The sequence below is a fragment of the Pseudomonas sp. PSKL.D1 genome (assembly GCF_028898945.1).
GTDB lineage: Bacteria > Pseudomonadota > Gammaproteobacteria > Pseudomonadales > Pseudomonadaceae > Aquipseudomonas.
Genome location: NZ_CP118607.1, coordinates 1,464,337 through 1,579,679 on the forward strand (window position 1 = coordinate 1,464,337; position 115,343 = coordinate 1,579,679).

General features: G+C 61.9%; 95 protein-coding genes and 1 pseudogene (2 of these 96 only partly in view). 52 read left to right on the top strand and 44 right to left on the bottom strand.

The genetic code is table 11. The annotated features are described in order from the left end of the window. Nucleotides 1-1,742 carry the 3' portion of a nitrite reductase large subunit NirB gene (gene nirB / locus PVV54_RS06465; protein WP_274909138.1) on the top strand. The gene continues 811 nt to the left of window position 1, outside the view, so only the last 1,742 of its 2,553 coding nucleotides appear in the window; the start codon falls outside the window, past its left edge; it ends in the stop codon at nt 1,740-1,742. Further along, complete coding sequence (gene nirD / locus PVV54_RS06470) at nt 1,742-2,098, top strand: nitrite reductase small subunit NirD (protein WP_274909139.1); 357 nt, start codon at nt 1,742-1,744, stop codon at nt 2,096-2,098. Before nirB ends, nirD begins: the two co-directional genes overlap by 1 nt. A gap of 98 nt (nt 2,099-2,196) precedes the next feature. Here nirD and PVV54_RS06475 read toward each other — a convergent pair whose 3' ends face one another. The 4 genes from PVV54_RS06475 to PVV54_RS06490 form a co-directional block, all read right to left on the bottom strand. After that, entirely contained in the window at nt 2,197-3,147 is a 951-nt protein-coding gene (locus PVV54_RS06475) for a 2-hydroxyacid dehydrogenase (RefSeq protein ID WP_274909140.1), read from the bottom strand. A 24-nt stretch (nt 3,148-3,171) separates the two neighbouring features. Next, nucleotides 3,172-3,930, bottom strand: a complete 759-nt coding sequence (locus PVV54_RS06480; protein WP_274909141.1) for an SDR family oxidoreductase — start codon at nt 3,928-3,930, stop codon at nt 3,172-3,174. Nucleotides 3,931-3,947: 17 nt separating this feature from the next. Beyond that, on the bottom strand, nt 3,948-4,658 hold the full coding sequence (locus PVV54_RS06485; RefSeq protein ID WP_274909142.1) for a fumarylacetoacetate hydrolase family protein: 711 nt from the start codon (nt 4,656-4,658) through the stop codon (nt 3,948-3,950). A 218-nt stretch (nt 4,659-4,876) separates the two neighbouring features. Next, nucleotides 4,877-6,220 carry an MFS transporter gene (locus PVV54_RS06490; RefSeq protein ID WP_274909143.1) on the bottom strand — a complete coding sequence of 448 codons (1,344 nt, stop codon included), beginning with the start codon at nt 6,218-6,220 and terminating at the stop codon, nt 4,877-4,879. Nucleotides 6,221-6,566: 346 nt separating this feature from the next. Between PVV54_RS06490 and PVV54_RS06495 the strand changes: the two genes are divergently transcribed. The 6 genes from PVV54_RS06495 to PVV54_RS06520 all read left to right on the top strand — a co-directional run bounded on the left by PVV54_RS06495 (nt 6,567) and on the right by PVV54_RS06520 (nt 11,016). Next, the gene (locus PVV54_RS06495; RefSeq protein WP_274909144.1) at nt 6,567-7,496 is read left to right on the top strand and encodes a helix-turn-helix transcriptional regulator; all 930 of its coding nucleotides are present in this window, start codon (nt 6,567-6,569) and stop codon (nt 7,494-7,496) included. Between the two features lie 10 nt (nt 7,497-7,506). Further along, the gene (gene pcaQ / locus PVV54_RS06500) at nt 7,507-8,439 is read left to right on the top strand and encodes a pca operon transcription factor PcaQ (protein ID WP_274909145.1); all 933 of its coding nucleotides are present in this window, start codon (nt 7,507-7,509) and stop codon (nt 8,437-8,439) included. A 338-nt stretch (nt 8,440-8,777) separates the two neighbouring features. Next, nucleotides 8,778-9,530, top strand: coding sequence for an FKBP-type peptidyl-prolyl cis-trans isomerase (locus PVV54_RS06505; RefSeq protein WP_274909146.1), 753 nt, complete (start codon nt 8,778-8,780; stop codon nt 9,528-9,530). A 238-nt stretch (nt 9,531-9,768) separates the two neighbouring features. Beyond that, a complete protein-coding gene (locus tag PVV54_RS06510) occupies nt 9,769-10,209 on the top strand; it encodes a YkvA family protein (protein ID WP_274909147.1) in 441 nt (146 codons plus the stop codon). A 100-nt stretch (nt 10,210-10,309) separates the two neighbouring features. Then, the gene (locus PVV54_RS06515; RefSeq protein ID WP_274909148.1) at nt 10,310-10,645 is read left to right on the top strand and encodes a helix-turn-helix domain-containing protein; all 336 of its coding nucleotides are present in this window, start codon (nt 10,310-10,312) and stop codon (nt 10,643-10,645) included. Then, nucleotides 10,642-11,016, top strand: a complete 375-nt coding sequence (locus tag PVV54_RS06520; RefSeq protein WP_274909149.1) for a hypothetical protein — start codon at nt 10,642-10,644, stop codon at nt 11,014-11,016. The genes PVV54_RS06515 and PVV54_RS06520 overlap by 4 nt, the downstream gene beginning before the upstream one ends. Before the next feature lie 40 nt (nt 11,017-11,056). On the opposite strand, the gene PVV54_RS06525 is transcribed toward PVV54_RS06520, so the two are convergent. Together PVV54_RS06525 and PVV54_RS06530 are read right to left on the bottom strand one after the other, a co-directional pair. Continuing rightward, nucleotides 11,057-12,022, bottom strand: coding sequence for an EAL domain-containing protein (locus PVV54_RS06525; protein ID WP_274909150.1), 966 nt, complete (start codon nt 12,020-12,022; stop codon nt 11,057-11,059). Nucleotides 12,023-12,134: 112 nt separating this feature from the next. Next, complete coding sequence (locus PVV54_RS06530) at nt 12,135-14,216, bottom strand: carboxy terminal-processing peptidase (RefSeq protein WP_274909151.1); 2,082 nt, start codon at nt 14,214-14,216, stop codon at nt 12,135-12,137. 142 nt (nt 14,217-14,358) lie between these two features. On the opposite strand from PVV54_RS06530, the gene PVV54_RS06535 reads away from it, so the two are divergent. Beyond that, on the top strand, nt 14,359-15,321 hold the full coding sequence (locus tag PVV54_RS06535) for an NAD(P)H-quinone oxidoreductase (protein WP_274909152.1): 963 nt from the start codon (nt 14,359-14,361) through the stop codon (nt 15,319-15,321). 108 nt (nt 15,322-15,429) lie between these two features. Here PVV54_RS06535 and PVV54_RS06540 read toward each other — a convergent pair whose 3' ends face one another. The 6 genes from PVV54_RS06540 to PVV54_RS06565 all read right to left on the bottom strand — a co-directional run bounded on the left by PVV54_RS06540 (nt 15,430) and on the right by PVV54_RS06565 (nt 20,720). Further along, nucleotides 15,430-16,083, bottom strand: coding sequence for an HAD family hydrolase (locus PVV54_RS06540; protein ID WP_274909153.1), 654 nt, complete (start codon nt 16,081-16,083; stop codon nt 15,430-15,432). A gap of 13 nt (nt 16,084-16,096) precedes the next feature. Next, nucleotides 16,097-17,086 (bottom strand): ABC transporter ATP-binding protein, encoded by a 990-nt coding sequence (locus PVV54_RS06545; protein ID WP_274909154.1) that lies wholly within the window; start codon nt 17,084-17,086, stop codon nt 16,097-16,099. 1 nt (nt 17,087) lies between these two features. Then, the gene (locus PVV54_RS06550) at nt 17,088-17,873 is read right to left on the bottom strand and encodes an ABC transporter permease (protein ID WP_274909155.1); all 786 of its coding nucleotides are present in this window, start codon (nt 17,871-17,873) and stop codon (nt 17,088-17,090) included. Further along, nucleotides 17,863-18,702: an ABC transporter permease gene (locus PVV54_RS06555; protein ID WP_274909156.1), complete on the bottom strand. Its 840-nt coding sequence runs from the start codon at nt 18,700-18,702 to the stop codon at nt 17,863-17,865. The genes PVV54_RS06550 and PVV54_RS06555 overlap by 11 nt, the downstream gene beginning before the upstream one ends. Then, nucleotides 18,699-19,505 (bottom strand): alkaline phosphatase family protein, encoded by an 807-nt coding sequence (locus PVV54_RS06560; RefSeq protein WP_274909157.1) that lies wholly within the window; start codon nt 19,503-19,505, stop codon nt 18,699-18,701. The genes PVV54_RS06555 and PVV54_RS06560 overlap by 4 nt, the downstream gene beginning before the upstream one ends. 156 nt (nt 19,506-19,661) lie before the next feature. Beyond that, on the bottom strand, nt 19,662-20,720 hold the full coding sequence (locus tag PVV54_RS06565; protein WP_274909158.1) for an ABC transporter substrate-binding protein: 1,059 nt from the start codon (nt 20,718-20,720) through the stop codon (nt 19,662-19,664). A 315-nt stretch (nt 20,721-21,035) separates the two neighbouring features. Between PVV54_RS06565 and PVV54_RS06570 the strand changes: the two genes are divergently transcribed. Further along, nucleotides 21,036-21,749 (top strand): UTRA domain-containing protein, encoded by a 714-nt coding sequence (locus PVV54_RS06570; RefSeq protein WP_274909159.1) that lies wholly within the window; start codon nt 21,036-21,038, stop codon nt 21,747-21,749. A 3-nt stretch (nt 21,750-21,752) separates the two neighbouring features. Here PVV54_RS06570 and PVV54_RS06575 read toward each other — a convergent pair whose 3' ends face one another. The 3 genes from PVV54_RS06575 to PVV54_RS06585 form a co-directional block, all read right to left on the bottom strand. Next, a complete protein-coding gene (locus PVV54_RS06575) occupies nt 21,753-23,903 on the bottom strand; it encodes a mechanosensitive ion channel family protein (protein ID WP_274909160.1) in 2,151 nt (716 codons plus the stop codon). A gap of 44 nt (nt 23,904-23,947) precedes the next feature. After that, on the bottom strand, nt 23,948-24,115 hold the full coding sequence (locus tag PVV54_RS06580; protein WP_170929313.1) for a hypothetical protein: 168 nt from the start codon (nt 24,113-24,115) through the stop codon (nt 23,948-23,950). Nucleotides 24,116-24,261: 146 nt separating this feature from the next. Further along, complete coding sequence (locus PVV54_RS06585) at nt 24,262-25,551, bottom strand: M18 family aminopeptidase (protein WP_274909161.1); 1,290 nt, start codon at nt 25,549-25,551, stop codon at nt 24,262-24,264. Nucleotides 25,552-25,773: 222 nt separating this feature from the next. On the opposite strand from PVV54_RS06585, the gene PVV54_RS06590 reads away from it, so the two are divergent. Continuing rightward, the gene (locus tag PVV54_RS06590) at nt 25,774-26,832 is read left to right on the top strand and encodes an IS110 family transposase (RefSeq protein WP_274910394.1); all 1,059 of its coding nucleotides are present in this window, start codon (nt 25,774-25,776) and stop codon (nt 26,830-26,832) included. A 294-nt stretch (nt 26,833-27,126) separates the two neighbouring features. On the opposite strand, the gene PVV54_RS06595 is transcribed toward PVV54_RS06590, so the two are convergent. The 4 genes from PVV54_RS06595 to minC all read right to left on the bottom strand — a co-directional run bounded on the left by PVV54_RS06595 (nt 27,127) and on the right by minC (nt 29,843). Continuing rightward, on the bottom strand, nt 27,127-27,762 hold the full coding sequence (locus PVV54_RS06595) for an RluA family pseudouridine synthase (RefSeq protein WP_274909162.1): 636 nt from the start codon (nt 27,760-27,762) through the stop codon (nt 27,127-27,129). Between the two features lie 146 nt (nt 27,763-27,908). After that, entirely contained in the window at nt 27,909-28,163 is a 255-nt protein-coding gene (gene minE, locus PVV54_RS06600; protein ID WP_003252572.1) for a cell division topological specificity factor MinE, read from the bottom strand. A gap of 3 nt (nt 28,164-28,166) precedes the next feature. Next, the gene (gene minD, locus PVV54_RS06605) at nt 28,167-28,979 is read right to left on the bottom strand and encodes a septum site-determining protein MinD (protein ID WP_274909163.1); all 813 of its coding nucleotides are present in this window, start codon (nt 28,977-28,979) and stop codon (nt 28,167-28,169) included. A 99-nt stretch (nt 28,980-29,078) separates the two neighbouring features. Further along, on the bottom strand, nt 29,079-29,843 hold the full coding sequence (minC, locus tag PVV54_RS06610; RefSeq protein ID WP_274909164.1) for a septum site-determining protein MinC: 765 nt from the start codon (nt 29,841-29,843) through the stop codon (nt 29,079-29,081). Nucleotides 29,844-29,954: 111 nt separating this feature from the next. On the opposite strand from minC, the gene PVV54_RS06615 reads away from it, so the two are divergent. After that, nucleotides 29,955-30,890 (top strand): lipid A biosynthesis lauroyl acyltransferase, encoded by a 936-nt coding sequence (locus tag PVV54_RS06615; protein ID WP_274909165.1) that lies wholly within the window; start codon nt 29,955-29,957, stop codon nt 30,888-30,890. Between the two features lie 24 nt (nt 30,891-30,914). After that, nucleotides 30,915-32,057: a patatin-like phospholipase family protein gene (locus tag PVV54_RS06620; protein WP_274909166.1), complete on the top strand. Its 1,143-nt coding sequence runs from the start codon at nt 30,915-30,917 to the stop codon at nt 32,055-32,057. 114 nt (nt 32,058-32,171) lie between these two features. On the opposite strand, the gene PVV54_RS06625 is transcribed toward PVV54_RS06620, so the two are convergent. Both PVV54_RS06625 and PVV54_RS06630 read right to left on the bottom strand, forming a co-directional pair. Further along, the gene (locus PVV54_RS06625) at nt 32,172-32,996 is read right to left on the bottom strand and encodes an MlaA family lipoprotein (protein WP_274909167.1); all 825 of its coding nucleotides are present in this window, start codon (nt 32,994-32,996) and stop codon (nt 32,172-32,174) included. Further along, complete coding sequence (locus PVV54_RS06630) at nt 32,989-34,287, bottom strand: serine/threonine protein kinase (RefSeq protein ID WP_274909168.1); 1,299 nt, start codon at nt 34,285-34,287, stop codon at nt 32,989-32,991. Before PVV54_RS06630 ends, PVV54_RS06625 begins: the two co-directional genes overlap by 8 nt. 184 nt (nt 34,288-34,471) lie before the next feature. Here PVV54_RS06630 and PVV54_RS06635 point away from each other — a divergent pair, with 184 nt between their 5' ends. Then, complete coding sequence (locus tag PVV54_RS06635; RefSeq protein WP_274909169.1) at nt 34,472-34,813, top strand: hypothetical protein; 342 nt, start codon at nt 34,472-34,474, stop codon at nt 34,811-34,813. A gap of 5 nt (nt 34,814-34,818) precedes the next feature. Here the strand turns inward: PVV54_RS06635 and PVV54_RS06640 are convergent, their stop codons facing one another. Continuing rightward, nucleotides 34,819-36,375, bottom strand: a complete 1,557-nt coding sequence (locus PVV54_RS06640; protein ID WP_274909170.1) for a glycoside hydrolase family 17 protein — start codon at nt 36,373-36,375, stop codon at nt 34,819-34,821. 197 nt (nt 36,376-36,572) lie between these two features. Between PVV54_RS06640 and PVV54_RS06645 the strand changes: the two genes are divergently transcribed. The 3 genes from PVV54_RS06645 (at nt 36,573) to PVV54_RS06655 (ending at nt 39,614) form a co-directional block, all read left to right on the top strand. After that, nucleotides 36,573-37,421, top strand: coding sequence for a glycine betaine ABC transporter substrate-binding protein (locus PVV54_RS06645; RefSeq protein WP_274909171.1), 849 nt, complete (start codon nt 36,573-36,575; stop codon nt 37,419-37,421). A 220-nt stretch (nt 37,422-37,641) separates the two neighbouring features. After that, nucleotides 37,642-37,953: a DUF485 domain-containing protein gene (locus PVV54_RS06650; RefSeq protein WP_274909172.1), complete on the top strand. Its 312-nt coding sequence runs from the start codon at nt 37,642-37,644 to the stop codon at nt 37,951-37,953. Then, on the top strand, nt 37,950-39,614 hold the full coding sequence (locus PVV54_RS06655; RefSeq protein WP_274909173.1) for a cation acetate symporter: 1,665 nt from the start codon (nt 37,950-37,952) through the stop codon (nt 39,612-39,614). The genes PVV54_RS06650 and PVV54_RS06655 overlap by 4 nt, the downstream gene beginning before the upstream one ends. Before the next feature lie 55 nt (nt 39,615-39,669). On the opposite strand, the gene PVV54_RS06660 is transcribed toward PVV54_RS06655, so the two are convergent. Next, the gene (locus PVV54_RS06660) at nt 39,670-39,822 is read right to left on the bottom strand and encodes a DUF3309 family protein (protein ID WP_012271016.1); all 153 of its coding nucleotides are present in this window, start codon (nt 39,820-39,822) and stop codon (nt 39,670-39,672) included. A 286-nt stretch (nt 39,823-40,108) separates the two neighbouring features. Between PVV54_RS06660 and PVV54_RS06665 the strand changes: the two genes are divergently transcribed. Both PVV54_RS06665 and csrA read left to right on the top strand, forming a co-directional pair. After that, nucleotides 40,109-40,918: an SDR family oxidoreductase gene (locus PVV54_RS06665; RefSeq protein WP_274909174.1), complete on the top strand. Its 810-nt coding sequence runs from the start codon at nt 40,109-40,111 to the stop codon at nt 40,916-40,918. Nucleotides 40,919-41,046: 128 nt separating this feature from the next. Continuing rightward, nucleotides 41,047-41,235, top strand: a complete 189-nt coding sequence (gene csrA, locus PVV54_RS06670) for a carbon storage regulator CsrA (protein ID WP_274909175.1) — start codon at nt 41,047-41,049, stop codon at nt 41,233-41,235. Between the two features lie 53 nt (nt 41,236-41,288). On the opposite strand, the gene PVV54_RS06675 is transcribed toward csrA, so the two are convergent. From PVV54_RS06675 to mnmC, 5 genes are all read right to left on the bottom strand, one after another. Continuing rightward, entirely contained in the window at nt 41,289-41,516 is a 228-nt protein-coding gene (locus PVV54_RS06675; protein ID WP_274910396.1) for a YheU family protein, read from the bottom strand. Between the two features lie 55 nt (nt 41,517-41,571). Continuing rightward, the gene (locus tag PVV54_RS06680; protein ID WP_274909176.1) at nt 41,572-42,756 is read right to left on the bottom strand and encodes an osmoprotectant NAGGN system M42 family peptidase; all 1,185 of its coding nucleotides are present in this window, start codon (nt 42,754-42,756) and stop codon (nt 41,572-41,574) included. A 90-nt stretch (nt 42,757-42,846) separates the two neighbouring features. After that, on the bottom strand, nt 42,847-44,592 hold the full coding sequence (gene ngg, locus PVV54_RS06685; RefSeq protein ID WP_274909177.1) for an N-acetylglutaminylglutamine synthetase: 1,746 nt from the start codon (nt 44,590-44,592) through the stop codon (nt 42,847-42,849). 3 nt (nt 44,593-44,595) lie between these two features. Then, nucleotides 44,596-46,383: an N-acetylglutaminylglutamine amidotransferase gene (locus PVV54_RS06690; RefSeq protein ID WP_274909178.1), complete on the bottom strand. Its 1,788-nt coding sequence runs from the start codon at nt 46,381-46,383 to the stop codon at nt 44,596-44,598. A 200-nt stretch (nt 46,384-46,583) separates the two neighbouring features. Next, entirely contained in the window at nt 46,584-48,557 is a 1,974-nt protein-coding gene (gene mnmC / locus PVV54_RS06695; protein WP_274909179.1) for a bifunctional tRNA (5-methylaminomethyl-2-thiouridine)(34)-methyltransferase MnmD/FAD-dependent 5-carboxymethylaminomethyl-2-thiouridine(34) oxidoreductase MnmC, read from the bottom strand. An 85-nt stretch (nt 48,558-48,642) separates the two neighbouring features. Between mnmC and pap the strand changes: the two genes are divergently transcribed. Together pap and PVV54_RS06705 are read left to right on the top strand one after the other, a co-directional pair. Further along, complete coding sequence (gene pap, locus PVV54_RS06700; protein ID WP_274909180.1) at nt 48,643-50,136, top strand: polyphosphate:AMP phosphotransferase; 1,494 nt, start codon at nt 48,643-48,645, stop codon at nt 50,134-50,136. A gap of 133 nt (nt 50,137-50,269) precedes the next feature. Continuing rightward, nucleotides 50,270-51,232, top strand: a complete 963-nt coding sequence (locus PVV54_RS06705) for a DMT family transporter (protein WP_274909181.1) — start codon at nt 50,270-50,272, stop codon at nt 51,230-51,232. 133 nt (nt 51,233-51,365) lie between these two features. On the opposite strand, the gene PVV54_RS06710 is transcribed toward PVV54_RS06705, so the two are convergent. Continuing rightward, nucleotides 51,366-52,760 carry a class II fumarate hydratase gene (locus PVV54_RS06710; protein ID WP_274909182.1) on the bottom strand — a complete coding sequence of 465 codons (1,395 nt, stop codon included), beginning with the start codon at nt 52,758-52,760 and terminating at the stop codon, nt 51,366-51,368. 155 nt (nt 52,761-52,915) lie between these two features. On the opposite strand from PVV54_RS06710, the gene PVV54_RS06715 reads away from it, so the two are divergent. The 7 genes from PVV54_RS06715 (at nt 52,916) to PVV54_RS06745 (ending at nt 60,728) form a co-directional block, all read left to right on the top strand. Beyond that, nucleotides 52,916-53,440: a DUF2059 domain-containing protein gene (locus PVV54_RS06715; RefSeq protein ID WP_274909183.1), complete on the top strand. Its 525-nt coding sequence runs from the start codon at nt 52,916-52,918 to the stop codon at nt 53,438-53,440. Nucleotides 53,441-53,450: 10 nt separating this feature from the next. Then, nucleotides 53,451-53,747: a BolA family protein gene (locus PVV54_RS06720; protein WP_274909184.1), complete on the top strand. Its 297-nt coding sequence runs from the start codon at nt 53,451-53,453 to the stop codon at nt 53,745-53,747. Between the two features lie 207 nt (nt 53,748-53,954). After that, entirely contained in the window at nt 53,955-54,887 is a 933-nt protein-coding gene (gene trhO, locus PVV54_RS06725; protein ID WP_274909185.1) for an oxygen-dependent tRNA uridine(34) hydroxylase TrhO, read from the top strand. Between the two features lie 3 nt (nt 54,888-54,890). Then, nucleotides 54,891-55,523 (top strand): DsbA family protein, encoded by a 633-nt coding sequence (locus PVV54_RS06730; protein ID WP_274909186.1) that lies wholly within the window; start codon nt 54,891-54,893, stop codon nt 55,521-55,523. After that, complete coding sequence (locus PVV54_RS06735; protein WP_274909187.1) at nt 55,516-57,348, top strand: ABC transporter ATP-binding protein; 1,833 nt, start codon at nt 55,516-55,518, stop codon at nt 57,346-57,348. Before PVV54_RS06730 ends, PVV54_RS06735 begins: the two co-directional genes overlap by 8 nt. 98 nt (nt 57,349-57,446) lie before the next feature. Further along, a complete protein-coding gene (locus PVV54_RS06740) occupies nt 57,447-59,903 on the top strand; it encodes an EAL domain-containing protein (protein WP_274909188.1) in 2,457 nt (818 codons plus the stop codon). A gap of 39 nt (nt 59,904-59,942) precedes the next feature. After that, on the top strand, nt 59,943-60,728 hold the full coding sequence (locus PVV54_RS06745; RefSeq protein WP_274909189.1) for a TenA family transcriptional regulator: 786 nt from the start codon (nt 59,943-59,945) through the stop codon (nt 60,726-60,728). A gap of 122 nt (nt 60,729-60,850) precedes the next feature. Here PVV54_RS06745 and PVV54_RS06750 read toward each other — a convergent pair whose 3' ends face one another. From PVV54_RS06750 to ubiG, 3 genes are read right to left on the bottom strand one after another with little or no spacing between them, the layout of a single operon-like run. Next, nucleotides 60,851-61,591 (bottom strand): YciK family oxidoreductase, encoded by a 741-nt coding sequence (locus tag PVV54_RS06750; protein ID WP_274909190.1) that lies wholly within the window; start codon nt 61,589-61,591, stop codon nt 60,851-60,853. 28 nt (nt 61,592-61,619) lie between these two features. Then, complete coding sequence (mupP, locus tag PVV54_RS06755) at nt 61,620-62,291, bottom strand: N-acetylmuramic acid 6-phosphate phosphatase MupP (protein ID WP_274909191.1); 672 nt, start codon at nt 62,289-62,291, stop codon at nt 61,620-61,622. 2 nt (nt 62,292-62,293) lie between these two features. After that, entirely contained in the window at nt 62,294-62,992 is a 699-nt protein-coding gene (gene ubiG, locus PVV54_RS06760) for a bifunctional 2-polyprenyl-6-hydroxyphenol methylase/3-demethylubiquinol 3-O-methyltransferase UbiG (protein WP_274909192.1), read from the bottom strand. Nucleotides 62,993-63,103: 111 nt separating this feature from the next. On the opposite strand from ubiG, the gene mtnA reads away from it, so the two are divergent. The 19 genes and pseudogenes from mtnA to PVV54_RS06855 all read left to right on the top strand — a co-directional run bounded on the left by mtnA (nt 63,104) and on the right by PVV54_RS06855 (nt 84,355). Further along, entirely contained in the window at nt 63,104-64,180 is a 1,077-nt protein-coding gene (mtnA, locus tag PVV54_RS06765) for an S-methyl-5-thioribose-1-phosphate isomerase (protein WP_274909193.1), read from the top strand. Between the two features lie 352 nt (nt 64,181-64,532). Beyond that, the gene (gene gyrA / locus PVV54_RS06770) at nt 64,533-67,295 is read left to right on the top strand and encodes a DNA gyrase subunit A (RefSeq protein ID WP_274909194.1); all 2,763 of its coding nucleotides are present in this window, start codon (nt 64,533-64,535) and stop codon (nt 67,293-67,295) included. Nucleotides 67,296-67,564: 269 nt separating this feature from the next. Continuing rightward, the gene (gene serC, locus PVV54_RS06775) at nt 67,565-68,650 is read left to right on the top strand and encodes a 3-phosphoserine/phosphohydroxythreonine transaminase (protein WP_274909195.1); all 1,086 of its coding nucleotides are present in this window, start codon (nt 67,565-67,567) and stop codon (nt 68,648-68,650) included. 1 nt (nt 68,651) lies between these two features. Next, nucleotides 68,652-69,746, top strand: coding sequence for a prephenate dehydratase (gene pheA, locus PVV54_RS06780; RefSeq protein ID WP_274909196.1), 1,095 nt, complete (start codon nt 68,652-68,654; stop codon nt 69,744-69,746). Between the two features lie 170 nt (nt 69,747-69,916). Continuing rightward, on the top strand, nt 69,917-72,124 hold the full coding sequence (locus PVV54_RS06785) for a bifunctional prephenate dehydrogenase/3-phosphoshikimate 1-carboxyvinyltransferase (protein ID WP_274910397.1): 2,208 nt from the start codon (nt 69,917-69,919) through the stop codon (nt 72,122-72,124). Beyond that, complete coding sequence (gene cmk, locus PVV54_RS06790) at nt 72,124-72,807, top strand: (d)CMP kinase (protein ID WP_274909197.1); 684 nt, start codon at nt 72,124-72,126, stop codon at nt 72,805-72,807. Before PVV54_RS06785 ends, cmk begins: the two co-directional genes overlap by 1 nt. Before the next feature lie 228 nt (nt 72,808-73,035). Beyond that, nucleotides 73,036-73,242: a cold-shock protein gene (locus tag PVV54_RS06795; protein ID WP_274909198.1), complete on the top strand. Its 207-nt coding sequence runs from the start codon at nt 73,036-73,038 to the stop codon at nt 73,240-73,242. Next, a complete protein-coding gene (locus PVV54_RS06800; RefSeq protein WP_274909199.1) occupies nt 73,226-73,468 on the top strand; it encodes a cold-shock protein in 243 nt (80 codons plus the stop codon). Before PVV54_RS06795 ends, PVV54_RS06800 begins: the two co-directional genes overlap by 17 nt. Nucleotides 73,469-73,517: 49 nt before the next feature. Further along, a complete protein-coding gene (locus tag PVV54_RS06805; RefSeq protein WP_274909200.1) occupies nt 73,518-73,721 on the top strand; it encodes a cold-shock protein in 204 nt (67 codons plus the stop codon). Nucleotides 73,722-74,009: 288 nt separating this feature from the next. Beyond that, nucleotides 74,010-75,686: a 30S ribosomal protein S1 gene (rpsA, locus tag PVV54_RS06810; protein ID WP_274909201.1), complete on the top strand. Its 1,677-nt coding sequence runs from the start codon at nt 74,010-74,012 to the stop codon at nt 75,684-75,686. Between the two features lie 284 nt (nt 75,687-75,970). Next, nucleotides 75,971-76,267: an integration host factor subunit beta gene (gene ihfB / locus PVV54_RS06815; protein ID WP_054886605.1), complete on the top strand. Its 297-nt coding sequence runs from the start codon at nt 75,971-75,973 to the stop codon at nt 76,265-76,267. Between the two features lie 19 nt (nt 76,268-76,286). Continuing rightward, nucleotides 76,287-76,550 carry a LapA family protein gene (locus PVV54_RS06820; RefSeq protein WP_274909202.1) on the top strand — a complete coding sequence of 88 codons (264 nt, stop codon included), beginning with the start codon at nt 76,287-76,289 and terminating at the stop codon, nt 76,548-76,550. 102 nt (nt 76,551-76,652) lie between these two features. Then, nucleotides 76,653-78,116, top strand: a pseudogene (locus tag PVV54_RS06825) (MBL fold metallo-hydrolase RNA specificity domain-containing protein). A 42-nt stretch (nt 78,117-78,158) separates the two neighbouring features. Next, the gene (locus tag PVV54_RS06830) at nt 78,159-79,127 is read left to right on the top strand and encodes an NAD-dependent epimerase/dehydratase family protein (protein WP_274909203.1); all 969 of its coding nucleotides are present in this window, start codon (nt 78,159-78,161) and stop codon (nt 79,125-79,127) included. Nucleotides 79,128-79,151: 24 nt separating this feature from the next. Continuing rightward, entirely contained in the window at nt 79,152-80,165 is a 1,014-nt protein-coding gene (locus PVV54_RS06835; RefSeq protein ID WP_274909204.1) for an MraY family glycosyltransferase, read from the top strand. 367 nt (nt 80,166-80,532) lie between these two features. Then, complete coding sequence (gene rfbB / locus PVV54_RS06840; protein ID WP_274909205.1) at nt 80,533-81,609, top strand: dTDP-glucose 4,6-dehydratase; 1,077 nt, start codon at nt 80,533-80,535, stop codon at nt 81,607-81,609. After that, entirely contained in the window at nt 81,606-82,511 is a 906-nt protein-coding gene (gene rfbD, locus PVV54_RS06845) for a dTDP-4-dehydrorhamnose reductase (protein WP_274909206.1), read from the top strand. The genes rfbB and rfbD overlap by 4 nt, the downstream gene beginning before the upstream one ends. Then, the gene (gene rfbA / locus PVV54_RS06850; RefSeq protein ID WP_274909207.1) at nt 82,508-83,398 is read left to right on the top strand and encodes a glucose-1-phosphate thymidylyltransferase RfbA; all 891 of its coding nucleotides are present in this window, start codon (nt 82,508-82,510) and stop codon (nt 83,396-83,398) included. The genes rfbD and rfbA overlap by 4 nt, the downstream gene beginning before the upstream one ends. 36 nt (nt 83,399-83,434) lie before the next feature. Continuing rightward, nucleotides 83,435-84,355 (top strand): glycosyltransferase, encoded by a 921-nt coding sequence (locus PVV54_RS06855; protein WP_274909208.1) that lies wholly within the window; start codon nt 83,435-83,437, stop codon nt 84,353-84,355. A gap of 66 nt (nt 84,356-84,421) precedes the next feature. Here PVV54_RS06855 and rfbC read toward each other — a convergent pair whose 3' ends face one another. Further along, nucleotides 84,422-84,967 (bottom strand): dTDP-4-dehydrorhamnose 3,5-epimerase, encoded by a 546-nt coding sequence (gene rfbC / locus PVV54_RS06860; protein ID WP_274909209.1) that lies wholly within the window; start codon nt 84,965-84,967, stop codon nt 84,422-84,424. A 787-nt stretch (nt 84,968-85,754) separates the two neighbouring features. Here rfbC and PVV54_RS06865 point away from each other — a divergent pair. Continuing rightward, complete coding sequence (locus PVV54_RS06865; RefSeq protein WP_274909210.1) at nt 85,755-86,723, top strand: glycosyltransferase family 2 protein; 969 nt, start codon at nt 85,755-85,757, stop codon at nt 86,721-86,723. A gap of 8 nt (nt 86,724-86,731) precedes the next feature. Then, nucleotides 86,732-87,631, top strand: coding sequence for a glycosyltransferase family 2 protein (locus PVV54_RS06870; protein ID WP_274909211.1), 900 nt, complete (start codon nt 86,732-86,734; stop codon nt 87,629-87,631). Nucleotides 87,632-87,677: 46 nt separating this feature from the next. Here the strand turns inward: PVV54_RS06870 and PVV54_RS06875 are convergent, their stop codons facing one another. Genes PVV54_RS06875 through PVV54_RS06890 form a run of 4 tightly spaced genes read right to left on the bottom strand, consistent with a single transcriptional unit; the run spans nt 87,678 to nt 94,692 of the window. Next, nucleotides 87,678-88,631 carry an NAD-dependent epimerase/dehydratase family protein gene (locus PVV54_RS06875; RefSeq protein ID WP_274909212.1) on the bottom strand — a complete coding sequence of 318 codons (954 nt, stop codon included), beginning with the start codon at nt 88,629-88,631 and terminating at the stop codon, nt 87,678-87,680. 14 nt (nt 88,632-88,645) lie between these two features. Beyond that, on the bottom strand, nt 88,646-92,536 hold the full coding sequence (locus tag PVV54_RS06880) for a glycosyltransferase (protein ID WP_274909213.1): 3,891 nt from the start codon (nt 92,534-92,536) through the stop codon (nt 88,646-88,648). Between the two features lie 7 nt (nt 92,537-92,543). Then, nucleotides 92,544-93,947 carry an ABC transporter ATP-binding protein gene (locus PVV54_RS06885; RefSeq protein WP_274909214.1) on the bottom strand — a complete coding sequence of 468 codons (1,404 nt, stop codon included), beginning with the start codon at nt 93,945-93,947 and terminating at the stop codon, nt 92,544-92,546. Beyond that, nucleotides 93,937-94,692: an ABC transporter permease gene (locus tag PVV54_RS06890; protein ID WP_274909215.1), complete on the bottom strand. Its 756-nt coding sequence runs from the start codon at nt 94,690-94,692 to the stop codon at nt 93,937-93,939. Before PVV54_RS06890 ends, PVV54_RS06885 begins: the two co-directional genes overlap by 11 nt. A gap of 751 nt (nt 94,693-95,443) precedes the next feature. Here PVV54_RS06890 and PVV54_RS06895 point away from each other — a divergent pair. The 3 genes from PVV54_RS06895 (at nt 95,444) to PVV54_RS06905 (ending at nt 106,579) form a co-directional block, all read left to right on the top strand. Continuing rightward, nucleotides 95,444-97,453 carry a polysaccharide biosynthesis protein gene (locus PVV54_RS06895; protein ID WP_274909216.1) on the top strand — a complete coding sequence of 670 codons (2,010 nt, stop codon included), beginning with the start codon at nt 95,444-95,446 and terminating at the stop codon, nt 97,451-97,453. A gap of 261 nt (nt 97,454-97,714) precedes the next feature. Then, nucleotides 97,715-105,217, top strand: a complete 7,503-nt coding sequence (locus tag PVV54_RS06900) for a type I polyketide synthase (RefSeq protein WP_274909217.1) — start codon at nt 97,715-97,717, stop codon at nt 105,215-105,217. A gap of 9 nt (nt 105,218-105,226) precedes the next feature. Then, entirely contained in the window at nt 105,227-106,579 is a 1,353-nt protein-coding gene (locus tag PVV54_RS06905; protein WP_274909218.1) for an aminotransferase class I/II-fold pyridoxal phosphate-dependent enzyme, read from the top strand. A gap of 114 nt (nt 106,580-106,693) precedes the next feature. Here the strand turns inward: PVV54_RS06905 and PVV54_RS06910 are convergent, their stop codons facing one another. The 7 genes in view from PVV54_RS06910 to PVV54_RS06940 are tightly spaced (at most 4 nt apart) and all read right to left on the bottom strand, a layout consistent with a single transcriptional unit that may run on beyond the window. Beyond that, a complete protein-coding gene (locus PVV54_RS06910) occupies nt 106,694-107,737 on the bottom strand; it encodes a phytanoyl-CoA dioxygenase family protein (RefSeq protein ID WP_274909219.1) in 1,044 nt (347 codons plus the stop codon). 3 nt (nt 107,738-107,740) lie between these two features. Then, entirely contained in the window at nt 107,741-109,852 is a 2,112-nt protein-coding gene (locus PVV54_RS06915; RefSeq protein WP_274909220.1) for a capsular polysaccharide biosynthesis protein, read from the bottom strand. Continuing rightward, nucleotides 109,849-110,418 carry a GNAT family N-acetyltransferase gene (locus tag PVV54_RS06920; protein WP_342456606.1) on the bottom strand — a complete coding sequence of 190 codons (570 nt, stop codon included), beginning with the start codon at nt 110,416-110,418 and terminating at the stop codon, nt 109,849-109,851. Before PVV54_RS06920 ends, PVV54_RS06915 begins: the two co-directional genes overlap by 4 nt. A gap of 4 nt (nt 110,419-110,422) precedes the next feature. Then, nucleotides 110,423-111,979 (bottom strand): LTA synthase family protein, encoded by a 1,557-nt coding sequence (locus tag PVV54_RS06925; RefSeq protein WP_274909222.1) that lies wholly within the window; start codon nt 111,977-111,979, stop codon nt 110,423-110,425. Beyond that, nucleotides 111,972-112,748 carry an SDR family NAD(P)-dependent oxidoreductase gene (locus PVV54_RS06930; protein WP_274909223.1) on the bottom strand — a complete coding sequence of 259 codons (777 nt, stop codon included), beginning with the start codon at nt 112,746-112,748 and terminating at the stop codon, nt 111,972-111,974. The genes PVV54_RS06925 and PVV54_RS06930 overlap by 8 nt, the downstream gene beginning before the upstream one ends. After that, entirely contained in the window at nt 112,745-114,064 is a 1,320-nt protein-coding gene (locus tag PVV54_RS06935) for a capsule biosynthesis protein (RefSeq protein ID WP_274909224.1), read from the bottom strand. The genes PVV54_RS06930 and PVV54_RS06935 overlap by 4 nt, the downstream gene beginning before the upstream one ends. After that, on the bottom strand, nt 114,004-115,343 hold the 3' portion of the coding sequence (locus PVV54_RS06940; RefSeq protein ID WP_274909225.1) for a capsular polysaccharide biosynthesis protein. Its footprint extends 682 nt past the window's final position; 1,340 of the gene's 2,022 nt are visible here — the last part of the coding sequence; its start codon lies beyond the right edge, outside the window; the stop codon is at nt 114,004-114,006. Before PVV54_RS06940 ends, PVV54_RS06935 begins: the two co-directional genes overlap by 61 nt.

The following is a 115,343-nucleotide window of genomic DNA, read 5'->3' on the forward strand; positions in this document are numbered from 1 at the left end:
ACAACCACTGCCGCACCAGCGACCCGCGCATCTTCGCCATCGGCGAATGCGCCTCGTGGAACGGCAGTGTGTTCGGCCTGGTGGCCCCGGGCTACAGCATGGCCCGCAACCTCGCGGCACTGCTGCTGGGTGAAGCCGCTGGCGAGTTCACCGGGGCTGACATGTCGACCAAGCTCAAGCTGCTGGGCGTCGACGTCGGCTCCATTGGCGATGCCCACGGCGCCACCCCGGGCTCGCGCAGCTACCGTTTCATAGACGAGGCCAACGCGGCGTACCGCCGGCTGGTGGTGGACGCCAGCGGCAAGCACGTGCTCGGCGCGGTGCTGGTGGGTGACAACAGCTATTACGACACCCTGCTGCAATACGCCCAGAACGGCATCACCCTGCCGGCCGACCCGGCGGCGTTGATCCTGCCGCAAGGTGGCGGCGCCCCGGCCCTTGGCGCCGATGCCTTGCCCGACAGCGCCACCATCTGCTCCTGCCACAACGTCAGCAAGGGCGCGGTGTGCGCAGCCATCGACGGTGGTTGCGGTGACCTGAGCGCCGTCAAGGCCTGCACCAAGGCCGCCAGTGGTTGCGGCGGCTGCGCGGCGCTGCTCAAGCAAGTGTTCGAGCACGAGCTCACCGCCCGTGGCGTGGCCGTGGACAAAAGCCTGTGCGAGCACTTTGCCTACACCCGCCAGGAGCTTTACAGCCTGGTGCGGGTCGAGGGCATCCGCACCTTCAACGAATTGCTTGAGCGCCATGGCAAAGGTCACGTCGGCTGCGACATCTGCAAACCCACCGTGGGCTCCATCCTCGCCTCGTGCTGGAACCAGCCGATCATGGACCCGTCGCTGGTGCCCCTGCAGGACACCAACGACACCTTCATGGCCAATATGCAGAAAAACGGCACCTACTCGGTGGTGCCGCGCATCCCCGGTGGCGAAATCACGCCCGACAAGCTGATCGTGATCGGCCAGGTGGCGAAAAAGTACGACCTCTACACCAAGATCACCGGCGGCCAGCGCATCGACCTGTTCGGCGCGCAGTTGCACGAACTGCCGTTGATCTGGGGTGAGCTGATCGAGGCAGGCTTCGAAACCGGCCATGCCTACGGTAAATCCACCCGCACCGTGAAGTCGTGTGTCGGCAGCACCTGGTGCCGCTACGGCGTGCAGGACAGCGTGGCCATGGCCCTGCGCCTGGAGGACCGCTACAAAGGCCTGCGCAGCCCGCACAAGCTCAAGTTCGCGGTATCTGGCTGCACCCGCGAATGCGCTGAAGCGCAAAGCAAGGACATTGGCGTGATTGCCACCGACAAGGGCTGGAACCTGTACGTGTGCGGCAACGGCGGCATGCGCCCGCGCCACGCCGAGCTGTTTGCCACCGACCTGGACGACGAAACCCTGGTGCGGCTGATCGACCGGGTGCTGATGTTCTATATCCGCACTGCCGACAAGCTGCAGCGCACCTCGGTATGGCGCGAAAACCTGGAGGGCGGGCTGGATTACCTCAAGGCGGTGATCCTCGACGACAGCCTGGGCCTGGCCGCCGAACTGGAGGCGCAGATGCAGCATGTGGTCGACCGCTACGAATGCGAGTGGGCCAACGCCCTGAAAGACCCCGAAAAGCTCAAGCGCTTCCGCACCTTCGTCAACGACCGGCGTGCCGACCCGGACGTGCACTTTGTACGTGAGCGTGAGCAGCGCCGGCCGGCTGCGGGCCTGCACCTTATTCCTACCGTCGAGGAGGCTGTGTGATGAACCTGTCCAATGTGGCTGTGGCCGAGCAGGCCAACTGGCAAGCGGTGTGTATGACGGATGATTTGGTAGCCGATTCCGGTGTGGTGGTGTGGCTGGACGGTGCCCAGGTGGCGGTGTTCTACCTGCCGGGGCAGGGGCTTTATGCGGTGGACAACCGCGACCCACGCTCCGGGGCCAACATTATTGGCCGTGGGTTGGTGGGGAGCTTGCAGGGGGAACTGGTGGTGGCGGCGCCGTTGTACAAGCAGCATTTCAGCTTGCAGAGCGGGCGGTGCCTGGAAGATGACGGGCAGCGGTTGCGGGTGTGGCCGGTGCGGATGAATGGGGGGGCTGTGGAAGTCGCGGTTTCCTGAACAGGCCTCTCGCGGATGAATCCGCTCCTACAAGGATTCGCGTGTAGGAGCGGATTTACCGAGACGTCGGACCGCCGCGATTGGCCAGATCAGGTTACCTAGATCACCAACCCCTGCGGCTTGCGCCCGGCAAACACATCCACCAGGCTGGCCACCACCATTTCGCCCATGCGTGTGCGGGTCTGCACCGTGGCACTGGCCCGGTGCGGCTGCAGCACCACATCGTCGCGCTCGAACAGTGCTTCAGGTGCACGCGGCTCGTCGGCAAACACATCCAGTGCGGCCCCGGCAATTTCGCCGGCTTCAAGCGCTGCAATCAATGCCGGCTCATCCACCAGCTTGCCGCGGGCGATGTTGATCAGGTAACCATCAGCCCCCAGCGCCTGCAGCACCTCGCGGTTGATCAGCGCTTCACCCTTGTCGGCGGCAGCAGCCAGAATCAGCGCGTCGCTGTTTTTGGCCAGTTGCTTGAGGTCCGGCTCAAACCCGTAAGGCACATCCAGCGCCTGCAGGTCGGTGTAGCTGATCGGGCAGCCAAACGCCGCCGCCCGCTGCGCCACCGCGCGGCCCACCCGGCCCATGCCGACGATGCCCACGCGCATGCCCGACACCTGCCGCGCCAGCGGCAGCGGTGCCAGCGGCGTGGCGCTGGTGGCCCATTTGCCGGCGCGCACGAAGCGGTCGCCGGTGCACAGCCCACGGCACACGCCAATCAGCAGGCCGATGGCCAGGTCGGCCACGTCCTCGGTCAGTGCGCCGATGGTGGCGGTGACCTGGATGCCACGGTCACGGGCGTAGGCCAGGTCCACGGCATCGGTGCCCACACCATTGACGGCAATCACCTCAAGGTTGGGCAGGCGCGCCATCAACGCCTGGCTGATGCCGGTGTGGCCGCCGGTGATCACGCCACGAATGTGCTCGGCATGGGTGCTGACGTAAGCCTCTTTGTCGGTCTGCTCGTAATAACGGTGCACGGTGAACAGGGCTTCCAGGCGTTCGCGGATGGCCGGGATCAGGATCGGGCTCAGTTGCAGGACTTCAGGTTTCATCGCTCACTCCATTAATAGCGGGGGTCAGCCACGGCCGACAAAAGGCATGTTGCTGGCCATCACGGTCATGTTCAGCACGTTGGCGTCCAGCGGCAGGGCGGCGATGTAGCGCACCGCATCCGCCACATGACGCACGTCGAGCATCGGCTCGGCGGCGATCTCGCCATTGGCCTGGCGCACGCCACGGGTCATGCGCTCGGACAGCTCGGTCAGGGCGTTGCCGATGTCCACCTGGCTGCACACGATGTTGTAGGGGCGGCCATCCAGCGCCAGGGCCTTGGTGATGCCCAGCACGGCGTGCTTGCTGGCGGTGTAGGGCGCGGTGAACGGGCGTGGGGTGTGGGCCGAGATCGAGCCGTTGTTGATGATGCGCCCGCCTTGTGGCTGCTGGCGGCGCATCAGGCCGAACGCGGCGCGGGCGCACAGGAACACCCCATCAACGTTGGTGGCCATGAGGTTGCGCCAGTTCTCCAGCGGCAGTTCGTCCACCGGTACAGCAGGGGCGTTGATGCCTGCGTTGTTGAAGATCACGTCCAGGCGGCCGTGCACTTCTTCGATGGTGGCGAACAGCTGCGCGACGCTGTGTTCATCACGCACGTCGGTGGGTACGGGCAGGGCTTCGCCGCCGGCCGCGCGGATCTGCTCGGCTACTGCTTCCAGAGGTTCGGCGCGCCGGCCGGCCAGCACCAGGCTGAAGCCGTCCTGCAGCAGGGCGAGGGCGACGGCCCGGCCGATGCCGCTGCCGGCGCCGGTGACCAAAGCGATTTTCTTGTTCTGGGTCATGTGCGTGCTCCGTGAGTTCAGGCGGCGTTGGCGGCTTGGCCGGTGGGGCGTGGGCCGACGCGCAGTTGCAGTTCGCCGATGCCGTCGATGCCGGCATCAATGACGTCCCCGGGGTTCAGTGGCGCGACGCCGGGCGGGCTGCCGGTCATGATCAGGTCACCAGGGCGCAGCGGCAGTTGCCGGGAGAGGCGGCTGATCACTTCGGCCAGTGGCCAGGTCTGGCTGCCAAGGTGGGCGCGCTGGCGCTCCTGGCCGTTGACCTTTAGCCACAAGGCACCGTCCAGCGGCCAATGGCGTTGGCTGGCCGGGACCACGGCAGTCATGGGCGCGGAAGCGTCGAACACCTTGGCGCCTTCCCACGGCAGGCCTTCACTTTTGGCCTTGCGCTGGTGGTCGCGGCGGGTCAGGTCCAGGCCCACGGCAAAGCCGTAAATGTGGTCCAGTGCCTGTTCCGGGGGGATGTTGGCGCCGCCTTCGGCAATGGCCACTACCAGCTCGATTTCATGGCAAAACTCGTCGGTCAGCGGCGGGAAGGGCAGTTCGCCCTGGGCTTCGACCACGTTGCTGGCGGGCTTCATGAAGAACACCGGCTCGCTGGGGGCCGGGCCTGCGGATTCGGGCCAGGGGTAGTTGCGGCCCAGGCAGAACACCCGGCCGACCGGAAAGCGCGCAGTGCTGCCCTCGATGGGCAGGCTGACGGTGGCCGGCGGGTTGAACAGGTAGGTCATGGGTGAGTCCTCGGTAGGGGAGTGGCCAGCGTAGCCATGCGCTGGCCGGTAAAGTTGGACGAAAACGTGGGCTGCTTGGACTATCCAAGTAACCTTTCCCGGCCTGTTCGCGGCTAAAGCCGCTCCTACAGGTAAAGCGCTGCCCTCAGGGCCCGCGTGGCCTCTGTAGGAGCGGCTTTAGCCGCGAAAGGGCCGGTACAGCTGATGCATGCCTCTGATCAGGCAGCCGTCTTCAGCTCGATCCGGAACAGCTTCCCAAGTAACAGTGAGTACGAAAGCGTGCCCATCAGCGCCACACCGCCGATAAACCAGAACGCCATGGCGAACGAGCCACTGGCCTGCACGATGGCGCCGATCACGATTGGCGTGACGATGCCGCCGATGTTCGCGGCCAGGCTGGTAATCCCGCCGGTCAGGCCGATCAGCTGCTTGGGCGCCACTTCCGACACCGCCGCCCACGACGAAGAGGCAATGCCTTGGGCAAAGAACGCCAGGGTCAGAATGGCGATGCACAGCACGTTGGAGTCGGTGAAGTTCACCAGCACGATCGACATGCCCAGCATCGAACCCACCACCAGCGGCAGCTTGCGGGCGAACGACAGCGAATAACCTTTGCGGATGAGCAAGTCCGACACGATGCCCGCCAGCAGGATGCCCACCGTGGCGCCAATAAATGGCATCACCGCGAATATGCCGACCTTGATCAGGGTGAGCTGGCGCTCTTCGATCAGGTAGGTGGGGAACCAGGTGAGGAAAAAGTACAGGGCCGAGGTACTGGCGAACTTGCCCAGGCAAATCGCCCACACCTGGCGGTAGCGGAACAGTTCAGCCACCTGGCGCCAGTTGAACTTGGTGCGTTCCTGGCTGCTTTTCACCAGCCCGCCGCCGTTTTCGATGTAGGCCAGTTCTTCCTTGCTGACTTTCTTGCAGTTCAGCGGGTCGCGGTACAAAAACAGCCACACCACGCCAAACAAGATGCCCACCAGGCCAGTGCTGTAGAACACGTGGCGCCAGTCGTAGGTGGTGGCCAGCCACAGCAGTGCGCCGGTGAACAGCGCCGTGCCCAGATACTGGCCGCACACGTAGATGCTGCTGGCCATGCCGCGCTCGCGGGCGGGGAACCACACCGTGACCGCGCGGCTGTTGGCGGGGAAGGCCGGTGCCTCCATGGCGCCAACTGCCAGGCGCAGGCCGAACAGCGAGGCAAAGCCGCTGGCCAGGCCCTGGGCCACGGTGACGGCCGACCAGCTGATCAGCGATACGCCATAGGTCAGGCGCGAGCCGAAGCGATCGGCAATGAAGCCGGCAGGCACCAGAGCCAGGGCGTAGGTCCAGGCGAAGGCGGAGAAGATCAGGCCCATCTCGACTTTGTCCAGGCCCAGGTCCTTGGCCATGAACGGTGCCGCGATGGAAATGTTCACCCGGTCGACGTAGTTGATGATGGTTGCCACCAGTAGCAGCGCCAGCATGAACCAGCGGCGGCGGGTGGGCAGGCGTTGCGCGGGGGCCGCGTCCAGGGCGAACGCAGGCGCCGCTGTGCGGGAGGTAGGGGTGCTCGACATGAGTCGACCTCGTTTGTTGTTGTTGGTAGAGGTTGGGCTGCAGTCCCTTTTTTAAGGTGGTCGTACAACGTCGCAAATGCAACGGGCGGTTTAGACCGTTTTTTTCACAGGGGAGGGGGAAAGGTTGAGGTGTCCAAAAAATTCCTAAACGGGGGTTCTGGAAGTTTTTTTTGCTGGAGGCTCGGAATTTCGCGGGTTGCAGGGGTTTAGTGCACCGGGGGTTTTTGAAGTTGCGGATAAATTCGTGAGTGATGTCATCGTACGACTTGTTGCCAGCCGAGGGGTTGGCATTCAGAATTCCGGGTGGCACAGCCATCACCATAACAACAATGCGGAGACACCCCCGATGCCCCCCAAGCGCGAGGTCCCGACCTACGTCATGCAGCAGCGCAGCGAGCTGATGGATTTTCACATCCGCGACCAGCGTGGCCGCCCCGCCGAGACCGCGCCCCACCGCCACGAATATTTTCAGATCCAAGTCAACTTTGGCGGCGATACGGTGCAGCACATCGGCAGCGTGCAACGCCCGTTCAAGCGCAACACCCTGGCCTTCATCCTGCCGCACCGGGTGCATGTGATTCCGCATCCGGCCGACAGCGACTTCATGGTGATCAACTTCTCCCAGACCTTCTTGCTGCCGCACCTGGCCTGCGACCCGATGGACCTTGAAGAAGTGTCAATCCTGCAGGCACCGGAACTGTCCCCATTCCGCTTTCAGGAACACATGGATTTTTGCCTGGATGACAGCGACTTCGGCGAGATTCGCCGCATCCTGACGCAAATGCGTGAGCTGGATGCCAACCGCCGTTTCGGCACCCGCGAAGTGCTCAAAGGCCTGCTGCTGCAGCTGATAGGCCAGGTGTGCGGCCTGTACGCCGAACCGCTTCGCGAGCTGGCCGAAAGCAACGCCGCCCAGCTCAGCCGCCGCGCAGCGCTGGGCCGCATGAGCGAGTACCTGCGCCGCCACATCGACGACCCCGACCTGAACCTGCAAAAAGTGGCCGCGGCCACCTACCTGTCGCCCACCTACCTGACCCACTGGCTGCGCAAGGAAATCGGCAAAACCTTCAGCGAGCTGGTGCTGGAGCGGCGCATGCATGCCGCCCGCAATTACCTGCTCAACGGCAGCCGCCCGGTGGGTGAAGTGGCGCGGTTGTGCGGTTTTGCCGATGAGGCTTATTTCTCCCGGCGCTTTCGGCAGATTCATGGCCTGCCACCGGGCCAGTTCCGCCGCCAGCAACGCGACCCGGATACGCCGCAGGTGGCGATGCGTTAAGCTTGCGGGCATGAACCTCGACACCCGCATCAAGTACCGCCACCTGCTGTGCTTTCTGGAGATTGCCCGGCAGGGCAGCCTGGCCAGGGCTGCCGACATCCTGGCCATCAGCCAGCCGGCGATTTCCAAAACCCTCAAAGAGCTCGAAGACCTGCTTGAGGCGCGCCTGTTCGAGCGCAGCCGCCAGGGCGTGGAGCTGACCCCGGCAGGCACGCGCTTCATGCGTTACGCCGGCCCCAGCGTGCAGGCGCTGCGTGATGGTGTTAACAGCCTGCGGGGCGAGGCTCGGGCGCCGTCGCAAGTGCGCATTGGTGTGTTGTCCACCGTGGAAGGCTTGCTGATGCCCGAGGTACTGTGCCGGCTGCATCAACGCCACGAGGGGCTGGTGATCAGTGTGGTGACCGGGGTCAGTGCGCAGCTGCTGGGGCAGTTGCACCTGGGGGAGCTGGAACTGGTGGTCGGGCGCATGACCGACAGCCCGCAGATTCAGGGGTTGTCGTTCGAGCATCTGTACAGCGAATCGATGGCATTGGTGGTACGGCCGGGGCACCCGCTGTTGACCAATGCACCGGTGGACCGCCAACAGGTGGCGCGTTACCCACTGGTGCTGCCGCCACCGGGCACGACGATCCGCCAGCATGCCGACAGCCTGTTCGTGCAATGCGGCATCCAGATGCCGGCGCAGCGGCTGGAGACGTTGTCGCTGGCACTGAGCCGGCGCTATCTGCTGGGCAGCGATGGTGTGTGGGTGGCGCCGCGTGATGCGGTGGTGCTCGATTTGCGGCGCGGCGAGTTGGCCGAACTCGACCTTGGCGTGCGTGAGCCGGGCGGGTCGGTGGGGATTTGCCGCAATGCCGCATTGCCCCAGAGCCTGCCGGGGCAGTGGGTGTGCGAGGTGTTGCGCGAGGTTGCGGGCCAGTATCGGGAAGGGGCGTATCCCTAGAAATGTGGCGCCACGCAGTGGCGCATCGCGGATGAATCCGCTCCTACAGGAGTGGTGTAGGAGCGGATTCATCCGCGATGCGGCGCGCCAGCGCCGCTCGATCTCACACGGAGAATATCCTTCAGAACCCGCCGAAATAAATAGCCACAAAACCCTGCAAACCCGTCACAAAGGGTCAATACTGGCCAATGGCTGCAAGCCCAAGGATGAATAACGTTTTAAGCACTGAACTTCCCAGCCAGAACCCGCTCTTATGCCGGTAGCCATTGGTAACGGCCGCCTGATAAGCTCGCGGCTTTACCCTGATTGCCCTCATGGCGCATGAACAAGGAAATAGCATGAAACAGCATCGTCTGGCGGCTGCGGTTGCCCTGGTAGGCCTGGTACTGGCGGGTTGCGACCAGCAGGCCAGCACCCCCGAGCTGAAGACTCCGGCAGAAAAAGCCTCCTACGGCATCGGCCTGAACATGGGCAAGAGCCTGGCTCAGGAAGGCATGGAAGACCTTGATTCCAAAGCCGTCGCCCTCGGCATCGAAGACGCCGTTGGCAAAAAAGAGCAGCGCATCAAGGATGAAGAGCTGGTAGAAGCCTTCACCGCCCTGCAAAAGCGCGCGGAAGAGCGCCTGGCCAAGGCCAGCGAAGAAGCCGCTTCGGCCGGTAAGAAATTCCTCGAAGAGAACGGCAAGAAGCCAGGTGTTGTCACCACCGCTTCGGGCCTGCAGTACGAAGTGGTCAAGAAGGCCGACGGCCCACAGCCTAAAGCGTCCGACGTGGTTACCGTTCACTACGAAGGCAAGCTGATCGATGGCAAGGTGTTCGACAGCTCGGTCGAGCGCGGCAGCCCGATCGACCTGCCGGTCAGTGGCGTGATCCCGGGTTGGGTCGAAGGCCTGCAACTGATGCACGTGGGTGAGAAGTACAAGCTGTTCATCCCGGCTGAACTGGCCTACGGTGCCCAGAGCCCGAGCCCGCTGATCCCGGCCAACTCGGTGCTGGTGTTCGATCTGGAACTGATCGCCATCAAAGACCCGGCCAAGCTGCAAGGTGAAGTGCCTGAAGGCGAAGCCCCGGCTGAAGCTCCAGCCCAGTAACACGGCTTGCCACATCACAACGCCCCGCTCAGACGGGGCGTTGTCGTTTCAGAACCCTGCGTGCGGGGCAGTGTCCGATACCAGGTGCAAATCGTTTGCGCCAATTGAAACGACTGTGTAAAAAACGCCCGATCTGACCGTGGCCCTTGCCTCGTGGGCACCTGCGGGCGGAAACTCTGCCCTGTTCACAAGGTTATCCACAATAAATGTGGATAACCCTTTCGTTATTGGAGGCACCATGAGCGCACCCTGGAACTTCGCCCGCTTCCTGCCCCTTGCCGAGCGCCTGCTCAGCCGCGGCCGGCTGCCGGCGTTGCTGTTTGCCGTGGCGCGCAAAGGCCCGCGTATTGGCCAATTGCGTGAGGACATCAAGCTTTTGCAGTCGCTGTGCCTGGCATGGTGGCGCGGCGAGTACCGGGCAGTCAGCCCCAAGGCTTTGGTCACCGTGGTGGCAGGCTTGCTGTACTTCGTCAGCCCCATCGATGCCATTCCTGACTGGTTGCTGGGAGTTGGATTTCTCGATGACATCGCTGTGTTGGGTTGGGTGCTGAAGACCGTGGCCGATGAGTTGGCCCGTTTCAAGGCCTGGCGCGACAGCCAGGCGCCGGAGCGTTTGCGTGTGGTCGAGCGCTTGCCGGCTACGCCAGAGGCCTTGCACCTGGAGCGCGATACGCACTGAAAAAGAGCAAGTCCCCACAGACTCCCGGGCTTGGTAATATAATTGGCATAAGCATTATGCCTACGGATTACATGCCGTAATCCTACGTTAGGGGGTTGTTATGGGTATTCAGGTCATCAGCCGGGACGGTCAACCCGAGTACGCCGTGGTTCCCTGGGAGCAGTATCAGGCACTGCTCAAGGCCGCGGGCCAGGCACCTGCCGAGGTTGCCGTCGAAGAAACCGTGCAGGCTCCGAGTGCCAGCCTGCCAGCCTTTACTGAAGTGGCACAGCTGCGCCAGGCCAAGGGTATTGCCCCGGAGGCGCTGGCGCGTAACGTGGGCGTGAGCCCGGCCTACCTCAGCATGATCGAGTCGGGTGAGCGTGAGCCGAACGATGCGATTCGTCGAGCGTTGGCGTGGCACCTGGGCGTGGCAGGCTGGAGCGAGCCATCATGAGCCAGGTCCAGGTCAGGATCAGCCGACAGCATTGGCAAAACCTGCTGGACGAACTTGACCTGGCCCGACGACAACGCCACCTGCTTACCTACCGCGCGTTGATCGAGCGTTTGCAGCTGCCCAGCCCGGCCATGCAGACGCTGACGGCTGCACTGGAGTATCTCGCCGTGCTTGATGCCCGTGCCGAGCAGCCGTTGCGCAGTTCGCTGGTGATCAGCCAAGGGGCCAGCCGCTTGCCGCGCACCGGCTTTTTTGAATGCGTGGAGCGCCTGGGGCGTTTTGCCGGGCCGGTGGATGGGATGGAGGCGGCGTCGTGGCATGCTTCCGAGGTGGTGCGGGTGTTTGAGTATGCCTATCCCGAGACGGCTTGATGTATTGCCTGTGTTGGCCTCATCGCGGATGAATCTGCTCCTACACGGCTCCCTGTAGGAGCGGATTTATCCGCGATGAGGCCACTACAGGCAATGCATTCCTGTGAACCAGCCCACAAGGCTTGCCATCGCTGCCCAGTACCTCCAGCGACTCCAAATGCCCGTGCCGCCCAAACAACTCGATGATCTGCCCGATCGTTGCGTTCAACCCCACCGTGGGTTGCTCGGTCAATGTCACAGGCATCAGATGCGCCAACACCTGCTGCCCCTCCCGAACCCCCAGCTCCTGCGGCCGCCCCAGCAAATACCCCTGCACCAGGTCCACCCCCATCTCCCTCAACACCTCCAACTCCTCGGCCAGCTCGATCCCCTCGGCAATCACCTGCGCCCGTGACGCTCGGGCAATCTGCAGGATCGACCCCACGAACTCGCGCTTGAGTGGGTCCTGGTGGATGCCATCAATGAAATGCCGGTCGATCTTCACGTACTCCGGGCGCAGCTCCGACCACAAACGCAGGCTTGAATACCCCGCACCCAAGTCATCCAGGGCAATGGAAAACCCCATGTCGCGGTAATGGTGCAGCGCGTTGGAAAGCAGCTGAAAATCATCGGTGGGCGTCTGCTCGGTCAGCTCGATCACGACCTGGCTGGGTGCTAGGCCAACCTGCTCCAGCAGCTTCAACGTGCGCCCGGAGGGGTAGTGCGGCTCCAGCAGCGACTCCGGGGAGACGTTCAGGTACAACTTGCCGCCCAGCTGTTGCTCGCTGAAACGCCGGCAAGCGCTCTCCCGGCAAACGCTTTCCAGTTCGGTCAGGTGGCCCGCCTGACGTGCAATGGCAAACAGGTTCAGGGGCGAATGCAGCGGGCTGTTGGACGGCCCCCGGCTCAAGGCTTCGTGGCCGTGCACGCGCCCCTCGCTCAGGCACATGATCGGCTGAAACAGGCTATGAATGCTGCGCTGAGCCAAAATGGCACTCAATGCACTGAGCTGTTCGACAACGGTCATGACGGCATCCTGAAAATGAAAGGGCCGGGCATTTGCATACCCGGCCCCGCTATTTCACGACAGCGCGATGACTGTTTGATGACAGGTCACATTAATCTGCCATCACTCGTCGTTACTGCTTGGCCACCTTGGTGCTGGCGCTCAGGTAGTCGATCAGGATGCGACCGGTTTCCGAGAGGTAGGCGTCGTCTTCCGGCTTGGTGTTTTCGTCCTCGGCCGGCAGCGCGTCTTCGTCTTCCTTCTTCAGCTCCTTGAGCGGCTCTTCACCTTTGGCCTTGCGGCGGATGTTCTCCAGCGCCAGTTGCTTGGCCTCGATGTCATCGTGGCGGGCGCGGCGGTCCTGTTCGTTGAGGCTGACGGTTTTCTCGTTCATCAGCTTCTGGGTCAGGGCCAGGCGGTCACGGATGTAGGTGAACTCTGCATCCTTGTCGCTGCGCGCCTCATGCTGTGCCTTGAGCTGGGCCAGGTACGGCTTGAACGGGTCGGCCGCCGGCTTGACCACCGGGCGGATGGTGTCCCATGGCATGGCTTCGGGCAGGGCACTTTCGCCGATTTCCTTGGTGTCGATGATCGACGGGTAATCGATGTCCGGCAGCACGCCCTGATGCTGGGTACTCTGCCCGGAAACCCGGTAGAACTTGGCCAGGGTCAGTTTCAGCTCGCCGTGGTTGAGCGGCTGAATGGTCTGCACGGTGCCTTTGCCGAAGGTCTGGCCGCCGATGATCAACGCACGGTGGTAGTCCTGCATGGCGCCGGCGAAAATCTCCGAGGCCGAGGCCGAAAGGCGGTTTACCAGCAGCGCCAGCGGGCCTTTGTAGAAGGCGCCGGGGTTTTCGTCTTCCAGCACGTCCACACGGCCGTCGCTGTTGCGTACCAGCACGGTCGGGCCTTTTTCGATGAACAGGCTGGTCAGCTCGGTGGCTTCCTGCAGCGAGCCACCGCCGTTGTTGCGCAGGTCGATGACCACGCCGTCGACCTTTTCCTTCTGCAGCTCGGTGAGCAGTTTTTTCACGTCGCGCGTGGTGCTCTTGTACTCGGGGTCACCGGCACGGTAAGCCTTGAAGTCCAGGTAGAAGGCCGGGATTTCGATGATGCCCAGTTTGTAGTCACGCCCGTCCTGCTTGAGCTTGAGCACCGACTTCTTGGCTGCCTGCTCTTCAAGCTTCACCGCTTCGCGGGTGATCGAAACGATCTTGCTGGTCTGGTCGCTTGGCGCATTGCTGGCCGGGATGATCTCCAGGCGCACCACGGAGCCTTTCGGGCCGCGGATCAGCTTGACCACTTCGTCCAGGCGCCAGCCGACCACGTCGACCATTTCCTTGTTGCCCTGGGCCACGCCGATGATCTTGTCGGCCGGGGCCACCTGCTTGGTTTTGGCTGCAGGGCCTGCCGGCACCAGGCGCACGATCTTGACCTGGTCGTTGTCGCTTTGCAGCACCGCGCCGATGCCTTCGAGCGACAGGCTCATGTTGATGTCGAAGTTTTCGGCGTTGTCTGGCGACAGGTAGTTGGTGTGCGGGTCGTAGGACTGGGCAAAGGTGTTGATGTAGGCCTGGAAGATGTCTTCGGCACGGGTCTGGTCCAGGCGCGAAAGCTGGTTCTTGTAGCGCTTGGTCAGGGTTTCCTGAATCTGCTTGGGCTCTTTGCCGGCAATCTTCTGGCGCAACACTTCGTCTTTGACGCGCTTGCGCCACAGGTCGTCCAGTTCGGCCTGGTTCTTCATCCACGGGGCGTCCTTGCGGTCGATCAGCAAGGTTTCCTTGGTGGTGAAGTCCATCTTGTCGACGCCCTTGTTCAGCTCGGCCAGGGCAAAGTCCAGGCGCTGCTTCACGCGGTCCAGGTAGCGTTTGTAGATGGTGAAGCCAGGGTCGAGGTTGCCGCTTTTGAGGAAGTCGTCGAATTGCGTCTTCCACTTGTCGAACTCGGCAATGTCAGCCGCGGTGAAGTAGCTGCGGGCTGGGTCGAGCAGCTTGATGTAGCTGTCGTAGATGATCACCGAACGGGCGTCATCGAGCGGCGGTTTGCTGTAATGGTGGCGCTTGAGCAGCTCCACCACATTAAGGCTGGCGACGATTTCGTCGCGGTCCGGCTGCAGGCTGTCCCATTTGTTGGCGGCCGCCGCATTGCCGCCGAGCGCAAGGCTACCCAGGCCGATCATCAGGGCCAGGGCGGTGCTAGGTAGGTAATGCTTCATGCTGATTCGACGTGGAGGCAATTGATCACGCATAGTAGGCCGTCTTTTCCGTTGCCGGTTCCATGGAGCCGGACAAATACTGCAAAAAGCCTGGGGTAGGCATACCCCAGGCCCAGTCATGTGATTCAACTATGGAGGCACTGTGAAGGCATTGCAAGGCGTTGACGGACATGTGGCCTGGATCGAGGCCGAACGCCCGGCCTGTGACGCGGGGCAGGTACGCATTCGGGTGGCTGCCGCGGGGCTGAACCGCGCCGACCTGCTGCAAATGAAGGGGTTGTACCCGCCGCCGCCGGGGGCCAGCCCTTACATGGGCCTGGAGTGCGCCGGGGTGATCGAAGAAGTGGGTGCAGGGGCCGACTGGCGGGTGGGCGACCGTGTGTGCGCGCTGCTGGCCAGCGGTGCCATTGCGGAAGAAGTGGTGGTTGATGCCCGCCATGTCCTGCCCGTGCCCGAAGGCCTGAGCCTGCATGAAGCGGCGGCGCTTCCAGAGGTGTATGCCACCGCTTGGCTGAACATCTTCCAGCTCGGTGCAGTAAAGGCCGGGGAGAAGGTCTTGGTGCACGCGGGTGCCAGTGGCGTGGGCTCGGCGGCGATTCAGCTGTGCAAGGCGTTTGGCAACCCGGTGTATGTGAGCGTGGGGTCGCAGGAGCGCCTGAGCTATTGCGAAGCTTTGGGGGCTGCTGGGGGGGTGGTGCGCAACGAGAACCTCGATGCGCTGGAGGGCTTCGGGCCTTTCGATGTGATTCTCGACCCGGTCGGGGCCGGTTACGGGGAACTCAACCTCAAGCTGCTGGCGCGTGATGGGCGCTGGGTGATCATCGGCTTGATGGGTGGGCGCAAGTTCGAAGTGGACCTGGCACAGGTGCTGGGCAAGCGTCTGGAAATTACCGGCTCAACCCTGCGCAACCGTGACGACGGCTTTAAGGCCGAATTGCTGCGTGAACTGCAACAGCAGGTATGGCCGCTGTTTGCCGAGGGGCGGTTGTCGCCGCAGTTGGTCGATACCTACCCGGTTGAGTTTGCCCAGGCGGCGTATGCCGAGCTTGAGAGCAATCAGGTGTCGGGGAAGTTGGTGATGGTGATTGATCCGAGTTTGACTTAAGAAGATCAGGCCATATCGCGGCGGTCCGACGTCTCGGTGAATCCGCTCCTACAAGACGGATGCCGATCCTGTAGGAGCGGATTTATCCGCGATGAGGCCGGCACTGTTTCAGCTCCAGCTCAAGACCGGCCAGCCATGCTTCTCGGCATGTTCACGCAACACCGGGTCCGGGTTCACCGCCTTCGGATAATCCACCTTCTGCAACAACGGCAGATCATTGCGCGAGTCCGAATAGAAACTCGCCCCCTCCAGGTTCTCCTGCTCCTGGTCCAGCCACTCCAGCAACCGGGTGATCTTGCCTTCACGGTAAGTCAGCACCCCATGGGTCTTGCCGGTAAATACCCCGTGTTCCGCTTCCAGGTCGATGGCCAGATACTCGTCCACCCCCAGCCGCGCCGCAATCGGCCCTACCAGGTGCGAGCCCGAGGCCGAAATGATCAGGATGCGGTCCCCGTCATGGCGGTGCTGGGCAATGCAGCGGCAGGCATCGCCGTAAATGATCGGCTCGATCACATCCTCCACCCATGGCTCGATCAGGTGCTCGACTTCTTCCAGCGTACGCCCGGCAATCGGCTCCAGGCTGAAGGCCATGTAGTCCTCCATCCGCAGGTGGCCCCTGCCATAGGCGTCCATCAGCTCGCGGTCGCGGCGCAAGAAGCTTTCGCCGTCAACCCAGCCCAGCTTCACCATCTGCTCGCTCCACAGCGACGCGCAATCGCCGTGGATCAGGGTTTCGTCGAGGTCGAAAATTGCCAGTGCCATGCGTTGAATCTCCTTAAGCCACTTCCCGTAGCGCCGTGGGGTCGATCGACAAGGATACACGCTTGCCGTCGGCGTGAAGGTCGGCCGGCGAACGGTTGAGCACATCCACCACCAGCTCCACCTCGCGCACCTGCACCCGGTAGCGGATGACGTTGCCGAGCAGGCTGTGGCTGCGCACTTCGGCGTCCAGCTCGCCATTCAGGCCCAGGGTGATCGACTCGGGGCGGATCGCCAGGCGGCTGGCCACCGGGCGCTGCAACAGGCGGCTGGCGCTGTCGGCGTCGAGCAGGTTGTAGTTGCCGATAAAGCCTGCGGCAAACAGGTCGACGGGCGCGGTGTAGAGGGTTTCGGCGTCGCCGCTCTGGACGATGCGGCCCTGGTTCATCAGGAAGATGCGGTCAGACATGGTCAGCGCCTCTTCCTGATCGTGGGTAACGAAGATGGTGGTCAGCCCCAGCTCACGCTGGATCGCGCGGATTTGTTCGCGCAGGTGCTTGCGAATGCGCGCATCCAGCGCCGACAGCGGCTCGTCGAGCAGCAACAGGCGAGGGCGGGTGACCAGCGAGCGGGCCAGCGCCACGCGCTGGCATTGGCCACCGGACAGCTGGTGCGGGTAGCGCCCGGCAAAACTGCCCAGTTCCACCAGCTCCAGCGCTTCGCGCACTCGCGCCTGGCTTTCGTCGGCTTTGACCTTCTGCATGCGCAAGCCGAACGCCACGTTCTGCTCCACGGTCATGTTGGGGAACAGCGCGTAACTCTGAAACACCATGCCGATGCCGCGCTTTTGCGGGCTCAGCGGCACGATGTCCTGGCCATCGAGCATAATCTGCCCGCCGTCCACCGGGGTCAGCCCGGCGATGCAGCGTAGCAGGGTGGACTTGCCGCAACCGGAAGGGCCCAGCAGGGTGACGAATTCGCCGCGTTGGATCTGGCAGTCGATGTTTTCGAACACCGTGGTGCCGGCGTAGCGTTTGTGCAGTTTCTGTACGCTGACGAAGCTCATGTCAGGTTTTGTCCTTGTTCAAACGGTTGGCGACCCAGGTCAGCACCAGCACGAAGGCGAAGTACGAAATCACCAGCGCGCTGTTGAAGTGGCCACTGCTGTTGCGCATGTTGTTCAGGTACACCTGCAGGGTTTCGTAACGGGTGCCCACCAGCAGGTTGGCGAACACGAACTCGCCGAACAGGAACGAAAACGACAACAGCAACGCCACCATCAGGCCTTTGCGCAGGTTGGGCAGCACCACCAGCAAGGCGGCCTGCCAGGTACTGGCGCCCAGCAACTGGGCGGCGTCCATCAGGTCGCGCAGGTTGATGGCTTGCAGGTTGTTGGTGATGGCCCGGTACATGAACGGCAGGGCGACGGTGAAGTAGCAGCCGATGAGGATCCACGGCGTGCCGACCATGGCCATCGGCCCGCTGCCGTACAGCTGCAGCAAGCCCACCGACGACACCACTGGCGGCACCGCAAAAGGCAGCAGGATGAGGATGTTCATCAGCGCGTCGAGCTTGGGGAAGTGGTAGTGCACCACGAACAGCAACGGCAGGATGAGCACCACCGACAGCACCAGCGCACCCACGCACACCAGCAGCGATTGGCCGAAGGCGGCCAGAAAACGCGGCTCGCTCCACAGTGCCACGTACCATTTCAGGGTCAGGCCGCTGGGCAGCAGGCTGGCCGACCAGCTGGTGGCCAGCGAGTAGAGCAGGGTGCCGGCCAGTGGCAGCAGCAGGATCAGGAACAGCAGGTACACCACCACGCGGTGGTACAGGCTGGATTCAGCTCGCATGGTAGCTCCTTTTCAGCAGCCATTGATGCACCACGGTCACCAGCGTCATCAGGCCCACCAGCACCATGGCCAGGGCGCTGGCCAGGTTCGGGTCGAGGGTGATGTCACCGGCCACCAGCGCGGCAATGCGGATGGGCAGCACGTTGAAGTTGCCGGTGGTTAGGGCATACACCGTGGCATAGGCGCCCAGTGCGTTGGCCAGCAGAATGACGAAGGTGCCGAGCAGGGCAGGGGTCAGCACCGGCAGGCCGATGTGCCGCCAGAACTGCCAGTGGCTGGCGCCCAGCAACGCGGCGGATTCGCGCCAGTCTTCACGCAGGGCGTCGAAGGCCGGGTACAGCAACAGCACGCCCAGGGGGATCTGGAAGTAGGTGTACACCAGAATCAGCCCGCTCTTGGAGTAGATGCTGAAGTCTTCCAGCAGGCCTATTTGCTTCAGCAGCAAGGTCAGCGCGCCGTTGAAGCCGAGCAGGATGATGAAGGCAAATGCCAGCGGCACCCCGGAAAAGTTACTGGTCATATTGGCGAAGGCGCTGACGAAGTCGCGCAGGCGCGAGTCCACCTGGCGCAGCGAATAGGCACCCACGGTGGCAATCACGATGCCGAACAGGCTCGACCAGAAGCTGATCTCCAGGCTGCGTTGAAGTGCCTGCAGGTAGAACTTCGAGGCAAATACCTTGCTGAAGTTGTCCAGCCCCCAGCCCGCCTCCGATTGCAGGCTGTGGATCGCCACCCAGGCCAGCGGGGCGACCTGGAAGATGACGAAGAACACCACGAACGGCAGCAGGCACAGCAGGGCGAGGTAACGGCCACGGCTGCCGGCATTCACGCGAGCAACTCCCGGCACACGGTTTTGTCATGGGGCGCGCCCAGCAACTCGCAGATGGTGCCGCACAGTTCGGTTTGCAGGGGCTTGGCGGCCGGGTCCAGGCTGAAGGCATCGCCGAATACGAACAGCGGCACTTCGCGCTCTTCGGCCAGCAGCCCGTTGTGCGAGCGGTCGTTGTTCATGCCGTGGTCGGCGGTGACCAGCACCTGATAACCCTCTTCGAGCCAGCGTGGCAGGTAATCGGCCAGCAGGATGTCGGCGGTACGCGCGGCGTTGCGGTACTGGCTGCTGTCCAGGCCATGGCGGTGGCCGGTGTCGTCGATGCTCATCGGGTGCACCAGCAAGAAGTTGGGCGCGTGGCGGCGGCGCAGGTATTCGGCGTCGGCCAGCAGGTGCGAGTCGGGGTAGCGGTCGTCCCAGTAGAACAGCCCGTGCTGGATCGGCAGCTTTGGCGCGTGGGTATGGCGGTCGCGCTGTGGGTCGAAGGGCGAGCGGTTGTAAAGCTCGCTCATCCAGTGGTACGCCGCCGCCGCGGTGCCCAGGTTGGCCTCGCGGGCATAGTGGAACACGCTGCGCTGGTTGGACAGGCGGTTGACGTTGTTGTGCACGATGCCGCTTTCGATGGGCGGCACGCCGGTCAGGATGCACTCGTACAGCGGGCGCGACAGCGACGGCAGCTCGCATTCCACGCGGTACAGCGCGGCGCGGTCGGCTTCGACGTAGGCGTGCAGGTGGCCCATGGCGTGGTGGGCCACTTGGTGGTTGAGGCCGTCTAGCAAGACCAGGATGACGTTGTGGCTCATTCAATACTCCGTAGGGCAGCGGGGAGGGCTTCGCCCTCCTTTCGCGACACAAGGCCGCTCCCACAGGGACAGTGAAAACCTCTGGGGCGACGCTGGCCCTGTGGGAGCGGCCTTGTGTCGCGATGGGCTGCGCAGCAGCCCCGAATCAATCCTGCTTTACTCCATCTCGATAATCACCTGCTCCTGCCACATCTGCGGCAGTTTCTTCGATGTGGCTTCCCACGCCTCGGCATTCTTGATCGGCTGCGCCACCTTGTACTGCTCGTTCGGCAGCAACTTGGCTTGCACATCCGCCGGCAGGGTCAGGTGCTCGGCACGGATCGGCCGCGCATGCCCTTTGGCCAGGTTGATCTGCCCGGCATCGCTGAAGATGTACTCACGCGCAAGCTTGGCCGCATTCGGGTTTTTCGCGTACTTGTTGATGATGGTGGTGTAGCCGGAAATCACCGAACCATCAGCCGGGATCAGCACTTCGAAGCGCTTGGGGTCGATCTGCTCGCGGTAGCTCAGGCCGTTGAAGTCCCATACCACGCCCACTTCCACTTCGCCTTTTTCAAGGGTCTGGATGGTCGGGTTGGCCAGCGACAGGCGCTTTTGCTGGGCCAGCTTGGTAAACAGTTGCAAGCCCGGGGCGACGTTGGTTTCGTCACCTTTGTAGGCGATGGCGGCAGCCAGCACGCCATTGGCGGCCTGGGCGGCAGTGCCAACGTCACCGATAGCCACCTTGTACTTGCCTTTTTCCAGGTCGTGCCAGGTTTTCGGGCGTTCTTCTTCCTTCACCAGGTCTTTGTTGATGATGAAGGCGATGGTGCCGGTATAGGCCAAGGCCCAGTGGCCGTCCTTGTCCTTGGCCCAGGCGGGCACTTGGTCCCAGGTGCTGGGTTTGTAGGGCTGGGTTACGCCCTTGGCGGCGGCAATCGGGCCAAAGGCGGCGCCCACGTCGCCGATGTCGGCGCTGGCGTTGTCCTTCTCGGCTTCGAACTTGGCCACTTCCTGGGCCGAACTCATGTCGGTGTCGCTGTGCTTGAGGCCATACTTGCTGGCCAGGTCTTCCCAAGTGCCTTTCCAGTTGGCCCAGGCATCGGGCATGCCCACGCTGTTGACGGTGCCTTCCTTGCGGGCGGCGTCTTCCAGTGCCTTGAGGTCCGCGGCCATGGCCGAGGTGCAGAACGCGATAGCCGAACCGAGCAGTGACGCCATGAAGAACTTTTTCATCCGTAGCTCCTGGTGGTGGGTGCCTGTAGCGGTTGTTGTTATGCAGGGGACCTTTGGTCTAGGTCAGCAAACCTTGAGCCAAGGTAGGCCGGTTGCGTGACAATTTGATGTAGGGAAGGCCTGAGCCCGGCGCCCGGGCTTCCTGAACGTACAGCGTAGACCACAACCAAAGCCGCGATTTTGCTGCGCTGGCCCGCTTCTGGCATCGGCTTGTACAAGCCTCTGTCACAGGATGTTCATCAGCCCTGCCTAGGCTTGCACTATCCTCCACTTGCCCCTTTATGGGGCTGGACTAGTCCAGATAGGTAACCTTTGATGCAATCCACGCCACCGCGAGCGGTAACAGCCATCTGCCATGCCTTGCAGGAGCAGATCGAGCACGGCCTGCTGGCGCCGGGCGGCAAGCTGCCAGCCGAACGCAAGCTCAGCGAGGTGTTTGATACCACCCGCATCACCCTGCGCGAGGCGCTGGTGCAGTTGGAGGCCCAGGGGCTGATCTACCGCGAAGAGCGGCGCGGCTGGTTCGTGGCACCCCAACGGCTGACCTACGACCTGATCGAGCGCAGCCACTTCCATGCGATGGTGCGCAACCAGGGGCGGGTGGCCAGTACCGAGTTGCTGTCGGCGCGGTTGCAGCCAGCCTCGGCGGCCATTTGTGCGCGCCTGCAGTTGCCGGCGTTATCGAGCGTGGTGCGCATCTGTCGGTTGCGGCGCATTGACGGGCGGGCAGTGCTGTATGCCGAGCATTACCTCAACCCGAAGTACTTCCCCGGCATCCTTGAACAGGACCTGGCGCAATCACTGACCGAAATTTATGGCCGGGCGTACGGCATTCAGTACGGGCAAGTGTGTTTCGAGATCCTGCCCACGGCGTTGCCCGTGGAGGCAGCCGCAGCATTGAAGGTGTCAACCGGCAGCCCTGGGTTGCATATCACCCGGGTCAACAGTGATCAGCACGGGCACCTGATCGACTGTGACCTGGAGTACTGGCGCCATGATGCGATCCGCATTAGAGCACAGGCGGGGTGAGCCCTAACTGGACGTATTGCCCTCAGCCATGGCGCCCCCACCAGCCGTCACCACCTGCACCGACAAGCGCGGCGTCGCCAGGTCCACCCCGGCCTCATCCATCTGCCGCTTCAACGCCAGGTTGAACGCCCGCGAAACCTCCCACTGCTTGATTGGCGCGGTCTTGAACCGTGCCCGCAAGATCGCCGACCCCGACTCGAAACTCTCCACCCCCTGCAACTCCAGCGGCGACCAGATGTTGCGGCGCATCAGCGGGTCATTGCGCAGCTTCTGCCCCACCTCGCGGATCAGCTTGATGGCCTGGTCGATGTTCATGCTGTGCGGGATCGCCACGCGGAAAATCGCGTAGCCGAACTCCCGCGAGTAGTTCTTGATGCTCTTGATCTCACTGAACGGGATGGTGTGCACGATGCCGTCGATGTCACGCAGGCGCACGGTGCGGATGGTCAGGCCCTCGACCGTGCCCAGGTGCCCGCCCACGTCCACGTAGTCATCGATGGCCAGCGAGTCTTCGATGATGATGAACAGCCCGGTGATCAGGTCGGCCACCAGCGATTGCGCGCCAAAACCGATGGCCAGGCCGATCACACCGGCACCGGCCAGCAGTGGTGTGACGTTCATGCCCATGTTGGCCAGTGCAACGATGACCGCAATGATGAAAATGGCCACGAACATCACGTTGCGGATCAGCGGCATCATGGTTTGCGCGCGGGCGTTGGCCAGGCCCCGGCGTGAACGCACCAGCGCGTGGTGCACGGCGGTGTCGGCAAGGATCCACACCAGCCAGGCGGCAATCAGCGTGCCGGCCAGGCCCAGCAGGCGCACGCTCACTTCATGGCCTTCGCCCTCGGCGAAGCTGATCATCGACAAACCCCATACCCGCAGGCCCAGTTCGATGAACAGCAGCCAGATGCCCAGGTGCACCAGCGCATAGGCGAAATTGCTCAGGCGCTCGGCGTACACTGCCTGGCGCTTGTTGCTTTTGGGCTTGGCGGCATGGCGCCGCACCAGGCCGTTGAGCACCATGCACACCACCACCAGCACCGTGCACATCAGCGACTGGCGCAGGGCAGTGCTGGTGTCGCCGGCCGAAACGAACGTGGCGAACAGCGAAATGGCCACCAGGATCATGGCCGGTACGAACCAGAAGCTGCCGAGGATTTCGATGGTGTCGCTCAGGGTGCGGCGGGTCAGGCGGCGGTCCAGCGGCTGGTTGCGGATCAGGTGAGCGATCGGGCGGCGGAAGCGCAAAATGAACAGGCCCGTGCACAAGGCAGCAATCACGTTGGCCAGGGTGGCCAGGCCATGGGCCAGGTGGGTGCCCAGCGCGCTGGTCATGCGTGGGTCGCTCATGGCTTCACCGAACGCGGCGAAGCTGCCGATCAGCCACAGCGGGCGGAACGCCTGGTGGCGCAGGATGTACAGCGCCCGGTGGCGGTGCGGGCCGTCGAGCAGCGAAAAGGCGATGACGCAGATGGCCGAGAAGCAGGTGCCCACCACCAGCGCGTAGGCCAGCACCATGGCCAGCGACTTGCCCAGTGATGGCGGCAGGGCGAAGCTCAGGTACACGGTGAACACCAGCGCCACCAGCCACGGCCCCAGCTTGCGCAGGGCAAAGCGCACCAGGTCCCAGGTGCGCGGGTGTTGGGGCAACTCTTCACTCAGGCCAAAGCGCACTCGTACCCGGTGGCCGATCCAGTTGAAGGCGTAGGCCAGCAGGCTCCACACCGCGATGACCGCCGCGAAGCCGAACAGAATCGCCGGCCACTGGTGCACCGGCACCACCAGCGCGGCGAGTTCCTCCTGGGCCTGGCTGATTTCCTCGGACCAGCGGTAGAACGGGCTGGCATCGCCGCTGAACTGTTTTTCAAGATCATGCAGGGCGCCGCCAATCAGCCCCAGCACGCCTTGTTCGACGGTGGGTTGCGATTGCTTGGTGGCGTCGCGCAGTTTTTTCAGGTCGGCCAGCAGCTTGGCGCGTTGCTGGTCGTTTTCCAGGTTCTTGATCACCTCGTCCAGCGATTTGCCCAGCGGCTCGGTGGCCTCGGGCTGGGCAGGTGTGCTGGAGCCGAGCAGGCCAGGCAGGCCCGCGGCGTGTGCCGGGGTGATGAACAGAAACAGCAGCAGGGCAAGGCAACGCAGGAGGGCAGGCACCGGGAAATCTACCTCAGGTCAAACGATTGACCGAGTGTAGAGGTTTATGACGGCAGTTTCTCCAGGATCTTCCAGCAGGTGAGGCCGAAGATGCCCAGGGTGCCGATCCACATCATCAGTACGCCGATGTTGCGCTCGCGCAGGCTGAAGCCGATGGTCAGCAGCATCAGGAACAGAAACACCGGCACGAACAGTGACAGGAACGGGGACATGGGCAGCAATCCTTTTGCTTTGGGGCATGTCATAAGCATAGCGGTGGGTGTAGGCCTGTGCCGGCCTCTCGCGGATAAATCCGCTCCTACACGGGCTCTGTAGGAGCGGATTTATCCGCGAGAGGCCGGCCCCGCCTACATCAAACTCACGGCAATTCGCGGCTGCGGTAAAACGCTGTCAACACCTTCACCAGGTGCGCCAGGTCATGGCTGCCACACAGCTCGCGAATCGAATGCATGGCGAACGTCGGCAACCCGATGTCCACCGTGCGCACCCCCAGGTGGCTGGCCGTGATCGGCCCGATGGTCGAGCCACAGCCCATGTCGCTGCGCACCACAAAGCTCTGCACCGGCACTTCTTCGGCCATGCATAGGTGGCGGAAGAAGCCCGCCGTTTCGCTGTTGGTGGCGTAGCGCTGGTTGTTGTTGACCTTGATCACCGGCCCGGCATTAAGCTTGGGCCCGTGGTTGCCGTCGTGCTTGTCGGCATAGTTGGGGTGCACGCCATGGGCGTTGTCGGCCGAGACCATCAGCGAGCGCTGGATGGTGCGCACGTAGGCGTCGCCGTCCGGCAGCAGGCGCTGCAGGGTCTGCTCCAGCATCGGGCCATCGGCGCCGCAGGCCGAGCAGCTGCCGACTTCTTCGTGGTCGTTACACACCAGCACGCAGGTTTCGTCACTGTCGGCCGCCAGCAGCGCTCGCAGGCCGGCAAAGCACGACAGCAGGTTGTCCAGGCGGGCGCCGGCGATGAAGTCACCGTTCAGGCCAATCTGCGCAGCGTCCTGGGTGTCGTAGAAGCTCAGCTCGTAATCCAGTACCACGTCGGCGTTCAGGTCATGCTCGCGGGCCAGTTGCTCGGTGAGCACGGCGCGGAAGTCGATGCGCTCGTCGCCGGCCACCTGGGCCAGAATCGGCGGCAGCTCGTTCTGCGGGTTGATCTGCCAGCCTTCGTTGGCGGTGCGGTTGAGGTGGATCGCCAGGTTGGGGATGATCGCGATCGGCAGCTTGAAGTCGATCAGCTGGCTCTCGACTTTGCCATCACGGCGGAAGGTAACCCGCCCCGCCAGCGACAGGTCGCGGTCGAACCACGGCGCCAGCAGCGCGCCGCCATACACTTCAACACCCAGTTGCAGGAAGCCCTGGCGCTGCAGCTCGGGCTGCGGTTTCACCCGCAGGCACGGGCTGTCGGTGTGTGCGCCGACCATGCGGATGCCGTTCAGCAGCGGGGCTTGCAAGCCCCGCTTGATGGCGATGATCGAGGAATCGTTGCGGGTGACGTAGTAGCGCCCGCCGGGCACCGTGGCCCAGCTGTCACGCTCGTCCAGGCGCTGGTAGCCGGCAGCTTCCAGGCGCTGGGCCAGGCTGGCGGTGGCGTGGAAGGGCGTCGGGGAGGCCTTGAGGAATTCGATCAGGCCGGTATTCAGTGCTTCGCGCATAGCTCACTCCAGACAGCAGTGGCGCGAGTTTAGCGCAGATGGTTACAAATTTGTGTGGGCTTGATCGCGGCTGAAGCCGCTCCTACAACCAACGTGTAATCGATGGACTCGCCCCCGCCGAGGCATCACAGTGCCACGGTGGCGTTCGAAGAAGCCAACGGCAGCGAGGGCGAGACCATGAAAAAGCATAGTTCGAAGCACGATTCCCTGTCTTCCACTGATGTGGAGCTTTGCACAACCATCTGCGTAGACTTGGCCAAACAGGTCTTCCAGTTAGCAGGCGAGGATGCTACCGGTCGGGTGATCTACGAAGATCGCATCAAATCCCGACAGGCTTTCCATGATTTCCTACTCAAGGTGCCAGTGACGGTAACTGTCTTGATGGAGTGTGGTCCGGGTGCGCAAGCCTGGGCCAGGTTGCTGCAGGCCAAGGGTAATCCGGTTCGCATTCTGCCTGCGCAACGCGTGGCCGAGCACCGCAGTGGCGCCAAGAACGACCGTAACGACGCTCATGCCATTTTGCGCGCTGGTCGCGACAGCAGCATCGCCTCGATACCGGTCAAGAGCACCACAGCACTGACTATTCAGGCGCTGCACCGTATCCGGCGCGGCAACATCAAGCGACATACAGCGCTGGGTAATCAGATGCGTGGCTTGCTGCTTGAGCATGGTGTATCCATGCCCCAAGGTGATACCGCGATCAGTACACATGTACCGCGAGCTCTTGAGGATGCCTCCTTGCCCCTGCCTGATTTGTTGCGCGAGTTGCTCGATGAACTGCTAGCTGACTGGCTCTTTCTGAGTGAGCGCATTGCGACGCTAAGTGCGCGGCTCGAAGCGACAGCCCAAGAGGATAAGGTCGCACAACGGTTGATCACCATTCGTGGTGTCGGCCCCATCATCGCCACGGCGATCGTGGCGAAAGAGACAGAACCTGCACGCTTCGCCAGTGGCCGGATGTTTTCTGCTTTCTTCGGTGTCGTGCCCGACCAGCACAGCAGCGGAAACAAAATCAGGCTGGGCAGAATGAGCAAGCGAGGTGACGGCTACATACGCAGCTTGATGATTCAAGGCGCGCATGCTGTCTTGAGTCAGCTAAAGCCTGATTCCGATCAGCCAGATGATCGCCGCCTCTTGCGCTGGCTATCCCGCCTTGGGCGCAAGGAGGCGGCGATCAGACTGGCTAATCGAAATCTGCGCATTATTTGGTCACTGCTGCAAAGTGATCAGGTTTATCAACGCAAACCGAAAGGTCATGAGGAGGCTGCCATGAGCAGCTGATCAACCGAGCAATGCCACCGGGGCGCTGCGCGCCCCAACCCCTGCTAGTGAACATTGCCCCTTGGTAAGACCGTCGCAGAGAAATGCCTCCGCTCCTACAGGCCCGGCAACATTATGGCCTCAATGTAAACGGCAAACTGCGAGCTCACCACGATGTTGGCCAGAAGCGAAAAGCTTCCTCGAATAGGCCTGATACATAGATGCAACCGGGTTCCTATGTTCAAAAAGCAGCTAGACAGTGTGGGCGAGTCCATACATAGGAGCGGCTTCAGCCGCGATGCAGGCAACACCGATTCAGAACGGCGCAGGGCACTCGAACTTCAACCGCTCCCCGGAAACCGGGTGGGTAAAGCTCAGCATCGACGCATGCAGGCACAAGCGCTCATGGGCCGCCAGCGCTTGCGGGTTGGCATACAAACGGTCACCCAGCAGCGGGTGGCCGATCGACAGCATGTGCACGCGCAACTGGTGCGAACGGCCGGTGATCGGCGTCAGCTCAACCCGGCAGTAATCGCCACAACGCTCGACGATGCGCCAGAAGGTCAGCGCGTGCTTGCCCTGTTCGTGGTCCACCACATGCCGAGGCTTGGTGGGCGGGTCGTAGCGCAGGGGCAGGTCGATGCTGCCGCTGTCCAGCGCGGGTTGGCCCCAGCACAGCGCGGTGTAGGCTTTTTCGGTTTCGCGGTCGTGGAACTGGCGCGACAGCTCGCGGTGGCTGTCGGCATCGCGGGCCAGCAGGATGATGCCGGAGGTTTCCCAGTCCAGGCGGTGCACGATCAGTGCATCCGGGTAGCCGTTTTCCTGCAGGCGGGTGATCAGACAGTCCTTGTTGTCCTCGGCGCGGCCGGGGACCGACAGCAGCAGGGTCGGCTTGTTGATCACCAGGATGGCGGCGTCTTCGTGGAGGATCTGGATGTTTGACAGCGGCATTGCGGGGTCTCTATTGAGAAAGTTGGGGCCGCTTTGCGGCCCAATCGCGACACAAGGCCGCTCCCACATGGAGTATGCATTCCCCCTGTGGGAGCGGCCTTGTGTCGCGATTGGGCTGCAACGCAGCCCCAACGATCAAAACCGAATCAACGATCCGGCAAAGTAATGTTCAGCTCCAGAATCGAGCAGCTGCCCTGGTTTTCCAGCTCGATGTGCACATCATCGTTGCCGATGTTCACATACTTGCGGATCACTTCGAGCAGTTCTTTCTGCAGCGCCGGGAGGTAGTCCGGCTCGCTGCGCTGGCCGCGCTCATGCGCCACGATGATCTGTAGACGCTCTTTCGCTACCGACGCGCTGGTCTGTTTCTGTCTGCCACGAAAGAAGTCAAAAAGGTTCATGGTTTATTTACTCCCGAAAATGCGCTCGAAGAATCCCTTCTTCTGTACGTCGATGAAGCGCATCGGCTTCTCTTTGCCCAACAGGCGATCGACGGTGTCGCTGTACGCCTGGCCGGCATCGCTCTGGTCGTCGAGGATGACCGGGATACCCTGGTTGGAGGCCTTGAGCACGGCCTGGGACTCAGGGATCACACCACGCAGTTTGATCGCCAGGATCTCTTCGACGTCGGCAATGCTGAGCATTTCGCCGCGCTCGACGCGCTCCGGGTTGTAGCGGGTGATCAGCAGGTGTTCCTTGATCGGCTCTTCGCCGGCTTCCGAGCGGCGCGACTTGCTCGACAGGATGCCCAGCATGCGGTCGGAGTCACGTACCGAGGACACTTCCGGGTTGGTCACGACGATGGCTTCGTCGGCGAAGTACATCGCCAGGTGCGCGCCCTTCTCGATACCGGCCGGGGAGTCGCAGATGACGAATTCGAACTCGTTTTTGAGCTCCATCAGCACCTTTTCGACGCCTTCCTGGGTCAGCGCGTCCTTGTCACGCGTCTGGCTGGCGGCCAGCACGTACAGGTTTTCGAGGCGCTTGTCCTTGATCAGGGCCTGCTGCAGGTTGGCTTCGCCGTTTACCACGTTGACGAAGTCGTACACCACGCGGCGTTCGCAGCCCATGATCAGGTCGAGGTTACGCAGGCCCACGTCGAAGTCGACGATGACAGTCTTGTGGCCACGCAGTGCGAGGCCGGTACCGATGGCGGCGCTGGTGGTGGTCTTGCCCACACCCCCCTTGCCGGAAGTAACCACGAGAATCTTGGCCAAGGTGTTTCACCCCTAAATAAGTCGGGACAGGCGTCCCAGCAAAATGCAAAAAATGGCAACAGATGAAAAAGTTGCTCTAAAAATGACGGCAAGTATCCGTTAAAGGCGGGTGATGTTCAACACATCACCGGACAGGCTGACTTGCACGCCGGCGCCCCACAGCGGGTCGCGGCGCAGGTCTTCGCACACCCGGTACTGGCCGGCGATCGAGACCATTTCGGCGGTCATCTGCTGGCAGAAGATACGGGCCCGGGTGTTGCCTTTGATGCCGGCCAGCGCCCGGCCGCGCATGGCGCCGTACACATGGATGTTGCCATCGGCCAGAAGTTCCGCGCCCGGGCTGACCGAAGCGGTGACGATCAGGTCGCCGCCCTGGGCGTAAATCTGCTGCCCACCGCGTACCGGTGAGGTGATGATGCGGGTCGGGCGCACTTCCGGCTCGGGCGCGGGCGCGGGCGCAGGCGCAGGGGCTGGCTCGGGCTTTTTCACCTCGGGCTCGGGCTCCAGCGGCCTTTCGCGGGCACCGGATGGCGGCAGCACCGGCAGATCGATGGCGATGGCGGCGGCAATGTCCTCGATGCGGTTGGCGCGGATGGCCAGCGTGCGCAGGCCGTGGTGGCGGCAGATGCGCATCAGCCCCGGCAAGTCGATGGCCCCTTCGCCGGCCGGCAGCTTGTCCAGGGCCAGCACCAGCGGCGTGTTGCTGAAGAAATTGGGGGCCTGAGCCACTTTCGCCGCCAATTGGCGGTCGAGGGCTTCCAGGTCGTTGCGGCCCAGTTCCAGCACGGTGATGGCGAGCATGCTGCCCTTGAGCTGGAACACGGAGGCGGAGTCGGGTGTTGGGTTTGTGCTCATGGTCTGCATAGACGGCTTGTTGCGAAAAAAGTGCCCTGACTTATAACGATAAGACCGGTTGGCCGCAACCGGCACCGAACCGATGTAGAATGCACGGCCTTTGTCTTACCGGAAGCTTCAATGGAACGCCCGCGTTTTCGACCCTACTTTTTCCACCCCAGGTTTTGGGGCCTGTGGCTGGGCCTGGGCCTGCTGTGGCTGGTGGTGCAGTTGCCCTACCGCGCCCTGCTGTGGCTCGGCGCTGCCCTGGGCGCGTTGATGTACCGCGTGGCCGGCGAGCGCAGGCGTATTGCCGCGCGCAACCTGGAGCTGTGCTTCCCGGAGCTGTCGGCTGACGAACGGCGCCGTTTGCTCAAGGCCAACTTCGCCTCCACCGGCATTGCGTTCTTCGAAATGGCCATGAGCTGGTGGTGGCCCAAGGCCAGGCTGGCGCGCCTGGCGCACATCGAAGGCATCGAGCACCTGCAGGCTGCGCAGCAGGCCGGGCAGGGGGCCATCCTCATGGCCGTGCACTTCACCACCCTGGAAATCGGCGCCGCCTTGCTGGGCCAGGCCCACACCATCGACGGCATGTACCGCGAGCACGGCAACCCGCTGTTCGACTTCATCCAGCGCAGTGGCCGCGAGCGGCACAACCTCGATTCGCTGGCGGTGGAGCGTGAGGACGTACGCGGCATGCTCAAGCTGCTGCGTTCGGGCCGGGCAATCTGGTATGCGCCGGATCAGGACTATGGCGCCAAGCAAAGCCTGTTTGTGCCGCTGTTCGGCATCCCGGCGGCCACTGTCACTGCCACCACCAAGTTTGCCCGGCTGGGCAAGGCACAGGTGATTCCGTTCACCCAGAAGCGCCTTGAAGACGGCAGCGGCTATCGTTTGGTGATTCATCCGCCGCTGGAAGATTTCCCGGGGGAAAGCGAAGAGGCGGATTGCCTGCGCATCAACCGGTGGATCGAAGGGGTGTTGCGCGAGTGCCCGGAGCAGTATCTGTGGGCGCACCGGCGGTTCAAGTCGCGCCCTGATGGGGCGCCGCGGCTGTATGAGAAAAAGAAGCGGTAATAACAGCTAACCAGGGAAGACCCGATGACCCCAACCACCGGCCTGATCCTTTCCGGTGGCGGCGCCCGCGCCGCCTATCAGGTCGGTGTGCTGGCTGGCGTCGCCGAACTGTTGCCACCCGGTGCCCACAACCCGTTCCCGGTCATCGTCGGCACTTCGGCCGGGGCCATCAATGCTGTGACCCTGGCCAGCGGTGCCACCCGCTTTGGGGAAGCCGTAAAGAGCCTGACTGCCTTTTGGCAAAACCTGAGCAGCCACCTGGTGCTGCGCAGCGACTGGCCCGGGGTTATCCGCCAAGCCAGCCGCTTCGTCGGCCACAGCCTGCTGGGCCTTGGCGGGCAAGCCCCGGTGGCCCTGCTCGACAGCAGCCCGCTGCGCACATTGCTGGCATCGCACCTGCACCTGGACGGCATCGGCCATGCCCTTGCAGCCGAGCAATTGCGCGCTGTTGCAGTCACCGCGTTCGGCTACGAGTCCGGCCAGGCAGTGACCTTTTATCAGGGCCGCGGCACCATCGATGCCTGGCTGCGTCACCGACGCATCGGCGTGCCGACGCCGCTGACCATCGACCACTTGCTGGCCAGCGCGGCCATCCCGCTGTTGTTCGCCCCGGTACGGCTGGGTGACGAGTACTACGGCGATGGTGCCGTGCGCCAGTCGGCACCGATCAGCCCAGCGTTACACCTGGGGGCCAGCCGGGTGCTGGTGGTTGGGGTGAGTGGCAACCCGCAGCGGCCGGCGGCGCCGGTGGCGGCCCCACGGGTGTTCAGCGGCCAGCAGCCAAGCCTGGCGCAGATTGGTGGGCATATGCTCAACAGCACGTTCATTGACAGCCTTGAAGATGACATCGAGCTGTTGCAGCGGCTCAACCACCTCAGCCACCTGCTGCCCGCGCACCTGGATGCCCGGCGCTTGGGCCTGGCACCAATCGATGTGCTGGTGGTGGCGCCCAGCCAGCCGCTGGACGAGATCGCCGCGCGGCACCGGCGCGAGTTGCCGGCGGCGCTGCGCCTGTTTTTGCGCGGGCCAGGGGCGACGCGAACCAGCGGGGCGGGGGTGTTGAGTTATTTGCTGTTCGAGGCGAGCTATTGCAGTGAACTGATCGAGTTGGGGCGGCGGGATGCGCTGGCCAAAAAACGCGAGCTCAGCCAGTTTCTGGGGATTTGATGTTGCCTGCGCGGGCCTCTTCGCGGGTAAACCCGCTCCCACAGAGACCGAACCGGTCTCGAGGCTGTCTAGTCCCTGTGGGAGCGGGTTTACCCGCGAAGAGGCCGGCCCTGCTTACTCGGCTATCTGCAATTTGCGCGCCTGTGTATACACATACCGCACCTTCTCGTACTCGAACGGCGAGTTCATCTGCCCATACCGGAATTTGGTGGTATAGCGCTTGTCCACCACCTGCAATGCCAGGATTTCCGGGTGGTCGGTGGTGGTTTCAGGCATGTTGAGGAAGTTCACCGCCTGCTCGCCGGCATAGTCCACCACCAGCCCGGTGGTATCACGCAGGTTCGACGGCCCGAACAACGGCAGCATCAGGTATGGCCCTTCCGGCACACCATAAAAGCCCAAAGTCTGGCCAAAATCTTCACTCTGGCGCGGCAGGCCCATCTTGGTGGCCGGGTCCCATAACCCGCCCACCCCAATGATGGTGTTGAACAGCAGGCGCGCGGTGATTTGCCCCGAGCGTTTGGCTTTCAACTGCAGCACGCTGTTGAGCAGGTTGGGCACGTCACCCAGGTTGTTGAAGAAGTTGCTCACACCGGTACGCACGAAGCTCGGCGTGACGTATTGGTAGCCATCGACCAGCGGCAGCAGCACCCATTGGTCCAACCGGTAGTTGAAGTGGTAGATGCGTCGGTTCATCGACTCCAGCGGGTCGTAGATGTTCAGCGCGGTCAGGGTGGAACGCTCAAACTCGCGCTGGTCCAGCCCGGGGTTGAATTTCAGTTCGCGCAGCGGGTCGATGAAGCCGTCGGCCTCTGGTTGCAGGGGCGCCGCGGTAACCTGCGGGTCGGCCTCGACCACGCTGGCCCGGGGAGCGGTCTCTTCGGCCAGGGCATTGCCAGCGGCGAGCAGGGCGGTGACGAGCAGCAATTTGTTAACCACGGAAGAACTCCAGCATGGCGTCGCTGTTGACGCGGTAATTGAGGTTGCCGCAATGGCCGCCATGGGGGTAAAGGGTCAGGCGATCGCCGAACACCCGGCGCAGGAACCCGATGTCGCCAGGGCCCAGAATCACATCATCAGCGTTGTGCATTACCGCCACTTTCGGGCTGTTGTGCAGGTAGTCTTCCAGGGCATACAGGCTGGTCTGGTTGATCAGTTGCAGGATGCTGCCACCGTCGGTGCGGGCGCGCCACATGGGGATCACCTGCTCGGTCAGGTAACAGTCGAAGTCACACTGCAGCGCCCGCTTGAAGAACGGCGTGAGGCTGCTGCCCTCGGTAATCGGGAACTTCGGCGGGATGATCAGGCCGCGGCGGTTGATCAGGTCGGAGGTGAAGGCGATATCGGCCGCCGAGAAGCGGAACGAGGTGCCGATCAGCATGGCCATCTGCTCGTTGGACAAGTGCTGGCGCGATTGCTGGAAGTCGTACAGCAGGGCGTCATTCAGGTCGATGTAGCCTTTGTCCTGGAAGTAACGGGTGAGCTTTTCCAGCATCAGTTCGTAAAAGGTGGTGCTGCGGTCGATGCCCTTGACCTGGGTTTGCACCAGTTTGTCGAGGTTGGTGATCGAGGTGTACAGGTTGACCGGCGGGTTCAGCAGCAGCACGCGCTTGAAGTTGAAGCTGCGGCGGGTTTCATCCAGGTGGCTGACGAATGCCGCATCCAGCGCACCCAGGCTGTAGCCGGTGAGGTAGAAGTCGCTGACCGGCAGGCGCGGGTGCTGGGCACGCACGGCCTGCATCACGCGGTACATGTCTTCGGCGTCTTCCTTGCTCACCCCGGGGGTGGCGAAGCGCGAGGCGGCGCTCATGAAGTCCCAGCTGGTGGGCGACGACAGTTGCACCACGTGGTAGCCGCCCTTGTAGAAGAGCTTTTTGAGGTATTCGTTGATGCTGCTCGAATACGGCGCCCCGGTGCCGGCGATGATGAAGATCAGTGGCGCCTCGTGGTCCTGACGGGCCAGGCGGTATTTGAGCTTTTTGACTGACCAGAAGTTGTCGGGCAGCGTGAACTCGCGCTCCGGGCGCAGGCTGAGGCTGTAATCGGCCTGGTCGATCTCGTCGTCGCTGGGCAACGCCGGGCGCTGTTCGGGCGGCGTGGTGGCGATGGTCGCCTCGAACGGGTTGGTCAAGGGGAAGCCGTAGCTGGCGGCGTCGATGTCCCGCGCCGAAGCGGTTGCAGCCATCAGCAGGCCGCCAAGAAGGGCGACAAGGCGCCAGGATCGAAGCATGTATTCCCCCGGAAAAGTACTCGAGCAAAGTCAGGCTATGACCACGGTGGTATCGGCAAAGTTGCCAAGTGCCGTGGTCTTTGGTGTGCTTGTTATCAGCAAGGTAGCTGTCTGGCAGTGATTTTGCCTTACATCGGGCCTGGGCAATCATGCACTGTTTCGATTACCGGTATTGGAGATTGGGATGTCTCGTTGGCTGTTGCTGTTTCTGGCGCTGTGGCTCGCGGCCAGCTATGGCGTGCGCTATGGGTTGATGGAGGATGGCCGCTGGGTCGGGCTTTGCGCCGTGCCCGGGGAATATTGGCAGTGCCAGGTGCGGGCGTGGCTGGGGTTGGGTATTCACTACCAAGTGCTGGCCTGGGCCGGGTTGGGGGCAGCCTTGCTGGCCCAAGTGGTCAAAGGGCCTGCCGGGTGGTGGCTGGCGCTGGTGGCCTTGGCGTTCGGGGTGCCGGCGTTGGTGCTGTACACCGCCAGCATCGCGGTGTTCGCGGTGGTGTTGGCCGGGTTGCGGCTGGTACGCGCTTGAGGCCCTCAGGCCTTGCGCCGACTTCGCCATAACGCAACCGTCATCATCATGCTTACCACCGCCCAGCCCCAGGCCTGCTGGCTTTGCAGCCCTTCGCGATACAACTGCGGCAGCACGCCGGCCCCGATGATACAGGCCAGCAGCGTTACCTCCGCCCGGCTGGCCACCACCGGCCGCAACAGGTAAACCAGCGCTGGCAAGGCCAACGCCGGGGTAGGGAAGCTGCGATAACGCGGGTCGAACACCATCGCCAGCATGCTCACCGCAGCGGCAAACCCCGTCGCCAGCAGCATCCAACCCGCTTGGGCCTCGAACCAGGCAAACAGGCGCTGGCGCCAGCCGTCACGCTTGGCCAGCCCCAGCACGCCGTGCAGCAGTACCAGCAGGTTCAGCATGGCCAGCGCCACTGCCCACACCCATTCCCCGGCAAACCGCGCGTGGGTGCGCATCAATTCCCCCCACAACCCGAGGCAACCTGCGCCAAACGCGGCGAGCAACGGCAGCAGCAGAGCGGCCAACGGGGTGGCGGGGCGCCCGGCCAGCATCAGCATCATGCCCATCAGTGCAAGGGTGGCCAGCAACCACTGGGGCCAGTAGGCCAAATTGCTTACCGGCCCTTCGAGCACGCCCTTGTCTTGCCGGTCGGCATCGTAAAGCCCCCAATAACCGCCTACGGCCCCTTCGCTGGCGCGCTTCCAGGGTTGGTCGAACGCCTCGATCAGGTTGTACTGCCAGCCGTTGGCCTCGGCCATGGCAACAAACCCACGGATAAAGCGCGCTTCGTTGGCGCGGCTGGGGACGGCGGTTTCTCGCTGTCGGCCTTCACTGGGCCAGCCGGTTTCGCCAATCACGATACCCTTGGGTGCAAAGCGTTCGCCGAACTCCCGGCGCACGTCGGCAACATGGGCCAGCGCGTCGTCAATGCCGCGTGGGTCGTCCTCCCAATAAGGCAGCAGGTGGATGGTGAGAAAGTCCACCGCCGGGGCAATTTGCGGGTGCTGTAGCCAGAACTCCCAGACGTCGGCATAGGTCACCGGTACCTTTACCTGGCTTTTGACTTTGCTGATCAACCCGGCCAGTCGCTCGCCGGTGACCTCTTTGCGCAGCAGGGTTTCGTTGCCGACGATGACCGCACTGACGACGTCCGGGTTGGCGTTGGCAGAGTCAATCAGCAGCCCCACTTCTTGTTCGGTAATCACCGGGTCGGCACTGACCCAAGCCCCGAGCATCACCTTCAGCCCATGCTTGCGCGCCAACGCCGGTATCGCTTCAAGGCCGGTCATCGAATACGTGCGGATGCACTGAAATCGCTCGGCCAGCAGTGCCAGGTCGGCATCCATGCGCGCCGGGCGCAGGCGAAACGGCTGGTCGAAGGGCGACTGGTCCTTGTCGAACGGGGTGTAGGAAGCGCACTGCAACTTGTGCGTGGGGCTGGCCGCATCGGGCAGGTGCACCGGCTTGCCAAGCCCGTACCAGAGCGCCCCGAGGCCGGCAGCGGCCAGCAGGCAGGCGAGCAGGTACAGCGGCAGCAGGCGGGCGGCGTGGGGCATCGGGCGGTCCATCGTCAGGTGCAAAGCGATAGATAGTAGCCCGGCGCCAATCCTTTGGCATGCAAGGATCGCGCAGAGCTGCCCGCCACAGTGCCGCTAATGGCACAGTGCTGTCGCATATGGTTGGGTTGCAGGTCGCAGCTGGAGCAGGTCGCGGTGTGTGGCAGGACGATGATGCAATCTCCAAGACCTGACGTGGGGATGCTTTGATGAGTATGCGACGTTTCCTGGGGGTGGGTACTGCCCTGGTATTGGCCATGAGCGCTGCGCAGGCAATGGCCAAAGAGGTAAGCATCGGTTACGTGGACGGGTGGGCCGACAGTGTGGCCACCACCAACGTGGCCGCCGAAGTGATCAAGCAGAAACTTGGCTATGACGTGAAGCTGCAGGCGGTTGCCACCGGCATCATGTGGCAGGGCGTGGCCACCGGCAAACTTGACGCCATGCTCTCGGCCTGGCTGCCGGTCACCCATGGTGAATACTGGACCAAGAACAAGGACAACGTGGTCGATTACGGCCCTAACTTCAAGGACGCCAAGATCGGCCTGATCGTGCCGGAGTACGTCAAGGCCAGCAGCATTGCCGACCTGAAGACCGACACCACCTTCAAGCAGAAGATCGTCGGTATCGACGCAGGCTCGGGCGTGATGCTCAAGACCGACCAGGCCATCAAGGACTACGACCTTACCGGCTACAAGCTGCAGGCCAGCTCGGGCGCTGCGATGACCGCCGAACTGGGCCGGGCATACGCCAAGCAGCAGTCCATTGCAGTGACCGGTTGGGTGCCACACTGGATGTTCGCCAAGTGGAAGCTGAAGTTCCTCGAAGACCCGAAAGGCGTGTATGGCGCGGCCGAGACCGTGAACAGCATTGGCAGCAAAGAGCTGGCGAGCAAGGCGCCGGAAGTGGCGGAGTTCCTGAAGAAATTCAGCTGGCAGTCCAAGGACGAGATCGGCGAGGTGATGCTGGCGATCCAGGAAGGTGCCAAGCCTGAAGCGGCGGCCAAGGATTGGGTGGCCAAGCATCCGGACCGCGTGAAGGAGTGGACCGGTAAGTAGGTCCAAGGGCCAGTTCGGGGCCATCGCGGATAAATCCGCTCCTACAGGGATAGCTGGAACCCTGTAGGAGCGGATTTATCCGCGAAAGGGCCGTCGCTTTGTTACGCAATCTGTAAAACACCGTTGCATCTAAGACTAAGGTCGTCTGGTTGGCGTCGTACGGCAGCATAAAGTGAAGGTGTGGGTTCCATCCCCTATCTGTGCTGCTAGGACAAAAACAATGAACGACAGCATTTACCTCTCGATACAAAACAGCCCCCGCTTCAAGGAGCTGGTCAGCAAACGCGAGCGCTTCGCCTGGATCCTCTCGGCGATCATGCTCGGCCTCTACTGCGCTTTCATCCTCCTCATCGCCTACGGCCCGCAAGTGCTTGGCGCCAAGCTCAGCCCGGACTCGTCGATCACCTGGGGCATCCCCCTGGGCGTTGGCCTGATCCTCTCGGCGTTCGTGCTGACCGGCATCTACGTGCGCCGCGCCAATGGCGAATTCGATGAGCTGAACAAGGCCATCCTGAAGGAGGCGCAACAATGATCCGCCACGCCAAAGCTTTGGCCGTACTGGCCTGCGGCGTTTTCGCACCCGCCGTGTGGGCCGCCGATGCCCTGACCGGCGAGGTGCAGAAACAGCCGCTGAACGTTTCGGCGATCGCCATGTTCGTGGCGTTCGTTGCCTTTACTCTGGGGATCACCTACTGGGCCTCCAAACGCAACAAATCGGCGGCCGACTACTACGCCGCCGGTGGCAAGATCACCGGGTTTCAAAACGGCCTGGCGATTGCCGGTGACTACATGTCGGCGGCCTCGTTCCTGGGAATTTCCGCGCTGGTGTTCACGTCGGGCTACGACGGCCTGATCTACTCCATCGGCTTTTTGGTCGGCTGGCCGATCATCCTGTTCCTGATCGCCGAACGCCTGCGCAACCTGGGCAAATACACCTTTGCCGACGTGGCGTCGTACCGCCTCGGGCAAAAAGAAATCCGCACCCTGTCGGCCTCCGGCTCGCTGGTGGTAGTGGCCTTCTACCTGATTGCCCAGATGGTCGGTGCCGGCAAGCTCATCGAGTTGCTGTTTGGCCTGGACTACCACGTTGCGGTCATCCTGGTGGGTATCCTGATGTGCCTGTACGTGCTGTTCGGCGGCATGCTGGCCACCACCTGGGTGCAGATCATCAAGGCGGTGTTGCTGCTGTCCGGTGCCAGCTTCATGGCGCTGATGGTGATGAAGCACGTGGGCTTCGACTTCAACACCCTGTTCTCCGAGGCGATCAAGGTGCACGCCAAGGGTGAAGCGATCATGAGCCCGGGCGGCCTGGTCAAAGACCCGATCTCGGCATTCTCGCTGGGCCTGGCACTGATGTTCGGTACCGCCGGCCTGCCGCATATCCTGATGCGCTTCTTCACCGTCAGCGACGCCAAGGAAGCCCGCAAGAGCGTGCTGTATGCCACCGGCTTCATCGGTTACTTCTACATCCTGACCTTCATCATCGGCTTTGGCGCGATCCTGCTGGTCAGCACCAACCCCGACTTCAAGGACGCCGCCGGCGCCCTGATCGGCGGCAACAACATGGCGGCGGTGCACCTGGCAGATGCCGTGGGTGGCAGCGTGTTCCTGGGCTTCATTTCGGCAGTAGCCTTCGCCACCATCCTGGCGGTGGTTGCCGGCCTGACCCTGGCCGGTGCCTCGGCGGTGTCCCATGACCTGTACGCCAGCGTTTGGCGCAAGGGCAAGGCCAATGACAAGGACGAGATCCGCGTGTCGAAGATCACCACCATTGCCTTGGGCGTGCTGGCGATCGGCCTGGGCATCCTGTTCGAGAAGCAGAACATCGCCTTCATGGTGGGCCTGGCGTTCTCCATTGCTGCCAGCTGCAACTTCCCGGTGCTGCTGCTCTCGATGTACTGGAAGAAGCTGACTACCCGCGGCGCCATGATTGGCGGCTGGCTGGGCCTGATCAGCGCGGTGACGCTGATGGTGCTCGGCCCGACCATCTGGGTACAGATTCTCGGCCACGAGAAAGCCATCTACCCGTACGAGTACCCTGCGCTGTTCTCGATGATCATTGCCTTTGCCGGTATCTGGTTCTTCTCGGTTACCGACAAGTCCAAGGCTGCTGATGACGAGCGTGCGCTGTTCTACCCGCAGTTTGTGCGTTCGCAAACAGGCCTGGGGGCCTCGGGCGCTGTGTCGCACTGAGCCATTGCCCCATAAAAAAACCGCGCTTCGGCGCGGTTTTTTTTATTTGTTGCGGCTAGATCATGCCCAGTAACAACAGCACCAGCAGAATCACAAGCACCACGCCGACGATGCCGGACGGGCCATAGCCCCAGCTGCGCGAGTGCGGGAAGACCGGTAAGCCACCAATCAGTAGAAGGATCAGGATGATGATGAGGATCGTGGTCATGAAGGAGTCCTTGCGTGGTTGAGGGTCAAGGGCCTCGGACTGCTGGCCTCTTGCTAATTCGGACTGCTGCCGCTTTGGAAAGATTCCATTTGTGTGTTGCCTGTGCTGACGTCATCGCGGATAAATCCGCTCCTACACATAACCCCTGTAGGAGCGGATTCATCCGCGATGAGGCCCTCATTGACCACCCAGTCATGCCTGCCCATTCACTACCCTGATGAACCCTGCTTTGCGCAATTGCCTTGATTAGACTCGATTCACAATCAGTCAACACAAGGCCAGCCCCATGCAAAACCGCATCATGATCACCGGCGCCGGTTCAGGCCTCGGCCGCGAAATCGCCCTGCGTTGGGCGCGCGAGGGCTGGCGCCTGGCGCTGGCCGATGTCAACGAAGCCGGCCTGCGCGACACCCTGGAGCAGGTGCGTGCGGCGGGTGGTGAGGGCTTCACCCAGCGCTGCGATGTGCGCGACTACAGCCAGCTCACCGCCCTGGCCCAGGCCTGCGAAGAGAAGTTCGGCGGCATCGATGCCATCGTCAACAATGCCGGTGTCGCCTCGGGCGGGTTCTTTGCCGAACTGTCGCTGGAGGACTGGGACTGGCAGATCGCCGTCAACCTGATGGGCGTGGTCAAGGGCTGCAAGGCGTTCCTGCCGCTGCTGGAGCGCAGCAAGGGGCGCATCATCAACGTGGCCTCCATGGCCGCCTTGATGCAGGGGCCGGGCATGAGCAACTACAACGTTGCCAAGGCCGGGGTGCTGGCCCTGTCGGAAAGCCTGCTGGTGGAGCTGCGCCAGCTGGAAGTGGCGGTGCACGTAGTGTGCCCGTCCTTCTTCCAGACCAACCTGCTGGACTCGTTCCGCGGGCCGAACCCGGCCATGAAAGCCCAGGTGGGCAAGTTGCTGGAAGGCTCGCCCATCAGCGCGGCGGACATCGCCGACTACATTCATGAGCAGGTAGCAGCCGGGGAGTTCCTGATTTTGCCGCACGAAGCCGGGCGTCAGGCATGGCAGCTCAAGCAGCAAGCGCCGCAGCGGCTGTATGACGAGATGGCGGAGATGGCGGTGAAGATGCGAGCCAAGGCGCAAACGCGCTGATTGTAGGATGTGTCTGTAGGATGTTTTACCTGTAGCTGTAGGAGCATTCTGAATTAGTGGTGAAGTATTGAGTAGCCGAATATCCCCATGCAGGCTGGGGTTTTCCCAGTTTGCAGGAGGATTGGACGATGTTGGTGATTGGCCGTGAAGTGGGCGAGGTCATCGTCATTGGCGATGACATTCACATCAAGGTGGTAGAGACCCGGGATGGCATGGTGCGTTTCGGTGTGTGTGCGCCGCGTGAGGTGCCAGTACACCGGGCCGAGGTGTACAAACGGATCAAGGCAGGGGAGGCGCGCAAGGTGAAGATGGCCTGAGTTGGCCTGTACCGGCCCTTTCGCGGGTGAACCCGCGAAAGGGCCGGTACAGGTTAATCCAGCAACTCCCGAGGCACATCATGCCTGGCCAGCAACTGGCACTGCTGGCTCTCGGGGTCGAAGAGGATGAACGCCTGCCCTTTGGCCAATGCCTGACGCACCCGCAGCACACGGGTTTCCAGCGGTGTGTCGTCGCCATTGTCGGTGCCGTCGCGGGTTACGAAGTCCTCGATCAGGCGCGTCAGGGTGTCAGCTTCTAGTTGGTCGTAAGGGATCAGCATGGGCAACATTCTGTTTCATTGAACGATGCCGCCATCCTACGCCAAACCGGGCGCGTCAGTCTTTGTTTCCCAACAGGCTGTCCACCACCGGTACCCGCGTGTCGCTGCCCATCTGGGTTTCATGTTCCAGCTGATGGCTGAAGCGCTCGAGCGAGCCGTTGGCCGGTTGCGAGTCGCTGGCGAACACCGGCGGGCTCAGCAAGTAGGCGGCCAGCAGGCGGCTGAGGGTGGCAAGGCTGTCGATGTGCGTGCGTTCGTAGCCGTGGGTGGCGTCGCAGCCGAATGCCACCAGCGCGGTGCGGATGTCGTGCCCGGCCGTCACGGCGGAATGGGCATCGCTGAAGTAATAGCGGAACAGGTCACGTTTCACCGGCAAGTCCTGGTCACCGGCCAGTTTCAGCAGGTGACGTGAAAGGTGGTAGTCATAAGGCCCCGAGGAGTCCTGCATGGCCACGCTCACCGCATGTTCGCTGGACGCCTGGCCAGGCGCGACGGGGGCGATATCGATGCCAACGAATTCGCTCACGTCCCAAGGCAGGGCCGCGGCGGCACCTGAGCCGGTTTCTTCGGTGATGGTGAACAGCGGGTGGCAGTCGATCAGTGGCTGTTGCCCACTTTCCACCACGGTTTTCAACGCCGTGAGCAATGCAGCCACACCCGCTTTGTCGTCCAGATGACGGGCGCTGATGTGGCCGCTTTCGGTGAACTCCGGCAGCGGGTCGAAGGCCACGAAATCACCGATGGCGATGCCTAAGGCCTCGCAGTCGGCGCGGGTGGCGCAGTAGGCATCCAGGCGCACTTCCACGTGCTCCCAGCTGACTGGCATCTGGTCGATGGCGGTGTTGAAGGCATGCCCGCTGGCCATCAGCGGCAGCACGCTGCCGCGAAACACGCCGGTGTCGGTAAAAATGCTGACCCGGCTGCCTTCGGCGAAGCGGCTGGACCAGCAGCCCACCGGGGCCAGGGCCAGGCGGCCGTTGTCCTGCAACTGGCGCACGCTGGCGCCGATGGTGTCGAGGTGGGCCGAAACGGCACGGTCGGGGGAGTTCTGCCGGCCCTTGAGGGTGGCGCGGATGGTGCCGCGGCGGGTCAGCTCGTAGGGGATGCCCAGCTCGTCCAGGCGTTCGGCCACGTAGCGCACGATGGTGTCGGTGAAACCGGTGGGGCTGGGGATGGACAGCATTTCCAGCAGCACGCGCTTGAGGTAGTCGAGGTCGGGTTCGGGGTGTTGTTGAGGCATGTGTTCTCCTTTGAGGCTTGTGCCAGCTTTGCCGGCCCTTCGCGGCTGAAGCCGCTCCTACAGGGAGCGCGCTTTCAGCCGCGATGGCCGTTACGCCAACGCCCGGCTATGCGGAAACAGCAAATCGACAAACCGCTCCGCCGTGGGCTGCGGTTCATGGTTGGCCAACCCAACCCGCTCGTTGGCCTCGATGATGACGTACTCGGGCTGCGTGGCATCGCGCACCATCAGGTCCAGCCCCACCACCGGAATGTCCAGTGCCCGCGCCGCGCGTATGGCGGCATCGGCCAGTACCGGGTGCAGGCGTTCGGTCACGTCTTCCAGGGTGCCGCCGGTGTGCAGGTTGGCAGTACGGCGCACGGCCAGGCGCTGGCCGGCGGGCAGTACCGTGGCGTAATCGAGCCCGGCATCACGCAGGGTGCGTTCGGTCTCGTCATCCAGCGGAATGCGGCTTTCGCCGCCGGTGGCAGCCTGGCGGCGGCGGCTTTGGGCTTCGATCAGCGCCTTGATGCTGTGCTTGCCGTCACCCAGCACTTGGGCGGGGTGGCGGATGGCGGCGGCCACCACTTCATGGCCAATCACCACGATGCGCAGGTCATGGCCCGGGTGGAAGCTTTCCAGCAGCACGCGGCTGTCAAAACGCTTGGCCTGTTCGATGGCCTGGGCCACTTGCTCGAACGTGGTCAGGTTCACCGCCACGCCCTGGCCTTGCTCGCCGTCCACCGGCTTCACCACCACGGCGCCGTGGTCTTCCACGAAGGCGAGGTTGTCATCGGCACTGGCTGCCAATTGCTGCACCGGCACGTGCAGGCCGGCGTTGTGCAGGGCCTGACGGGTCAGGCGTTTGTCCTGGCACAGGGTCATGCTGACGGCGCTGGTCAGGTCGCTGAGCGATTCGCGGCAGCGTACCCGCCGCCCGCCCAGGCTGAGGGTGAACAGCCCGCCGGCCGCATCGTCCACCTGCACCTCGATGCCGCGGCGGTGGGCCTCGTCGACGATGATCCGTGCGTAGGGGTTGAGCTCCGCTGCCGGGCCAGGGCCCAGGAACAGTTGCTGGTTGATGCCGTTCTTGCGCTTGACCGCAAAGGTGGGCAGGTTACGAAACCCCAGCTTGCCGTACAGGCGCTTGGCCTGGCGATTGTCGTGCAGCACCGACAGGTCGAGGTAGGCCAGGCCACGGCTCATGAAATGCTCCACCAGGTGGCGCACCAGTACTTCACCCACGCCGGGGCGGCTGCACTGCGGGTCAACGGCCAGGCACCACAGGCTGCTGCCGCGTTCAGGGTCGTCGAACGCCTTGCTGTGGTTCAGGCCCATCACACTGCCGATCACCGCGCCGCTGTCTTCATCTTCGGCCAGCCAGTACACCGGGCCGCCCAGGTGGCGCGGGGTGAGCAATTCGGGTTGTACCGGCAGCATGCCGCGGGCCTGGTACAGGCTGTTGATCGCCTGCCAGTCGGTGTCGCTTTGCGCCCGACGGATGCGGAAGCCGCGGAACACGCGCTGCGCCGGGCGGTAGTCGGTAAACCACAGGCGCAGGGTGTCGGACGGGTCGAGAAACAGCTGATGCGGCGCTTGGGCCAGCAATTGCTGTGGCGCGGCCACGTACAGGGCGATGTCGCGCTCGCCGGGGCGTTCGTGCTGCAGCGCCTCGGCCAGGCTGGCGGCATCCGGGTAGGTGTGGCCGATCAGCAGGCGGCCCCAGCCGCAGTGCAGGGCACGTGGCTGGTCGTGTGGCTCGCTGCCGTCACCGGCCAGGCGCGCCTGCAGCCGCTCGTAGGACGGTGACTGGCCCCGCAGCAGGCGCTGACCGTAAGCGATTTCGTGGGCTTTCATCGGTCAGATTCCTTGTTCGCTCAGCCACAGGTTGAGGGCCGCGAGCTGCCACAGCTTGGAGCCGCGCAGCGGGGTGAGCTGGCCGTGCGGGTTGCTCAGCAGGCGGTCGAGCATGGCCGGGTTGAATAGGCCACGGTCCTGGCTCGGGTCGGTCAGCAGCTCGCGCACCCAATCCAGGGTGGCACCTTGCAGGTGCTTGAGGCCGGGCACCGGGAAGTAGCCCTTCTTGCGGTCGATCACCTCGTGGGGGATGACCCGCCGCGCGGCCTGCTTGAGCACTTGCTTGCCGCCGTCAGGCAGCTTGAAGCGTGCCGGGATGCGTGCCGACAGCTCCACCAGGCGGTAGTCGAGGAACGGCGTGCGCGCTTCCAGGCCCCAGGCCATGGTCATGTTGTCGACGCGCTTGACCGGGTCGTCCACCAGCATCACGGTGCTGTCCAGGCGCAGTGCCTTGTCTACCGCGTCGGCGGCGCCGGGGCGGGCAAAGTGCTCGCGCACAAAATCGCCAGCCGCGTCGGTTTCCAGCAGCCACGGGGCTTGCACGGTGTCGCGGTACTCGGCGTGGCTGCGGTCGAAAAAGGCCTCACGGTAAGCGCTGTAGGGGTCAGCCGCGCCGTCCACCTGCGGGTACCAGTGGTAACCGGCAAACAGCTCGTCGGCGCCCTGGCCGCTTTGCACACCTTTGCAATGCTTGGCCACCTCGCGAGACAGCAAATAGAAGGCAATGCAGTCGTGGCTGACCATTGGCTCGCTCATGGCGCGGAAGGCCGCAGGCAGTTGCTCGATGATTTCGCTTTCGGCAATGCGCAACTGGTGGTGGTGGGTGCCGTAGTGTTTGGCGATCAGGTCGGAATACTGGAATTCGTCGCCACGTTCGCCGCCGGCGTCTTCAAAGCCGATGGAGAAGGTGGAGAGGTCGTCCACGCCAGCTTCGCGCAGCAGGCCGACCAACAGGCTGGAATCAACACCGCCCGACAACAGCACGCCGACGTCCACTGCTGCACGCTGGCGGATGGCCACGGCATCGCGGGTGGCGTCGAGCACGCGGGTGGTCCAGCCTTCCAGGTCGAGATCACGCTCGTCCGGGTTTGGGCCGTAATGCAGTTGCCACCAGGTGTGGCGCTCCACTTCGCCATGGCGGTCGATGCGCATCCAGGTGCCGGGCTCGAGCTTCTGCACGTTGGCCAGCAAGGTGCGTGGCGCTGGCACCACGGCGTGGAAGTTGAGGTAGTGGTTGAGCGCCACCGGGTCGATCATCGGGTCGATGTCACCGCCCTTGAGCAGCGCCGGCAGGGTGGAAGCAAAGCGCAGGCGCTCGCCATTGCGCGACAGGTACAGCGGCTTCACGCCCAGGCGGTCGCGGGCCAGGAACAGGCGCTGGTTGTCGCGCTCCCAGATGGCCAGGGCGAACATACCGTTGAGCTTGGGCAGCAAGGCCGCGCCCCAGGCGTGGTAGCCCTTGAGCAGCACTTCGGTATCGCCGTCGGACCAGAAGGTGTAGCCCAGGTCCTGCAGCTCCTGGCGCAGCTCGGGGAAGTTGTAGATGGCGCCGTTGAACGCCAGCGACAGGCCCAGGGTGTTGTCGACCATGGGCTGCGCCGAGCCGTCGGACAAGTCCATGATCTTCAGGCGCCGGTGGCCCAGGGCAATCGGGCCCTGGCTATGGAAGCCCCAGGCATCGGGGCCACGGGGCGCCAGGTGGTGGGTGATGCGCTCCACCGCGGCCAGGTCGGCCGGGCGTGGGGCTTGGTCGATGGGGGTGAAACGTAACTCTCCTGCTAATCCGCACATAGGTCCTTACCGGTTTTTCCGTTGGGGAATCGGTGCCCTGGGATGGGCACGTGTAAGGAACTGACCGGGGGGGATTGTGAGAGTTTTAGATCGATATGTTATAAGCGGGGAGAACGTGCAATGCCCTTCGCGGATAAATCCGCTCCTACAGGGACAGCGTTTCCCTGTAGGAGCGGATTTATCCGCGAAGCCGTGACGCGCTACTTCCCGCGTATCAATTTGCGCAATGCAAACCGGTTCGGATGGCAGGCTTCTGCAACTGCACGAGGCACTGGCAAAGGCTCACCACACACCCATGCCGCAATCAGCTCGCCACTCAACGGCGCCGTGATCAGCCCCCGCGACCCATGCCCGCTGTTCACGTACAACCCATCCAGCCAAGGGCAAACGATGTCCGGTATCTGGCGGGCATCCTTTGCCAGCACCGCATAAGCCTCGGCAAATGCGCCAGGGTCGGCCAGCGGCCCGACAATCGGCAAGTAATCCGGGCTGGTGCAACGAAACGCCGCGCGCCCTTGCAAGAGCTCCGGGTTCAGCGCCGCGGTATCAAGGCGCTGCGCGAGGTCTGCGGAAATGTCGTCCAGTAGCCTCAGATTGCCCTGATGTTCGGCCACCGTCGGCGTGAGGTCGTCCGTGTGGAAATCAAAGCTTGCCCCAAGCGTGTGCTCATCCCCGCGAGGCGGCGCCACGTAACCATCGGCGCACACCACCGTGCGTAGCGCACGGCTGGCCGGGGTGACGGGCAGCCGGGTGATCTGCCCGCGAATGCGCTTGAGGGGCAGGCCTGCGCAAGGCTCGAATCGGCGCACGTCGGCCGCGCCCGCCAGCACCACCACCGGCGCGTTGGCCAGTAGGTGCTCGCCGGCCCAGGCCTGCCATTGGCCGTCGACCTTGCGCAGTTCGGCCACATCCTTGTGTGTGCGCAGCTGAATGTTGGGATGTTGCAGTTGCGCCTGGCACAGCGCTGGCGGATGTACCCAGCCGCCTTCGGGGTAGAACAGGCCGCCCGCCGGCAGCGCCACGCCGGCAACCGCTTCAGCTTCATTGCGCTCCAGTGCCTGCAGTAAGCCGCTGTCGAATGCCTCGGCAAGCTTGGCCTGGCGTTCGGCTTCCTTGCTGTCGAACGCCAGTTGCAATACGCCACACGCGTCCCAGTCCTGGCCTTTTTGCAGCCGCTCAAGCTGGCGGCGGGTGTAGCCGAAACCGGACAGAATCATCTGCGACAGTGCCGTGCCATGTGCCGACAACTTCAGGTACAGCACACCTTGCGGGTTGCCGGACGCTTCACGCGCAGGTGCTTCGTGGCGCTCCAGCATGGTGACTTGCCAGCCACGCGCCGCCAGGCTGGCGGCGCTGGCGCTGCCGGCGAGGCCCGCACCGATCACCAGCGCATGACGCGGGCCGGCCGGAAGCTGCGGGCGCGCATACCAAGGTGGTGACAGCGGCGCGGCCGGCGTGCCGATGTACTCGCCACTCATCACTTCCCACTTCTTGCCCAGGCCCGGCACCTTTTTCATGGCGAAACCCGCTTCGACCAGGCTACGACGCACCCAGCCGGTGGTGGTGAAGGTGGCCAGCGCCGTGCCGGGGCGCGATAGCCGCGCCAGCTGCGCGAACAGTTCGGGCGTCCACATGTCGGGGTTTTTGGCCGGTGCAAAGCCATCGAGAAACCACACGTCGATAGGCGCATCAAGTTGCGGCAACTGCTCCAGCACATCGCCAATCAGCAAGGTCAGGGTGACCCGGCCGTGGTCGAATGTGAACTGCTGGAAGCCCGGATGCACCGCCACGTACTGCTGCAAAAAAGGCTCGGTGAACGCTGCAAGCTCCGGCCACAGGCGCACGGCGCGGGCCATGTCGTCATGGCTAAGCGGGTACTTCTCGACACTGACGAAATGCAGGCGAGCTTGCGCGGGGGCTGCCTCGGCAAACAGCTGCCAGGCGCAGAAAAAGTTCATGCCGGTGCCAAAGCCTGTTTCGCCGATCACCAGGCAGCCATGGGCAGGCAGCGCGGCAAAGCGCTCGCGCAGCCGGGGTTGTTCGAGGAACACATGGCGGGTTTCGTCGGTGCCTTCGTTCTTGGAAAAGTACACATCGTCGTACTGCCGGGAAAGGGGGCGGCCTTGGTCGTCCCAGTCGATCTGGGCATGCTGGAGAAGGGTGGGTGCAGGCATGGTTGGCTCGGTTTGCAGCGGAAAGGCGATTTTAAGGGGATTGTGGATGCTAGTCTTGTTTATCCATTGAAGGAGCCAGTCCAGCATGTTCGAATCCGCGGAAATCGGTCACAGCATCGACAAGGAAACCTACGAGGCAGAGGTGCCCGCCCTGCGCGAGGCCCTGCTTGAAGCCCAGTACGAACTCAAGCAGCAGGCACGTTTCCCGGTGATCGTGCTGATCAACGGCGTGGAAGGCGCCGGCAAGGGCGAGACGGTGAAACTGCTCAACGAGTGGATGGACCCGCGCATGATCGACGTGCTCACCTTCGACCAGCAAACCGACGAAGAACTGGCCCGGCCACCGGCATGGCGCTACTGGCGGGCACTGCCGCCAAAGGGGCGCATGGGGGTGTTTTTCGGCAACTGGTACAGCCAGATGATTCAAGGCCGCGTGCATGGCGTGTTCAAGGACGCCGTGCTCGACCAGGCCATCACCGGGGCCGAGCGCCTGGAACAGATGCTGTGCGATGAAGGCGCGCTGATCATCAAGTTCTGGTTCCACTTGTCCAAAAAACAGATGAAGGCCCGCCTCAAGGCGCTCAAGGACGACCCGCTGCACAGCTGGCGCATCAGCCCTTTGGACTGGCAGCAATCGGAAACCTACGACCGCTTCGTGCGTTTTGGCGAACGCGTGCTGCGCCGCACCAGCCGCGACTACGCACCTTGGCACGTGGTGGAGGGCGCAGACCCGCATTACCGCAGCCTGGCCGTTGGGCGCATCTTGCTCGAGAGCCTGCAGGCGGCGCTGGAGCACAACCCCAAAGGCAAGCACCAGGGCAACATCGCCCCGCTGGGGCGCAGCATCGACCAACGCAGCTTGCTGGGTGCGCTGGACCTGAGCGTGCGCCTGGACAAGCACGATTACCAGGAACAACTGGTCACCGAACAGGCCCGCCTGGCCGGCCTGCTGCGCCACAAGCACATGCGCCGGCACGCGCTGGTGGCGGTGTTTGAAGGCAATGACGCGGCTGGCAAGGGTGGGGCCATCCGCCGGGTGGCCGCGGCGCTCGACCCGCGCCAGTACCGCATCGTGCCGATTGCCGCGCCCACTGAAGAGGAACGTGCCCAGCCCTACCTGTGGCGGTTCTGGCGGCACATTCCGGCGCGGGGCAAGTTCACCATCTTCGACCGCTCCTGGTATGGCCGGGTGCTGGTGGAGCGGGTGGAGGGCTTTTGCACGCCGGTTGACTGGATGCGCGCCTACGGCGAGATAAACGATTTTGAAGAACAGTTGGTCAATGCCGGCGTGGTGGTGGTGAAGTTCTGGCTGGCGATCGACCAGCAGACGCAGCTTGAGCGTTTCGAGGAGCGTGAACAGATCCCGTTCAAGCGTTACAAGATCACCGAGGATGACTGGCGCAACCGCGATAAGTGGGGTGTGTATGTGGATGCCGTGGGTGACATGGTCGACCGCACCAGCACCGAGATCGCGCCGTGGACGCTGGTGGAGGCCAACGACAAGCGGTGGGCGCGGGTGAAGGTGTTGCGTACCATCAATGAGGCGCTGGAAGCGGCGTTTGCCAGGCATAAGAAGTAAGCTGTGACGGCCCCTCGCGGCTAAAGCCGCTCCTACAGGATTTCGCTGAACCTGTAGGAGCGGCTTTAGCCGCGATGAGGCCTTGAACCCCTTGGAATCAAGTACCCCCACCACGGGCCTGACTGAGAACCCCATGCACACAACATCCGGCCGCTGGCTTTACGGCCTGTCCCTTGCTCTGCTGACCGCGCTCCTCTGGGGCATCCTTCCGATAAAACTCAAACAAGTGCTGCAGGTGATGGACCCGGTAACCGTCACCTGGTACCGCCTGCTCGTTTCCGGCGGTTTGCTGTTCGCCTGGCTGGCCACCAAACGTCGCTTACCTTCCTTGAACAAGCTGCCGCCCAAGGGTAAAGGCCTGGTGGTGGTGGCCGTGTGCGGCTTGCTGGGTAACTACGTGCTGTACCTGATCGGCCTCAAGCTACTCAGCCCCGGCACCACGCAACTGGTGGTGCAAATTGGCCCGGTGTTGCTGCTGGTGGCCAGCGTATTCGTGTTCAAGGAGCGCTTCAGCCTGGGGCAGGGCATTGGTTTGTTGATACTGCTGGCCGGTTTCGGGCTGTTCTTCAATCAGCGGCTTGAAGAATTGCTGACCTCACTGGGCACCTACACCACGGGTGTGCTGACCATTCTGCTGGCCACCAGCATCTGGGTGTTCTATGCCCTGAGCCAGAAGCAGTTGCTCTCGGTGTGGCATTCGCAGCAGGTGATGATGGTGATCTACCTGGGGTGTGCGGCATTGCTCACGCCCTGGGTGCACCCGCTGGAGGCGTTGCAGTTGACGCCGTTGCAGGGTTGGCTGTTGCTGGCCTGCTGCCTTAACACGCTGGTGGCCTATGGTGCGTTCGCCGAGGCATTGGCGCACTGGGAGGCTTCGCGGGTAAGTGCCACGCTGGCGCTGACGCCGCTGGTGACCTTTGTGGCGGTGGCGCTGGCAGCCTGGATGTGGCCTGGGTTTGTGCAGGCGGAGGACATCAATGCCCTGGGGTATGTGGGGGCGGTGACGGTAGTGATCGGGTCGACGTTGGTGGCGGTGGGGCCTTCGTTGGTGGCGGGGTGGCGGGCGAGGAGGGGTTCAGGTATTCAGCGCCTGTAATACCGGGCGCCGCCTGCGCGGCGCATCGCGGATGAATCCGCTCCTACAGGTTGCGTGTTGCTTGTAGGAGCGGATTTATCCGCGATGCGCCGCGCAGGCGGCGCTCGATCTCCCAGGCGCAGACAATCTCAATTCAACCCTTACCACCCGGCGCCAGCATGTTCGCGGGCCGCACCCACTCGTCAAACTGCTCATTGGTCAGGTACTTCAACTCCAGCGCCGCCTCCCGCAGGGTCTTGCCCTCGCTGTAGGCCTTCTTGGCAATCTCCGCCGCCTTGTCATACCCAATGTGCGGGTTCAGCGCCGTCACCAGCATCAACCCCCGCTCCAGATGCGCCGCCATTTGTTCGGCGTCCGGCTCGATCCCGGCCACGCAATGCTGCTGGAAGTTACGGCAGCCGTCGGCCAGCAGTTCAATCGACTGCAGCAGGTTGTGGATGATCACCGGTTTGAACACGTTCAACTGCAAATGCCCCTGGCTGGCGGCAAAGCCGATGGCGGCGTCGTTGCCCAATACCTGGCAGGCCAGCATCGACAGCGCCTCGCACTGGGTCGGGTTGACCTTGCCGGGCATGATCGAACTGCCCGGCTCGTTGGCCGGCAAGCGCACTTCGGCAAGCCCTGCGCGGGGGCCAGAGCCGAGCAGGCGCAGGTCGTTGGCGATTTTCATCAGGGCCACTGCCAGCGTCTTCAGCGCACCGGCCAGGCTGGTGAGCGGTTCATGGCCGGCGAGGGCGGCGAACTTGTTTGGCGCCGTGACAAACGGCATGCCGGAGAGCGCCCCCAGTTCGCCCGCCACCGCTTCGGCAAAGCCATGTGGCGCGTTCAGGCCGGTGCCCACTGCCGTGCCGCCCTGGGCCAGTTCGCACACTGCCGGCAGGGTGGCGCGGATGGCACGCTGGGCATAGTCGAGCTGGGCGACGAAGGCGGACACCTCCTGGCCGAAGGTGATGGGCGTGGCGTCCATCATGTGCGTGCGCCCGGTCTTGACCAGCTTGTGGTGGCGCGCCGACAGTTCAGCCAGCCCCGACGACAGCTCGGCAATGGCAGGCAGCAGTTTTTCGTTCACCGCCTGGGCTGCCGCGATGTGCATGGCGGTGGGGAAGCAGTCGTTGGAGCTCTGCGAGCGGTTGACGTGGTCGTTGGGGTGTACTGGCGCCTTGCCGCCACGGCCTTTGCCGGCCAGTTCGTTGGCGCGCCCGGCAATCACCTCGTTGACGTTCATGTTGCTTTGGGTGCCGCTGCCGGTCTGCCAGACGACGAGCGGGAACTGGTCGTCGTGCTCGCCTTTGAGCACCTCGTCGGCCGCTTGTTCGATCAACCGGGCGATGTCGGCCGGTAGGTCGCCATTGCGGTTGTTGACGCGTGCGGCGGCTTTCTTGATCAAAGCCAGGGCGTGCAGCACCGCGAGCGGCATGCGTTCCTTGCCGATGGCAAAGTTGATCAGCGAGCGTTGGGTTTGCGCGCCCCAGTAGGCGTCCTCCGGAACTTCGACCGGGCCCAGGCTGTCTGTCTCGATACGGCTCATGCTGCGTTCACTCCTTTGTCAGTCAGAATCAGCAGTTTAGGCCCTCATGCGGCGACGCGGTTCATTCGCTCGTCGTGCCACTTGAGCAGCACGCCCTGCGGGGCGCAGAATGCTCTACTCTTGAGGTTTCGCCTCCCCTCCCTGAAGGAAATGCAATGACCCGTCTCCGTGTCCTCTGTGCCGCCGTTGCCCTGGCTTGCGCCAGCGGCCAGGTGCTCGCTGCCACCGCCAGCCACAACGCTGCCGCCGAGAAATTCCTGACCCTGGCCAATGCCGACAAGCTGGGCACCCCGGTGTACATGCAGGTCCAGCAGATGTTCGCCCAACGCTTCGCCCAGACCAAGGCCCCGGCTTCCAAGCAGTCGGTGCTGGAAAGCTACCAGGCCAAGGCCAATGCTGCGCTCGACAGCGCCATCGGCTGGAACAAGCTGAAGCCGAAGATGGTCGACCTGTACACCCAGACCTTCACCGAGCAGGAGCTCAAAGACCTGGTCAAGTTCTACGAGTCGCCGCTGGGCAAGAAAGTGCTCACCCAGATGCCTAAGGTTACCCAGCAGTCGGCCCAGCTGACCCAGCAGAGCCTGGAGCCTGCGGTACCGGTGGTCAACAAACTGCTCGACGACATGACCAAAGAGCTGGACCCCAATGCTGGCAAGGCCGCCGCACCGGCCAAGAAGTGAGTAACACCCGATGACCATGCAGCAACGCATCGAGCAGCAACTGGGCGCACTGGCGCCCCAGCACCTTGAAGTGTTCAACGAAAGCCACATGCACAGCCGTGGCCAGGAGACGCACTACAAGGCGGTGATCGTCAGTGAGCAGTTTGCCGGGCTCAACAGCGTCAAGCGTCACCAGAAGGTGTATGCCACCATGGGTGAGCTGATGGGCGAAATCCATGCGCTGGCCATTCATACCTATACCGCAGAAGAGTGGGCCAAGGTTGGCGTTGCGCCGGCGTCGCCGGTGTGTGCTGGCGGCGGGCACTGAATCCTTTTTTCTGATCTGGTACAATCTGCGACATCCGGGGGGCCGCTGCGCGGCCCTTTCGCGACACAAGGCCGCTCCCACAGGAGGAATGTGTATTCCTGTGGGAGCGGCCTTGTGTCGCGAAAGGGGCGCAAAGCGCCCCCTTGCTATTTCATGTCAAACCCAGGTCCGCCCCTTACGAGGGCACCTACCCGGAGATTCAACGCAATGACCCAACCGATCGTCGTGGCGGCGCTGTACAAGTTCGTCACCCTGCAAGACTACGTTGAGCTACGCGACCCGCTGCTCAAGGCCATGACCGACAACGGCGTCAAAGGCACCCTGCTGCTGGCCCATGAAGGCATCAACGGCACCGTCTCGGCCACCCGCGAAGGCATCGACGGCCTGCTGGCCTGGCTGCGCAACGACCCGCGCCTGGTGGATGTCGACCACAAAGAGTCCTACTGCGACGAGCAGCCGTTCTACCGCACCAAGGTCAAGCTGAAAAAAGAGATCGTCACCCTCGGCGTGCCGGGCGTGGACCCGAACCAGGCCGTTGGCACCTATGTCGACCCCAAAGACTGGAACGCCCTGATCAGCGACCCTGAAGTGCTGCTGATCGACACCCGCAACGACTACGAAGTGGCCATCGGCACCTTCAAGGGTGCCATCGACCCCAAGACCGAAACCTTCCGCGAGTTCCCCGACTACATCAAGGCCAACTTCGACCCGAGCAAGCACAAGAAGGTCGCCATGTTCTGCACCGGCGGCATCCGTTGCGAAAAAGCCTCCAGCTACATGCTCGGTGAAGGCTTCGAGGCGGTCTATCATCTTAAGGGCGGCATCCTGAAATACTTCGAGGAAGTGCCTCAGGAAGAAAGCCTCTGGGATGGCGACTGCTTCGTCTTCGACAACCGGGTCACGGTGCGCCATGACCTGACCGAGGGTGAATACGACCAGTGCCATGCCTGCCGCCACCCGATTGATGTGCAGGACCGTGCGTCCGAGCATTATTCGCCAGGCGTGAGCTGCCCGCACTGCTGGGACTCGCTGAGCGAAAAGACCCGGCGCAGCGCCATCGACCGCCAGAAGCAGATCGAGCTGGCCAAGGCGCGCAACCTGCCGCACCCGATCGGCTACAACTACAAAGCCGAGGCTTGATGCATGACTGCACGCCTGCTCTATGTGATGGACCCGATGTGCTCCTGGTGCTGGGGTTTCGCGCCAGTGGCCGAGGCCCTGATCGCCCAGGCGCGTGAGGCGGGCGTGGCCACCCGATTGATTCCGGGTGGTTTGCGTACCGGTGGCAGCGCCCTGGACGGCTCCACCCGCAAGTACATCCTTGAGCATTGGCAGGCGGTGGCAGAGGCAACCGGGCAACCGTTCCGGTTCGACGGTGCCATGCCCGATGGCTTCGTCTACGATACCGAGCCGGCCTGCCGGGCGCTGGTCACTGCCCGCGAACTGGATGCCGAACGGGTCTGGCCGCTGTTGGCATCGATCCAGCGGTCGTTCTACGAGCAGGGCGTGGACGTCACCACGGCGCCGCAACTGGTCGAGCTTGCCGCTCGGGCCGGTTTCGACCGAGCCGTGTTTGCCGAGGCCTTCGCCCGTGCCGACACCCGCACGGCCACCCAGGCCGACTTCAGCTGGGCGCAGGATTTGGGCATCGCCGGCTTCCCGACCCTGCTGGCCGAGCGCAATGGCCAACTGGCCTTGCTGACCAACGGCTACCAGCCGCTGGGCCGCCTGCAACCCTTGCTTGGCCGCTGGCTGCAGCAGGCCGCCTGTGCTTGACCTGCCAGGGTCGCCCGACCCTGTGCCGGGGAAGCCTGCTGCTGCGGCCGATCGACTGAGCTGGGCAGAAATCCGCCGCCTGGCGTTGCACCACAAGAAAAATCTCTGGACCGCCAACTTCGTTGCCGTGCTGGCTGCCTGCTGCAGCGTGCCGATTCCGCTGCTGCTGCCGCTGCTGGTGGACGAAGTGCTGCTGGGCCACGGCGATGCCGCGCTCAAATGGATGAACCACCTGCTGCCGAGCAATTGGCAAGTCGCGGCGGGCTACATCGGCCTGATGCTGGGCGTCACGCTGTGCCTGCGCCTGGCGGCGCTGGCCTTCAACGTGGTGCAGGCCAAGCTGTTCGCGGGCCTGGCCAAGGACATCGTCTACCGTCTGCGCATTCGCCTGATCGAGCGGCTCAAGCGTATTTCACTCAAGGAATACGAAAGCCTGGGCAGCGGCACGGTAACCACCCACCTGGTCACCGACCTGGATACCCTCGACAAGTTTGTTGGCGAAACCCTGAGCCGCTTCCTGGTGGCCATGCTTACCCTGGCCGGTACTTCAGCCATCCTGATCTGGATGCACTGGAAGCTGGCCTTGCTGATCCTGCTGTTCAACCCGCTGGTGATTTACTTCACCGTGCAGTTGGGCAAGCGGGTCAAGCACCTGAAGAAGCTTGAAAACGACAGCACCTCGCGGTTTACCCAGGCGCTGTCGGAAACCCTGGATGCCATACAGGAAGTGCGTGCCGGTAATCGGCAGGGCTACTTCCTGGGGCGGCTCGGCCTGCGTGCGCGTGAAGTGCGCGACTACGCCGTCGAGTCCCAGTGGAAGAGTGATGCCAGCGGGCGGGCCAGTGGCTTGCTGTTCCAGTTCGGCATCGACATTTTCCGTGCAGCAGCCATGCTCACGGTGCTGTTCTCCGACTTGTCGATCGGGCAGATGCTGGCGGTGTTCAGCTACCTGTGGTTCATGATCGGGCCGGTGGAGCAACTGCTTAACCTGCAGTACGCCTACTACGCTGCCGGGGGTGCCCTGAGCCGACTCAACGAATTGCTGGCGCGCGAAGACGAGCCTCAGTACCCCGCCGCCTGCGACCCGTTCGCCGGGCGCGAAACCGTGGGTATCGAAGTGCGCGACCTGCGCTTCGCCTACGCCGACGAGCCGGTGCTGGAGCACCTCGACCTGGCCATTGCACCGGGCGAAAAAGTCGCCATCGTCGGGGCAAGTGGTGGCGGCAAGAGCACGCTGGTACAGCTGCTGCTAGGCCTTTATACGGCGCAGGCCGGGACCATCCGCTTTGGCGGAGCCAGCCTGCAGGAAATCGGCCTGGAAACCCTGCGCGAAAACGTGGCGGTGGTGCTGCAGCACCCGTCGCTGTTCAACGACACGGTACGCGCCAACCTGAGCATGGGCCGCGATTGCACCGACGAGGCCTGCTGGCAGGCCCTGCGGATCGCCCAGTTGGAGGCCACCATCGCAGCCTTGCCGCAAGGGCTGGACAGCGTGGTCGGCCGGTCCGGCGTGCGTTTGTCCGGTGGGCAGCGTCAGCGCCTGGCCATTGCCCGCATGGTGCTGGCCGAGCCCAAGGTAGTCATTCTCGACGAAGCCACTTCGGCGCTGGACGCTGCTACCGAGTACAACCTGCATCAGGCCTTGGCGCGGTTCCTGAGCGGCCGTACCACCTTGATCATTGCCCACCGGCTGTCGGCCGTGAAGCAGGCTGACCGGGTACTGGTGTTCGATGGCGGGCACGTTGCCGAGGACGGTGGGCATCAGCAACTGATTGCTGAAGGTGGCTTGTACGCCAAGTTGTATGGGCATTTGCAGCAGTCCTGATACCCCTTCTTAAAATTCCCCCCAGACAGATGGCAAATGGCCTACGCTGTGCTTGTCTGGGTTGATTTGTGCCTTATCCGCTCTGTGACAGGGACTACATGAAGGGAAATCGCACTCTAGAAGCGCCAAGGTTGCTGGGTATCATCTGGCCCTTCATCGCTGTCGTAGTCTTCCAGGTACTGCTGGGCAGCCTGAGCCTTTATGCGCTCTCGGCAGTGCGTGCCTATGTGGCAGGCGAAAGCCTGTGGTCCAAGGCGCAGAAAGACGCCATTTATTACCTGAGCCTGTACGCCGACAGTGGCGACGATCACACCTACCAGCGTTATCGCCAGGTCATCACCGTGCCCCAGGGTGACCATCAGTTGCGTGAGGTGCTCGACCAGCCCGACCCGGACCTGGACGAAGCGCGCCGCGCAGTGCTGCAGGGCGGCAACCACCCGGATGATGTTGACCGCATCATCTGGTTCTATCGCAACTTCCACCAGATCAGCTACATGCAAACCGCCATTGCCTACTGGAACGTGGGCGATGACTACCTGGCCAAGCTGGATGTGCTGGCCGCCGAAATGCGCGCGGGGTTCGCCAACGGGCAGGTGACGGCTGAACAGGCGGCCGGCTGGCGCGGGCGCATCGTGGCGATCAACGAAGGTGTCACCCCGGCCGCCAAAGCCTTCAGCGACGCGCTGGGCGAAGGTTCGCGGATGCTGTTGCGCGTGCTGCTGGTCACCAACCTGCTGACGGCCCTGTTCCTCATCAGCATTGCCTGGCGCCGCTCAAGCAAGCTGCTAGCCCAGCGCCAAGCGTTTGCCAGCGCCCTGCAGGAAGAAAAAGAACGGGCACAGATTACCTTGCAAGCCATTGGCGATGCGGTGATCACAGCCGATGTCGAAGGCAACATTGGCTACATGAACCCGGCCGCCGAGCAGCTCACCCATTGGCAGGCCGGGCAGGCGCTGGGGCTGCCGCTGACGGCGCTGTTCAGCCTGGTGGACGAGCAAGCCGAGGACGACACCAGTACGTTGATCGAACAGGTACTCAACGGCAGCCTCAAGGGTGGCGCCGAGCATGCCCGGCTGATCCAGCGGCTTGATGGCAGTACGGTGTCGATCAACCTGGTGGGTTCGCCCATCATCAGCGACGGGCAACTGGCCGGGATCGTGCTGGTGCTGCACGACATGACCCAGGAGCGCCAGTACATCGCCAACCTGTCGTGGCAGGCAACCCACGATGCGTTGACCGGCCTGGCCAACCGTCGCGAGTTCGAGTACCGCCTGGAGCAGGTGCTCAATGGCTTGATGCGCATGGCCGGGCGCCATTCGCTGATGTTCCTTGACCTTGACCAGTTCAAGCTGGTGAACGACACCTGCGGCCATGCAGCGGGTGACGAGCTGCTCCGGCACATCTGTGCCGTGCTGCAGTCGGTGCTGCGCGAAGGCGATACGTTGGCGCGGCTGGGGGGCGACGAGTTTGGCGTACTGCTTGAAAACTGCCCGCCCGACCAGGCCGAACGCATTGCCGAAAACCTGCGTCAGGCCGTGCAGAGCCTGCAATTCGTATGGAAGGGCAGGCCGTTCGTCAGCACCGTAAGTATTGGCCTGGTGCACATGGCGCAGGTGCCAGGCACGCTGGAAGCTTCGCTGCGCGCGGCGGACATGGCGTGCTACATGGCCAAGGAGAAGGGCCGCAACCGGGTGCAGGTGTACCACGTGGACGACAGCGAGCTGTCGATGCGCTTTGGCGAAATGGCCTGGATCCAGCGCCTGCACGTGGCGCTGGAAGAGAACCGCTTCTGCCTCTATGCCCAGGAAATCGCGCCGCTGACCACCCTTGAAGGGCCTGGCCATATTGAAATTCTGCTGCGCCTGCACGACGAAAGCGGCCGTACGATCCTGCCTGACAGTTTTATCCCTGCCGCTGAACGCTATGGCCTGATGACGGCACTGGACCGGTGGGTTGTGCGCAATGTGTTCCAGGTGATCCGCCAGTGCCTGGACGAGGGGCGGGAAGGGCCTTTGTCGATGTGTGCCATCAACTTGTCGGGTTCCAGTATCGGTGACGACAAGTTTCTTGAGTACCTGCAGCGACTGTTCGTCGAATTTTCCATTCCGCCACGGCTGATCTGCTTCGAGATCACCGAAACCAGCGCCATTGCCAACCTTGGGAGTGCCATCCGCTTCATCAACGAATTGAAAGGGCTGGGCTGCAAGTTTTCGCTGGATGACTTTTGTGCCGGAATGTCGTCATTCGCTTATTTGAAACATTTACCTGTCGACTTCTTGAAGATCGACGGAAGTTTTGTCAAAGATATGCTGGACGATCCGGTTAATCGGGCTATGGTCGAAGTAATTAACCACATCGGCCACGTCATGGGTAAACGGACCATTGCCGAGTTTGTTGAAACACCGCTGATCGAACAGGCCTTGCAGGAAATCGGCGTGGATTACGCCCAGGGCTACCTGATCGAACGGCCGCAGGTGTTCACCTGCGACAGTCTGCAGCGCCAACGAATCGCTGCACGGCCCCTGTTGCACCGGGCGCCTGGTACCTTTCGCTGAAGAAACGTTCGCAAGATCACAAGGATCAAGGAGCTGAAAGTGATTGATGCATTCGTCCGCATCGGGCCATTGATGGACCCGGCCAGTTACCCTCAATGGGCTCAGCAACTGATCGAAGATTGCCGCGAAAGCAAGCGCAGGGTGGTGGAGCATGAGTTCTACCAGCGGCTGCGTGACGGCCAGTTGCGAGCCTCGACCATACGCCATTACCTGATCGGCGGCTGGCCGGTGGTGGAGCAGTTTTCCCTTTATATGGCCCACAACCTGACCAAGACCCGCTACGCCCGCCACCCCGGCGAAGACATGGCGCGGCGCTGGTTGATGCGCAACATACGGGTGGAGCTACACCATGCCGACTATTGGGTGCACTGGTGCCATGCCCATGGCATTCACCTGCACGAACTGCAGGCCCAGGAGGTACCCGCCGAGCTCAACGGGCTCAACGACTGGTGCTGGCGCGTGTGCACCACCGAATCGCTGGCCATTGCCATGGCCGCGACCAATTACGCGATAGAAGGGGCGACCGGGGAGTGGTCGGCGGTGGTGTGCGCCGAGGACACCTACGCCATGGGCTTCCCGGAGGATCAGCGCAAGCGGGCCATGAAGTGGCTGAAGATGCACGCCCAGTATGACGACGCGCACCCCTGGGAGGCGTTGGAGATCATCTGCACCCTGGCGGGGGAGAACCCGACCTTGGGGTTGCGCACCGAATTGCGCAGGGCGATTTGCAAGAGTTATGACTGCATGTACCTGTTTTTGGAGCGGTGCATGCAGATGGAAGGGCGCCAGCAAGGGCGGCTGCGCCCGGCGTTGGCGGCGGGTTGAGGCATTGGGGCCGCTTTGCGGCCCATCGCGGCTGAAGGCCGCTCCTACAAGGACGCGCGTACCCCTGTAGGAACGGCCTTCAGCCGCGATGGGCTGCAAAGCAGCCCCAACAATCTCAAACCTTACTGCGCGTTAAACGCCTGCCCATTCACCCCGGCACTGTCCGGCCCCATCAAATACAGGTAAACCGGCATGATGTCCTCGGGCAGCGGGTTGTTTTGCGGGTTCTCACTCGGGTAAGCCTGCGCCCGCATCGCCGTGCGTGTGCCCCCCGGGTTGATGCTGTTCGAACGCACAGGCGCCACGCCATCCAGCTCGTCGGCCAGCGTCTGCATCAGCCCTTCGGTGGCAAACTTCGACACCCCGTAAGCTCCCCAGTAGGCCCGGCCCTTGCGCCCGACGCTGCTGGAGGTGAACACCACCGACGCATCCTCCGACAGCTTCAGCAGCGGCAGCAGCGTGCTGGTCAGCATGAAGGTGGCGTTGACGTTGATGTGCATCACCCGCATGAAGTTGTCGCCCGACAGCTGCTCCAGCGGCGTACGCGGGCCGATGATCGAGGCATTGTTCAGCAGGCCGTCGAGGCGGCCGAACTCCCTCTCGACCATGGCCGCCAGTTCGTCGTACTGGTGGGGCAGGGCGGTTTCCAGGTTGAACGGGATCACCACCGGTTGCGGGTGGCCGGCGGCCTCGATCTGGTCATAGACCTCGTTGAGGTTGGCCTCGGTCTTGCCCAGCAGCAGCACTGTGGCGCCCAGGGCCGCGTAGGCCTTTGCGGCAGCGGCGCCGATGCCACGGCCAGCACCGGTGACCAGAATGACGCGGCCCTTGAGCAGGTCGGGGCGGGCGGTGTAGTCGAACATTGATTAGTCCCTGTCTTCTTGGGCTGGCTCAGCAGCCGCACAGCGCGCTGTCGATGACCTTGCGCAGCTCCAGCGGGTGGTCCACGACCACATCCGCACCCCAGTTGTTGGGGTTGTCCTCTGGGTGAATATAGCCGTAGCGCACCGCCGCGGTGCGGGTGCCGGCGTCGCGGCCAGACTCGATGTCACGCAGGTCGTCGCCCACGAACAGTACGCTGGCCGGGTCCAGGTTCAAGGTTTTGCAGGCCAGGATCATCGGCTCGGGGTCGGGCTTGCTGTTCTTGACGTGGTCCGGGCAGATCAGCAGGGCTGAACGCTCGGCCAAGCCCAGGCGTTGCATGATAGGTTCGGCAAAGCGCACGGGCTTGTTGGTGACCACGCCCCACAGCAGGTTGCCTTTCTCGATGTCGGCCAGTAATTCGCCCATGCCGTCGAACAGTTTGCTGTGTACCGCGCAGTCGCGCTGGTAACGCTCCAGAAACTCCAGGCGCAGGGCCTCGAAGCCCTCGGCCTCCGGGTCCATGTCAAAGCTGGCCGCTACCATTGCGCGCGCGCCACCGGAAATCACGTCGCGGATACGCTTGTCGTCGACGGCCGGTAGGCCGCGCTCGGCCAGCATGGCCTGGCAGATGGCGATGAAGTCCGGCGCCGTGTCGAGCAGGGTACCGTCCATGTCGAATAGAACTGCTCGCAAACGCATGCTCATTCCTCGCGCAGGGTCTGGATCATGTAGTTGACGTCCACGTCGCTGCTCAGCTTGTAGTGCTTGGTCAGCGGGTTGTAGGTCAGGCCGATGATGTCCTTCACTTCAAGGCCGGTGGCACGGCTCCAGGCACCCAGTTCGGATGGGCGGATGAATTTCTTGAAGTCGTGGGTGCCGCGCGGCAGCATCTTGAGGATGTATTCGGCGCCGACGATGGCGAGCAGGTAGGCCTTGGGGTTGCGGTTGATGGTGGAGAAGAACACCTGGCCGCCCGGCTTGACCATACGATAGCAGGCGCGGATGACCGACGACGGGTCTGGCACGTGCTCGAGCATTTCCAGGCAGGTGACCACGTCGAACTGCTCGGGCATTTCTTCGGCCAGGGCTTCGGCGGTGGTCTGGCGGTACTCCACCTGCACGCCGGACTCCAGTTGGTGCAGCTGGGCCACGGCCAGAGGCGCCTCGCCCATGTCGATGCCGGTGACCGTGGCGCCACGCAGGGCCATCGCCTCGCTGAGGATGCCGCCGCCGCAACCCACGTCCAGCACCTTCTTGCCGGCCAGGCCGACGCGCTCGTCAATCCAGTTGACGCGCAGCGGGTTGATGTCGTGCAGCGGCTTGAACTCGCTTTCGCGGTCCCACCAGCGGTGCGCCAAGGCTTCAAACTTGGCGATTTCGGCGTGGTCGACGTTGCTCATTTGAACAGTCCTCTGAAACTTCGCTAAATTGGGCCGGAGTATACCCGAGCGCCCAGGGCTGAGGGTCGCTATAATCGCCCGCTTTTGATATCCGAACGACGGGGAGAGGCGATGCGCGAGCGACTTTTGGCGGCGGAGAAGGTGACCGGGATCCGGTGGCACGACGGGGTCCTGCACCTTCTGGACCAGCGCCAGCTGCCGTCGCAAGAGCGCTGGCTGGCCTGCGACAATGTCGCACAGGTAGCGGATGCCATCCGTGACATGGCCGTGCGCGGCGCGTCGGCCATCGGCATTGCCGCTGCCTATGGCATGGTGCTGGCCGTGGAAGAGCGCTTGGCCCAGGGCGGCGATTGGGAAATGGACCTGGAAGAAGACTTTCTTAGCCTGGCCGAAGCCCGGCCGACCGCCGCCAACCTGTTCTGGGCCCTGAACCGTATGCGAGAGCGCCTGCAGCGCGTGCGCCCTGAGGAGGATGTGCTCGCGGCGCTGGAGGCCGAGGCGGTGGCCATTCACGAGAGCGATCGCGAGGCCAACCTGACCATGGCCCAGTATGGCATCGAGCTGATCCGGCGCCATCAGGGCAACGAGCAAACCCTGCTGACCTACGGTAACGCCGGCGCCTTGGCCAGCGGCGGCTTTGGCACTGCGCTGGGGGTGATCCGCGCCGGTTACCTGGAGGGCATGGTCGAGCGTGTGTATGCCGGTGAGACCCGCCCATGGCTGCAGGGCTCGCGCCTGACCGCCTGGGAGTTGGCCAACGAAGGCATCCCGGTGACCCTGTGCGCCGATTCGGCGCTGGCCCACCTGATGAAAAGCAAGGGCATCACCTGGGTGGTGGTGGGCGCGGACTGCATCGCCGCCAATGGCGACATGGCCAGCAAGATCGGCACCTACCAGCTGGCCGTCAGTGCCATGCACCATGGTGTGCGCTTCATGGTGGTGGCGCCGAGCACCAGCATCGATCTGAACCTGGCCACCGGCGATGACATTCCGCTGGAAGAGCGTGATGCCGACGAACTGCTGGATTACGCCGGTACCCGAGTGGCGCCGCAGGTCGAGGTGTTCAACCCGGTGTTTGACGTGACGCCGGCCGACCTGATCGACGTGATCGTGACCGAGCGGGGCATCGTCGAGCGGCCGGATGCGGCCAAGCTGGCGCAGTTGATGTGCCGCAAGCGGTTGCATTGAGTGGGTGGTGTAGGGCTCGGAGTTTGTGGTGTTGGTGTGATCGCGCGCCGCCCACGCGGCGCATCGCGGATAAATCCGCTCCTACAAGGTTCCAGCTATCCCTGTAGGAGCGGATTTATCCGCGATTTGCGCCCAACCACCAAAACCAAGCCGTACACTTCCACCCCCCCTTTGTGATAACATCCGGCAGTTTCCAAGGCCGCCCACAACAACGGCCTTCATTGCGCAAGTCCATGGCACAACTCATTGATTTGTCGTATGTCGTCGCACCCTTACGCGCTGCGGCGGCGAGCTTCGTTCGGCCCTTGATGGAGGCTGCGAAGTTTCACCAGAAAAAGGAATCAGGCTTCTCATGGGCGAACTGGCCAAAGAAATCCTCCCGGTCAATATCGAAGACGAACTGAGACAGTCTTACCTCGACTACGCGATGAGCGTGATTGTCGGGCGAGCGCTGCCCGATGCGCGTGATGGCTTGAAGCCCGTGCATCGTCGCGTTCTCTATGCGATGAGCGAACTGGGCAACGACTGGAACAAGCCGTACAAGAAATCCGCCCGTGTGGTCGGTGACGTGATCGGTAAGTACCACCCGCACGGCGACACTGCGGTCTACGACACCATCGTGCGTATGGCCCAGCCGTTCTCGCTGCGCTACCTGTTGGTCGACGGCCAGGGCAACTTCGGCTCGGTGGACGGCGACAACGCCGCGGCCATGCGATACACCGAAGTGCGCATGACCAAGCTGGCTCACGAGCTGCTGGCCGACCTGCATAAAGAAACCGTCGACTGGGTGCCCAACTATGACGGCACCGAGCAGATCCCGGCGGTCATGCCAACCCGCATCCCCAACCTGCTGGTCAACGGTTCCAGCGGTATCGCCGTGGGCATGGCAACCAACATCCCGCCGCACAACCTGGGTGAGGTGATCGATGGCTGCCTGGCGCTGATCGACAACCCCGAGGTCACTGTCGACGAGCTGATGCAGTTCATCCCCGGCCCGGACTTCCCGACTGCGGGCATGATCAACGGTCGCCAGGGCATCATCGAGGCCTATCGCACCGGCCGTGGCCGCATTTACATGCGCGCCCGCTCCGAGATCGAAGACATCGACAAGGTTGGCGGTCGCCAGCAGATCGTCGTCACCGAGCTGCCGTACCAGCTGAACAAGGCTCGCCTGATCGAGAAGATTGCCGAGCTGGTCAAAGAGAAGAAGATCGAAGGCATCACCGAGCTGCGCGACGAGTCCGACAAGGACGGTATGCGCATCGTCATCGAGCTGCGCCGCGGCGAGGTGCCGGAGGTGGTGCTCAACAACCTCTATCAGCAAACCCAGCTGCAGAGTGTGTTCGGTATCAACGTGGTCGCACTGATCGACGGTCGCCCGCGCCTGCTCAATCTCAAGGACCTGCTTGAAGCGTTCGTCCGTCACCGCCGTGAAGTGGTGACCCGCCGTACCGTGTTCGAGCTGCGCAAGGCCCGCGAGCGTGGCCACATCCTTGAGGGCCAGGCGGTCGCGCTGTCCAACATCGACCCGGTCATCGCGCTGATCAAGGCATCGCCGACCCCGTCGGAAGCCAAGGAAGCGCTGGTATCCATGGCGTGGGAATCCAGTGCCGTGCAGGTCATGGTCGAGCGCGCCGGCGCCGACTCCTGCCGCCCTGAAGACCTGCCTGAGCAATATGGCCTGCGCGATGGCAAGTATTACCTGTCGCCGGAACAGGCCCAGGCCATTCTCGACCTGCGCCTGCACCGTCTGACTGGCCTTGAGCACGAAAAGCTGCTGGCCGAGTACCAGGAAATCCTGGAGCAGATCGGTGAGCTGATTCGCATCCTGAACAGCGCCCAGCGCCTGATGGAAGTGATCCGCGAAGAGCTCGAAGCCATTCGTGCCGAGTACGGTGATGCCCGTCGCACCGAAATCCTCGATGCCCGCCACGACCTCAACTACGGCGACATGATCCCGGAAGAAGAGCGCGTGGTAACCATTTCCCATGGTGGCTATGCCAAGACCCAGCCGTTGTCCGCCTACCAGGCCCAGCGCCGTGGCGGCAAAGGCAAGTCGGCAACCGGCGTGAAGGACGAGGACTACATCGAGCACCTGCTCGTTGCCAACAGCCATGCCACGCTGCTGCTGTTCTCCAGCAAAGGCAAGGTGTACTGGCTCAAGACCTACGACATCCCTGAAGCTTCGCGCGCCGCCCGTGGTCGCCCGTTGGTCAACCTGCTGCCGCTGGAAGAAGGTGAGCGCATCACCGCCATGCTGCAGATCGACCTTGAGGCCCTGCAGCAGAGCGCAGGCGCCGAAGAGGAGCTGGACGAGGCGGAGGACGCGGTACTCGAAGGCGAAGTGCTCGAGGCCGAGGAAATCGACGAGGAAGACGGTGATACCCCTGAGTGGGCCGCCGAGCCGACCGGTGCCTACATCTTCATGGCCACCGCTTCCGGTACCGTCAAGAAAACCCCGCTGGTGCAGTTCGCCCGTCCGCGCTCCAACGGCCTGATCGCCCTGAAGCTCAAGGAAGGTGACACCCTGATCGCCGCCGCCATTACTGACGGTGCGAAGGAAGTCATGATGTTCTCCGACGCCGGCAAGGTCATTCGCTTTGCCGAGAGCGTGGTGCGTGAAATGGGCCGTAACGCCCGTGGCGTGCGCGGCATGAAGCTGGGCAAGGGCCAGCGCATCATCTCGATGCTGATCCCGGAGTCCGGCGCGCAGATCCTTACCGCTTCCGAACGTGGTTACGGCAAGCGCACGCCACTGTCCAAGTTCCCGCGTCGCGGGCGTGGTGGTCAAGGCGTGATTGCCATGGGTACCAAAGGGCGCAACGGCTTGCTGATTGGTGCTATCCAGGTGCAGGAAGGCGAAGAGATCATGCTGATCTCCGACCAGGGCACCCTGGTGCGTACTCGGGTCGGCGAAGTTTCCAGCCTGGGCCGTAACACCCAGGGCGTGACGCTGATCAAGCTGGTGACCGACGAAACGCTGGTAGGCCTGGAGCGTATCCAGGAGCCGTCCGAGGAAGAGCTCGATGATGTCATCGAGGCGGACGAGGACGGCGTCGAGGGCGATGCGCCTGATGACGAAGCTGCTGGTGCCGAAGACGCCCAGCAGGAGTAAGCAAGCGTAAAACCCGAACGGGGCGACCAAGGTCGCCCCGTTTGACTGATTACGGTAGGCAACGCTGTTGTGGGATCTGCCTTTGTGGGAGCGGCCTTGCCGGAGCGCCGGGCCGGTCGGAAAGGGCTGCAAAGCAGCCCCCGGATTCCAGTGTTGACGCATATATGTCTGGGGCTGCTTCGCAGCCCTTTCGCGACACAAGGCCGCTCCCACAAAGGGCGCGTGCCTTCAGGTTACGATTTGTACTATTTGGCAGAGCGAGAGTGGATGTGAGCAAACGAGCCTTTAACTTCTGCGCAGGCCCTGCCGCGCTTCCTGATGCTGTGTTGCAGCGTGCCCAGGCCGAAATGCTGGACTGGAACGGCAAGGGCTTGTCGGTGATGGAAATGAGCCACCGCAGCGATGACTATGTGGCCATCGCCGAAAAGGCCGAGCAGGACCTGCGTGACCTGCTGTCCGTCCCCTCCAACTACAAAGTGCTGTTCCTGCAGGGCGGCGCCAGCCAGCAGTTCGCTGAAATCCCGCTGAACCTGCTGCCGGAAAGCGGCACCGCCGACTATGTCGAAACCGGCATCTGGTCGAAAAAGGCCATTGAAGAAGCGCGCCGCTTCGGCAACATCAATGTTGCCGCCAGCGCCAAGCCCTACGATTACCTGGCCATCCCGGGCCAGAACGAGTGGAAGCTGACCAAGAACGCTGCTTACGTTCACTACGCCTCCAACGAAACCATCGGTGGCCTGCAGTTTGACTGGGTGCCAGAAACCGGTGATGTTCCGCTGGTGGTCGACATGTCTTCCGACATCCTCTCGCGACCGATCGATGTATCGCAGTACGGCTTGATCTATGCCGGTGCGCAAAAGAACATCGGCCCGAGCGGCCTGGTGGTGGTGATCGTTCGCGAAGACCTGCTGGGCCATGCCCGCAGCAGCTGCCCGACCATGCTCGACTACAAGGTGTCGGCCGACAACGGCTCGATGTACAACACCCCGGCCACGTATTCGTGGTACCTCTCGGGCCTGGTGTTCGAGTGGCTCAAGGAGCAGGGCGGCGTCGAAGCCATGGAGCAGCGCAACCGGGCCAAGAAGGACCGCCTGTACGGCTTCATCGATGCCGGCGAGTTCTACACCAACCCGATCAGCCACAACGCCCGTTCGTGGATGAACGTGCCGTTCCGCCTGGCTGACGAGCGCCTGGACAAGGCCTTCCTGGCAGGCGCAGACGCCCGTGGCCTGCTCAACCTCAAAGGGCACCGTTCGGTGGGTGGCATGCGCGCCTCCATCTACAATGCCCTGGGCCTGGACGCCGTGGAAGCCCTGGTGGGCTACATGGCCGAATTCGAGAAGGAGCACGGCTGACATGTCCGATCAGGAACTCAAAGCCCTGCGCGTACGCATCGACAGCCTCGACGAGAAAATCCTCGAGCTGATCAGCGAGCGCGCCCGCTGCGCCGAAGAAGTGGCGCGGGTCAAGACGGCCTCGCTGGCCGAAGGCGAAAAGCCGGTGTTCTACCGCCCCGAGCGTGAAGCCGCCGTGCTCAAGCGCGTGATGGAGCGCAACAAGGGCCCGTTGGGCAACGAAGAGATGGCGCGGCTCTTCCGCGAAATCATGTCGTCCTGCCTGGCCCTCGAAGACCCGCTCAAAGTCGCGTACCTCGGCCCGGAAGGCACCTTCACCCAGGCTGCCGCCATGAAACACTTCGGCCATGCCGTGGTGAGCCGCCCGATGGCGGCCATCGACGAAGTGTTCCGCGAAGTGGCGGCCGGTGCCGTCAACTTTGGCGTGGTGCCGGTGGAAAACTCCACCGAAGGCGCCGTGAGCCACACCCTGGACAGCTTCCTCGAGCATGACATGGTGATTTGTGGTGAGGTCGAGCTGCGCATTCACCATCACCTGCTGGTGGGCGAGAGCACCAAAACCAACAGCATCACCCGCATCTACTCCCACGCCCAGTCGCTGGCCCAGTGCCGCAAGTGGCTGGACGCGCACTACCCGAACGTGGAGCGTGTGGCCGTGTCGAGCAATGCCGAAGCGGCCAAACGCGTGAAGGGCGAGTGGAACTCGGCGGCCATCGCCGGTGACATGGCGGCCAACCTGTACGGCCTGACCCGCCTGGCCGAAAAAATCGAAGACCGCCCGGACAACTCCACGCGCTTCCTCATGATCGGTAACCAGGAAGTGCCGCCGACCGGTGACGACAAAACGTCCATCATCGTGTCGATGAGCAACAAGCCAGGTGCCCTGCACGAGCTGCTGGTGCCGTTCCATGAAAACGGCATCGACCTGACCCGTATCGAGACTCGCCCGTCGCGCAGCGGCAAGTGGACCTACGTGTTCTTCATCGACTTCGTGGGCCACCACCGTGACCCGCTGATCAAGGCGGTGCTGGAGAAGATCAGCCAGGAGGCTGTGGCGCTGAAGGTGCTGGGGTCTTATCCGAAGGCGGTGCTTTGATTTGAGGTTGCCGGGGCGCCTTGCGCCCCATCGCGGCTGAAGCCGCTCCTGTAGGAGCGGATTTATCCGCGATGGGCGGCAACGCCGCCCCAATGGTCTCGCAGAACTGCCTAGATTTCTGAACAGGGTTCGCACTCGTGGTAAATGCAGCAAAAACCAAACCCGCGCCAATCATCAACCGCCTGGTCGTCGTCGGCCTCGGTCTGATCGGCGGTTCGTTCGCCAAAGGCCTGCGTGAAAGCGGCCTGTGCCGCGAAGTGGTCGGCGTCGATCTGGACGCTCCTTCGCGCAAGCAGGCTGTCGCCCTGGGCGTGGTCGACCGCTGTGAAGAAGACCTCGCTGCCGCCTGTGTCGGCGCCGATGTCATCCAGCTTGCCGTACCGATCCTGGCCATGGAAAAAGTGCTGGCACGATTGGCGCAGCTTGATCTTGGCAACGCCGTGATCACCGATGTTGGCAGTGCCAAAGGCAACGTTGTGCGTGAAGCGCGCGCTGTTTTTGGCGAGCGCCTGCCGCGCTTCGTGCCAGGCCACCCGATCGCTGGCTCCGAGCAGAGCGGGGTAGAGGCATCCAATGCCACCCTGTTCCGCCGCCACAAGGTCATCCTTACGCCGCTGGCGGAAACCGACCCCGGGGCTCTGGCCCTGGTCGACCGCCTGTGGCGTGCGCTGGACGCCGATGTAGAGCACATGTCGGTGGAGCGCCACGACGAAGTGCTGGCCGCCACCAGCCACTTGCCGCACCTGCTGGCGTTCGGCTTGGTCGACTCGCTGGCCAAACGCAATGAAAACCTGGAAATCTTCCGGTACGCTGCGGGTGGCTTCCGCGATTTCACACGTATCGCCGGCAGTGATCCGACCATGTGGCACGACATCTTCCTCGCCAACCGCGAGGCAGTACTGCGTACCCTGGACACATTTCGCAGCGACCTCGACGCCTTGCGCGACGCGGTCGATGCAGGGGACGGGCACCAGTTGCTGGGTGTATTCACCCGCGCTCGGGTAGCCCGCGAGCATTTCAGTAAAATCCTGGCCCGCCGGGCCTATGTGGACGCTATGAACGCCAACGATCTGATTTTCCTGGCCCAACCGGGTGGCCGCCTGAGCGGGCGAATCCGCGTACCGGGCGACAAGTCGATTTCCCACCGTTCGATCATGCTCGGCTCGCTGGCCGAGGGCACGACCGAAGTCGAAGGTTTCCTCGAGGGTGAAGATGCCCTGGCGACACTGCAGGCGTTTCGTGACATGGGTGTGGTCATCGAAGGCCCCAATCACGGTCGCGTGACCATCCATGGCGTTGGCCTGCATGGCCTGAAGCCACCGCCAGGGCCGCTGTATGTCGGCAACTCCGGCACCTCGATGCGCCTGCTGTCCGGCCTGCTCGCCGCGCAGCCATTCGACACCACCATGACCGGTGATGCCTCGTTGTCCAAGCGGCCGATGAACCGTGTCGCCAACCCGCTGCGCGAAATGGGTGCCGTGGTCGAGACCGGCCCTGAGGGCCGCCCGCCACTGACCATTCGCGGCGGCCAAAAACTGAAGGCGCTGACCTACACGCTGCCGATGGCCAGTGCCCAGGTCAAATCCTGCCTGCTGCTGGCTGGCCTGTACGCTGAAGGCAAAACCACCGTCACCGAGCCTGCGCCGACCCGTGACCACACCGAGCGCATGCTGCGTGGCTTCGGCTATTCGGTTGAGTCCAATGGCCCGGTTGCCTCGCTGCAAGCCGGTGGCAAGCTCACCGCCACCCGCATCGAGGTGCCGGCAGACATCTCGTCCGCTGCGTTCTTCCTGGTGGCGGCCTCCATTGCCGAAGGTTCGGAACTGGTGCTCGAGCACGTTGGCATCAACCCCACCCGCACAGGTGTGATTGACATCCTGCGCCTGATGGGCGGCGACATTACCCTGGAAAACCAGCGTGAAGTTGGCGGTGAGCCGGTGGCCGACCTGCGCGTACGAGGCGCCAAGCTCAAGGGTATCGACATCCCCGAGCACCTGGTGCCGCTGGCGATCGACGAGTTCCCGGTGTTGTTCGTTGCCGCGGCCTGCGCCGAAGGCCGTACCGTGCTGCGCGGTGCTGAAGAGCTGCGGGTGAAGGAATCGGACCGTATCCAGGTGATGGCCGATGGCCTGATTACCTTGGGCATCAAGTGCGAGCCTACCCCTGACGGCATCATCATTGACGGCGGCCAGCTGGGTGGTGGCGAAGTGCATGGCCACGGCGACCACCGTATTGCCATGGCCTTCAGTGTTGCCTCTCTGCGCGCCAGCGCGCCCATCCGCATTCACGACTGTGCCAACGTTGCCACCTCGTTCCCGAACTTCCTCAAGCTGTGCGCCGAAGTCGGCATTCGTGTCGCCGAAGAGGGCAAGTCGTGATGTTGCAAGCGCCCGTCATCACCATTGACGGCCCAAGTGGCTCGGGCAAGGGCACGGTTGCAGGCCTGTTGGCGCGCGAGTTGGGGTGGAGGCTGCTGGATTCCGGCGCGCTGTACCGGCTGCTGGCGTTCAACGCCACCAATCACGGTGTGGATTTGACCAACGAAGAGTTGCTCAAGGCGCTGGCTGCTCACCTGGATGTGCAGTTCATCGCTGCCGAGCCGGGCAAGCTGCAGCAGATCATCCTCGAAGGTGAGGATGTCAGTAATGTCATCCGCACTGAAACGGTCGGGGCCGGTGCTTCGATGGTCGCCTCGCTGCCGGCGGTGCGTGAGGCGCTGTTGCAGCGCCAGCGCGCGTTCCGCGAAGCGCCCGGGCTGATCGCCGATGGCCGTGACATGGGCACTGTCGTGTTCCCGGATGCGCCGCTGAAGGTGTTCCTGACCGCCAGTGCCGAAGAGCGGGCTCGTCGTCGTTACCTGCAGCTGAAGGGCAAGGGTGAAGATGTGAGCCTGGAAAGCCTGCTGGAAGAGATCCAGGCGCGTGACGAGCGTGATACGCAGCGCTCTGTCGCCCCGCTCAAGCCTGCGGATGATGCCATTCAGCTTGATTCCACCGCGCTTTCGATCGAGCAGGTGCTGCAGCGTATTCGCAGTGAGTTGGCGCAGCGCGATCTCGTCTGAACCTTCCGTTTCAATCGAAGGGCTGCCTTGCAGCCCTTTTTTTATGCCTTTTCGTTGATCGGCCGCCATCCGCTCGGCTGTCACCCGGTACGCTTTCGTACGTGCCGCGCTGTAATCCTCGCACTCCCTTGATGTTCATTCTGATTCTTTGATGTTGGCCGGCGTTTGCACAATCTCGGGTGTGTCGGAATGCGTGTTTGTGCGCAAATGTCCATTGAGAGAAGGCTTATGTTGGAAGGAACTGTGAAGTGGTTCAATGATGTCAAGGGCTTCGGATTCATTACCGTGGAGGGGGTCGGCAAGCGCGATGTGTTCGTGCATCAAAAGGCTATCCAGGCCAAAGGGTTCAGAACATTGCACGAAGGTCAGCGTGTGAAGTTTGATGTCGAGCACGGGCAAAAAGGCGAGCAGGCAGTCAATGTCGTCCCCTGCTAAGCCTTCGGGCATGCCGGAAAAAGACCTTGAGCGTGTGGATGCTTCCCGGATGGGTACAGGGTGCATTACGCGTGACGAGGATGGGCGGGAAATTTTCTTCCGGGTGAGGTCCAGTGTGGATGGTGGCCCGACGTTCCTCCCCGGCCAGCGTGTTACCTACGATGTTGAAGAGGGTGAGGACGGCAGGTTGTACGCCGTCAATATAGAGCTTGCGGATGACGACTGAAGTGATCGTGTCGGCGTGGGTTATTTATCGGATTCAGAGGTTCAGCTAAATGTCGAAAGGTAAAGTGAAGTGGTTCAACAATGAAAAGGGCTACGGCTTCATCACGGTGGATGAGGGTGGGCCGGATGTGTTCGTGCATTTCAGGCAAATCCTGACTGACGGCTTCAAGAGCCTTCAGGAAAATCAGCCCGTCGAATTTGATATAGCGCCGGGGCCGAAAGGCTTGCAGGCCAACAACGTCAAGCCGCTGTGATGCCCGGGCCAGCTTTGCCCTGCAGGCGGGGCTGGCCCGTCAGGCGGGTGTCCGGTTGAAGCTCGAAGCAAAGCGTGATAGGCTGCGGAGTCTGCTGGGTAGGCTGTTTTCACTTGGCAGTGTTGCAATGGCATCAAGTCTGGAGCGCATCGTGCGCTCGATCTGAGGCTCAGGAGGGCATGCAGGGGCACCAGTCAACGTCCTGCACGTTTTCCTTAACATAACGAACCCACATTGTCTGGAATGTGGCTATGGGCGTCTGTTTCGCCCGAATCTACAGGAATTAAAATGAGCGAAAGCTTTGCAGAACTCTTTGAAGAAAGCCTGAAAACCCTCAATCTTCAGCCGGGTGCAATCATCTCCGGTATCGTTGTCGACATCGACGGCGACTGGGTTACCGTACACGCTGGCCTGAAGTCCGAGGGCGTCATCCCGCTCGAGCAGTTCTACAACGAAGCTGGCGAGCTGACCATCAAGGTCGGTGACGAAGTTCACGTTGCGCTGGACGCGGTCGAAGACGGCTTTGGCGAAACCAAACTGTCCCGTGAAAAAGCCAAGCGCGCCGAGTGCTGGATTGTTCTGGAAGCAGCTTTCGCCGCCGAAGAAGTGGTCAAGGGCGTTATCAACGGTAAGGTTAAGGGCGGCTTCACTGTCGACGTTAACGGCATCCGTGCGTTCCTGCCGGGCTCCCTGGTTGATGTCCGCCCTGTGCGCGACACCACCCACCTGGAAGGCAAAGAGCTGGAATTCAAGGTCATCAAGCTGGACCAGAAGCGCAACAACGTTGTTGTTTCGCGTCGCAGCGTCCTGGAAGCCGAGAACAGCGCCGAGCGCGAAGCCCTGCTGGAAACCCTGCAGGAAGGCCAACAGGTCAAAGGTATCGTCAAGAACCTCACCGACTACGGCGCCTTCGTGGACCTGGGCGGCATCGACGGCCTGCTGCACATCACCGACATGGCCTGGAAGCGCATCAAGCACCCGTCGGAAATCGTCAACGTTGGTGACGAAGTCGACGTTCGCGTCCTGAAGTTCGACCGTGAGCGCAACCGCGTTTCGCTGGGTCTGAAGCAAATGGGCGAAGATCCGTGGGTTGCCATCACTGCACGTTACCCAGAAGGTACTCGTGTACAGGCTCGCGTTACCAACCTGACCGACTACGGCTGCTTCGCTGAGCTGGAAGAAGGCGTTGAAGGTCTGGTACACGTTTCCGAAATGGACTGGACCAACAAGAACATCCACCCGTCGAAAGTCGTTCAGGTTGGCGACGAAGTGGAAGTTATGGTTCTGGACATCGACGAAGAGCGTCGTCGTATCTCCCTGGGTATCAAGCAGTGCAAATCCAACCCATGGGAAGACTTCTCCGGCCAGTTCAACAAGGGTGACAAGATCACCGGTACCATCAAGTCGATCACCGACTTCGGTATCTTCATCGGCCTGGACGGCGGCATCGACGGTCTGGTTCACCTGTCCGACATCTCCTGGAACGAAACCGGCGAAGAAGCCGTGCGTCGCTTCAAGAAGGGCGACGAGCTGGAAACCGTCATCCTGTCGGTTGACCCAGAGCGCGAGCGCATCTCCCTGGGCATCAAGCAGCTGGAAGACGATCCGTTCTCCAACTTCGTCTCTGTCAACGACAAGGGCGCTATCGTCAAGGGCATCGTGAAAGAAGTTGACGCCAAAGGCGCCATCGTCACTCTGGCCGACGACATCGAAGCCACTCTGAAAGCTTCCGAAATCAGCCGTGACCGCGTTGAAGACGCGCGTAACGTCCTGAAAGAAGGCGAAGAGATCGAAGCCAAGATCATCAGCGTTGACCGCAAATCGCGCGTCATCAGCCTGTCGATCAAGTCGAAAGACGACGCTGAAGAGCGTGAAGCCATCCAGAGCCTGAAAAACGCTCCGGAAGCGGCTGCCGACACCACCATGGCTGCGCTGCTGCGCGAAGCAATGGCCAAGCAGAACTGAGTTCTGTTTGATCGGTAAAAAGGGGTGGCCTTCGGGCCACCTTTTTTTTGCCTGGAATTTTTGGCGCCGCTAGCGCGCCGCATCGCGGATAAATCCGCTCCTACAGGGATATTGTGTGCTGTAGGAGCGGATTTGTCCGCGATGCGGCGCGCAGCGGCGCCTTTCTTATCCATGCCAATCTTGAATTTTTTTATTAAGTCAAGAACCGCCCTGTTCAAATCCCTCCGAGCGTGCTACAAACTGATTAAGCAATGATCTAGCTGCTTGATAACGAAGGGAAAAATATGACGAAGTCGGAGCTGATCGAACGTATTGTCACCCATCAAGGGCTGCTCTCGTCCAAGGATGTGGAGTTGGCCATCAAGACCATGCTTGAACAGATGTCCCAATGCCTGGCTACCGGGGATCGCATCGAGATCCGTGGCTTTGGCAGCTTTTCCCTGCACTATCGTGCGCCTCGTGTTGGCCGCAATCCCAAGACCGGCCAGTCCGTGGAGCTTGAAGGCAAGTTCGTTCCGCACTTCAAACCGGGCAAAGAACTGCGCGACCGGGTCAATGAAGAAGAGCACGAGCACACTTGAGTGATGAAGGAGCAGTCTGATGCGTAACCTCAAGCGCGCCCTGGCGGCGTTGTTCGTGCTGCTGTTGGCGGCTGTGGTGTTGTTCTTCGTATTGGAGAATCAGCAGGCGGTGTCTTTGGTGCTGTTTGGCTGGTCGGCGCCGGCATTGCCTGTGGCTGTGCCTGTGCTAGCCGCTTTGGTGGTCGGGTTGGCTGTGGGGCCGCTTCTAGGCGCCTATGGTGTGCAACGCAGCAAGCGCAAGATTCGCGCTTCGGCCCGTCAGGCGGTACTGGACAGCAACTGATGAGATTTCCTACAGGCCTATAGGAAAGTCTCACCTATGCGCCCGTCCGGTGAAATGGAGTAATACGCACTTCATTTCTGGCCTTGGCGAGCGTGCAGCAGTATGAAATTCCCCGCCCTTTCTCATCATGGTGGTGCCCGCGGCGTAACCGGGTCCTGCCACCAGCTTCATCTCGACAACGCCCTTAGCCTGCTGATCGACTGTGGTCTGGAGCAGGGCGTGGATGCTCGGCCAGGTGCGGAACATGCATCGATCAGCTTCGACATTGAGGGCATTCAGGCCCTTGTCGTGACCCATGTGCATCTCGATCACGTTGGCCGTATTCCGGCACTATTGGCAGCCGGCTTTCGTGGCCCGATTCTGTGCAGTGAGCCCTCCGCGAAGCTTCTACCCCTGGTGCTGGAGGATGCCTACAAGCTGAGTATCAGTGCCGACCCTGTGCAGGTGGAACGTTATCTGGCGCTGTTGCAGCGGCTGATCGTAGCGCTGCCGTTCGAGCAGTGGCACGCGGTGGTTGAGGATGAAGGTGTCACGTGTTCCATCCGCCTGCAGCGGGCCGGGCATTTACTGGGGTCGGCCTATGTGGAATGCGATGTACGCTATCCGGGCGTCGAACCCGGCTCGCGCGTAGTGTTCTCCGGTGACTTGGGGGCGCCCTGCAATCCGCTGCTAAGAGCCGTTCAGCCGCCTGAGCGCGCAGACATCCTGGTGATGGAAAGCACATACGGTGACCGGCTGCATATAGACCGCAGCAATCGCCAGCAGCGCCTCGAGGCGGTAATTGATCGTGCGCTGGCGGATAAAGGCACCATCCTGATACCGGCTTTCAGCCTTGGCCGGACGCAGGAGCTGTTGTATGAAATCGAAGATATCCTGCACCGTAAGGCGCTGCTGAGCGAGCCTTGCAGTGATCCCGGTGATGATCCGCTGGCCAGTTTCGACTGGGCTAAATTACCGGTGATCCTCGATTCCCCGCTAGCGCAGCGCATTACCAAGGCTTACAGCGAACTGCACGAATTCTGGAATTGCGAGGCCAGGCAGCGCCTGGAGGAGGGCAGGGCGCCGCTTGGGTTCGGTCAGTTGGTGAGTGTGCAGACCCACGACCAGCATCAGCGCGTTGTGAATCACCTCAAGAGCACCGGGCGGCCAGCAATCGTGATTGCTGGCAACGGCATGTGTTCTGGTGGGCGGATCGTCAATTACCTGAAGGCCATGTTGGGCGATCGGCGACATGAAGTGGTGTTTGTGGGGTATCAGGCCAAAGGGACGCCGGGGGCGGTTATTCAGGCCAGTGAGGGGGCGGAAGGGTTTGTGTAGGTGGACCTCGACGGTGAGTTTTATGAGATCAATGCGAAGGTTCTGAAGCTTGCCGGGTACTCTGCGCATGCGGACCAGAGCGATTTGGTGCGTTTTGCCACCTCGGGAGTGAGCCCGGCAGAAAAAATCATCCTGGTACATGGTGAGGCGCATGCCAAAAAGGCGTTGGCGGATGTTTTGATTCAGGGCGGTCATCGTGAAGGCTTGTGCCCCGAGGTGATCATTGCGCAAGAGGGGTTGGCGGAGTGAGCATGGACGGTGGTTTACTTGCAGCTTTTCAGGAAGCAGTTAATGTCTGAATCACTGCACGTGCTGGTTACCGGGGCCAACGGCTTCGTCGGCAGGCAGCTTTGCGATGTGTTGACGAAACAAGGTTCTCGGGTTACGGCGGCTGTCCGCACCGTGGAAGCGTGCCCTGTCGCTGGCCAGGTCGTTGCAGTCGACCTGTTGGATGGCAGCGCGCTGTCAGCGTGCATGAAAACCGTGGATGTCGTTGTTCATCTGGCCGCCAGGGCGCATGTGCTTGATGATCGCTGCCCGGATCCGCTGGCTGCGTTTCGCCAGGCGAATGTCACCGTGGCCATCTCGGTTGCCCGTGCTGCTATCAGGGCCGGGGTAAAGCGCTTCGTGTTCATCAGCTCGATTGGTGTCAATGGGGCTGAATCGCACGGGCAGCCGTTTTCCGAAACCATGCCTGCCGCACCTCATGCGCCCTATGCCGTCTCCAAGCTGGAAGCAGAACTTGAGCTCACGGCACTGTTTGCTGGCACGCAGACCGAGCTTGTGATTGTGCGCCCACCGCTGGTTTATGATGCGGCAGCGCCTGGCAATTTTTCGCGCTTGTTGCGATTGGTCGAGGCGCGTGTACCGCTGCCTTTCGCTGGTGTTGAAAATCGGCGCAGCATGATTTCGTTGTCGAACCTCGTCAGCTTCATTGGCGTGGTGCTCGAGCACCCGTTGGCCGCAGGTGAAACGTTCGTGATCGCTGACGGTGAAAGCGTATCCACTCGCCAGATGGTCGATGCGTTGGCGTCAGGCATGGGGCACCGGGCGAAGTTTTTTTTCGTCCCGGGCGTCGTTGTGAAATGCCTGCTGCGCGCTGTTCGCAGGCAAAACATGTTCACCCAGCTCTATGGCTCGCTTGAAGTTGATTCAACCAAGGCCGTGCGTCTGCTAGGGTGGGTGCCCCCACAGTCGCCGCAACAAGCGTTGAAGCAGGCGGGTTGCCGCTTCAAGGCGCGTGGTGCTCGCGAACAATAATCTGGAACTGGACTTCAACAACACATGAGTCAGGCGTTTGTCGTTTTATTTACCTCGCTGGTTTCATTTTTGCTCACTGCTTTAGTGCGAAAAATCTCGATAGCTAAAAGCGTCATGGATATTCCGAACGCTCGTAGTTCTCACAGTGTTCCCACCCCGCGTGGAGGTGGTGTAGCGATCGTGATTGCGTTTCTCGCTGCCGTGATGTTGGCGCACACCCTGAGTGGGCTTGATACGAATGTGTTGGCAGGGTTGCTTGGCGCGGGCGCAGGCGTTGCACTGGTGGGCTTTTTTGACGATCTTGGCCACATTGCAGCGCGTTGGCGATTGCTCGCACACTTTGCTGCATCCGCTTGGTTGGTCTGGCTGCTGGGTGGTATGGCACCTGTTCAGCTCTTCGGACAAGTCTATGACTTGGGGCTGATCGGTAGCCTTTTGGCAGTGATCTACCTGGTGTGGATGCTCAACCTGTACAACTTCATGGATGGTATTGATGGGCTTGCCAGCCTGGAGGCAATTACGGTTTGCCTTGGGGCGGGGCTGCTGGCATACCTGGCGGGGCAATCGCAACTGGCGTTCCTGCCCTTAGCCCTTGCTGCGGCAACTGCCGGGTTCCTGTGCTGGAATTTTCCGCCCGCGCGCATTTTCATGGGGGACGCGGGTAGCGGGTTTCTGGGGGTCGTTTTGGGCGGGTTGTCACTCCAGGCTGCGTGGCACCATCCCCAATTACTGTGGTGCTGGTTGATTCTGCTGGGAGTGTTCATCGTTGATGCAACCTACACCTTGCTACACCGGATGTTGCGTGGTGAAAAGCTCTATGAAGCGCATCGCAGCCATGCCTATCAGTTCGCTTCACGCAAGTACGGTAGCCATCTTCCTGTATCGATGGCCGTTGCTGCATTGAACCTGCTCTGGTTGTTACCGGTTGCACTGTGCGTGTTGCTGTTGGGCCTGGATGGCTTGACAGGTGTGCTGATTGCCTATGCTCCATTAATGTACTTGGCGGTACGTTTTAACGCCGGGGCGCTTGAAAAGTAGTCGTCATGCAGCAACGCGTAGCAGTTAGGAAAAATTGTATGAGTAATTGTTGATAGATAGCTGTGCGGCGGGAACTCATCACCCATGAACATGTCTGCGCATGAGTATTATTTGCACGGGATGCTCCATAAAGCTTCTGAAGTGCCGTTGGTCGCTGATTTGTCAATGATGAACGGCATAAATAATTTTTTATGGGTGACGGAGTTGTGTGTAAAAATTGGTGTTGCTTTTCGTTTGAGCAAGTTCGCCTCTATAGAAGCGTGGGAAAGCACATGTTGTCGTAGCTACCGGTCATGTTCGTGCCGTTGCTCCCATGGATAGGGTGAAAACTCTTCGATTTTGATCAGGCCCAAGGTAGAGAATTCTCGTGAAGATTTTAGTAACAGGTGGTGCAGGCTTCATCGGCTCAGCCGTCATTCGACACATCATTTCCAACACTGACGACGCTGTAGTGAACGTCGACAAGCTGACCTATGCGGGCAATCTCGAGTCGCTGCAGTCGGTCGACCAGAACCCTCGCTATGCCTTCGAGCACGTCGACATCTGCAACCGGGAAGAGCTGGACCGTGTGTTCCGCGAGCACCAGCCGGATGCGGTAATGCACCTGGCTGCCGAGTCTCACGTCGACCGCTCCATCAGCGGCCCCTCGGAGTTCATCCAGACCAACATCATCGGCACCTATGCATTGTTGGAAGCCGCACGCGGTTACTGGAATGGTCTCGACGAAGCCCGCAAGTCGGCTTTCCGTTTCCACCACATTTCCACCGACGAAGTGTATGGCGACCTGGAAGGGCCGGAAGATCTTTTCACTGAAACGACCCCGTATCAGCCAAGCTCCCCCTACTCGGCAAGCAAGGCCAGCTCGGACCACCTGGTGCGCGCCTGGGCGCGTACTTATGGCCTGCCGACCCTGGTAACCAACTGCTCGAACAACTACGGGCCTTTCCACTTCCCCGAAAAGCTCATCCCGCTGGTCATTCTCAATGCACTGGAAGGCAAGCCGCTGCCGATCTATGGCAAGGGTGATCAGATCCGCGACTGGCTGTTTGTCGAAGACCATGCGCGCGCGCTCTACAAGGTGGTGACCGAGGGCGTGGTAGGCGAGACCTACAACATCGGCGGCCACAACGAGAAGCAGAACATCGAAGTGGTGCGCACCGTTTGCGCGCTGCTGGACGAACTGCGCCCAGCTTCCAAATTTGCTCCGCACTTTGACCTGGTTACTTACGTTACCGATCGCCCTGGCCACGATGTGCGCTATGCCATCGACGCCAGCAAGATTCAGCGTGAGCTGGGCTGGGTGCCGGAAGAAACCTTCGAGTCGGGCATTCGCAAGACGGTGCAGTGGTACCTCGACAATGCTGAGTGGGTCGCTCACGTGAAAAGTGGCAGCTACCAGCAGTGGATTGACAAGAACTACACCGCACGAGCCGACAAGCAATGAAAATTCTGCTGCTCGGGAAAGATGGCCAGGTTGGCTGGGAGTTGCAGCGGGCCTTGCTGGTGTTGGGTGAAGTTGTTGCCTTGAGCCGTCATCCGGCATCCACCCCCTATGGCACGTTGAGCGGCGACTTGGCGGACCTTGCCGGTTTGCGCGCGGCCATCGGCGCCGTCGCACCGGATGTGATCGTCAATGCTGCAGCGTACACGGCGGTGGACAAGGCGGAAACAGAGCGCGAACTTGCGCATACGGTCAACGCCCTGGCCAGCCAGGTAATGGCTGAAGAGGCCAAGCGCCTGGATGCGCTGCTGGTGCATTACTCCACCGATTATGTGTTTGACGGCACGGGTACAAGTGCCTGGAAAGAAAGCGACGCAGTGTCGCCGGTAAACTACTACGGCGATACCAAGTTGCAGGGCGAGCAGCTGATCGTTGCGTCAGGCTGCAAGCACCTGATCTTCCGTACCAGCTGGGTTTACGCAGCAAGGGGCAATAACTTCGCCAAAACCATGCTGCGCCTGGCTCGCGAAAAGCAAACGCTCAACATTATTGCTGACCAGATCGGCGTGCCGACCAGTGCTGAGCTACTGGCGGATGTTGCAGTGCTTGCAGTGCAAAAGACGCTGGCCAATCCGGCCTTGTGTGGCATCTACCACTTGGCGCCAACCGGTGAAACGTCGTGGCATGCCTATGCCACGTATGTCATCGAGTTTGCACGGCACAACGGCGAGACGCTGGCAGTGGAGGCGATCAACCCTATCGCGACCACGGAGTACCCAACACCGGCGCGTCGCCCGTTGAACTCCCGTCTGGATACCCAAAAGTTGTGCAAGGCGTTCTCCTTGCAATTGCCGGACTGGAAGGTCGGCGTAACTCGAATGCTCATGGAAACGTTGAATAAATGAACGCAATCAATCGTAAAGGCATCATTCTGGCTGGTGGTTCGGGTACGCGTTTGCATCCATTGACGCTGGGTGTGTCCAAGCAAATGCTGCCGATCTACGACAAACCGATGATTTTTTACCCGCTGTCGGTTCTGATGTTGGCGGGAATACGTGAAATCTTGATCATTTCGACGCCCGATGACTTGCCGGCGTTTCGCAAGCTGCTGGGCGATGGCAGCCAATACGGCATTCAGTTGAGTTACGCAGAGCAACCCAGCCCGGATGGCCTGGCGCAGGCGTTTATCATTGGTGAAGAGTTCATCGGTAGTGACCCGTGCTGCTTGATCCTGGGTGATAATATTTTCCACGGCCAGCACTTCTCGGACAAACTGCGCGCAGCAGCCGAGCAGAAAGAGGGCGCTACCGTGTTTGGTTATCACGTCAATGATCCAGAGCGCTTTGGTGTCGTTGAATTCGACAAGAACGGCCAGGCATTGAGCATCGAAGAAAAGCCAGCCGTTCCGAAGTCCAACTACGCCGTTACGGGTTTGTACTTCTACGATAACGATGTGGTCAAGATTGCCAAGAGCATCAAGCCATCGCCGCGTGGCGAGCTGGAGATTACGGACGTTAACCGTGCCTATCTGGACAAGAAGGCCTTGACCGTGCAGATGCTCGGGCGTGGTTTTGCCTGGCTGGATACCGGTACCCACGAATCGCTGCTGGAAGCCAGCCACTTTGTGCACACCATCGAACAGCGCCAAGGCTGGAAGGTGGCATGCCTTGAAGAAATCGGCTTCACCAATGGCTGGATCTCCAGAGAACTGGTGGTATCCCAGGCTGAGAAATTGAAGAAAACTGGTTATGGCCAGTACCTTCAGAAGATGTTGGAGGCCGGCGATCACTGAGTCGCCGCACCTCTCACCGGCAAGGTAGCAAGCAGCATGTCCGACCATCTCCCGCGGGTTGCAGTGCTGCTGGCTGCGTACAACGGCATGGCCTGGATCGAGGCGCAAGTTGCCTCGATCCTTGCGCAGACCCGTGTCAATGTAAGCCTGTACATCAGTGTCGACCCCTCTACGGACGGGACTGAGGCCTGGTGTGCCGATTACGCTCGCATCCATCCCAACATACACGTGCTTGCGCAGGCAGGCCCATTTGGGGGCGCTGCACCTAATTTCTTTCGGCTGATTCGGGATGTCGACTTTTCGGCGTTCGATTACGTGTCCTTTGCCGACCAAGACGATTTTTGGTATCCCGATAAGCTCGAAAGGGCATTGGCCGCTCTGGGTGCCGGCAGTTTTGATGGGTACTCAAGCAACGTTGTCGCTTTCTGGCCCGATGGGCGCCGTCTGCTGGTGAATAAAGCGCAACCACAGGTGCAATGGGATCACTACTTCGAGGCTGCGGGGCCTGGGTGCACTTATGTGCTTTCTCGGGTTCTGGCTGACGCATTCAAGCGCCTTGTAACAGAGCGCTGGCAAAGGGTGCAGGATGTTTCGCTGCATGATTGGCTGTGCTATGCATTTGCACGCAGTGCAGGGTTCAAGTGGTTTATTGATCCTGTTCCGAGCATGGATTATCGGCAGCATCCGAATAATCAGTTTGGCGTGAACGCTGGGTTGGGGTCTGCAGTTGCGCGGGTCAGGAAGGTGATACAGGGATGGTGGTTTGCTCAGGTGAGGCTTATATGTGAGCTGACTGCCGAAAAAAACAGCCAGGATACTGTTGCGAGGATCCTCGCGCAGTCTGGGAGGTTTTCATTGTTCAGACTGATAATGCGTGCAAGAGAGTGCCGAAGGCGCGGCCGCGACCAATTGGTATTGGCTGCATTTTGTGGCTTATCGGCTTTTCGTCGTCGCTAAAGATTGCTGTCCCGATGGGCCATCGACACCGACCCATCGGGATGGAAGACTTTTAAAAAAGGTTTGCTATTCAAATACCTCGGCATCCTGCAGCATTACCGCGATTGCGTCCTTGGCTGACAGGGTAGGCGTTTCAGTATATGGCCACTCAATTCCAACCATCGGGTCGTTCCATGCCAGGCTTCGCTCGTATTCTGGTGCCCAGTAATCGGTGGTCTTGTAAAGGAACTCGGCGCTTTCAGACAGCACGACAAAGCCGTGGGCGAAGCCTTCGGGGATCCACAATTGGTGGCGATTGGCTGCGCTGAGGTGTGCACCAACCCATTTGCCGAATGTCGGCGAGCTCTTGCGCAGGTCGACTGCAACATCAAATACTTCGCCTTGCACTACCCGGACCAACTTAGCCTGCGCATGCTTGATTTGATAATGCAAGCCGCGGAGAACGCCTTTCACCGACCGGGAATGGTTGTCTTGCACGAATGTGACCGGTTTTCCGACAACTTCTTCGAAAACTTTCAGGTTGAAGCTTTCGTAGAAGAAACCGCGTTCATCTCCGAAAACCTTCGGTTCAAAGAGAACAACATCCGGAATCGCAAGGGAGGTGGCTTTCATTGGTGCGGTATCTCCAAGTACATCCAGGGCCGGTTAAGCGAGGCATCTGGTAACAATAAAAATGGGATCGGTACAGCTCAGCCCTTATATAAACGCCAGGGGTGTGTTGAGGTGTGAGCGAGTGAGCACGACGTCTTGGCTGGGCGAAGCGGCCAGTGCATTTCCATAGAAGAAAATGTTTGAAGTCGAGTCATCACTTTTGGCACTCACATGCACGCAAATGCTAGTGACGAGATGATAGTGAATGCAGTTTCAACGTGTTGACGGCGAAAGGTTGCAGTGATGATGGATAAATCTTCATAAGTGCGTAAATCTTTCTTCTGTCTGCCGTCGGTAACATCATGGTCACAGTGTTTAGGTCACAGTTTTGAACTGTTAGTTCTTAGGTCGCCTACAAACCGCATTAGGCGTGCTATAGGTGCATTGCAGGTTATCATGGGGTGCCCCCTCTGACAACGGACGCCCATCCGCGCTTTCTGACCTGAATGCCACCTCAAAGCTTGTTGAGAATGGTTGCTGCCAACGCGCTCAGATTACCTGCCAGGGTCTGGCGGTATACCCCGGTTTCGCCGAGCTACCCTTACACCAACCCACTCCCGGTCGCGGCAGGTTCCGCGCCCGGGAGTAGCCTTCCACAAGGGTGACTTATGCTTAAGGAACTCATATCATGTGGACAAGAACTGCGAAGTACTGGCGCTCTGCGCTCAATATGGGCTCATCCATTTAAGGTGAGCACCCCGCCTTTCAGCATCATAGAGTGTAAAGGGTCAAGGAAAGAGGATTAAAGTTGCAAGATTTTTCCTACAATAAAGCATCACAAGGCACCCACGGAAATGCCCCCCGGGTTGCCATCCTCCTCGCGACCTATAATGGCGAAGCGTTTCTCGCAGCCCAAATCTCCTCGCTGATCAGTCAGTCATATAAAAACTGGGTTATATATGCGTCAGATGATGGGTCCCAGGACGGCACGCTAAAAATTCTCACTAACGCGCAGCGAGAACTGGGCGAGCACAAGCTGGTTATTTTGCGCGGGCCAGGGCGAGGGTTTGTCAATAATTTTATGTCTCTTTTACAGAGCAAAATGATCGAAGCCGAATACTTTGCTTTCTGTGACCAAGACGACATATGGCATCCGAACCGATTAGAGCGAGGCGTCAGTTGTCTGCAGAAAAATGCTGATGGGCAGCCCGCTCTGTTCTGCTCCCGAAGCCGCCTTGTCGATGCCGCTGGCGATGTTGTGGGTTACTCTGCCAACTTTACAACTCCACCCTCCTTTGCGAACGCGCTGGTTCAAAATATAGCAGGCGGGAATACCATGCTACTTAACAGCAGGGCGCGACAACTGCTCAGCGACCTTGCTTACCAGTACCCACTTATTGCCCATGATTGGTGGTGCTACTTACTGATCACTGGTTGTGGAGGACAGGTTCACTTTAGTTCCGATCCCTTAATAGACTATCGGCAGCACGAGAAAAATCTGATCGGCGCAAATGCTAGCTTGAACAACATGCTCACCCGTTTGAAAAAGATGCTGAACGGGGACTTTAGCCGCTGGAACGAGTCGAACATCGCAACGCTCCATGATGCCCGCCCATTGCTGAAAGGTGAGAGCAGTAAAGCCCTTGACTGGTTTGATAAGGCTCGAACCGGATCGGTTGTCCATCGTGCTTATTGCCTTATTCGTTCAGGCGCACATCGGCAAGGTTTTATTGGGAATGTGGCGTTAGCGCTTGCTGTCCTGTTCAATAAGCTTTAGGCGCCAATATGGAAAAAACAGCTCTCTCGACCCAGCGCTTTCCTGAAACTTTATGCTTGATTGTCACCTACAACCCCAACCTGGAAGAGTTGGCCGAAACCCTTTTGTCTCTCGAAGGGCAGGTAAGCAAAACGCTTATCGTTGATAATTATTCGGATCAAAATGTATCGGAGTGGCTCGACGTATTCGGCACCAGGCTTTCAGTGGGCTTGATTGAGATGCAGGATAATTCCGGTTTGGCAAATGCTCAAAACGTCGGGATCGCCTACGCGCTGGAACATAAATACGAGCGTATTCTGCTGTTGGATCAGGACAGCAAACCCGAGGCCGGCTTTGTTGCCTGTCTGCATGTCGCGTTGAGTCAACTACAGATGAACAACGCTGCAGCAGTCGGGCCTGCATTTGTGGATCGGCGCCTTAAGAATCACCCAGAAACGCCTTCTGAACACGCTGAGCCTGCCCTGCGCGAGTTCTTGATTTCCTCTGGTATGCTGATTGAAACACGTCACCTTCAGCAAATCGGTTTAATGCTTGGTGACTTGTTTATTGATCATATTGATCATGAGTGGTGCTTCAGAGCCACCGATAAAGGCTATGCGCTATATCAAACACCGACAACGCGTCTTTATCACTCCCTGGGGGACAGAGTTGTACGCCTTTGGCTGCTGCGTAGAAGAGAAATATCGATCCACTCTGCCGTTAGAAACTACTACAAAGTTCGAAACTCAATTCACTTATTCAGGCTCGACCATGTGCCGTTGCGCTGGAAAGTGAAGTTCATGAAACAGGCGTTGGCGGTAGCGCTATTTAGTGTGCTTGTGTCGAAGGATAGAGCGGAGCGCCTGAAGCTGATTGCCATTTCGGTAGCCGACGGCCTGGCAGCCCGTTTAGGTGCATTAAAAAAATAATGCAGCTGGCGGAAGGGAGGCATTTTCGCCCCCTTCCGCGCTGCAATTACTTATTAACGACCTTGACCAGGTTTTTCGAGTTCTGCCACTCCAGCGTTCGACGAATGCCATCATCGAAAGCCACAATTGGCTCAAAGCCGAAACAAGTCCGCGCCTTCGAAATGTCAAGAACGTTCGCTTTAAGATCAAACTCTCGCGCTGGGAGGAATTTCACATCTGGCATCGGATCAACCCATTTGGATATTTCCGCTATAACTTCCAGCAGTGAACGCCCTTGGCCTGAGCCCAGGTTGAATATGCGCTCTTTCCCTTCGTAACCCATCAGTGCAATGATGCCCCGAATGGCATCATCAATATAGATATAGTCACGAACATTAGAACCATCTCCCCATATTTCTATAGGGAGAAGATTCCGTGAGCGCTCGATGAATACCGAGACCGCTCCTTGCGCTTTGTTCACATCCTGCCCCGGACCATACGGGTTCGCCAATCTAATGATCTTGTAGGGCAGCCGGTGAAGCCGCTCGAACAAAGCCAGGTATTTCTCGATTGCCAGCTTGCTCACCCCATAGGAGCACGTAGGCTCCAAGGGGTGCTCTTCAGGGATTGGGAGAACCTGGGCGTCCCCATAGATCGTTCCACCAGAAGACACAAAGTAGAGGCCCTTCAGCCCCAACGAAACAGCCAACTCCATCACTTGCAAAGAGTTACAGACGTTGGTGCTGATGTCCCACGATGGGTCCTTGTTGGAGTTCCCAGGGAGCGATGAAGAGATCAGGTGGAAACAGATATCCGCTCCCTCAAGAGTCTCCTTAACGTCCTCGCGATTCTCGTAGTCCCCCATGTGCCAACGAACCTGAGCCATGGCCTCATCAGACAGAATCGTATTCTGAGGCGGAACGTGTCGGGTCAGCGAACTCACTTCATGCCCTTGCGCAATCAGCGCATTGATCAAGTGGCTGCCAATGAAACCCGTCCCACCCAAGACTGCACATTTCATACCGAATGATCCTGCTACAGAGACAATTGGTGCAGGAGCTTCTTGGAGAACTCCTGTTCAGAGAAACAATGATCGAACACTTCCTTGCCCGCGCTACCAATGCTATTCCATTGCGCTGAGGAATTGATGGCTTCTATCAACGCTTTAGTAATGGCCGCTGGCTCGTTGCTTGGGACAATAAAGCCCGAATCACGATGGCGTATGTAGGCAGAGGTGCCAGTATTGACCGTGCACATCATGGGAACGCCGACGCTCAGCGCATGCAAGGAGACCAGCGGTAACGTGTCATCGCGCGAAGGCACAACGACCATGTCCGTAGAGAACATGAGTTCCACATAAGCTTGATAGTCGAGATCACCATGCAGTTCCACGTTGGGTAAACTGCTGACACTAGACTGCAGCCCCTCATAGAACGGTTTGTCCAGCACTCGCCCGTAGAATTCGAATTTGCATTTGCGCGCGAGATCAGAGGGCAGTCCCTTGATGGCGGCTGCAAGCAAATCCTGCCCTTTCCTTGGCTCGAACGACCCGAACGTTCTTATGATCAGTGGCTCACCTTCTCCAGGTTTCTGCTGGCGAGCCTCTGCCGATTCAAGGCCCGGGAACCCGTACTCAACCACCTCGGTATTGCTGTGGTATGTCGTGATGGGCGCTGCCGCCCGCTTGCTTCCGGCCCAGATTTTTTCAGGCTTGCGAAGCGCTGCAACGAATTCAGGGTTGGATGCCGCCATTTGGGTGAACAGAGTGGTTTCGTGGATGTACCAATACACTTCAACCACGTCCGCTAACTGATTCACGATAGGGTAGGTCACTACCGTGTTGCAGATCAGCTTGTCGAAGTTGCGCGCAAAGTCATACACCGAGGCATGCTGAGTCAGCATGAGTTCATCCACGATCACCACCACGCCCAACGCTTGGAGCGCTGCGCGAATCGGCCCATCAGTAGGTGACATGACCACGACGAAATGACCTGCTTGGGTCAGCGATTTCGCCAGTTCAAAGACAACGCGTGGAGCGCCGCTTTCCGTAAGGTCGTGGGAAAACAGCAAAATATCCTTGCCGCCTTCTGTTCGCGTCGCGCCTTGAGCGAACACCTCGTAGTACTCCGGAGAGTCATGGAACAGCTGCTCTCGCATTGCCTTGGTGTAATAGGGGTCACGGGCCAACAGGCTGGCGAATCGACGCAGGATATAGATATCAGCCTTGTCTTTCTTCTTGGGTGCCTTGACCTTGTCTGCGGCATCTACCGAGGCCAGTGACATATGCCCGATATGCGTCAGGGTGGAGTGCGGGGTGTACACACAGGAGAACCCAAGCTCGCGAACTTTGAAGCACAGGTCGACATCGGAATGGTTGATAGGGGCATTGACGGCATCAAAGCCCTTCACTTGTTCGAAAATGTCTTTCCTGATGGCCAGGCATGCACCACAGATAAGAGAAACCTCACGAACAGATTGCGCGAAGTTATAGTGCGCCCCGGTATTTTCAGGTAGGCAGTGGAAGGCCGTACCCAGCAACCGGCGAACACCGGTCACCATACCCGCATGCTGAATCGTGTTGCTCTCGTAAACCAGCTTGGGCCCAACGATGCCTACATCTGGCAGCTGCAAGTACTCAACCAGCGACTCTACCCAGTCCGCAGTCTGAACGCGTACGTCATCGTTGAAGAAAACCAGATACTCACCGCTCGCAGCTTTTGCACCTTGGTTGCATTTGTCAGAGAAGCTGTAGGGCAGGTCATAGCGGACAAAGACAATATTTGCGTCCGGGTAAACCGGGGTCAGCAAGTCGACGATTCTCGAATTCGTCACGACAAGGATTTCATAACGCTTCCAGGTCGTCGAATGCTTGATGGAGTCGAGGCTGTCGCTGATATTTTTTTCGTTGTCGGACGGGATAACGATGGAGACGAGCGCTTCGTCGCCATTAAAGTCAAACTTGAAGCGGTTGGCGGTTGGTAGCGCAACCGCCGTCCCTTTCCAGCCCCGGCGATCTCCGGCCGCCTGCAAAGCGCGAATGTTGGAATCCCTTGCATATGGCTTACCGCCAGCAGCCCCGGAAGTAGCAATGGCGCGCCAGCCGTAAAGCACTTCCTCGATATGACGGATATTGGAGGTTTTTTCGGTTATCCGCAGAGCCAGATCGTAGTCTTGGGAGAAATCGAACTCGGAGCGGAACCCGCCTACTTCCTCAACCAGTGCTTTGCGGTAAGCAGTCAGGTGCCCGGTGTACATGCAATTCAACAGCAGATTGGGGCTCCAATCCGGCTTGCTGAACACCTCAAGAACTGCGCCGCTCTCATCGATCTTGCATTCATCCGAGTAGAGCACATCCAGTGAAGCATCATCCCGGATGCCTGCCGCGATCCAATAGAGTGCGTCATGGGTAAGCAGGTCGTCGTTATCCAGCAGCGCGACGTAGCTCCCCGTCGCCAGGTTCAATGCGGCATTGGAGGCGCCTGCGATCCCGGCATTGACGTCAAGTGTCACGAACTTTATACGCGCATCGCGCTTGGCGAACCCGTCAAGCAGTGCAGTGATCTCCGGAGATTGCGAACAGTCATCGGCGATACACAGTTCCCAGTTGGTATAGGACTGGTTGAGCACGGACTCAATTGCCTGCTTGAGCAAGTCGACTGGCACTTTGTAAACCGGCATGATCAGGCTTAGCGTGGTGCCAAAATCAAACGCCTGAGCAGGAGGCTCCGAAAACCGACGGCTGATTTGCTCCAGGTTGAAGGCCAAACGTGCCTTGAGCACATCGACAGGCGCCGCACGCTCTACATCAGGGGTCAGGAGTTGAGCACGGGCAGTTGCCTCGAGAGCACGCAGGCCGCCGGACTCCAAAATACTCTGTATGCGTTCGAAGAGGTTACGCCAGCCCCCTACTCGATCCTTGGCAATCAACACCTTACGAGCCAGGGCCCGTAGCTTTCTGGCTTGTCGAACCTTGTTGTTGATCTTGGAAGAAAAACGCCAGGCCTTGGTATTCAATACGGCGTGAATCTCGGTGTTGCGGACATGCAGTTCATGCTCGAGTTGCGCAACCCGCTGCCCTAATTGCTGTACCTCCAGCTCTTTGGCATGAAGGTCGGCGCGCAGTTCTTCGCTTTCATTCTTCTGCTGAAAGAGGCGATGCGTCAATGTCGACGCTTCTGTAGCCGCGTGCGCTACTGCCGCGTTCTGAATATGCAGCGCATCTGAAAGTTTGCGCTCGTTGACCGCACTGAAACCGAGTTCCTTGTAGAACTCCTTGATGTGGACAGTTTCTGCCGGGGACAGCTGGAAAAGGAACTTGATGTCTTCGGGGATCTGTTTGCCTACGGCAACAACGCCTAAACCATGCGCGTGATCAAAACAAAAAGTCGGGTATTGTTTTTCAATCTCTTCGAAGAGCTTCCATACGCCGAACCCATTCTCGCGAACATTCACATCGTGGAATATGATGACGCCCTGATCGCTCATTAGCGGAAGCCAGGTATCGAAATCGTTCTTCACTGCCTCGTAGCTGTGGAGGCCGTCAATATGCAACAGGTCAACGCTTTTTGGGGAGAAGTACGTAGCGGCCTGGTCAAATGTCTCACGAAGCAAGCGTGAAAACGAAGCGTAAGGTACGTCGTGGCGCGCACGCAGTTGATCCAGTACCTCTTGGCCGTAGAGGCCAGCATGCTCGTCACCTTGCCAGGTATCTACTGCATACGCTTTGCAATCCAGTTCGCTCTTCTGGATAGCCTGGCAAAATGCGCAGTAGGAGTCGCCATAGTGGGTGCCGAGTTCCACGAAGATACTGGGCTTGAGCTTTTCAATAAGCGAGAAAGCGAACGGAATATGCTCCGCCCAAGCACTTTTGCCCGACAGATAAATAGGGCGCTCAAAGCACATCTTGCCAATGTCATTTAAAAGCATATTCTTCTCAACTATGATCGAATTCGGGAGCGGCTGTGAGCTTCAACGAAATATCCTGCATGGGGATACCAATAAGCCCGGTGCTTGCACTGGTCGCTTCTGACTTGAAGAACAATGCATCATGAATCCAATGCATTTGTACATGTTCTTCCTGGGTGCCCTCAGCCAACGCCACGCAGATGGAGTAATCACCTTTTGGCAGGATAGGCATATGGAAAGTAAAGTCACAGCGCAGCGCTTCTTCTTCCATCACCTGTAGGGGATGGTCAATGTAAGTAAGGAATGTGTTATCGCCAAACAGTGTTTGACCCAGCCGGTCCTTGATATAAAAACCCACAATCGGAGAGTGCAGCTGTTGGTGCGTTACAGCAAGAATCGTGATGGTGACTAACTCGCCGCCAACCAACCACAGCAACCTTTCCCCCTCCGCGGTGGTAAAGGAAACATCGACGATTTGGGCGGTCCCCAGCCCAAAGGAACTGGATTCGTGGTTGAACTCAAAAATCTGCAGGTCATTGCGGTGCTGGGTAGTATTGATGAAATCCAGCCGCTGGTCCTTGACAGCCACCTGCCGCTCTATACGCAACTTTGGCTTGAGCTTTGTCGTTGTCCCTTTCCCTTGTTGTGCTTCATAGAAGGCCTCAAGGTAAAAATCGCTGACAACTTTTGGCAATCCTTCCTGAATCACCTTGCCCTTTTCCAGCCATACCGCGTAGGAGCAAAGGTTTTTCACCGAAGCCGTATCATGGCTCACGAAAAGAACCGTACCGGTTTTCATGAACTCTCGGAGAAAGCGCATGCATTTCTGGGTGAAGAATGCATCACCGACAGCAAGCGCCTCGTCGATAACCAGTACGTCAGCATCAACGTGCGCAATCACCGCGAACGCCAAGCGAACCAACATGCCGCTGGAGTAGGTTTTGGTAGGCTGCTCTACAAAATCACCGATATCTGCAAACGCGACGATACGCTCGAAGCGTTCGTCGATTTGCTTGACGGTCAACCCATAAAGCTGCCCGTTCAGGTATACGTTTTCGCGGCCCGTGAAATCAGGATTGAAGCCTGAGCCCAGCTCCAATAGCGCGGCGACCCTACCATTGATTTCGGCGGAGCCATGCGTGGGGTTCAGCGTGCCGCAAATGATCTGCAGCAGCGTACTCTTCCCAGAGCCATTACGGCCAATAATCCCGACTGTCTGCCCTTTTTGCACTTCGAAGCTGATGTCGTGCAACGCCTCGAACTTATTGGAGCATGCAGCGGCACGGGAATCACAAAAACGCCGCAAGCGAGGTACCAGCGCGACCCTGGACAGCAGGCGGTACATGAGCTGCTGCAGGCGGCGCTGTGGTTTGTCATAGGTCTCAAACGTTTTAGAGACGTTCGATACTTTAATTGCGATATCAGAGCACATCAGCAAAACCTATCCTGAGTTTTTGGAACCACGCATAACCGAGCCAGCAGAAGACGAGCGAGAAACCAAGGTAAGTGAGCCAGTCATAAAGCTGAATGCCAACGCCGAAAACCAGCAGGTCTCTGGCCAGTTCAATCGGATAGGTCAAAGGGTTGTAGTGCGCGAGAAATTGCCAGTGCTCTGGGAAAGAAGTGGCAGGGAAGAATATTGGCGATATGAACATCATTCCCGTGGTGATAAGCCCGACTGTCTGGCTGATGTCGCGTACAAATACGCCTGTGGCAGACAGCCAGAACATCATGCCAAGAATGAAAATCAGGTAAGGAAGCATGCCGACCGGCAAGAGGAGCGCCGTCCAGGGGATGCCACCGGTTTCCACCAGAATGAAAACGAGCAGAATGCAAAAGCTGATAGCGGACTGAAAGAGTGCTGACAAGATGGAAACCAGCGGTAATATCTCCAGCGGAAATATTATCTTCTTAACGAAGTTTTGGTTCCCCATGACGATTGAGGGCGACTTGCCCAGGCATTCGCTGAAGAAGTTAAATACAATCAGGCCCGCGAACAGGATGACAGGGTAGGACACGGCATTGTTTTCAACCGTCATCCCCCAGCGAGATTTGAAAATATTTGTGAACACAAAGGAAAAAATGGTGAGCATCAGCAGGGGGCTAAGGATCGACCATAATAGTCCGAACAATGATTCTTTATAGCGACTTATTGTCTCCCTTTTGGCCAGGTTCAACAGCAGGTGTCGATGAACTTTGGCTGACCTAAGGAGCTTTAACGGTGATATGCTTTGCCTTTCCATTTATTTCAATACACCTTTCTTCAATCCGGCTTCGATGAATTCAACGAAACGACTTCCGGCCAACCGGTGAAAACGTACATTAATTGCCCACCCTGCATGCTCTCATCCCTGGCCTGCACGCAGAAGCGCCGAAATCCCGTCGGAAAAGCTTACCATGCGTGCTTGTCGGGCGTAAGCCTAGGTATTCCATGACCATCCGAACACCCATTCCAAGGCTTTTCGCACACTTTCAGGCAGGCAGCAACGCTGGACTATTCACTACCATCGGCCTCTTTTATAAGCGAAGAAGTCGTCGTGGAGCGTTTATCCGTGCGTAAAATCCGAAAAGTACTACGTAAAGTTCGAAGCTGGCTTGTCCGTGCGCAAGATCGCTGGCAGCTTATCCACCGGCCATTGGAGTGCGGTCGACTACCAGTGTCGCCAGGCTGGGTTAATCCGCTATCCTTCGTGGGGGTGGTTAATACTTACGGATGAGTTCAGGCCAGTTGCCATCATCACTGCGGGTAGCGCTTGACGGACGCCCAACGTGAAACCCGCCGGTACGGTGGGAACCTCCGCCGCCTGATTGCCTCTTACATTGCTGGCAATCAAGCATCAGGCGGGCAGGTTCAGCGATAATGGTCGATCATGTGGGTTCGTTTACAAGGCAGGCCTTGATGAGCCGATTTTTACCGAGGACAGCCGGATGAGCGAAGGAAGCAAGGATCAGGTCCGCCAGTTTCTGGTGAACCTCTCCCGCCAGCAGAAGCGATTGATTCAGGTACTGACCGATGTTGTGCTGATCTGGTTGGCGCTGTGGCTGTCGTTCATCGTGCGGCTGGGCATCGATGAGCTGTACAACCCGGTCAAGCTGCACGGCTGGCTGTTCGTGGCTGCGCCCATTGTTGCCATCCCACTGTTTATCCGCTTTGGCATGTACCGGGCGGTGATGCGCTATTTCGGCAACGATGCGCTGATCACCATCATCAAGGCCGTGACTTTGTCGTCGCTGATTCTGGCGGTGGTGGTGTTCTGGTACAGCAACCATCAAGCCATTGTTCCGCGCTCGATCATCTTCAATTACTGGTGGCTCAGCCTGGTCATCATTGGTGGCTTGCGGCTGGTCATGCGCCAGTTCTTCCTGGGCGACTGGTTTGCCGGTTCGCATCAAATCCCGTTTGCCAGCCGCGATGATGGCCAGATCAAGGTTGCCATCTATGGCGCAGGCACTGCTGGCAACCAGTTGCAGGCGGCGCTTCGCATGGGGCGTACCATGCGGCCTGTGGCGTTCATCGACGACGATAGCGAACTCGCCAACCGGGTGATTTCCGGCCTGCAGGTGTACAAGCCCAAGCACCTGCAGCAATTGATCAAGGAAACCGGTGCGCAGGAGATCCTCCTGGCGCTGCCTTCCGCTTCACGGGCGCGCCGCAAGGAGATCCTGGCGTTCCTCGAACCATACCCGTTGCACGTGCGAAGCGTGCCTGCATTCGCCGACCTGGCCAGCGGGCGAGTTAAGGTCGACGATATTCAGGACGTCGACATCGCCGATCTGCTCGGGCGTGATCCGGTGCCCGCACAGGAAGACCTGCTTGATCGCTGCATCAAGAAGCAAGTGGTGCTGGTGACCGGAGCGGGTGGCTCGATCGGTTCTGAACTGTGCCGGCAGATCATCGGCCTGAAGCCGAAAACCATGCTTCTGTTCGACCACAGTGAATTCAACCTGTACAGCATCCTGAGCGAGCTGGAACAGCGTGTTTCCCGTGAATCGCTCTCGGTGCGCCTGATACCGATCCTGGGCTCTGTGCGCAACCAGCGCCATCTGGCCGATGTCATGGGCACCTGGAATGTGGGCACGGTCTACCACGCCGCAGCCTACAAGCATGTACCGATGGTCGAGCACAACATGGCCGAAGGTATCCTCAACAATGTCTTCGGCACGTTGTGCACGGCGCAGGCGGCCTTGCAATCCGGGGTTGCCAATTTCGTACTGATTTCCACCGACAAGGCCGTGCGCCCCACGAACGTGATGGGCAGCACGAAACGCTTGTCGGAGCTGATCCTGCAAGCGCTCAGCCGCGAAGCCGCACCGGTGATGTACGGTGACAGCACCAAAGTGTCGAGGGTTAACAAAACGCGTTTCACCATGGTGCGTTTCGGCAATGTGCTGGGGTCTTCGGGTTCGGTAATCCCGTTGTTCCACCAGCAGATCAAGGCCGGCGGCCCGCTGACGGTCACCCACCCGAAAATCACCCGCTACTTCATGACCATTCCGGAAGCGGCCCAGTTGGTGATCCAGGCGGGTGCAATGGGGCAGGGCGGCGATGTGTTCGTGCTGGACATGGGCGAGCCGGTGAAGATCGTCGAGCTGGCTGAAAAGATGATTCATCTGTCGGGCCTGAGCGTGCGCAGTGCCGGCAACCCTTATGGCGACATCGCCATCGAGTTCAGCGGCCTGCGCCCAGGCGAGAAGCTTTATGAAGAGTTACTGATTGGCGATGACGTATCACCCACCGCCCACCCGATGATCATGGTGGCCAGTGAAGACTGCGTGGACTGGGAATTGCTCAGAGAGCGGCTGGCCTCTCTGCTCAAGGCCGTCGCGGAAGACGATTTCGCCCGTATTCGCCTGATCCTGCGTGAGTTGGTAAGCGGCTACACGCCAGAAGGTGAAATTGTCGATTGGGTTTATCAGCAGCGCCGCCGGGACAACTGACGGTCGAATCAGCAGCGAGCGCTCGTCGGGCCGCGCTCGCTGCGGCATTGCCAGGGTTTTCCCACCCCCCAACCCGCGTATCATCCCGTCACAAAATCTGAACCCACCCCACGCCCGACCACAAGTCACCCCCGCGTGCAAAGCCGCTTCAGATACCCGCACATACCGAGATACAACGACCAGCCAGATTCATGGCAAGGCCAGGCATGCCGGCTGTCCGCAGGATGGGACGGTGCCCGATGAGTTTTGAAGGAATAGGTTTTGACTAAGCGTAGACAGGTTGCAATCGTTGGTTGTTCGTACCGTTTTCCCGGCTCCACCGCTGCCAGCTTCTGGCAGAACCTGATGCAAGGGCGCGACCTGGTGACGCAGGTTGACGCTTCCCGTTGGGAAAAGGCCGAATTCCTGCACCCGGACAAAGCCAACCCCGCCACCAGCTATACCTTTGCTTCGGGCACGTTGGGCGACGTCAGTGCGTTCGATGCGGGCTTCTTCAGCATCTCCCCGCGTGAAGCGGCGATGATGGACCCGCAGCAGCGCATCCTGCTGGAAATGTGCTGGGAAACCTTCGAAAACGCCGGCGTCAAGCCGTCGAGCCTGCGCGGCAGCAACTGTGGCGTGTACCTGGGCATCGCCAGTGTCGAGCAGGCCTACCGGCTGGTCGATGACATGGCTTCCATCGACGGCGCCACCGCCACCGGCAACACCATGAGCATCGCTGCCAACCGGTTGTCGTTCTTCTACGACCTGCGCGGCCCGAGCATGGCCATCGATACCGCCTGTTCGTCGTCGCTGGTGGCCTTCCACCAAGCGTGCCAGGCCATCCTCAGCGGCGATGTGGACCAGGCGGTAACCGGCGGCATCAGCCTGCACATGCACCCGTTCGGTTTCATGATCTTCTCCAAGGCCACCATGCTCTCGCGTACCGGCCGCTGCCAGTCGTTCGACGAGAACGGCGACGGCTATGCCCGCTCCGAAGGCGGTGGCCTGTTCCTGCTCAAGGACTACGACCAGGCAGTGGCCGATGGCAACACCATCCTGGCGGTAGTAGCGGCCAGTGCCGTAAACACTGACGGGCGCAAGTCCAGCCTGACCCTGCCCAATGCCGACGCCCAGGCGGCGCTGCTCAAGCACGCCTACGCCAAGGCAGGCATCGAGCCCGGGCAGATTGATTACCTGGAAGCCCACGGCACCGGCACTTCGGTAGGTGACCCGATCGAAACCCGCGCCATCGGCGAGGCGCTGGCCCAGCTGCGTGGCGCCGGCAACCCGCTGCCGATCGGCTCGGTGAAGAGCAACCTCGGCCACCTGGAGGCGGCTTCAGGCGCGGCAGGCCTGATGAAGGCGCTCAACTGCCTGGCCCAGCGCACCGTGCCGGCCACCATCGGCGTCAAGGCGCTGAACCCGAACATCCCGTTCGCTGACCTCAACCTGCAGGTCGTCACCGAGCCGTTGCCACTCAAGCCTGAAGGCCAGTTGACCATTGGCGTCAACTCGTTCGGCTTTGGTGGTGCCAACGCCCACGTCATCCTGCAAAGCCCGGAGCCGCAACTGGCTGCGCCAGCACGAAACGAAGCCAAGCGGGTGCCGCTGCTGCTCAGCGCCAAAACCGCAGAGGGCCTGCGGGCCACGGCTGAGCGTTTTGCCGCCTACCTGGCCGAGCATGGCGAGGCCGACTACTACGATGTGGCCTACCAGGCCACGTTCCGCCGCGACGCCCACGCCCATCGCCTGCTGCTGGTCAGCGACAACGCTGCCGAAGCCGCCCAGGCACTGGATGATTACGCCCAGGACCCGACCTTGAGCGAACTCAGCGCCGTGCTCGAAGCCGGCCAGGCGCTGGAGTCGGCCAGTGGCCCGGTGTTCGTCTATTCCGGTAACGGTTCGCAATGGCAAGGCATGGGCCGGGCAATGCTGGGCCAGCCGCTGTTCGCCGCCGCCATCGATGAAGTGGACGCGTTGTTCCAGCCGCTGGCCGGTTATTCGCTGCGCGCCGAGTTGCTGGGCAACAATGGCGAAGGCCGCTACGCCAGTACCGAAATCGCCCAGCCAGCGCTGTTCGCCCTGCAAGTGGCAGTCACGCGCGTGCTGGCCGCCGAAGGCATCCAGCCCGTGGCGGTGATCGGCCATAGCGTGGGTGAAGTGGCGGCAGCCTGGGCCTGCGGAGCGCTGAGCCTGGAAGATGCCACCCAGGTCATCTACCACCGCAGCCGCCTGCAGGGCCTCACCCGAGGCGCCGGCCAGATGACCGCTGTTGGCCTTTCGGGTGAAGCCACTGCTGCGCTGCTGGCCGAACTGCACCTGGAAGGGCGCGTGGTGGTTGCCGGTGAAAACAGCGCCCGGGGCGCCACCGTGGCTGGCGACGTCGATGCCCTGGCCGTGCTGGAAGAAACCCTGGCCGAGCGCCAGGTGTTTGCCCGCCGCCTGGACCTGGACTACGCCTTCCACTCACCGGCGATGAACCCCATCGAACAGGCGGTCATTGCCGACCTCGCGCACATTCAGCCACGCGCCACCCACATTCCGTTCTATTCCACCGTGGTTGGCGGCGAACTGGCCGGAGAGCGCCTGAATAGCCACTACTGGTGGCAGAACATCCGCTTCCCGGTACTGTTCCAGGGGGGGCTTGACGCTTTGGTGCGCAATGGCCTGAACCTGTTCGTGGAGGTCGGCCCGCACCCGATCCTGCGCAGCTATGTAACCGACGTGCTGGCCCAGTGCGAACAGGCCGGCCAAGTCGTGACCACCCTCAAGCGCAACGACCACAGCCCGCAACTGCTTGAACGCAGCGTGGCGCGCTTGCTGATCGCTGCAGCCGAGCCCCAGTGGCAAGCGCGCTTCCCGGTGGCCGGGCGCCCGGTGCGCCTGCCAAATTACAGCTGGCAACGTGACCACTTCACGCTGCCGGTCAGCGCCGAATCCCACGGCACCCTCAACCGCGAGCGCGTGCACCCGCTGCTGGGCTACCCGCTGCCCGACCAGCCCCTGACCTGGGAAAATCGCCTCGACACGCAACTGTTCCCGACCCTGGCCGACCACAAGGTGGGCGAGTCGGTGCTGTTCCCCGGCGCAGGCTTTACCGAACTGGCCCTGGCCGTGGCGCAACTGCACCAGCCCGGCGAATTCGTCGATATCGAAGAGCTGGAAATCCACAACCCACTGCTGCTGGCAAGCGATGGCAGCAAAAAGGTACGTGCCCAGGTTGAAGAGGCCGACGGCACCCTGCGCATTGCTTCGCGCAGCCTGGCCCAACACGAAGATTGGGTGCAGCACGTGGTTGCGCGCCTGCCGGGCGAAGCCTGCGGCGTGATGCTGGGTGGCCGTGCGCCAGCCCTGCCACGGCGCCCGGCGGACTTCACCGGTGAACAGCACCTGGCCCTGACCTGTGCGGTGGGCCTGAACTACGGCCCGGCCTACCAGACCGTCGCCGCCGCCTGGGTGGAAGAGGAGCGGGTACTGGCCCAGCTCACCGTGCCGGCGGCCATCGAGCCGGAGCTGGCCAGCCTGCACCTGCACCCGGCGCTGCTCGACGGCGCCTTCCAGCTGATTACCGAGCTGCTGGCCAGCCGCCCAAGCCGCAACCCGGGGTTGGCGTTCATCCCGGTCAAGCTGGGCCGCATCGCCTTCACCAAGGCCGGCGGCGTGCCGGTGCTGGCAGAAGTGCGTCAACGCAAGCGCACCGAACACTCGCTGCTGGTGGATGTGACGCTGTTCGACGGCAACGGCGATGCCGTGCTGGCGATCAAGGAAGCGCGCCTGCGGGCCGTGCGCCTGCAGTTTGACCGCAATGGCGAAATCAAGCGCCTGGCTCACGTTGGCTTGGCCGCACCGGGGCACGTCGTGCCGGTGCAACGCCATGCCGTGGCCGCCGCGCCGTTGGCCGCTGCCCTGCAGGGCCTGGCCGACGAGCCGGCGCAAGTGCGTTACCTGACCGAGGTCGAGCCGTTGCTCGATGTGCTGTGCGCCAGCTTCGTGCTCGACCTGGTCGAGCAGGCCGGTGGCCGCGTCAGCGCCGAACAGGTGGCCGTGTGGTCGCAAGGGCAGGGCGATTTCGTGGCCACCTTGCTGCGCCACGCCGAGCAGGATGGCGGCCTGGTGCGCGGCGCCGATGGCAGCTGGCAGCTGGCCGACCTGGGCGAGCGCCCGTCTTCCGAAGCCATTTGGCAAGAGCTGTTCCAGAGCTACCCCGAATACTTCCAGATCATTCACTCGGTAGGCCGCATCGGCCGCCACCTGCGCGCGCTGCTGGATGCCGAGCAGGCCCTCGACAGCCTGCTGCCGCGGGAAACCAGCGGTGCCAGCCTGGCGCGCCTTGTGCTCGGCGCAGCCGGCCAGCAACGCCTGCTGCAAGGCATCGGCCAAACCTTGGCCGAGCGCCTGGCACAGCTGCCAGCCGGCCAGCGCCTGCGGGTGCTGGAGTTTGGCTTTGGCGGGCCATCGTTCGCCGAGCTGCTGTATGCCGGGCTTGATTTCGACCGCATCGATTACCTGTACTGCGTGGCCGAGCCAGAGCTAGAGCAACGCCTGCGCGACGACTGCCCGGCCCTTGACGTGCTGGGCCACGCGCAACTGGCCGAGGCCGGCAGCTTTGACTGGGTGCTGGTGCCCACCGACCTCAGCGCCCTTGGCGCAGTGGGCGATGCCGTGCGCCAGGCCAGCGCGCAGCTCAACCCCCGCGGCCAACTGGCTTTGCTGGCGCAGTACCCCACGCGCTGGGCCGATTTTGTGTTCGGTGCCCAGGCAGGCTGGTGGCTGGCCGGCCCCGAGCAAGCGCTGTCGCGTCAGCAAGGCCCGGCGTTCTGGAACCATGAACTGCAGCGCCATGGCCTGGCTGCACTGCGCACCCTCGATGCCTTGCCGGGCGATGCCTGCGGCAGTTACCTGCTGCTGGCCGACAAACCTGCCGCCGCGCTGCCCGCTGCCGCGCCAGCGGCTGTACAGCGTTGGGCGTTGCTGGCCGAGGGCGGGCAGAGCGCGGCTGAGCAACTGGCCGCGCAACTGCGCGAACATGGCCAGCAGGTCAGCCTGCTGCACCCGGGTGATGCCGCCGCGCTGGCTGCGCAACTCAGTATCCTCGACCAGGCTCCAGAGCACGTGCTGCACTTGGCCGGGTTGGACAGCACTGTCGGCCTTGATGCCCAGGCAGAGCGCTGCTTGCAGGCTGCTGCGCTGGTGCAGGCCTGCGAGGCGCTGAACATTGCCCCGCAATGCTGGCTGTTCAGCCGCGGCGCCGCCCAGCACCTGTATGCTGGTGACAGCGCTGCCAATGTCGACGCCATCGCCGATGCCGCCTTCTGGGGCTTTGGCCGTACCCTGGCCAACGAGTCGCCAGCGTGCCGCATCCGCCTGCTGGACCTGGCCCACGATGCGGCAGTAGCGGTGGCGATCCCGGCCTTGCTGCACGCCGACGGCGAAACCGAGCTGGCGCTGGACGCCCAGGGCCGCCGCTATGTGCCACGCCTGCGCGTGCTCGGCAGCGTCGCCCCGGCCCAAGCGCAGGGCGAACAGTGGGTGTGCCTGGGCTTCGACCTGCCCGGCCAGTTGCGTAACCTGCGCTGGGAAGTGCGCGAGCCGCGCCTGCCTGCGGCCGACGAGCTGGACATTGCCGTACGCGCCACAGGCCTTAACTTCCGTGATGTGATGTTCGCCCTTGGGCTGCTGAGTGACGAAGCCATCGAAAACGGCTTCTCCGGCCCTACGCTGGGCTTTGAGTTTGCCGGCGTGGTGCAAGGCAAGGGCGCCGAAGTGCTGGGCGACTTTGCCCCGGGCGACCGCGTGGTAGGCTTTGGCCCGTGCAGCTTTGCCAACCGTCTGGTGACCAACGCCAACGCCGTGGCGCGTATTCCGGACGGCATGTCGTTCGAAGCGGCGGCAACCATCCCTAGCACCTTCTTCACCGTGTATTACGCGCTGCATCACTTGGCGCGCCTGGAGCCGGGCGAAAAAGTGCTGATCCATGGCGCTGCCGGTGGCGTGGGCATCGCCGCCATCCAGATCGCCAAATGGCTGGGCGCCGAGATCCACGCCACTGCCGGCAGCGACGAAAAACGCGATTTCCTGCGCCTGCTGGGCGTGCAGCACATCTACGATTCCCGCTCGCTGGCCTACGCCGACCAGGTGTTGGCAGCCACCGATGGCCGTGGTGTCGATGTGGTGCTCAATTCGCTCGCAGGCGAGGCCATCAACCGCAACTTCCGCGTGCTCAAACCCTTTGGCCGCTTCCTGGAACTGGGCAAGCGCGACTTCTACCAGAACACCCGCATTGGCCTGCGCCCGTTCCGCAACAACATCAGCTACTTCGGCATTGATGCCGACCAGCTGATGAGCGAACGCCCGCAGCTCACCCGCCGGCTGTTTAGCGAAATGATGGCGCTGTTCCAGCAGGGCATTCTGCACCCGCTGCCGTTCCGCGAATTCGACGCCAATCAGGTGGTCGAGGCCTACCGCTACATGCAGCAGGCGCGGCAGATCGGCAAGGTGGTGGTCACTTACGGCAACCCCATCGAGCAAACCGTTGACACCCGCACCCGGCCCCCGCGTGCGCTTCAGCTGGCGGCTGATGCCACCTACCTGGTCACCGGTGGCCTGGGCGGCTTTGGCCTGCGCACCGCGCAGTGGCTGATCGACAAGGGTGCGCGCCACCTGGTGCTGCTGGGCCGCCGTGGCCCGGACAGCAGCGAAGCGCAGCCGCAGCTGGCGCTGTGGCAGGCTCAGGGCCTGGACGTGCAGGCCGTGGCCTGTGACATCACCGATATCGCCCAATTGCGCGGGGTGTTCGAACGCATCGCCGCCAGCCCATGGCCGCTGCGTGGCCTGGTGCATGCCGCCACCGTGATCGACGACAGCCTCATCCGCAACCTCGACGGCGAGCAGCTGCGCCGCGTGCTGCAACCCAAGGCCAAGGGCGCGCAATACCTGCACGAACTGACCCAAGGCCTGGCGCTGGACTTCTTCGTCATGTTCTCGTCGGCCACCACCCTGTTCGGCAACCCCGGCCAGGCCAACTACGTGGCCGCCAACCACTGGCTCGAAGCCCTGGCGCGGCACCGCCACGCCCAAGGCCTGGCCGCCACTGCCGTGCTGTGGGGCGCCATTGACGATGTGGGCTTCCTGGCCCGCAACGGCCAGATCAAGGACGCCCTGCAAAGCCGCATGGGCGGCGCCGCGCTGCGTGCCGATGCAGCCCTTGCCCAGCTTGAAGCAATGCTGCTGGACGGCGAAAACGGCCATGGCGTGCTGGAGCTGGACTTCAAGGCGTTGTCGCGCTTCCTGCCCACCGCCAACACGCCGCGCTTCAGTGAGCTGGCCCGGGCTCACGGTGGCGACCAGGACGATGACAACGACGGTGAAGACATCCAGCGCATGCTGGCCGAGCTGGACGATGCCGAGCTGTTGGAACGCTTTGCCGACATGCTCAAGCACGAAGTGTGCGAAATCCTGCGCCTGCCCGCCGCGCGCCTCGACAGCCAGCGCCCGCTGCAGGAGCTGGGCCTGGACTCGCTGATGAGCGTGGAGCTGGTGGTTGCCCTGGAGGAGCGCTTCGGCATTCGCCTGCCGGTGATGGAACTGAGCGAAAGCTCCAGCATCGACAAGCTCAGCGTACGCCTGCTGGAACTGTTGCGTGGCGAAGCCGCCAATGCCGAGCCGCAACTGGCGCAGAACGTGCTTGCCCGCCACGGCAGTGAATTCAGCGCCGAGCAGGTGGCTGAGCTGAATGCCGAGCTGGCCGATGCCAGCGTGGCCCCCCACCGTTTGATTGAGTAAGCCCCCGACATGACCGCACGAACCCCTACCGGCCTGGGTGGCGACACCAAGCAACGCCTGATCCAGCAAGCGCTGGCCCGCCGCAGCCAAGGCGCTGCCGGCGAGGCCGGCGGTGCCACCCTGGAGCAGGCGCAGCAAGCGGCCTTGAAGGTGCCCGAAGCCTTCTACCGCTTCGATCAGCACCCCGGCTACCAGCAATTGCGGGTGATGCAGCAAGGCGCCGCGCGGCTGGGCTTGAGCAACCCGTTCTTCCGCCTGCACGAAGGCACCGCTGGCGCGCAGACGGTGATTGGCGAGCGCGACTACCTGAACTTCGCCAGCTACAACTACCTGGGTTATTCCGGCCACCCGCGAGTGGCCGAGGCGGCCAAGGCCGCCATAGACCGCTATGGCACCTCGGTGTCGGCCAGCCGTCCGGTGTCGGGCGACCGCCCGCTGCACCGCGAGCTGGAGCGTGGGTTGGCCGAGCTGTATGGCGTGGACGATGCCGTGGTGATGGTCAGTGGCCATGCCACCAATGTCACCACCATCGGCTACCTGTTCGGCCCACGTGACCTGGTGGTGCACGACGAACTGATCCACAACAGCGTGCTGCAGGGCATTCAGCTGTCAGGTGCGCGCCGCTTGAGCTTTGCCCACAACGACTGGCAGGCGCTGGATCGTTTGCTGGGCGAGCAGCGCCAGCATTTCGAGCGCGTGCTGGTGGTGGTCGAAGGCATTTACAGCATGGATGGCGACTACCCCGAGTTGCCCCGGTTCGTGGAGCTCAAGCGCAAGCACAAAGTGTTCTTGATGGTCGACGAAGCGCACTCGCTGGGTGTGATGGGGGCGACCGGCAAAGGCATTGGCGAGCACTTCGGGCTGGCTGGCGATGACGTGGATATCTGGATGGGCACGCTGAGCAAGACGCTGTCCAGTTGCGGCGGCTACATTGCCGGCAGCACCGCGTTGATCGAGCACCTGAAGTTTTTGGCACCGGGCTTTTTGTACAGCGTGGGCATGCCGCCGGCGGTGGCGGCGTCTGCGCTGGCGGCGTTGCAGTTACTGGCCGAGGACCGTGAGCGGGTGGCCCAGGTGCAGGCCCGTGGCCAGCTGTTTTTGCAGTTGGCGCGTGAAGCGGGGCTGGATACCGCGACCAGTACCGGCCTTGCGGTGATCCCGGTGATTACCGGCAGTTCGTTCAAGGCGGGGCGCTTGTCCAGTGCGCTGTTCGAGCGCGGGATCAATGCCCAGCCGATTCTGTACCCGGCAGTGCCGGAGCAGGCGGCGCGGGTGAGGTTTTTTGTGTCGTGTGAGCACTCCGAGGAACAGATTCGGCATACCGTGGCGGTGGTGGCCGAGGAGATGGCGCGGTTGGGATGAATTGAGAGCTGGCGCCGCTGCGCGCCGCATCGCGGATGAATCCGCTCCTACAATTTCGCGCTCTCCTGTAGGAGCGGATTCATCCGCGACGCGGCGCGCAGCGGCGCCCAAAGCTCAAATATGCGGCCCCTCATACGCATTCAACTGCTCAACAAACCGCCAATGGCTCTTCTTGTCGAACCCCATCAGCCTCTTCAGCCGAATGTCCCAACGCATGTGATGGTTGGCAATCCACGGCAACGCAAACAGGTGCGCCCCACGCCACGGCAGGAACGGGTTGCGCCGCAGGCTGGCGTAAATCTCCACCCGGTGGCTGGCATGCCGGCTGGCGCAGCGGGCGTGGAAGCCTGAGGTATCCGCCACCACCAGCGTATTGGCCGGCACCGCGAAGCGCCGTGGGGCAGGCAGGCCGAGTGCGGCCAACTGGGGCTCGTCGATGCGGAACGAACCTTCGCGGTGCATCTGCTCGGGCGAACGCGCCGCGTCCAGGCTTTGGCGATATTCCCACGCCAGGCGCTCCGGGGTCAGGCGGTGCGAGCCTGGCACATAGCTGAACGGGCCTTGGTCATCTTCCACATCATCCAGGAACAACCACGCCTTGGCGGTGGGGTGGAAGGTGTCGGCATGCAAGCGGGTTTGCGGGTCCTGGTCGGCATTGGCAGCGTCGATCACGATCGACTGCAACTGGTAGGTGATGCCACCCGTGTTGGATGATGCATAGGCAATCAGGTCGCGCACGCCCTGGTCGGCCACGAACGCGGCGCTGGCCGGGTTACGCGCCAGCACGTCCTGGTCGAGGCTCACGCGCCGGGTGACGGCACGGCCCTGGCGCATTTCCCAGCCAGTGCTGCGCAGCGCACCCAGCTCGGCGCGCAGGGCGGCGAACTGCTCGGCGGGCAGGGCGTTTTCACGGATGAAAAAACCGTTTTGCTCGAAATGCTCGCGTTCACCGGCATCCAGGCGCGCAGCCAGGGCGCGGCGTCGGTAGCTGGCCATGGCCATCGCCAATTGACGGCGTTGCACGTGCAGGCCCCAGGCATTGAGCCGGGCGCTGCCGAGCACCGGGTTGTTCTCGAACGATTTCGCGTGGGTGCCCAGTTGCAGGCAATGCCAGGGGAGCGCGGCGTAGCGGCCGATGTCCTTGATCGAAACAGGCATGGTCTAGTCCTTTGATGGGGCCAGTGGCCGGCCGCAGCCGAGCATGGTCCAGGTGTAATTGAGCAGCGGCGCCACTCGCGGGTGCTCGGCCAGCCGCGCGGGGCGGGGCGTGGCAAGGCAGGCGAGGGCGTGCCAGGCATCGCAGGGCAGGGCTTGCTGGGCGTCGGCATAGCGCGCATAGCGCAACAAGGCGCCGGCCACCAACTGGTCCAGAGTCAGGCGCCGGGTGCGGCGCGGCAGCGGCTGGTGGTCGTGGGTCAACCCCCAGCCGGCATAAAATGGTGTGCCGTACGTGACCACCGGCAGGCCGCGCAGCAGCGCTTCAAACCCGGCGGTGGAGCTTAACGTGTGCAGCTCGTCGACTTGGCCATACAGCCCGGCGATGTCGGCCCCGGCCAGCACCTGGTCGGCAAGTGTGGCCAGCTGCTCGGCAGGCACATGGCCCTGGCGTTTGCCCGCCTCCACGTCCGGGTGCGGTTTGTACAGCACCCAGGCGTGGGGCAGCGTTGCACGCACCTGCTGCAGCAGGCGCAGGTTGCAACCGGCGCCGCCACCACTGCACAGTGCGGACGCGTCGTCTTCCACCTGGCCAACCACCAGCACCCGGCGTTGGCCGGGTTGGCCCAGGATGGCGGGCGACTGGCCATGACGCAGGTTGAACTTGCTGGTGCCGCTGGCGACGATACGTTCGCGCAATCGGGCGGCCTGATCGAGGCTGGCCGCGTTGAACTCGCCGGTTTCCAACAGGTGTTCCAGGTCGCTGCCGGAGCCGGCGTTGTAATGGATGCCGCCCCGGTCAAGCACCAGTGACAGCGCCGGGCTGTTGTTCACCCCCAGCCCGGTGGAGCGCATGAAGCCGTCTTCCACCCGCCAGACCGGCACCCCGGCAGCCTCTGCACGCTGGGCAAGCCCGGTTGGCTCACGTGCCGCCCACACCAGCAACCGGCCTTGCTCGGCCGCCACTTGCTGCACCAGTTGCGGGCTGTCCACGGCAAAGCGCAGTTGGCCCCAGCGGCTGGCAAAGAAGCGGCGGATGTTGTGCTGCTTGTGGCGCTTCACCCCCAGCACGGTGGTAGGCCCGGCGAACTCGGCATCGCGGGCCTTTTTGCGTGCCAGCTGGTGCGCCACGGTGAGGGCGTCAGTGAGCGCGCCGGTCAACGGGTCGACATAGCGGCAATAGCGGATGTAGGCCGCTGCCACCAGTTGCGTAAGGTCTGGCCTGGCACGGCGGCGGGGGATGGCCATGCGGTCGTCGGTCAGGCCCCAGCCCGCGTAGAACGGCAAGCCAAAGCAAGTCACCGGCACCCCCTGAATCAACGCTTCCAGCCCGGCCTGGCTGGTGCCGATGTACACCCGCCGCGCCCGTTTGGCCAGCGAAGCCCAGGCCACCGGCCGCGCCTCCAGCGTCACGCCGCGTGCCTTGGCCGCGGCCAGCAGGCAGCTGGGCTTTTGCCCGCCCAGGCAGTCGGGGTGGATGCGCACGCGCACATCGGCGTCGGGGTTTTCCGCCAGGGCGGTATCGAGCATGCGCACGTAGTCTGCCTCGCACAGCCCGCCACCGGGGATGGAGTAGTCACCGGCCGTTTGGTCAACCACCAGTACCAGCGGGCGCTCGCGGCCCAGCGGGTCATCCGCGGGCAAGTCGGGGGCATTGTTGTACTTGCCGATGCCGCTGCTGCGCATCAGGGCGATCAACTCGGTGGCACAGGCCAGCTCTTGCTCCGTGAGTGCCTCGGGCTGCTGCAGGATGTTTTCCAGTAGCGAAGGGCGGTCGGCCAGGTAATGGATGCCGATGGGGTCGACCACCATCGACATTGGCGTGTCGCCTTCGATGCCCAGCGAAGACGAACGCAGAAAGCCGTCTTCCAGTGCTATGTACGGCAAGCCCCAGCGCTGGCACAGCACGCGGGCGTGGGCCGACGACTGCTTGTAGCCGATGCCGGCGATGGCCTTCAGGCCATTGGGCTTGCGCGCACCACGGCGCCACAGCCAGAAGGGCGGGCCCTCTGGCCCAAGAAATTGCGGCAGGTGCAGCACCTTCCACGCCACCCATTGGGACATGATGCCAACCCAGCCTGGCCCTTCGACCAGCGATTGCAGTGGTGTGCTGTTCATGGCAGTGTCCGCGACATGTTGCGCACCGGCGGGAACGGCACCCAGCGTTCACGCCGCAGTGCAAAGCCGTTGTGCAGGTAAAGGCGCTCGGCCCGCGCGTTGCCCAGTGGCACTTCCAGTTCGACGTTGTGGAAGCCTTGCCCCGCCGCATGGGCGCAGCATGCCTGTACCAGGGCCGCACCCACACCCCGGTTGCGCGCCACTTTGGCCACGCGCAGCCCGTACAGCAGGAATGGGTAACGCCACTCGCGCACCTCGCTGAGGCAAAAGCCGACAAACCGCACCGCGCCGCTCAGCACACCAAACTCGCGCACGAACGGGCGCCACTGCAGCCCGAACGGCCCGCGCCGCCGGTGCTTGAACGCGGCAAAGCCCACCGGCTGTTCGCCGTCGAAGGCCAGCAGCACGCGGTCCCAGTGAATGGCCCCGGCCAGCAGCCGGAAGCGGCAGTCGGTGTCGCCGATCAGAAACGCCAGCGAGCCACGCCCCTGGGTAAGCAACTGTGCCAGTGCAGGGTCTGTGGCACGTTCCTGTGCCAGGTCCGATCCCAGGACGATGCGCAACACGGCCTCAGGCAACCCCGATTGCCGCCGAGCGCGGTTGGGCGCCGGTGGCGGGGGCATGAGCATGGGCCAGCAACGTACTGGCCAGTGTCTCGACGCCGACTGCACGGGGTTGACTGCCCGGCTGGCGGCGGTTGCACCACACGAAGTAGTCCGTGTCGCCAGCCGGCTCGCCGATGGCCTGATATACCTCGGGCAGAATCGGTACATGGTCGCCAAAGAAGCACAGCAGCGCCTCGTTGGGCTGGGCCAGCAGGGTTTCGCGCAGCATGCCCAGCATGCGGTCGGCGTTGGCGATGTGGCGCAGGTAGGGCGCCAGGTCTTTCATGCCGGGTTGCAGCGGACGGTCGAACCAGGTGGGCAGTTCGTGATCGGCCACGCTTTCGAGATGCAACGGGCCGTGGTTTTCCATGGTGATGGCATGGATGAACAGCGGCTGGGTGCGGTCGGCCTGCAGCAGTTCGCGAATCTTGTCGGCCACGGCGCAATCGCCAATGAACGGGCCGGCCTTTTGCGAGGCGTTGAAGGCGCGTACGTCGATGAAGTCGTCGAAGCCCAGGGCTGGCAGTACCTTGTCGCGGCCGTAGAAGCTGCCGTCATAGGGGTGGATGCACACGGTGCGGTAGCCCTGCGCCTTGAGGTGCGCGGCAATACTGGGCAGGCCTTGGCGAGCCAGTACCCGGTAGGGGTTGAAGCGGTGTACACCCAGCTGGCTTACCGGGATGCCGGTGAGGTAGGCGAACTCAGTGCGTACGGTGTTGGCGCCCCAGGCGGCGACTTGCAGCTTGCCGTGGGCCAGGGATTCGCGGGCCAGTTGGTCAAACTGGTTGAGTGTTTCCGGGCGGATGCCGGGCCACAGGGAGCGGGCGTCGAAGAAAGATTCGCTCTGGATGGAGACCAGGTCTGGTTTCATCGCCGGAACTGCGCGTGCCCCTGTAGGAGCGGATTTATCCGCGATGAGGCCCGCCCTGGCAAACGGCGACCCCAACCCATCCCGGTCCACTTTCCCCCGCGCTGCCCAGAAATACCTCCACAGGCTGGCCGCCAACCCCCAGTCCCGCACATCCTTTTCCGCGTCGAACGTCGGTTGTACCTGCCGCCGCCCAAGGCGTACCAAAACCAGGCCGATAGCCAGCGAAAGCAACCCCTCGCTGCGATTGCCTGGCACCTCGAAACTCAGCCCGGCCCACAAGTAGCAAAGGAACGCCAGCGCCAGCACCGCAGCCTTGCCGAAGCCGAAGTACGGCAGGTACAGCCGTGGGAACCGTACCATGTCAATGAAGTATTCAAAGTCTGCGCACACGAACGGTTCACGCAGCGACTCGTACTTGGTGTTGCTCACCAGCACGATCAGCAACCACAGCAACAACAGGTTGATGCCGGTGAACAGCGGCCGGCCGGTAATGCCGTAGAGCACCTCGAACGCCACGCACCACAACCCCACATGCAGCATCCAGCAACTGAGCGGGCGGCGCAGGGAGGGGCGTGGCACCAGCAGGCATTCGATCAGAATGCTCAGGCCAAGGCCAATGACAGCAACCGGTAAAAGAGGAACATCAATCACTGTACTTCAGCCCACGCAAAATCATCGAAGAAAGCCACTGCGGGATCAGCCCCAGCAGCCAGGTGCCCAGGTTGAGCGGGAAGGGGAAGCTGATACGCGCCTGGTTGGCTGCCAGCCCGCGCTTGATGCGCTTGGCGGCTTTTTCGGCAGTCCACAGGAACGGTTTGGGCCCGGGCATTTCGAAACACATCTTCGACTCCACATAGCCCGGCACGATCACATTCACCTTCACCCCTTCCGGCGCCAGCCAGTCGCGGATTGCCTCGCCATACACGCGGATCGCTGCCTTGCTGGCGCTGTAGGTGGGCGTAACGGGCAGGCCGCGCCAGCCGGCCAGCGAGCTGAACAGGCCGATTTGCCCGTGGCCACGCGCACGCATGGCAGGCAGGGCAGCCTCGACGGTGGCCAGGGCGGCCATCACGTTCACTTCCATCAACGCGCGGCTGTCGTCCCAGCATTCGGCTTCGCCGTTGGCGCCCACGGCGGTATTCAGGCCGGCGCCCACCAGCACCAGGTCGGGTTGATGGGCTTCGCTGACGCGGCGCACCATCGCGCGCAAGGCGTCCAGGTCGCGTACGTCCAGGGCCTCCAGCAGTACGGTGGCGCCCAGGGCGCGGCATTGCTCGGCCATTTCGCCCAGGCGGTCCTGGCGACGGCCCTGCAGGATCAGCGTCACGCCCGGTGCGGCGTAGGCCGGCGCCAGTGCGCCGCCGATGCCGCCGGTGGCGCCGGTAATGAGGATGCAGCGCGGCGAAGCAGTGTGGTTCATAGGTATTTTTCGATTCTTGAGGTTTTGGCCATCAGCACTTCCAGGCAGTTGGCCACGGCCATGTCCATGCCGCAGCCGGTATAGAACCCGCCGTTGACCTGGGTGGTGTGGATGACCGTGTTGCGAAAACGCTGGAACAACGTGTTGTCGGGCGCCTCGGGCTGCTGCCAGAAGCTGTCCAGCCCACCTTGGTGGGTCAGCCCCGGCATGGCGTAGATCGGCTCAGCCAGGGTGAAGGTGGGGCGGTGGTGCAGGATGGCCGATGCGCCGGCGGTGCTGTTGACGGTAATCATGCCGGCGATGTGCGACAGCAGCGTGGGCATGTGACCGCTTTCCATGAAGTGCACGCGCTCGGCCACGTCATACTTGGCGGCCAGCCGCTCCGTGACTTTGCGGTAGTTGACCAACCCCGGTGTCAGCGGGTGGTTCTTGATCAGCAAGCGTGCATCGAACGGGGCGTTGAGCGAGAACGAGTCGATCACGTGCTCGATCACCTGCTCCATGTTGGCGAACGCCGAGTGGTCACGGATTTGCGAGTCGCTGTCCAGCTGCAAGGGCAGCAGGAAGGTCGGGTGCCGTTCGCGGGCCACTTCGGCCACCAGCGCATCGTCGTGCACCCGGGCGCGCAGCAGGCGCAGGCCCTGGCGAATGAAACCCGCGTATTCGGTGGCCGCACTGAAGGGCGCGTGGGTACGGTAGCGCGGGTAGCACAGCGGGTTGAGCATACCGCCTGCGTGGTACAGCACATCGTGGGTGGCACGGGCGGCAAACGACAGCTTGAAGGCATTGCCGTTGTTGTAACGCGGGATGTGCTTGCCCACCTCGCGGTACCACTGCGGGTCACGCGGCAGGCGCGAGTGGTTGTTCACCCCGTCGCGCTCCAGCGTCACCCAGTAGGGCCGGAAGTAGCCTTCTTCGAACACATGCACGCGCACGCCATGCAGGCGCGCCAGCTGCACCGCCGGGCGATGCACCGGGCGGCAGTCGCCGAACAGCACGATGTCGGTGATGTCCAGTTGGCGGAATACCTGGGCGTACCAGGCGCTGATGTCTTCGGCGCGGTGCGGGCAGCTCAGGTGAGGGCCGCTGGCGCCGTACAGGGTGTCGCCCATGTTGAAGCGCACGCTGTGCACCCGCTGGCCGATGCCACGCAGGGCTTGGGCCAGGCGCGCGAAGAACGGTGAACTGACGCCTTGAAGAAAGAGAAAATTATGGGTCGGGATACGCAGCAGCGGACCACGTGCCGACCTTGCTGTCAGTTGGTCGGGCGCATCCAGCCCAACAAACTGCTCAAGCGTCGTTTCAAGTCCTGCCATCGGGAGGTAGCTCCTTGCTGGGGTAGCGCGTGCCAATTCTGAAGTTCGTACAGCGTCTGTTCTGCAGTGGTGAAGCGGTTGGTGATGCGGCTTACGTAGGTGGGGTAGAGCAGCAGCGTCCCGGCCACCAGCTCATCCAGGCTTAGTTGCCGTGAGCGCCGGGCCTGCACATGCAATTGCAGGTCCATGTCGCGGGTCAGCCCCCAGCCGGCGTAGAACGGCTGGCCGTATGTAGTCACCGGCACCCCGCGCAGCAAGGCTTCGAAGCCGGACTGCGAGGTGAGCACATGCACTTCGTCCACCACTTCCAGCAGTTGCTGCAGTGGCGTGTCGCCGATCACTTCATCGCACCAGTGCACCGTTTGTGCTTCGTCATCGCCCCGCGCGCGGGTGCCGGCCAGCACTTCGGGGTGCGGCTTGTACAGCACCCAGGCGCCGGGGTTGTGCTCGCGCACGGCGCGCAGCAGTTGCAGGTTGCTGCGGATGCGGTTGCCACCGAAGCGGATCGACGCATCGCCTTCTACCTGCCCGGTAACCAAAACCACCCGCTCGGCCGCAGCCGGGCGTTGCCAGCTGGCGCCGGGCAGATTGTATTTGGTAAGGCCCGAGCGGCAGATGACCTGGCGCAGGTCGGCGGCGCGGGCGAGCAGTTCGGGGGTAAAGGTTTCGCTGGCCAGGATGCGTTCCAGCCGCGAGGGGCGGGTGGCGTCGTAATAGATGCCCAGATCGTCCACCACCCACGACAGCGGGCGCGCCTTGCCGGCACCCAGGCCGACCGAGCGCAGGAAGCCGTCTTCCACACGGTTGACCGGGTGGGGGTGGCCATCAAGGTCGTGGTCATGTTTGCAGCCCCACGACACCACCGGTAAGTCGCGGGTGAGCGGTTGCTCGGCCTTGACGAAGCGGATGGCCGCACCGTTGAAGAACAGGTCGGCCAGCGGCTCTTTCCAGCGGCTGAAGCCCAGCATTTGCACACTCCCCGGCAGCACGCTGCGGTGGCGGCGCTGCAGGCCCAGCCAGCGGATCAGTACCTCCGGCGAGCACGACGTGCCGCGCTCGGGGCACACATAACGCGGGTAGGCTACCAGGCTGGCGTGCACCAGTTGCGCCAAGGGCACCGGCTTGCGGCGAGACGGGGCGGGCAGGCGGTCGTCGGTCAGGCCCCAACCGGCATAAAACGGCATGCCCCAGGTGTGCACCGGTACTCCCCACAACAGCGCGTCGAAGCCCAATTGTGAAGTCATCACGAATACCGCGCGCATGCGCGGCAGCAGCTCGG

Bases quoted from the DNA above. Each gene is read 5' to 3' on its own strand.
- nirD (WP_274909139.1), top strand. From the start codon at position 1,742: ATGAACCTGTCCAATGTGGCTGTGGCCGAGCAGGCCAACTGGCAAGCG.
- PVV54_RS06475 (WP_274909140.1), bottom strand. From the start codon at position 3,147: ATGAAACCTGAAGTCCTGCAACTGAGCCCGATCCTGATCCCGGCCATC.
- PVV54_RS06480 (WP_274909141.1), bottom strand. From the start codon at position 3,930: ATGACCCAGAACAAGAAAATCGCTTTGGTCACCGGCGCCGGCAGCGGC.
- PVV54_RS06485 (WP_274909142.1), bottom strand. From the start codon at position 4,658: ATGACCTACCTGTTCAACCCGCCGGCCACCGTCAGCCTGCCCATCGAG.
- PVV54_RS06490 (WP_274909143.1), bottom strand. From the start codon at position 6,220: ATGTCGAGCACCCCTACCTCCCGCACAGCGGCGCCTGCGTTCGCCCTG.
- PVV54_RS06495 (WP_274909144.1), top strand. From the start codon at position 6,567: ATGCCCCCCAAGCGCGAGGTCCCGACCTACGTCATGCAGCAGCGCAGC.
- pcaQ (WP_274909145.1), top strand. From the start codon at position 7,507: ATGAACCTCGACACCCGCATCAAGTACCGCCACCTGCTGTGCTTTCTG.
- PVV54_RS06505 (WP_274909146.1), top strand. From the start codon at position 8,778: ATGAAACAGCATCGTCTGGCGGCTGCGGTTGCCCTGGTAGGCCTGGTA.
- PVV54_RS06510 (WP_274909147.1), top strand. From the start codon at position 9,769: ATGAGCGCACCCTGGAACTTCGCCCGCTTCCTGCCCCTTGCCGAGCGC.
- PVV54_RS06515 (WP_274909148.1), top strand. From the start codon at position 10,310: ATGGGTATTCAGGTCATCAGCCGGGACGGTCAACCCGAGTACGCCGTG.
- PVV54_RS06520 (WP_274909149.1), top strand. From the start codon at position 10,642: ATGAGCCAGGTCCAGGTCAGGATCAGCCGACAGCATTGGCAAAACCTG.
- PVV54_RS06525 (WP_274909150.1), bottom strand. From the start codon at position 12,022: ATGACCGTTGTCGAACAGCTCAGTGCATTGAGTGCCATTTTGGCTCAG.
- PVV54_RS06530 (WP_274909151.1), bottom strand. From the start codon at position 14,216: ATGAAGCATTACCTACCTAGCACCGCCCTGGCCCTGATGATCGGCCTG.
- PVV54_RS06540 (WP_274909153.1), bottom strand. From the start codon at position 16,083: ATGGCACTGGCAATTTTCGACCTCGACGAAACCCTGATCCACGGCGAT.
- PVV54_RS06545 (WP_274909154.1), bottom strand. From the start codon at position 17,086: ATGAGCTTCGTCAGCGTACAGAAACTGCACAAACGCTACGCCGGCACC.
- PVV54_RS06550 (WP_274909155.1), bottom strand. From the start codon at position 17,873: ATGCGAGCTGAATCCAGCCTGTACCACCGCGTGGTGGTGTACCTGCTG.
- PVV54_RS06560 (WP_274909157.1), bottom strand. From the start codon at position 19,505: ATGAGCCACAACGTCATCCTGGTCTTGCTAGACGGCCTCAACCACCAA.
- PVV54_RS06565 (WP_274909158.1), bottom strand. From the start codon at position 20,720: ATGAAAAAGTTCTTCATGGCGTCACTGCTCGGTTCGGCTATCGCGTTC.
- PVV54_RS06570 (WP_274909159.1), top strand. From the start codon at position 21,036: ATGCAATCCACGCCACCGCGAGCGGTAACAGCCATCTGCCATGCCTTG.
- PVV54_RS06580 (WP_170929313.1), bottom strand. From the start codon at position 24,115: ATGTCCCCGTTCCTGTCACTGTTCGTGCCGGTGTTTCTGTTCCTGATG.
- PVV54_RS06585 (WP_274909161.1), bottom strand. From the start codon at position 25,551: ATGCGCGAAGCACTGAATACCGGCCTGATCGAATTCCTCAAGGCCTCC.
- PVV54_RS06595 (WP_274909162.1), bottom strand. From the start codon at position 27,762: ATGCCGCTGTCAAACATCCAGATCCTCCACGAAGACGCCGCCATCCTG.
- minE (WP_003252572.1), bottom strand. From the start codon at position 28,163: ATGAACCTTTTTGACTTCTTTCGTGGCAGACAGAAACAGACCAGCGCG.
- minC (WP_274909164.1), bottom strand. From the start codon at position 29,843: ATGCAGACCATGAGCACAAACCCAACACCCGACTCCGCCTCCGTGTTC.
- PVV54_RS06615 (WP_274909165.1), top strand. From the start codon at position 29,955: ATGGAACGCCCGCGTTTTCGACCCTACTTTTTCCACCCCAGGTTTTGG.
- PVV54_RS06620 (WP_274909166.1), top strand. From the start codon at position 30,915: ATGACCCCAACCACCGGCCTGATCCTTTCCGGTGGCGGCGCCCGCGCC.
- PVV54_RS06630 (WP_274909168.1), bottom strand. From the start codon at position 34,287: ATGCTTCGATCCTGGCGCCTTGTCGCCCTTCTTGGCGGCCTGCTGATG.
- PVV54_RS06635 (WP_274909169.1), top strand. From the start codon at position 34,472: ATGTCTCGTTGGCTGTTGCTGTTTCTGGCGCTGTGGCTCGCGGCCAGC.
- PVV54_RS06640 (WP_274909170.1), bottom strand. From the start codon at position 36,375: ATGGACCGCCCGATGCCCCACGCCGCCCGCCTGCTGCCGCTGTACCTG.
- PVV54_RS06645 (WP_274909171.1), top strand. From the start codon at position 36,573: ATGAGTATGCGACGTTTCCTGGGGGTGGGTACTGCCCTGGTATTGGCC.
- PVV54_RS06650 (WP_274909172.1), top strand. From the start codon at position 37,642: ATGAACGACAGCATTTACCTCTCGATACAAAACAGCCCCCGCTTCAAG.
- PVV54_RS06655 (WP_274909173.1), top strand. From the start codon at position 37,950: ATGATCCGCCACGCCAAAGCTTTGGCCGTACTGGCCTGCGGCGTTTTC.
- PVV54_RS06660 (WP_012271016.1), bottom strand. From the start codon at position 39,822: ATGACCACGATCCTCATCATCATCCTGATCCTTCTACTGATTGGTGGC.
- PVV54_RS06665 (WP_274909174.1), top strand. From the start codon at position 40,109: ATGCAAAACCGCATCATGATCACCGGCGCCGGTTCAGGCCTCGGCCGC.
- csrA (WP_274909175.1), top strand. From the start codon at position 41,047: ATGTTGGTGATTGGCCGTGAAGTGGGCGAGGTCATCGTCATTGGCGAT.
- PVV54_RS06675 (WP_274910396.1), bottom strand. From the start codon at position 41,516: ATGCTGATCCCTTACGACCAACTAGAAGCTGACACCCTGACGCGCCTG.
- PVV54_RS06680 (WP_274909176.1), bottom strand. From the start codon at position 42,756: ATGCCTCAACAACACCCCGAACCCGACCTCGACTACCTCAAGCGCGTG.
- ngg (WP_274909177.1), bottom strand. From the start codon at position 44,592: ATGAAAGCCCACGAAATCGCTTACGGTCAGCGCCTGCTGCGGGGCCAG.
- PVV54_RS06690 (WP_274909178.1), bottom strand. From the start codon at position 46,383: ATGTGCGGATTAGCAGGAGAGTTACGTTTCACCCCCATCGACCAAGCC.
- mnmC (WP_274909179.1), bottom strand. From the start codon at position 48,557: ATGCCTGCACCCACCCTTCTCCAGCATGCCCAGATCGACTGGGACGAC.
- pap (WP_274909180.1), top strand. From the start codon at position 48,643: ATGTTCGAATCCGCGGAAATCGGTCACAGCATCGACAAGGAAACCTAC.
- PVV54_RS06705 (WP_274909181.1), top strand. From the start codon at position 50,270: ATGCACACAACATCCGGCCGCTGGCTTTACGGCCTGTCCCTTGCTCTG.
- PVV54_RS06710 (WP_274909182.1), bottom strand. From the start codon at position 52,760: ATGAGCCGTATCGAGACAGACAGCCTGGGCCCGGTCGAAGTTCCGGAG.
- PVV54_RS06715 (WP_274909183.1), top strand. From the start codon at position 52,916: ATGACCCGTCTCCGTGTCCTCTGTGCCGCCGTTGCCCTGGCTTGCGCC.
- PVV54_RS06720 (WP_274909184.1), top strand. From the start codon at position 53,451: ATGACCATGCAGCAACGCATCGAGCAGCAACTGGGCGCACTGGCGCCC.
- trhO (WP_274909185.1), top strand. From the start codon at position 53,955: ATGACCCAACCGATCGTCGTGGCGGCGCTGTACAAGTTCGTCACCCTG.
- PVV54_RS06730 (WP_274909186.1), top strand. From the start codon at position 54,891: ATGACTGCACGCCTGCTCTATGTGATGGACCCGATGTGCTCCTGGTGC.
- PVV54_RS06740 (WP_274909188.1), top strand. From the start codon at position 57,447: ATGAAGGGAAATCGCACTCTAGAAGCGCCAAGGTTGCTGGGTATCATC.
- PVV54_RS06750 (WP_274909190.1), bottom strand. From the start codon at position 61,591: ATGTTCGACTACACCGCCCGCCCCGACCTGCTCAAGGGCCGCGTCATT.
- mupP (WP_274909191.1), bottom strand. From the start codon at position 62,291: ATGCGTTTGCGAGCAGTTCTATTCGACATGGACGGTACCCTGCTCGAC.
- ubiG (WP_274909192.1), bottom strand. From the start codon at position 62,992: ATGAGCAACGTCGACCACGCCGAAATCGCCAAGTTTGAAGCCTTGGCG.
- mtnA (WP_274909193.1), top strand. From the start codon at position 63,104: ATGCGCGAGCGACTTTTGGCGGCGGAGAAGGTGACCGGGATCCGGTGG.
- gyrA (WP_274909194.1), top strand. From the start codon at position 64,533: ATGGGCGAACTGGCCAAAGAAATCCTCCCGGTCAATATCGAAGACGAA.
- pheA (WP_274909196.1), top strand. From the start codon at position 68,652: ATGTCCGATCAGGAACTCAAAGCCCTGCGCGTACGCATCGACAGCCTC.
- cmk (WP_274909197.1), top strand. From the start codon at position 72,124: ATGTTGCAAGCGCCCGTCATCACCATTGACGGCCCAAGTGGCTCGGGC.
- PVV54_RS06795 (WP_274909198.1), top strand. From the start codon at position 73,036: ATGTTGGAAGGAACTGTGAAGTGGTTCAATGATGTCAAGGGCTTCGGA.
- PVV54_RS06800 (WP_274909199.1), top strand. From the start codon at position 73,226: ATGTCGTCCCCTGCTAAGCCTTCGGGCATGCCGGAAAAAGACCTTGAG.
- PVV54_RS06805 (WP_274909200.1), top strand. From the start codon at position 73,518: ATGTCGAAAGGTAAAGTGAAGTGGTTCAACAATGAAAAGGGCTACGGC.
- rpsA (WP_274909201.1), top strand. From the start codon at position 74,010: ATGAGCGAAAGCTTTGCAGAACTCTTTGAAGAAAGCCTGAAAACCCTC.
- ihfB (WP_054886605.1), top strand. From the start codon at position 75,971: ATGACGAAGTCGGAGCTGATCGAACGTATTGTCACCCATCAAGGGCTG.
- PVV54_RS06820 (WP_274909202.1), top strand. From the start codon at position 76,287: ATGCGTAACCTCAAGCGCGCCCTGGCGGCGTTGTTCGTGCTGCTGTTG.
- PVV54_RS06830 (WP_274909203.1), top strand. From the start codon at position 78,159: ATGTCTGAATCACTGCACGTGCTGGTTACCGGGGCCAACGGCTTCGTC.
- PVV54_RS06835 (WP_274909204.1), top strand. From the start codon at position 79,152: ATGAGTCAGGCGTTTGTCGTTTTATTTACCTCGCTGGTTTCATTTTTG.
- rfbD (WP_274909206.1), top strand. From the start codon at position 81,606: ATGAAAATTCTGCTGCTCGGGAAAGATGGCCAGGTTGGCTGGGAGTTG.
- rfbA (WP_274909207.1), top strand. From the start codon at position 82,508: ATGAACGCAATCAATCGTAAAGGCATCATTCTGGCTGGTGGTTCGGGT.
- PVV54_RS06855 (WP_274909208.1), top strand. From the start codon at position 83,435: ATGTCCGACCATCTCCCGCGGGTTGCAGTGCTGCTGGCTGCGTACAAC.
- rfbC (WP_274909209.1), bottom strand. From the start codon at position 84,967: ATGAAAGCCACCTCCCTTGCGATTCCGGATGTTGTTCTCTTTGAACCG.
- PVV54_RS06870 (WP_274909211.1), top strand. From the start codon at position 86,732: ATGGAAAAAACAGCTCTCTCGACCCAGCGCTTTCCTGAAACTTTATGC.
- PVV54_RS06875 (WP_274909212.1), bottom strand. From the start codon at position 88,631: ATGAAATGTGCAGTCTTGGGTGGGACGGGTTTCATTGGCAGCCACTTG.
- PVV54_RS06880 (WP_274909213.1), bottom strand. From the start codon at position 92,536: ATGCTTTTAAATGACATTGGCAAGATGTGCTTTGAGCGCCCTATTTAT.
- PVV54_RS06885 (WP_274909214.1), bottom strand. From the start codon at position 93,947: ATGTGCTCTGATATCGCAATTAAAGTATCGAACGTCTCTAAAACGTTT.
- PVV54_RS06895 (WP_274909216.1), top strand. From the start codon at position 95,444: ATGAGCGAAGGAAGCAAGGATCAGGTCCGCCAGTTTCTGGTGAACCTC.
- PVV54_RS06905 (WP_274909218.1), top strand. From the start codon at position 105,227: ATGACCGCACGAACCCCTACCGGCCTGGGTGGCGACACCAAGCAACGC.
- PVV54_RS06910 (WP_274909219.1), bottom strand. From the start codon at position 107,737: ATGCCTGTTTCGATCAAGGACATCGGCCGCTACGCCGCGCTCCCCTGG.
- PVV54_RS06915 (WP_274909220.1), bottom strand. From the start codon at position 109,852: ATGAACAGCACACCACTGCAATCGCTGGTCGAAGGGCCAGGCTGGGTT.
- PVV54_RS06930 (WP_274909223.1), bottom strand. From the start codon at position 112,748: ATGAACCACACTGCTTCGCCGCGCTGCATCCTCATTACCGGCGCCACC.
- PVV54_RS06935 (WP_274909224.1), bottom strand. From the start codon at position 114,064: ATGGCAGGACTTGAAACGACGCTTGAGCAGTTTGTTGGGCTGGATGCG.